Genomic DNA, 114,060 nt, shown 5'->3' with positions numbered 1-114,060 from the left:
AATTTCCGGCCTGGCCAGCCATTCACGGCCTTTCAGCATGGCGTTCCAGTAAATCCAGGGCAGCATTTTCTCCTTGAGCAACCAGGATAGGCGGCTGGGGCGCGTACCTTCTACCAGCCAGGTCGGGAAGCTGGGTAGCAGCTTGCCGCCGTAGCCGAATTCGGCCAGTACGATCTTGCCGCGTTCGACTGTCAGCGGGCAGGAGCCGTAGCCGTCATAGATAGCACGGGGTGGTTTGCCATCCAGTACCATCAGGACATTTTCGGCAACAACCGGAGCCTGCTTACGGATAGCGGCAGCGGTTTTCGCGTTGGGTGTATTTCCAGCATCTCCGAGCCCGAAAATATCGCCATAGCGGCTGTGTTGCAGGGTTTCAGGGTTCAACTCGACCCACCCGGCCGCATCGGCCAACGGACTGTTGCTGATGAAACGAGGTGCGCGCTGGGGTGGGCAGACGTGTAGCATGTCGAATGATTTTTCCACCTCTTCGGTGGTGCCGTCGGCATGGGTGACCTTGAAGCGAGCCAGGCGCTGTTCGCCATCGACAGCGATCAGTGTGTTCTGATAGGACAGGTTGATGTCATATTGATCGATATATTCCATCAGGGCCGGAACATAGTCAGCGACCCCGAACAGGGCGGCACCGGCCGTGCAGAATTCGACGTCAAGATCCTTGAGTGTCCCGCTGCGCTGCCAGTGGTCACAGGCCAGATACATCGCCTTTTGCGGTGCGCCGGCACATTTGATTGGCATCGGTGGCTGAGTAAACAGGGCCTTGCCCTGACGGGTGGTCTGCACCAGTTCCCAGGTGTAGGGAGCCAGGTCAAAACGGTAATTGGAGGTGACGCCATTGCGGCCCAGTGTTTCACGCAGGCCGGGAATCGCATCCCAGTCCAGAGTGAGGCCGGGTGCCACGATCAGGATGCGATAGCCCAACTGTTCGCCGTCTTCCAGTACCACCAGCTGTTGTTCCGGTTGAAATGATGCAGCGGCGGCCTGGTACCATTTGACCTGGTGGGGCATCACGTCAGACATGGCGCGCAGGGTCTGCTTGCGATCAAATACGCCACCGCCGACCAGAGTCCAGCCAGGCTGGTAGTAGTGCTCTTGTGCAGGCTCGATAATGGCGACATCCAGGTCGGGACGGCGCTTGAGAAGGCTGCCGGTCACAGCTTGTCCGGCGGCTCCACCGCCGATGATCAGCACGTCATGGCGTTTGCTGATGGCGCGGGGCGAAGTTGGTGTGGTTGCGGACAGCTGCTCGATGCGCTCGCGTTGTGCGCTGAGGTCGTAACCGGCAGCGGCGGTGGTGTTCAAAATAGCATCGGCATCCAGATGGGGGGCTTCCGCCAGCGCCCATAGCGTGCTGCAGCGCGTACCTGTGCGGCAGAAGGCTAATACGGGGCCCTTGAGCTCATTCATCAATTCACGGAATCGGACAACGTCGGCATCGGTGATCTGGCCGGAAACGACAGGCTGGTAATGCCAGCTCAAGCCATGACGTTCGGCGGCTTCGCGAATCTCGTCCAGATCGGGCTGATCCTGACTTTCCTTTTCGGGGCGATTGCAGATGATGGCTTTGAAGCCCTTGGAAGCCGCGACGCCCACATCGGCGGCGGTGATCTGTGGGCTGACGCTGAGAAACGGGGTTAACTGATGAATATCCATTCGAGTGGCTCCGTATTGTTCTCGTTAATCCGTATTGAGTCAGAAAAGATTGATCGGCACTTTCAGATACACTTGGCCATTGTCGTCAGCCGGAGGCATTTGGCCGGCACGCATGTTGACTTGTACCGACGGCAGAATCAGACGCGGCATGTTCAGGGTGGCATCGCGCTCGGTACGCATGCGGACAAAGTCTTCCTCGCTGATGCCGCTTTTAACATGAATATTGTGTTCACGTTCATCCGCAACAGTGGTTTCGTAAGCATATTCGTCACGTCCGGGTGCCTTGTAGTCATGGCACATGAACAGGCGCGTCGTGTCGGGCAGGGCGAACACTTTCTGGATGGAGTTATACAGGATGCGGGCGTCGCCACCGGGGAAGTCGCAGCGTGCCGTGCCATAATCGGGCATGAACAGGGTATCGCCGACGAAGGCCGCATCGCCAAACACATAGGTCATGCAGGCAGGGGTGTGGCCCGGCGTATGGATGGCTTGACCTTTCATGTGACCGATTTGAATGGGGTCGCCGTTGTTGAACAGCTGGTCGAACTGGCTGCCATCGCGTGCGAATTCGGTGCCGGCGTTGAAAGCTTTGCCGAATGTTTCCTGTACAGTCGTGATATGGGCGCCAATACCGGTTTTGGCACCGGTTTTTTCCTGTAGCCAGGGAGCAGCGGACAGGTGATCGGCGTGGACGTGGGTTTCCAGAACCCAGTCTACGGTCAGGCCGTTTCGGTCGACAAAGGCCAGAATCTCAGCGGCTGATGTTGTTGCGGTTTTGCCGGCGGCATAATCGAAATCAAGCACCGAATCGATAATGGCGCAGTGGTTCGATTCAGGGTCCTGGATCACATAGCTGTAGGTAAAAGTCGGCTCGTCGAAAAAAGCCGTCACGATCGGTTGCATAACATCTCCTGGGTTAAATTGCTTTTTATTATATGCTTATAACTTATTTTGATATCCTAATATGGATTCCTGCTTCTGCCAAATAGGGAAAGGTTATAAACAGTCCGGTTTTCATACTGCGGACTAGAGAATGCGAGCCTGTTTCATCTCTTCAATCACAATACGATGCACCTGTTGCAAGGCTCTGTCGGTATGGTTACTTGGCTTGTCCGGTGATGACAGAGGATCGCGGCTGTAGGCCAGGTAGGGATACCAGGCGGTATTGAGGCCATGGTTCAGCAGGCTCAGTCCGGCTGAGTCTTCCTCTTCCATGATCAGCAGGGGCTCGGGTACATAGCCCCAGCCAAGACCATCCTTGATGCCGTCCCGGATCAGTTCGAAGCTACTGAGTGCCAGTGTATTGGTGTCCATGTTGGCTAGCCGAAAACGCTCCTCCTGGTCACTGTCCAGGTAGGTGATTTGGGTAGAGCCGGCCAGGTCGGCATTGTTCAAGTGGGACAGTCGAGCCAGGCGGTGCTGTTGGGCGGACATCATCTGCATGCGGATCTTGGTGACGATCTGCTGATACAGGCTGTCGCCGGAGTAGGTCGGATGAAATGCCATGGCATAGGCCAGATCCAGCTGGCCCTGACGAACCAGTTCCGGCAACTCATCCGATCCGGCAAAGCGCATGCTGAGCCGCACATCGGGCAGAGAAGTGCGAATGTGAGTGATGACGCGACGCCAGAAGGATTCGGTCATGACATCGTCGCGACCGATACTCAGTTCACAATGCTCGCTTCCGGATGGGGCCGTACAGCGATACAGGATCTTTTCCTGCAGCGTCAATAGCCGTTGGCAGTCATCCAGAATCAGTTCGCCGACGGAGGACAGTAGCAGGCTGTTGCCGCGACGCACAAAAAGCTCTGTCCCCAGTTCGTCTTCCAGGGCGCTGATGGCCATGCTGAGCGTACTTCGGTTGCGTCCCAGTTCGGCGGCTGCGGCTGCAATGGAGCCCTTTTCAGCTACGGTGGTGAAGTAAAGCAGATGTTCTGTTCGCATGAGGTGCGTTCCTGGATGAGTTTAGCGTCATTATAATTGACGCTGAGTGATTAGTGGTTGTCATCTTGTATCGGTAGAGTGGCGTTTCACAGTTAAAGTGCCGCCGTTTGGCACAGGTTGAGGAGCATATGCATTGGATTTTTCTGATTCTGGCCGTTGTGGGTGAGGTGCTGGGCACAACCCTGATGAAGTGGATCGTGGGTGAAGGATATCTGTTCTATGGGACACTGATTGCAGTCGTTATGGTCGGAGTGTCTTACGTGTTGTTAAGCCGCGCTACTTTGCGCATCCCGATCACCCTGGCCAATGCCTTTTGGGAAGGGGTCGGTATGGTGCTCATCGCTCTGGTTTCCCTGTTGTGGCTGGGGGAGCAGATCAGTGAGTATCAGGCAGCGGGGCTGGCGCTTGCGCTGGTTGGTGTCGCACTGACCAATTATGGCCATTACCATGAACAGGCCAAAGAGGAAGCCGCATGAGTAGTGCCATGGTGTATCTGCTAGGCTCGGTCGTACTGGATGTCATTGCCAACCTGTCGCTGGAGCACTCCGATGGCTTCAAGCGTCGTCGCTGGGGGGTGTTGGCGGTTGTCGCGATTATGATGGCGTTTGCCCTGCTGGCCCTGGCCGTACAGACCCTCGATCTGTTTGTTGCCTATGCAATATGGGGTGTTCTGTCGATTACCGGGACGGCTCTGGCGACCTGGGCCATTTTTGGTCAGCGTTTGAACTGGATCAGCTGGCTGGGTATCAGTGTGCTGATTCTGGCGATCCTGTTAATGAATTTTGGGGGCTAAGGGGCTCAGTCGCGCCCCGGTCCGACCCAGACCTGTTGCAGGTTCACGAACTCCATAATGCCTTGAGGCCCCAGCTCGCGGCCATACCCCGAACGCTTGATTCCTCCGCTGGGCAGGCGTGGATCGGTTTTGACCAGTCCGTTGATGACTACCTGCCCTGCCTCGATGTCGCGTGCCAGGCTTTCGCCGCGACTGTGTTCTGTCCAGATGGAGGCGGCCAGTCCGTATTCGGTATCGTTGGCAATTTGCACGGCCTGTTCGGCATTATCCGCTTGTAAGACCACGGCAACGGGGCCGAAGGTTTCTTCACGACAGGCCGTCATGTCGTTACGGACGTTAGTCAGCAGTGTGACCGGGTAAAAGAACCCGGTCCCTTCGGGGATGTAGCCACCCAGCAGACAGCGGGCTCCTGCTGCAATCGTTTCATCCACTTGTCGAGCTAGCACTGTGCGCAGATCTTCGCGTGCCAGGGGGCCGATATCCGTTGTCGGGTCGGCAGGGTCGCCCGACTTAAAGGCTGCCAGCCGGGTTTTCAGCAGCTCGACAAAATGGTCGTGTATCGGTGCTTCGACGATAATGCGCTTGGCCGCAATACAGGATTGACCGGCATTGATGACGCGAGACAGTGCAATGGTATCGGCAGCCAGCTCAAGATCGGCATCCTTGAGTACGATAGCCGGGTCCGAACCGCCCAGCTCCAGTACGGCTGGTTTGATCGCGGCAGCTGCCAGAGCGGCAACACGGCTGCCGGCAGCACTGGAGCCGGTAAAGGAAATTGCACGTACCAAGGGGTGACGAATGGCACTCTCGATCGACGCAGTGGCCAGAGGCAGGTTATGAAGAATACCCGCGGGCGCACCAGCTTGTTCGAACAGGTCGGCGATGGCCTCGGCACAGGCCGGGACATGCGGGTCGTGTTTCATCAGGCAGGTGTTGCCTGCCATTAGGGCGGGAGCGCAAAAACGAAACGCCAGCCAGAAGGGCGCGTTCCAGGGCAGGATGCCCAGAACGGGCCCCAGTGGCAGGTATTGGACGTAACTGCGACGGGCATCGGATTGCAGGGTCAATGGTGTCAGATAATCGGCAGCATGGGCGGCATAATGTTCGGCGCACCAGGCGGCTTTTCGGACTTCACCTCGGGCCTCCCTGACCGGCTTTCCCATTTCCAGGGTCATGAGTTGTGCCAGCCGGGTTTCCTGTTCACGCATCAGGATGGCTACGCGATTCAATACGTCGGCCCGCTCCTTGAAGGACGTCTGGCACCAGCTGCCGAATGCGGTGTGAGAGGATCGAATGATTGCCCCCATGGCCGTAGCATCGAGAGCAGGGTAGGAGTGCAGTGTTTGTCCGCTGGTCGGGTTAATCACTTTCAGCATGATTCGGCACCTTTCTGTCGGATGGTTGGCTGACTGCTTTCACGGGATGTGGTGGCCGAGCCAATCAGCAGCGGTGTGGCAGCAGGCTTGAGCGCAAAATCCTGGGGCACGTCCTCGAAAAAGGAGCCGCAGCCGCGTTCGGTAATATAAAAGGTATCGGAAATGCCGCAGGTCTTGTTGCCGTCGACGCCCCACATCCAGGGAATGATGTGGAAGGTCATGCCCGGTTCCAGAACCGAGCTGTCGCCGCCTTTCAGACTGAGGATATACCCCTCGTCCCAGCTGGGCGGAAAGGCGATGCCGATGGAGTAGCCCGAGCGGGTGATCAGACGTGCGCCGACATCGTTCTCGGTAATAATCGAACGTACGATATGGTCGGCATCGGAGACAGTCAGTCCCGGCCGCAATTCCAGCCGGATTTGGCGCAGAGCGCTTTTCATCGTTTCCTGGGCTCTGTACATGGAGTCGCTCAGCTCTCCGCACACCACTGTGCGCATCAGAGCTGCGTGGTAGCGACGATAGCAGCCGCCGACTTCCAGAAACACATGTTCGCCGGGCTGTACCTTGCGCCCCTCCCAAGTAGCATGGCCGATCATGGTGCGTGGCCCCGAAGTGACATAGGGCATGACGGCAGGGACATCGCCGCCGGCACGAAACATGGCGGCACTGATGGCGCCGCCGATTTCGTTTTCGGTGATACCGACCCGGCAGGTCTCAATGCCGGCCTCGACACCGGCCCGGGCAGCCCGAGCGGCAATGCGCATGACATCAATTTCCACTGCCGACTTGTATTTGCGGCCTTCCTCGACAATGCCGAAGCAGTCCATCAGCCGGCCGCCCTGGAAGGCGGTTTTGAAGTAGTCCTGATGGTAAGCGGGAAAAAAATAGCTGTTGCGCTCGTAGCCCAGCACTTTGTCCGACAGGCCGAATTCGCGTAGCGCTTCAATCAGCATCTGGATGGCGTCGCCGGTATCGGAGTAGGGGCGTGTTTTCTCGACCCAGGTACGGGCGTGAATATTGGATTCCTCCATCATCCGCGTCACCATAAACGGCTCGGCATCAATCGGCACCACCAGCGCTTGGAAGTAGGAGTAGCCGGTGGTCTGATAGTCGGTCAAATACATCAGGTTTTCCGGGTCGGTAATGATGACCGCATCCAGCAGCCGTTTTGACATGCGCTGACGCAGTTCGTCCAGCCGACGCCGATATTCTTCGACCGGAAAGGTCATATCGTTACGTTCATGCATTCTCGGCTCCCATCACGTGCCTGACAGCTGCCTCCAGCAGGCGCAGGCCCTGTTCCAGGTCGTCGTTGTCGATGGTCAGAGGCGGAATCAGCTTGATGACCCGTCCACCCACGCCACAGGGGCCAACCAGCAGTCCGCTTTCGAAGCACTGGCGGGCAACCGCCTTGGCGCGGCTGCCGTTGCCTACATCCAGTGCCTGCATCATGCCTTTGCCGCGGACCTCGAGCCCCGCTTCACGGTAGTCATCGGCCAGCGTCTGCAGACGGGTGTGTATCTGTTCACCGCGTTGGCGGGTCTGGCTCATCAGTTCGTCGTTTTCAAAATAGCGCAGGGCTTCGCGACCGGCGACAAAGGAAAAGCCTTGCCCGCGAAAGGTGCCGGTATGCTCGCCGGGCTGCCAGTGGGCATCGTGTTCCGGCTTGACCAGATTCATCGCCAGCGGGGTGCCGTAGCCGCCGATGCCCTTGGCCAGGCAAATAATGTCAGGTTCCAGCTCGGTGCTATCAAAACTGAAATACTGGCCGGTGCGACCACATCCGGCCTGAATGTCGTCGACGATCAGCAGGGCACCGGTGTCGTTGGCCAACTGTTGCAGTGCCAGCAGCCACTCGCGACTGGCGATGTTGACACCACCTTCCGCCTGGACTGGCTCGACGATGAACGCTGCAGGGGCATCAACCCCGCTGGAGCTGTTCTCCAGTGTTTCTCGCAGCGTATTCAGGCAGCCCATGCCGCAGCCATTGGGCGTTTCAAAGGGGACGTGACTGACATGGTTCAGCGGTACTCCGGCGGCGTTGCGGAAATGCTGGTTGGCGGTGCAGGCCAGTGCACCCAGTGTCATACCGTGGAATCCCTGGCTGAAGGCGATAACATGGCTGCGTCCGGTCACCCGTCGGGCCAGCTTCAGTGCCGCTTCCACGGCATTGGTGCCGGTGGGCCCCATGAATTGCAGCTTGTAGTTCCAGTGGCGCGGTGTGAGGATGGTATCGACGAACGCCTGAATGAAGTCGCGCTTGACGTCAGTGGCCATGTCCAAACTGTGAGCTACACCGTCCGCCTCGATGAAACGGATCAGCGCTTCTTTCATGCGCGGGTTGTTGTGGCCGAAATTGAGCACCCCGGCTCCGGCGAAGAAGTCGATATAGCTGCGCCCCTGCTCATCGAACTGGCGGGCGTTGGAAGCCCGGGTGAATACCGTCGGGTAGGCGCGCGAATAACCGCGAATTTCGGATTCCCAGCGTTCAAACAGTTCCATACCGTTCTCCTTGTGCAACAGGTTATGACACGCCGTCTGCGGGGCTGGCCTGCAGAACGTGGTTTGGAGATGTTGGCCGGTGTGTCACCGGAAGATGTACTGCTGAAAGTAAAACAAGCGGCCCCGGAGGGGCCGGTCTGGCGTTGTATTCTCTTCAACGTAGGAGACAAACGCCGGGGCGGCAAGGCAAATGGCAAAAATCTTTTGGTCGACTAAGGCTGAGTCGTTTGCCCTGGTAGAGGAGCCCCCGTCAGGCGGGCAAAACACTCGACAACTTTGGGAATCAGTTCGTCGTTGAACTGGTAGTGCGGGCTGTGGCAGGCGTGTCGAAAATTGTCTTCGCGGGCCATGCCGATCAGGGCGAAGGCACCGGGGATTTCATTCAGGTAGTAGCTGAAGTCCTCGGAAGCCATAATTGGCAGGTGGAGGCTGTCGCAAGCCCAGTTTGGCCCCAGGCTGGCAGCCAGTACTTCACGATAGCGAGCGGCTGCTTCGGGATGGTTCAGAGTTGCTTCGTAGCGCTTGGCGGTTTCTACACGGGCATGAACGCCATAACTGCGTGCGGTATCTTCCGTTATGTCTTTGATCAGGCGGTTGAGGGTGTCGCGCAGTGCTGGCTGGCTCAGGCGTATGCTGCCGCTCAGGGTGACTCTTTCCGGAGTCACGTTGACGGCACTGATGGCCTTGATCTGAGTGACGCTGATGACGCAGGCCGACTGCGGCGGCAGCCGACGGCTGACAATCTGCTGCAGGTTCAAGGTCACGGCTGCAGCGGCCAAAACAGGGTCATGGCACAGCTCCGGTTGGCTGGCATGTCCACCCTTGCCGCACAGTTCTATTGCAAAGGTGCCGTTGCCGGACATGATCGCTCCATCGGGGCAGACGGCCTGGCCATGGGGAATGGAGGGCCAGTTGTGCCAGCCGTAGATGCGTTCGACGCCATCCAGCGCACCTTCCTCAATCATGCTGCGAGCGCCATGCCCCCCTTCCTCGGCGGGCTGAAACAGCAGGGTTACCGGTCCCGGCAGTTGTGTTTCATTGACTTTCAACCAGGCGGCGGTTGCCCAGAGTACGGCGGTGTGGCCGTCGTGGCCACAGGCATGCATGCAACCCGGACGCTCCGAGCGGTAGGGCAGGTCGGTTTGTTCTTCGATTGGCAGGGCATCGATGTCGCCGCGCAGAGCGATGTGCGTGCCCTTGGCTGAAGGTGCAAGCGTGGCCAGGGTGCCGTAACGGGCGCAGCTGCGCCAGGGAATATTCAACGTGTCCAGCTGTTCGCGGATCAGGCGGCTGGTGTTCTCTTCCTGCCAGGTCAGCTCCGGTTGTCGGTGCAACTGGTGTCGGAAGCGTACCGCCTGTTGAATGATCTGTCGCCATTGATGGTCCATGGTGCCTCCGGGCAGAATGTAATCTGCTTCAGTCTGGCAAAATTCCAACGCTACTGCCCAGGCTTGACCTGCTGCCGTTGCTGTTTGTTAAGCGTTCAGTGAGAAGGTAGAACAAAGCGACTAGACTGTCAGTAATACATCATGCCGCAGGAGGCAGAATAATGTCGCTGGCAGAAAAACGTTGTGTACCTTGTCGAGGAGGCGTGCCGACCTTGACGCGGGGAGAAATTGCACCCTACCTGGAGCAGCTTGATGATGGCTGGAAATTGTCGGATAACGCCAGCCGGATACGGTGTCAGTTCACGTTCCCCGACTTCAAGACGGCCTTGGCCTTCGTCAACCACGTGGGCCGCCTGGCAGAAGAGATGGGGCATCACCCCGAAATCTGTTTCGGCTGGGGGTATGCTGACGTCGAGATCTGGACCCATAAGATAGGCGGGCTGCACGAAAACGACTTTGTGCTGGCGGCGAGAATAGACTGTTTGCCGGAGGTGTGACACCGCGAGAGTACTTGTTGGTCGCCGGCTCAGGAATATGAACGGTTTTCGGGAGGCGGCAAGACGCGCTGTTCTCTCTACGTACGGCCGTACCGGTCTTCCAGGCGCTCGATATCGTCTTCGTCCAATGGTTCGCCTGACTGCACCTCCAGAATTAACAGAGGTGCGCTGGTCCTGTTTTGTAGCCGATGCTGTTCGCCTTGCGCAATGAAGGTGGAGGCGTTGGCGCTCAAGTCGAAACACTGATCGCCCCGAGTAATGTGTGCCGTGCCCGCGAGTACGATCCAGTGCTCGGCCCGGTGCCGGTGGCGCTGCAGGGACAGGGACTCGCCGGGCTTGATGCTCAGTGTCTTGACCTTGAAGCCGGGCCCCTGAGTCAGTGTCTCGTGCCACCCCCAGGGGCGGTAGACACGAGGGTGCAGCTTCAGCTCGCTGCGCTGTTGTTTGGCAAGACGCTGCAGCAGGGGGGTGAAGGCATCCATCTGGTCGCGATGGGCCAGCAGCAAGGCATCCGGTGTGTCGACAACCAGCAATCGTTCCAGTCCGATACCCGTAATCAGGCGGTGTTCGCCAAATACGGCGGTGTCCCGGCAGTCTTCCAGCAGGGTGTCGCCAAGGGCAAGACATCCCTGCTCATCTGTCCTGTCGTTGTTCAGAGTGATCAGCGCTTCCCAGCTGCCGAGGTCCTGCCAGTCGACTTCCAGACGGGTGCAATGACGCATGGGTTCGTGCTCCAGGACGGCATAATCGATAGAAACTGACGGCGACCGACGGAAGGCATCGGGCTGAATGCGGATAAAATCCAGATCACGCTGTTTCTGCTGCCAGGCCAGGCTGCAGGCGTTGAACAGTTCCGGTTGTCGTTGTGACAGCGCAGCCAGCCAGGTATCGGCCCGACACAGCAGCAGACCACTGTTCCACAAGGCGCCAGAGGCGATTAGTTGCGCGGCGGTGGCAGTATCCGGCTTTTCCACAAAGCGCTCCACTAGCCCTCCGGGGTGCGCAAGGATATAGCCGTAGCCGCTGTGGGGGTGACTGGGAGGAAGGCCGAATACGCAGAAATGCCCGGTATGGGCGGCTGTTTCCGCCTGCTTGATGGCCTGAAGCAAGGCATCGATGGGGGTGATGCGCTGATCGGCCGGCAGCACCAGCAACAGTTCGTCATCATTCCCCCGTTCAACGCAGGCCAGTGCCGCCAGTGTCAAAGATGCTGCTGTGTTGCGGCCTTCTGGCTCTAGAATGATTCGGCCTTCCAGCCCGCTTTCCTGCAGCTGTTGAGCAAGCAGGAAACGGTGTTCCTCCTGCCCCACCAGTAAGGCTGGTTGCCTGCACAGATCAGCCGCTCTGTGCAGGCATTGTTGCAACAGCGAATCCTGTCCGTTCAGGGCCAAAAACTGCTTGGGGTAGTGCTGACGGGATAGGGGCCAAAGGCGGCTGCCGGTACCACCGGCCAGAATCACGGCTTGCATCTTGTTGCTCGTATCAATGCTGGGAATGCCAATTGTACTCCAGAATCAGTCGGCTACGGGTGAGAGAGGGGATCGGGGTCTGATAACATGCGCCTAATCCTTCATGTATATCTGTTGTGGACCGAAAACGATGACGCTGCAAACTCTGCTTCCCGTGCTGTTGACCTCTGGTCTGGTGGCTCTTGTCGTCTGGGTGCTGACGCGCTGGCAGGCGTCCGGTGAACGGCAACGGCTGTTGATCGCGAACGAGCAGCTGCAGCGGCAGGCCGAACAGTTGCAGGATGAGGCCGATATGCTGCGTGACCAGACTCTGTCGTTGCAACAGGAACAGAGTCGGTTACAGGTGGAGCAGGGCCGGTTGCAGACTCGAGCGGAAGAGCGCGATCAGGCGCTGCAGCAGTATCGGGACTGGTGGCAGCAGGAGCAGCGGCGCCATCAGCAGTTGCAGACGGAATATCAGCAGCTGCAGGCCGAGCACAGTGCGCTGACCTCTCGCCGGGAGCAGCAGGAGCTGCACTTTCGTGAACAGCTGAGGCAGTTGGAGCAGAGCCGAGAATTGCTGAAGCAGGAATTCGAGCAATTGGCCGGCGAGATTTTGGAGCGCAAGGGCAAGGCTTTCACCGCAATGAGCGAGCAAAGCCTGAACCAGCTGCTCAACCCGATTCAGCATGAAATGAAAGGGTTTCGTGAAAAGGTGGAGCATATCCATCTGCGTGAGACCGAGCAGCGCGTGCAGCTGCGTACCGAGTTGCAACAGTTGCAGCAACTGAACCAGGCCATCACTCATCAGGCGGAAAAACTGACAACGGCGCTGCAGGGGCAGAAAAAAGTGCAGGGCAACTGGGGCGAGTTGATGCTTGAAAATGTGCTGGATAATGCCGGTCTGCGGTTGGGGCAGGACTACCGGCGTGAAGTCAGCATCAATACCGAAGAGGGACGCCAGCGGCCTGATGCGATTGTCTATCTGCCCGGCAACAAGCACCTGATCATTGATGCCAAAACCTCGTTGGCGGCTTATACCCGTTATGTGAATGCCGAGCAGGACAGTGAACGGCAGCGGGCGTTGCGGGAACATGCACGAGCCGTGTCCGATCGCATCAAAGAGCTGGCCGAGCGCCGCTATGACAGGTTGCCGGGGCTGAATTCACCGGAAATCGTGATCATGTTTGTCCCGATCGAATCCGCTTATGTCGAAGCGTTGAAGGCAGACGAAACTTTGTACCAGCGTGCACTGGAACAGAATGTCTTGGTGGCGACACCGACCACGTTGTTGACCAGCTTGAACATCGTGCGTCAGTTATGGCGCTTTGAGGATCAGAGCCGGCACACCGCCGAGCTGGCTGATCGGGCGGAGAAATTCTACTCCAAACTCAACAGCTTCCTGACCAGTATGCAGGATGTGGGCAAAAAACTGGACGGCGCCCGGGCGAGCTATGACCGCGCCTTTGGTCAGCTGTATACCGGTCGTGGCAATCTGATCAAGCAGGCCGCCGAGTTCAAGGAGTTGGGTGTATCTGTACAGAAGGAGCTGCCTGCCGAGCTGGTGGACAAGGCGAAACTGGAACTGGATACGGGTATATGAAATGAGTGCCGGTTATGACGGGTGACGTGTTTGCCGTGGTCGAACTCAGGTAGTATGGCGCTTTGATTTTTCAGCGGCCAAAGGAGACGGGAATTGAAATTTTTTCGAGCGATCAGCGCATTGGAAGGGCTTTCGTATCTACTGATTCTGAGTGTGACACTGGGCATTATCAGTCGTGAGTTTGTGTCCATGCTTGGAATGGCACACGGTATTTTGTTCATTGTGTATCTGGTGCTGTCGCTGCAGGCATCACATAAAAGAGGTTGGTCCGTCACCGTATGGTCACTGGTCTTTTTGGCTTCCCTGGTGCCGTTTGCATTTATTGCCGTCGAGTCTTTTCTGCGCAAAGAGTCAGACAGCATCGAAGCTGAAGCGCCGGCAGGTGCGGCGCAGTGAATGCTTTTGTCTGACAGCGGCGTTATAGGCGCCCCATCCTGGCTGGATGGGGCATTGCATGCGGCGGGTGCAGGCAGGAGCTGCCTTGACAGGGATGATTCGAGATGGAAGAAAACAGGTTTTTCAAGCTGGTATGGCGCTTTAACGGCTTGGTTATAATGATAGCCGGGTTGCTGGCCGTCATGACGTTACTGTTTGTGGCTTACCAGGTGTTTAACGAGCTTACAAAAGAGCGTGCCGTCCATAACATTGTAAATGTTGATGAAGGTGCCGATGCTGAAGACATTTTGCGGCTGGGATATTTCGAACAACCGAACAGTGACAAGGTGCTGATGATCCCTGTGCAGGTTGATCAATCCTATGACCAGGACTACTTCAGCAAATCAGCTACTTCTACTCGTAATTACTTGTTTGTTAATACGGAAAGCGGTGAGAAAAAGTGGCTCTTCAAGCATGCGAATTACCTGATAGCGAGTGCTCGCAAGGTCAGGTTGAGTGATGATGCGGCGGATGAATCTGCCGTCGCGATCGTGTACCAGGTGGTTAAAGAGGACTCGGATCAGGATGGTCGCCTGTCTGCTAGCGATCTGTCGGTTATCGCCATTACAGCCCCGGATGGCAGTGACTATCAGGAAGTTGTAGAAGGTGTCGAATTTATGACAGATCATGCTTTGATGGGTACGCAAGACCTGTTTCTGATCTATCGCAAGGCTGGTGTGCTGTACTCGTTACTGTTCGATCTGGAACAGCGTGAGATCAGAGAAAGCCAGAAGCTTCCCGCAATGGCGGGATAGTTGGTAAAGCTAACCGTTTTTAACGAGACCTCTTGGCACCTATGATGCCCCGCGAAACATTGAAGTATCTGAACGGGTATAGCCTGCAACTCCGGGAACAGGCGCTGGAACTTCTGGATCGGGAACGATCAGGCCCCTGGCTATTGCAGAAATACCCGAAGGCCCACCAGTGGGCGTCGGAAAAGGCTCTGTACGGCTATGCTCGGGATATCAAGGATCGCTACATGCGCAGTTCGGCTCCCGTGAGCAAGGTTGTTTATGATGACAGGCTGCATGTCATCAAGAATGCTTTGGGCTTGCACACTTATGTGACACGGGCTCAGGGCGGCAGGTTGAAGTCCAAGAACGAAATTCGCATATCGTCCCTGTTCAGAAGGGTACCGGAGCCGTTTCTGAGAATGATTCTGGTACATGAATTGGCTCACTTGCGGGAGAAGGAACACGGCAAGGCGTTTTATCAACTGTGCTGCCATATGGAGCAGAATTATCACCAACTGGAATTCGAGCTGCGTCTGTACCTGTGTCATCGAGACCGTTTTGGCGATCTTTGGTAAAGCCTGTTACAGATCCTGGGTGTTGGAGCAAGTGCATGGAATTAATAAAACTGATGGTGTTCTTGCCGGCGTGCTTCGCGCTGAACATGACGCCGGGCCCGAACAATCTGCTGGCCATGAATAATGCGCGCTGTTACGGCTTCAGGCCGGCGCTGGTAGCGGGATTGGGGCGCCTTGCCGCCTTCTCGGGGATGATTGTGCTCGCCGCCTCCGGATTGGCGGTTGTACTGCATACCTCTGAAATCCTGTTTCTTGCCATTAAAATATTCGGAGCTGTCTATCTTTTCTGGATTGCATTCAATCTGTGGCGGTCGGACACTACCCCGGTCTCGGATGTCGAGCGGAACAGCAGTCAGTCCGGGCTGGCAAAACAGGAGTTTGCCCTGGCGGCGGGTAATCCGAAGGCAATTCTGATCTTTACTGCCTTTTTACCCCAGTTTGTTGATGTTAATGCCAATATACAGGCCCAGTTTCTGGTACTTGGCAGCGTGTTTCTGCTGCTTGAAATGCTGGCCATCAGTATCTATGCGTCCTTTGGGCTCTACCTGAGGCACTGGTTCTCCAGGCCCCGCATGGCCCGGCGTTTCAATCGTGGGTGTGCGGCTTTTCTGGCCTTTTCGGGGGGCAGTCTGCTGTTTGGTCGACAATAGGAGCGGTAGGCCCTATTAGTCTCGCCGGTTAGAAAACCGTGCTATCGGCCGGGGTTGGAGCGGCAGGGTTGCTTTGCGGTGACACTAGAACTTAGTATGAGACGTGGAACCCTTTTCAGGAGAGTGGTGGCCGTCGGTCGTTTGGGCGGCTTGGGCTCGTTGGAGCCGATTGACGTTGGGAGTGATATTCCTCGATGCGTTCCATTATATTGTGTGTTCTCATAGCAGCCGTTTTTATTGGTCCGAATGTGGCCAGGGGTAGTGACAGCCTTTCGGTGAATGACGCGACGTCCAGCGCCGAGGTGGCCAACAACTTTTCATATATGATTGAAGGTATTTTAAGTTACTCCCGCTGGCCCGATGGAATCACCCCCTCAAAAGCGTGCGTTGTCGGAAGCGGAACGTATAAGGGACTCCTGTTCAATAATGAAGCCATTTCTCATGAGTGGGGTTACTACGACGATGTCGGTAGCCTGAGCCCTGATCGCTGTGACATTTTATATATTGGGGTGATTGATAGAGAGTCATATACACTTCTGCTATCGAAATTCATTGGCTTGCCGGTTTTAACAATCAGCGAAAATGATCCTGAATGTGACGCAGGAAGTTTGATTTGCCTCAACATGGACGAAAGCAGGATCAGATTTCGCGTCAATCTGGATGCGGTAGCGCGCAGTGGTATTCGTATACATCCGCAGGTACTCAAGCTTGGTAGAGAGTTAGAGGCGGCGAGATGAAAGACGTTATGGCTCGAAGCCCTCGCAAGGTTGTTACGCTTCGCGGCCTGATGCGCAAGGCGCAGGTGCGCAGCAATATCGTGGGCCTTATTACGTCCGGGATCATACTGACGGTTCTGGGGCTTTTTACATTGGTGAACCTGGCGGACCACAACCAGAAGCTGGTGAGCCGCGTTTTGTCCTACACGCTTGAAGCAGCGGTGGTGTTCAAGGATCGCGAGGCAATCGGAGAAGGCATCGATCTTATTGCGAAGACGGAGAAACTGTCGGGCGTTGTTGTTCTGGATGAACATGGAAAGGTGCTGTATGAATGGGAAAGTGCCGACCAGTCCCGGTGGGCAAGGCTCGAGAAAAAAATTCTGGGATTGATGCTTGATCAGCCTAATATTGTGTCCATGCATCATAATGGAAAGCCGGTTGGTGAGCTGAAAATATATACGGATGGAAGCATCTTCCTCGTATTTATGTTGTGTGGTTTCTTGGCTGTTCTGATGAGTCTTGTTATCAGTACAATAGGGGCCAATATAGAAGGTGGTCGTATCCACGGATTTATATACAAATCGGTTAAGGATCTTGCCAATATTGCTCGAAAGATCGCGCGTGAGCGATCTTTCGAGCTGAGAGCTCCGCTTTCTTCTATTCATGAAATCAGAGAGCTTGCAGAGGATCTTAATATCCTGCTGGATGAGATCGAAACCTGGGAAGGTCACTTGAAGCAGGAAAACGACACGCTGAGTTTCAAGGCCCGTCATGATGCTCTAACAGGTATTCTGAACAAGGAAAGCTTTGATAAGATTTTATCCAACCAGATTGAATTTTCGCGAGAAAAAGGCATCCGTTTTGCCTTGCTTTATATTGATGGCTATCGATTCAAATCCATCAATGATGTTTTCGGTCATGCGGCAGGAGATGAGGTGCTGGTCACAATTGCCAAGCGGCTGGGAGCTTTGATTCGAGATCAGGACCACTTGGCACGTCTGGGGGGGGATGAGTTTGCTATCCTGATTCGCCCGCTCAGAAACGACCGGGATATTGAAGTGGTAGTGGAAAAAATAGTGGGTTGTATGGAAGAGCCGATTACGCTGGACAGCGGGGAAACAATAAGCTTCTCGTTGACTATAGGCGCATCCATCTTTCCCTATCACGGGGAAAACAAGAAAGATTTGTTACATTCGGCCGATGAGGCAATGTATAAGGCAAAAAGAAGTGAAAAGACATTCCATATTAATGGCTTTTCGGGCTGAGGGAGTAAGGCTGTGAAAAAAATACTCGTACTGCTGTTAACGCTGATGTTGGCAGCCTGTCAGATGTTTCCTTCGGGGCGCTTGAATTCCGAGCAGGTCGCGGTTTTGAAAAAACACGGCTTCAGTATTTCGGAGGCCGGCTGGGAGTTTGGATTGGCGGCCAAGGTATTGTTTGAGTTTGATTCGGACATTATCACGCCGGGCAGTCGTGACAAGATTGAAGATATTACCCGTGATTTTCTGGAGGTTGGCATCAGCGGTTTGACGCTGGAAGGCCACACCGATAAATCGGGCGACCCGGACTACAACCTGCAGCTGTCGGAGCGGCGTGCCGCTGCCGTGGCGGATGTCATGATCGGTAATGGCATGCCCAGAGAAAACGTGATTGTGCTGGGGCTGGGGGATCGCAAGCCGGTGGCTTCAAACAGTACGCTGGATGGGCGTATGCAGAACCGACGAGTCACCATTATTGTCGCCAACTAGTTCAATCTGCGACAGTGACACCACATGCGGTTTTCAAGCGCGTGTGGTGTGGGCTCGAAGTCAGCGGCCGGTGGCTTCCCTGACTCGGTTGGCTTTGCGGCGATTGAGCAGATCCTTGGCGCTGACCAGAAAGATGCCGGCCAGTACCAAGACTCCACCGCCGATAAAGTTGGCTGTCAGGACCTCATCGAGAATCACTACGCCGAACAGAACGCCGATCAGCGGTGTAATGAACACGAAGGTTGCCATGCGAGAGGCCAGATAGCGCTTGAGCAGCCAGAACCAGGTCAGATAGCTTGCCAACGCGATCAATGTCGCCTGAAAGAGCATGTTGATCGTTGTTTCCGGTGTCCAGTGCATGGCACCGTGTCCCGTCATGAATGCGGTTCCAATGAGCAGAATCGACGCCGCGGCCATTTGGTAAAGCAGGGTCTTGACGGCAGATGCTTCAGACAGCCTGGAACCACGAATCACCACGGTGGTAAGCCCCCAGGTTGCGCCGGCCGCCAGTGCGAACAGGTCGCCCGACAGGCTGGTTCCGGCAGTACCCTCAGGCCCCAGAAAGGCGATGCAGACTCCGACAAAGGCCAGGCCGATGCCGAGCCATTGCAGGTGGCTCAGGCGTTCATCGGGATGAACGAAATGCATGCCCAGTGCCGTGAAGATAGGGGAAGTGTAGAGGAAAACCACCATGTGTGAGGCGCTGGTGCGAGCCAGTCCTTCCCCTACGAACAGGAACTCGACGGCGAACATCAAGCCGACCAGCAGGCCCGACTTCAGGGTTCCGTCACTGAACAGTTTCAAGCCTTCGCTGCGTAAAGTCAGGAGCAGCAGCACAAGAGTGGCAAACGCCGAACGCAGGCCGATCTGCAATGTCGGAGCGATGTCATTGGCTGCCAGTTTGATGGCGATTTGTTGAAATCCCCATCCGAAACAGAGCATTAAAAGCAGGCTGACGGCCAGGAAATCAAGGTGACGTCGTTGGGCGCTCATGGGCACTCCTGGAGGGTCTGTCGATAAATGTAATCAAGACTACATTTTATTGGGTGCAATTGCAGCCGGTCTGCGGAAAAGTTGTGCATCGCAGAGTGAAAAATGCTTTGAGCTGATCGAAGCCCGCACTGACCGGGGGCGTTATCTGGAGCCGACATCGGTGATTGATGTGCAGGAACTGCTGCCGATTGCGGTTTGACACTCATCCATCAACTGCCTTGCCAGCGTTTCTATGGCTGCCTCAACCTCCGGTGAAATGTGTTCGTCCGGGCAGAAGGTAGAGGGCGGCGTAACACCGATGCCGATCAGGTGCAGGCGGGCCGGCAGCCTGTTCAGGCGGAGGGCCAGTGCCAGTGTCTGGGCCAGCCCGAAGGCATGACTGGAGCAGAGATTCAGGTGCGCCAGCTGGCTTGGTTGCAGTGCCAACAGAGTGCCGGGCGGATGGTTTCTATCGTGCATGGCATCGATCAGGGTGACTTGGGCGTGGCCTTGCATCCGCTCGATCAGTTCCACACCCGGCCGGTCCAGGCTCAGTAGCCGTACGCAGGGCGGCAGTTTCATCCGCTGTAGCCGTTCAATCACTTCCCAGCCGGCCCGGTCATCGCCGAAGGGCGAGCCGATCCCGATAATCATGTGCTGCTGTTCAGGTGTCGGACAAACACTCATGTTTCCACCTTTTTCAGCGTCAGAAAGTGGGTGGAGCAGGAGATACAGGGATCGTAGTTGCGAATCACTTGCTCAGCCCTGAGTTTCAGGACATCCTCGCCATTATCCAACCCCATCGTGGTCAGTGAGTGATGCAGGTCGGCTTCGATACGGGCCTGGTTCTGGCTGGTGGGCGGTACGATGCGTGCCGCACGGATCAGCCCTTTCTCGTCCAGCTCGTAACGGTGCCATAGCAGTCCACGTGGGGCTTCGCTCATGCCGTAGCCGATGCCGGGCTCAAGTGGCAGGGCTGTGTAGGGAGACTTCGGGTACGTGTAATCATTCAGCAGTTGAATCGCTTCGTGCAGTACCAGTTCGATCTCCAGCGCACGGGCGATCAAACTGTGGAACATGTTGCAGGAAGGCAGCTCCAGGCCGATTTCGCCCAGTCGGGTCAGTAAGAAATCGGGCAGCTGGGGGTGATTGATATTCAGGCGTGCCAAGGGCCCGGTCAGATAGGGCTGACCATCAAGATCGGACCAGAGTGCGGTGGAGTCCGGCTTGTGGGTTTCATGAAAATGCTGTTCGAACTGGTTGGCGCTGAGGTTCAATCCTGTGCTGGTACGGATCTCGCCGCTTTCTATGGCATAACGGTCTGGGTGATGCAGAGCGACGCAGATGAATGTCTGGGGATCGTCCGGCAATGGCAGGCTGGCGCAAAATCGAGTCAGGTCGCCAGCATCCTGTTGGGCGGCTTTCAGCCTGTCGGCCAGCGCGGTGACCTCATCGGGAGCCGGTGCATGGTGAAAGCCACCGAGGCGGGCGCCGACCGGGTGGACCGAACGACCGCCGAACAGGCGGACCAGAGCGTTGCCCAGCCCCTGCAGCTTCAGGCCGCGCTTGACCATGTTCGGGTGCCGTTCTGCCATGGCGATGGCATTTTCGAAGCCGAGAAAATCCGGCAGTGCAAGCAGATGGATGTGCAGGGCATGGCTTTGCAGCCACTCGCCACAATAGAAGGCGCGTCGCATCGAGCGCACCCAGGGTGAGGCCATCTGCCGTGACATGGATTCCAGTGCGTTGAGTGCACTGATCTGGTAGGCCACCGGGCAGATGCCGCAGATGCGGGCGACAATATCGACTACCTCCTCGGCTTCGCGTCCCTCCAGGAACTTCTCGAAATAACGAGGAGGCTCGAAAATCGACAGGCCCAGTTCGATCAGCTGGTCCTGTCTGACTTCCAGTCTGAGCGAGCCTTCACCTTCCACGCGGGTCAGAGCCGGAACATCAATGCGAATGCGGCGGCTAGTCATCCGGATCACTCGCTGCCGAGCGGTGAAAGACGCGCCCGGTTTGCAGGAACGGGGGAGCCTGGGAATTGATCAGCCAAAAGCGGCGGGCGATGGCATCGGGCAGCAGGCCCAGACCGGAAAAGCGCCGGGCCAGGGTGGCTGTCTGCGCCGTTTCGCTGGGACTATAGCAGCCGTAACAGTCGCGGCCGAAGCGCGGGCAGAGAGCACCACAGCCGGTGCGTGTTACTGGCCCCATGCAGGGGATACCTTGGGTGACCATGACGCAAACTGCCTGCTGGCGTTTGCACTCCAGACAAACCCGGTCGCGATCATCTACCGGTGCTACGCCGAACAGCAGTGCCCGTATCGCCGCCAGTATCTGGGTGCTGCTGACCGGGCAGCCCCAGAGTTCCAGGTCTACCCGGACCTCGGCGGCAATCGGGCGTACTTCCTTCAGCGTCCGGATAAACTCGGGGCGAGCATAGATGGCGTCGCGCCACTCATCATGGTTGCCATCCAGGTTGCGCAGCGCCTGTAGTCCACCGCTGGTGGCGCAGGCTCCGATGGACACCAGGTAGCGGCTATTGGCGCGTACCTGACGGATGCGCGTCAGCTCGTCGGGTGTCGACAGACTACCCTCGACGAAAGCAATGTCCACGTCGGCGCTGGCGTCGTTCATGCCCGCTTCAAGGAAATGCAGGATGTCGACCTGTTCGTTCAGTTGCAGCAGCGTTTCGCCCAGGTTGAGAAAAGCGAGCTGGCAGCCGTCGCAGGAGCTGAACTTGTGTACTGCAACTCTGGGCCTGGTCATCAGACACCCTCCAGGCCCAGGCGGTCACGCAGCCGCGGGTATGGCATCACCGGGCCGTCACGGCAGATGAAATCGGCACCGAACTGGCAGTGGCCGCAGTGGCCACTGGCGCACTGCATGTTGCGTTCCATACTGAGCCAGATCGCTTCGGCGGGTACCTGACGGAGGATCAGTTGTTCGGCGCTGGCTTGCATCATCGGTTCGGGACCGCAACAGCAGACCAGAGTCTGCCCTGGCTGGAGCGGCAGGAGTTTGATCAGTTCGGTGACCCGACCGCTATACCAGGGCCAGCCGGGAGCGGCCACATCGGCGGCCATTAGCACCGTGGTGTCGGGCTGCTGCGCCCAGAATTCGTAGCGATTGCGCCAGAGCAGATCGGCAGAGTGCTTGACGCCCTGAATGATATGGATATGGCCGTAGTGGGACCGGTTGGCAAAGGCATGCTCAATGATAGAGACCGCCGGCGCGCAACCCAGCCCACCGGTGACTACACACAGGTCCTGTCCTTTGGCTTTCTGCAGTGGCCAGCCGGTGCCGAAAGGACCACGCAAACCGATCCGATCACCGGGTTTCAATGCGGCCAGAGCGCCGCTGATGCGCCCTACGCGACGGATGGCATGTTCCAGGACCGGCTGTCCATGCTTATCCTTGCCGATCGCCTTGAACGAGATCGGGATCTCGCCCACGCCAAAGCGGTATAGCATATTGAACTGGCCGGGCTGGATGCCGAGGCGCCACTCCTGATGGGGGTCGGTCAGGCGCAGCTGCAGGGTGAAGATGTCTTCGGTTTCCTGCACCCGGTCCAGAATCAGGGCTTCGGTAGGCAGGGCCGGGTTACATGTCAATGACGGTTGTGGGTAGCGGACAGGTGCAGTCATAAGCGGCTCCCGGTAACGGACACTTTATACGTTAGGACGTGTCTGAGCCGGGGGCAAGTGGAGGAGGTGAAAGCGGTCGACCCCGTTATCACGGGGCCGACTTCAAGAGCGAGAAGGGGAGCCCGCTCTGAGCGGGTGTCAGAGGGCCGCGAGGTAGATGGCCGCAACCTCGTCGTCGGTCAGCTTGCGCGGGTTGGTCAGTGCACAAACATCCTTCTGAGCGTTGCCGACCATGGTCGGAATGTCTTCTTCCTTCACGCCCAGTTCGCTCAGGCTCTGCGGAATGCCCACGTCGTGAGACAGTTCCTCGATGGCATCGATGGCCATGTAGGCAGCATCGCGTTCGGACAGGCCTTCGGTGACTTCACCCAGAGCGACGGCGATATCGGCGAAGCGTTCGGTACGAGCCATCAGGTTGACACGGCAGACATGGGGCAGCAGCAGTGCGTTGCAGACGCCGTGAGGCAAGTTGTAAAAGCCGCCCAGCTGGTGAGACATGGCATGAACATGGCCCAAACTGGCGTTATTGAACGCCATGCCGGCCAGGTATTCTGCATAGGCCATCTTGTCGCGCGCTTCCATATCGTCACCGCGGGCAACCGCTTTGCGCAGGTATTGGCCAATCAGGCTGATGGCCTGCAGGGCGCAGGCATCCGTGATCGGGGTTGCGGCGGTTGAAACATAGGCTTCAACGGCGTGGGTCAACGCATCCATACCGGTTGCAGCGGTCAGAGACGGCGGCATGTCAACCATCAGTTCCGGGTCGTTGATGGCCACATCAGGGGTGACGCGCCAGTCGACAATGGCCATTTTTACGTGGTTGGAGCTGTTGGTGATGATGGTGAAGCGGGTCATTTCGCTGGCGGTGCCAGCGGTAGTGTTAATGGCGATATAGGGGGGCAGGGCCTGGGTCAGCTGATCCAGTCCTTCATAATCCTGGATATTACCGCCATTGGTGGCCAGTATGCCGATCCCCTTGCAGCAGTCGTGAGCACTGCCACCGCCCAGAGAAATCAACATGTCGCAACCTTCGCTGCGGTAGATGGCTATGCCTTCTTCCACATTATGATCGGTCGGGTTGGGAACCGTCCCGTCATACACCGCACAGGGAATGTCGGCCTCTTCCAGCAGCTTGACGATGCGGGCGGTGTAACCGAGCTGAGTCATGCCGCCGTCAGCTACCAGCAGCGGCTTTTTGCCGTTTAGCATCTGTACACGTTCAGCCAGCGAGGAGAGACAGCCAGCACCCATCAGGGACACATTGGGGACGAAAAACGCTTCAATAGCCATGGTCACTTTCCTTGGTTGCGGTCGATGCACAGGTGCATCAATCCAGTTCAGATTACGACTTCAGAGTACGCCGATAGTTGCACGGGTACAGGGGGCGGTACCCTGAAATGCCAAGCATAAGAGTGTTGTATGACAGGGATCAGTATTTGTTGTGTCGATTGCTGTTCAGCGGGCTACGGCTCATCGGGATCGGCGTCACTCAGCCGGGACAAAACCTGCAGGGGGTCAATACCGACCGGACACCAGCTGATGCAGCGTCCGCAACCGGTACAGCCGCTGCGGCCATATTGTTCCACCCAGCTACCGAATTTATGTGTGAGCCACTGGCGGTAGCGTGTGCGGATATCCGGGCGGATATGGCGGCCATGAATATAGCTGTGCCCCTCGCTGAAGCAGGAGTCCCATTGCCGCTGATGACTGGAGGTCTGCCCGTTTAAGTCGGGTGCTTCACTGGTACTGAAGCAAAAACAGCTGGGGCACACCGAGGTGCAGTTGCCGCAGCCAAGACAGGCATCGGCTACTTCATCCCAGGCCGGATGCCGGCCTTGCTGGATCAGTTGAGCGGGCTCGAATGAGGGTAGTCGGCGCAGCTGTCGACAAGCTGCCCGGTGTTGATGTCGGGCCTGTCGCCGTTGCGCGGGGGCAGTGATATCGAGGGGCAGAGCTTTCAGAATGGCCTGGCCTCGCGCTCCCTGCGCGCGTACCAGAAAGCCATCGTCCAGCTCGGTCAGGGCCAGTTCATAGCCGATTGTGGCTTTGGGACCATCTCCGGTGCTGGCACAAAAACAGGTCTCGGCGGGGTGTGAGCAGTCGACGGCGATCAGCAGCAGGGATTGTCGGCGCGGTTGATAATAGGGGTCATCCCGAAAATGTTGGTCTTGCAGGGCAAGTGCCGCGAGATCACAGCCGCGAACGCCCAGAATGGCGAGGGCAGGCGGAGAAACAGGGACTTCCTCAAAGCTGAGTGTACCATCATCATTTTCATGTGAGCGCCACAGGGTTTCTCGTGGCGCAAAGGTCAGAGGCTTCAAGGCCTGAGGGCCGTTGGCCCAGCTGAATTGACGTGGGCTGTCGGTTGCAATCAGGCGGTAGCGGCCGGGTTGCTGTTGCTGCCGGATACCGGTGGGCAGTTGTCGGCAGTGCTGAAGAGGGCGATACAGCAGCGCCCCTTCGATTACTTGGGGAGCGATCACGTCATAGCCTTGAGCCTTGAGCACGGCGAGCAGGTCGGGCAGGCGTGACCGAGGCAGGAAGTCCGCAGCGGGCATGAGCATCTCCACCGAGTGTTTTCCTTTACGTTAGGCAAGGGGAGGGAAACGCGCAAGCTCGGCTGCTTCGTGGGCGATCATGATACGGTTACGACCTGCGGCCTTGGCCCGATACATGGCCTGATCGGCGACACGAATTAGGCTGTCGGCATTGTGAGCGTGCTGCGGGTAGGCTGCCAGTCCGATGGATACGGTCAATTCGGGCAGGGGGGTGCCGCTGTGGGTACGCAGGCTGAGCGAGCGGATGCCCTGTAGCAGGTCAGTGGCGCGCTCCTGGGCGTGAAACAGGCTGGCTTCCGGCAGTGCGAGAATGATTTCCTCACCGCCGAAACGACAGGCGATGTCACTTTCTCGGATCTGCTGGAGGATAAAGGCTGCAATGCCTTGCAATGCCAAGTCACCGGCTTCATGGCCAAAGTGATCATTGATCTGCTTGAAATGGTCGATATCGATCAGCATCAGTCCCAGTGAGCGCCCATGGCGATCACTGCGTGCCAGTTCATGACCCAGCCAGTTGTGCAGGTAGCGGCGGTTATACAGTCCGGTCAAGGGATCATGGCTGGCCTCCTCGATCAGCTGCTCTCTGAGGTGCAGATTGGTCAGAGCCAGGGACAGGTGTTCCGACAATATCTGCAGTACAGAGCTGACCAGGCTATCGTGACGGGGGGACGGGCCCAGCAGTATGACTCCCAGCAGGTTGTTGCCTGATCTCAGGGGCAGTACCTGGTGGATATTGCGGATGCCATCCGGGTCATACAGGGCCGGCAGTCCCCAGCGATCGGGGCTGGTCGGCAGTTCGATACTGGTCGCATGTTCGTCGCCCATCAGGGCAAAGCGTCCCCAGTGGGTCAGAATGTTGAGTCGCCGATCCTGGGTCACACGACACAGGACACCTTCCAGGCGTGGCAGTTGGCGTGGCAGGTATTCCGTCAGGGCAGCAATGATGTCCTGTGCTGAGCGGGCCGCGTGCAGGCGTGCATCCAGTTCGGCCATCAGGTTGAGCATTTGGTAGCGTGCCTGCAGTTCGATCTGGATATTTTTGCGCTCCTGGATTTCGGCGTTGAGTTGGCGATTACTGCGAGTCAGCAACTGGTTGGAGAGAGTGAGACGCCGGGACCAGTAACGGAACAGGTAAATGCCGAACAGGGACATGGCGACCAGCAGGGTCAACAGCACAGTCATCAGAGCGTCGACGGACTCCTGCACCATCAGGGCAATGGGCTGCCAGATGTGAGCGTCGCGACTGAAGGCCGCCGTTTTTATGGCATCCTTGGTCAGGCTGGCACTGCACCAGGTAAACAGCATGGCGGTTGCCACCAGCGTGGCGGCGATGCCCAGCGTCATGTTCAGACCTTCTCTGCCTGGAGGGTGACCCGACCATAATCGACTGTCCTGTTGCCAGTGGCTGATATAGGGAGAGGCCAGTAACAGGATCGGCAAAACCACGGCGACGTTCTGGAGCCAAAAACCGAGCCACCAGCCTTCCCAGACGTTGTAGAGGCTTGAAATATCGGCGTGGGTGGCATGACTCCAGATGAAGGCACCAACGGAACTCAAAACGGCGGCGGCAAAACTGATCAGAATAAACAGAGCCAGATTGGTCGGTTTGCGAAACTGGGTCGCGTGAGGCTGTGCTCTGTAAATCATGGCGATCAGGGCCAGTCCAAGGGGGTCCGAGCAGGCAAAAAACAGGGCCCATTCGTATGGCATGCCGTAGTGGGTGGCGAGGATGAAGGTGGAAAGCCAGGCCGGAATGGCAGCCCACCAGAAGCCGAACCAGATCAGCCAGAACATGGACAGGATCAGGGGTGGGTAAAGGGTGATATTAAGCGTATGGGAGCCCAGAGAAAACGTCAGGGCGCTCCACTCGTATTCAATGGTGGCAAGGCCCAGTAACACGGATATCAGAGCGCTTGCGATCCACAGCAGCAGGATTCGGTTGCGTAGTCTCGGGTTGCGCCCGCCGAGCAGCAGTCCGGGTTCCAGGCGTCGAGGCAGGCGGGAAACCCGAGGGGCATACTGGTTTGTCATGTTAACCGCTCATGTAAAGTGCGGGGGGCCTCCTTATGTATAGTGAAAACTGAACACTTTATCACCTGTTTCAGATATGAAAATGTTTCCTTTTGGCAACTCTGATCAGTTTTGTATCGATTTAAGGGGGAGGTATACGCGGGCGGGCCTGATATCAGCAGGGTAAAGCATGGGACGTGGTGGGCGGGCTCTCGACCTGCGGATGATCGGGGCATCCGCAGGTTGAAGTTGTATTCAGTGTTGCTGTAGCTGATGAATAAAGCGTTCCTGTAATTCACCGAACTGCCAGGCGAACGGCAGGGTCAGCCATTCAAGCTCCAATGCCTGAAGGGCCGCCGGTGTGGGTTCGCTGTCCTGTTGCGCCAGTGCCTGATTGAGGCGTTCCATCTGATATTCCATACGCAGGGCTTCGTCACTCTCCGGGGACGGGACTCCCAGCAGGATTTCCAGGCGAATGCAGAGTTCGCGAGCCTGACGTTCGGACAACAGCAGTTGTTGCTCGATGCTGCGTGCGCCGGAACTGATCAGCCGGATGGCTTCCAGACGTTGGCCGATACGCTCGCGCCAGTCTTCGCCGGGGGATGGTCCGGTGATTGCCTCGGTCAGCAGGGTTGACAGGGTGTCACTGTTGTCGCCGGTTGCCAATTCTTCTTCGGCTTGCTCGGCCAGCAGGGACAAGCGCTGCAGGGCCTTGACAGCGGTTGAGGGGAGGGGCTGGCGTGCCTGTTCTTCGGCTTGTTGACGCTCCTGTCGTGCCAGGGACTTGCGCTCTTCTTTGAGGCGGTCAAAGATGCGGTCGCACTCTTCCCTGAAGGCTTGCCAGAGTGCCCGCTCGCGACTTCTGAACGTGGCACCGATGGCCTTCCAGCGTTTCTGTAATTGTTTGGCTTCATCGGCCGCCAGAATGATGTCTTCGGCTTCGGCCAATTCTCCGGCCCGGGCAATCAGTGCTTCCTTGGCGGTGGCACAGGTCTGACGATAATCCTTGATCTGCTGGTCCAGCTGGCGCAGCAGGGTGTTGAAAGTCTGTTGCAGCGGCTTGCCGGGAGCACGGTCTACGGGCGTGTAGCGGCGCCACTCTTCACGTGCGGCGCGGCTGATGGCGTCGACGGCAGACCAGTCGGCCTGACTCCAGTCCATCTGCTGGAGGTAGTGACTTAATTGGTCACAGATCTGTCGCCGCTGGGTCAGGTTGAACTCGCGTTGCTGGCGCTGAGCCTGGAACCAGGCCTGACATGGGGCGTATGCCTGCTCGCCGGCTTCCTGGAAGCGTTTCCAGAGGCGCTGAGAATGGACCGAGTCGGTTGCGTCAACCTGCTTCCACTCCTGCTGCAGGGCTCTGACCTGGTCGGCCAATTCCTGCGGCGGGCGCTCAACACCGATCAGGGCTTCCATTCGTTCGCACAGGGATTCTTTTTTACCGCTGGCGGCAAAGCCCTGCCAGTCGTGTAATTCGGCCAGACGAGCGCTGAGCTGTCGGAAGTGATTGTCCAGAGGCTCGGGTAACATCCGGTTGAGTTTGTCCAGGCGCTTGCCAAGAGACTGGTGCAGTTGGTTGGCAGTGGAAAGATTACCGGCATCCAGCACCTGTTCCAGCTGGTTCAGAGCATGGCGAACATCCTCTTCCTGCTGACGAGCTTCCTGACTGAGTGCACTCTGCTGCTGTTTCAGTATTGTCAGCTGCGCGTGTAGTTGTTGCAGACGCTCCGGTTGTGGCTCTCGAGCAGGCCAGGCGAGAGTGTCGAGCAGTTGGCGCACCTTGCGCAGATGTGAGGTCGGTGATGCTTCAGGCTGTAGCAGAGCCTGAATCCGCTCGTCGTTGTCGTGCAGGCGGGTCAGGGCTGTGGACAGTGTTTCGGCACGCTGGGTCAGCCGTTGCCAGTGCTGCCGTTGTTCTATTGGCAGCTGCGCAGCCAGAGGCTGCCACTGGTTTTTAAGCTCAACGTGACGGTCAGCCAGAGAGTCCAGTGGCTGCTCGAGGCAGGCTTCCAGTTCTGCCAACAGGGTGCGGGCCTGTTGCTCGCGTGCCTGCTGTTCTTCCTGCTGGCGTGCCTGTTCTGCTTCAGCACTGGCCTGTAGGGCCAGGCGCTGATCGATGTCATGCTTGAGGCGTGTAAAGTGCTGCTCGTCGGTAATTTCGGAGGCGGGCAGTTGCTGCCATTCCTGATAAAGCGCCTGCGCCCGGGCCTGTAGAAACTGGGTATCTTCGGTCGTGGACAGTTGCTGCAACTGGGTCAGCAATTGCTGGCGTCGTTGTTGCGTTTCGGTCTCCAGGCGATGAGCTTCACGCAAGCTGTTGAGCTTGTCACGACTGATGCGGTGGACGGTCTTGTCTCGTCCTCGGGTCGCGCGCTGAAGCTGCTCCAGCAGCTCGGCGTCTTGGATTCGCTGTACGGCTTCCTTGCGGATACTGGCCAGCCGGGCGTGCTGGGCAATCTGCAGCAGTATGCTCTCATCGTGGATACTGTCCAGAGAACGGGTTTCCAGGCGCGCATTGTTGGCGTTGATGATGATCTGCGTGCGTGCAGATTCGTCGCTGATCAGCTCCAGCAATTGGCACAGCTGGTTCGGGTCCTCGTTGCCGTTGAGGCATTCGCTGACTCGGATGCCGGCTTGATTGCGTACTTCAGCATCGTCTGACTGTTGCAGGACAAGAAGCAGGGAGGCGGTATCGCTCAAGCGACAAACGGCCTGCGTACGTACCTGACGGCTACTGTCATTCAAGGCCAATTGGCACAAAATGCCGGCCTGCTCAGGGTGATCCGGACGCAGCTTGTTGACTGCGGAAGCTCGTACTTCCGGATTGGAATGACGCCACTTGGGCTTGAACAGGTTTGCAAACATCAGTCACCACTACCAGAAGAGAGTCCCGCTGCCCGCCATGCAAGAATACCGGGCGGGCCGTTATTCTACCGGTCAGGGCCGTGCAAGGGAAAGCCTTGACAGACGCTGAATAGCGTCAAAGCCAAGGGGACAGCCACGAAAACGTGCGTAAATTCAGTAATCAGGCGGTGTTTTGGAGCCTTTTTGGCCGTTGCCGTCAGGGCGGTCGTGCCGGGAGTCCGGGCGGGCCCAATGTCAGGCAGTCAGGTGTTTCCCCGCCGGCCGAAGTGTCCCCGAGCGCTTGGCAATGCGCCCATTCAGGTGGGGATCAGCTCTACATCGCCATCGGTATAGACCCATCGACCCTGTTCTCGTTCAAAACGGGAACGCTCATGCAGAATGGCACTCCCCTCAGGGCTGTCGAACCGGGCCTTGAATTCGACCACTCCGGTGGCATCGTCGGTTGTGCCGGCCTCGGTGGCAAGGATTTCCAGTCCGGTCCAGGTGGTTACTTGAGTCTGCTCGGTCAGCAGGATAGCGTCATCGGGGCTGCGCTTGCGCGCTGCTGTTGTCGTGATCAGGTAGTCAATGGCACCCAGAGCAAAGGCGGTGTAGCGTGAGCGCATTAATGCTTCTGCGGTGGTGGCCGGAGCACACCCTGAAAGAGCCGGCTCGCAGCAGGCCTGAAAGGGCTTGCCCGTACCGCAGGGGCAGTGCGTGTTCAAATCCTGGTTGTCGTTCAGCATGTGGATGATCCATGGGAGGTGAAGTGTTAACCTGACGGGTTTGAAGCGATCTAACCATTCCCCTTACAAAAAGTCGAGACAGAGAGTTGATGGTGGGCAAGCAGAACGAAACCTTTTACTGGCATGATTACGAAACGACGGGAATCGATCCGGCCCGGGATCGACCGCTGCAGTTTGCCGGTATTCGTACCGATGCCGATTTCAATATTATCGGCGAGCCTCTGATGCTCTATTGCCGTCCATCGGAAGATGTTCTGCCCCACCCGCAAGCCTGTCTTGTTACCGGTATTACGCCACAGGCAGCGTTGCAGGACGGCGTTTGTGAAGCGGACTTCATTGCCCGCATTCATGCAGAGCTGGCGACTCCGGGGACCTGCGGGGTGGGGTACAACAGTCTGCGCTTTGATGACGAGATAACTCGCTATACCCTGTACCGCAATTTCCATGACCCCTATGCACGCGAGTGGCAAAACGGCTGTTCGCGTTGGGATATCATCGACATGCTGCGGCTGACCCGTGCCCTGCGTCCCGAGGGCATTGTCTGGCCCGAGTATGAAGACGGCAGTCCCAGTCTGCGTCTGGAAGATCTGACACGGGCCAACGGTCTTGATCATGGTCAGGCACACGATGCACTGTCTGATGTGTACGCCACCATTGCTGTGGCGCGATTGATCAAGGAGCGTCAACCCAAACTGTTCGAGTTTGTGTTGCGCAATCGGGGCAAGCGGGCGGTGCAGGCTCAGTTGGATGTGGCACGCATGAAGCCGGTGCTGCACGTGTCGTCACGATATCCGGCGGAGTGGGGGAATGCTGCCATCGTAGCGCCGCTGGCACAGCATCCAAGTAACCGCAACAGCACATTGGTTTGGGATCTGCGAGAAGATCCGACCCCCCTGTTTGAACTTGACGTGCCCCAGTTGCGGGAGCTGATGTATACCCGACATGACGAGCGGGCTGCTGATGCGCCTCGCATCGCACTCAAGCAGGTTTTGGCAAACAAGTGTCCGATCATCGCTCCGGCGGGTATGTTGACCAAGGTTGAGGCGGATCGCCTGGCAATCGATGGCGACACCTGTCGTCGACATTTGCAGATGTTGCGTAATGAAACTGGAGTTGCAGCCAAAGTGGCCGATATATTCAATGACGGCGGTTTCAAGTCGGATGGTGACCCGGACCATATGCTGTATAGCGGCGGCTTTTTCTCGGATCATGACAGGGCTCTGATGGAGCAGGTGCGTCAGGCGGAGCCCGCTGCACTGGTGGAGCTTGACCTGCCGTTCCAGGACGTACGCCTGGAAGAGATGCTGCTGCGTTATAAGGCCCGTAACTTCGAGTACACGCTGGACGAAGACGAAGCTCAGCGCTGGGAGGAGTACCGCAGCCGCAAGTTGTTGCAGGGAGAGGGGGGCTGTTACAGTTTGCCTCAGCTGTTCCAGGATTTGAACGCTCTGGCCGGGAACCCGGAGCTGCCGGATCGCGACCGACACATATTGGAGGAACTGGCACTCTATGCCGAGTCGATCTACCCAGGAGAATATTTCTAGCGCGTGTTGCCAGGCCCTGGTCGGTCTTCTGGGACTGTCCCTGAGTACCGCCCTGATGGCGGTGGAGTTGATTCCCTATGCCGTTACCGGCGTGGATCGCTTCTCGTCGGGGCGAGCACATGGCCGCGAGCTGTATCAGGACTGGCACCGTGGTGATCGGGACTGGGAGCCCCTGAGGGAGGTCGCGTTTGCCGATTATCAGCGGGTACCGCCTTCCGTGCAGGTGGTTTACCCGTCTCCGGAGCCTGAGGTGCAGCGGGTCGTGGTGCGTCCCGAACCGGTCGTTGCACTGTTTGGAGAAGACAAGGTTTTTGACCGGATCCGGCTGGATCTGGATATTCAGCGCTGTGTTTTCCAGAATATCTGTACTGAAGAGGTCAAGGCGCTGCCCGGCATGTATCTGGGCGATCGACAGCCCGGCGACAGTGGCTGGCAGGGACGGGCGGATGAACCGCCCATGGCGACCGCGCCGGAGCCGGCGGCCAGGGCGCCGGGCCGGGTCTTTGTGGAAGAGCCGGTCGAGACGCCCTGATCCGCGTCAGCTCAGGGGGACACCCAGTTGATCCTGTTTCAGGGTGTCCAGTCGGGCAGCATCATCCTGTTGCGCCTGCTGTTTGACATCCTTTTCTACCGTTGCCCCGAAGTTGCGGATCAGCAACTGACGAGTCAGTAGTTTCTCCAGCATGGCACTCAGGTCCTCGCGGCTCAGGTTGCGTGTGTGTTCGCTCAGCTGGTCGCGGGTATCAAAGTTCAGGTTGCCGCGATCCAGCTCACGCCAATAGCGGCTGGTGCGCTCGTTAAGGCTGGTGTCACGCTGGTTGATGCGTGATAGCAGGCTTTGCTTATAGCGGTCCAGCTCATCATCACCCAGGGTGTTCAGTTGCGCCGACATGTCTTCCAGGAAACGGGTGTATTCGCTGGCCAGCACAAACGGGTCGGTGCCGGGAGACTGCACTATTAACGCAATTCCGGCGCGTTCGCGGACCGGCATGAAGTTGGCGAAAACGATATAACCATACTGCTTTTCCGTACGCAGGCGAGAATAGAAGGGGGTCGCGATGATCTCGCTGATCAATGCGACAGCTGCACGTGTCTGCAGTGTTTCATCCGGGCTCTGCAGGTAAAGCAGGGCGGAAGCATCCGTATGTTCGGTCAGAAAGGTGTCAATCAGCGGTTCGTTTTCCGGCAATGAGAGTACATGTGGGGGTTCGGCCAACCAGCCAAGCTGAGCCGGTTGCAGCGTGCTGCTGACCGTCTGTGCCATTCGGGTTGCCGTATCCGGGGCCAGGTTGCCATGTGCAATCAGACGCAGGCCTGCCGGTTCCAGCAGTTTGGGGTAAAAAGCCCGCAGGTCTTCAAGGGTGACTTCCTGCAGCGCGGCCAGTTTTTGTTCGCGCGTCCAGCTGCCCAGCAGGTGGGTATACAGGTGACCAAATGCTTGTGTATAAGGCTTTTCCTGGGCCGCGTTTTCCAGCTCTTCTCGCAGCTGGTCCCGAATACGGATAAAGCGTTCGGCTTCCAGCGTCGGGTGACGCATGGTATCGATGACCGTTTTCAACAGCAGCGGCTGCTTGTCGCTGAAGCCGCCGAGCTTGAAGCTCAGACCTTGCAAGTGGGGGTACAGGCTGACACTCAGCCCGGCCAATGCCGCGTCGTACAGCGGTTCGTTGAGTTGGTCCAGAACCATGCGGGTGTACAGTTGGGCCAGCAGCGTGCTCTGGGCCGACTGGCTGGCAACCGGTGACAGCAGGCTGAAATAGAAATCGGCTTTGGGACGTTTGAACTCACTGTCGGGCAGGTACCAGAGCACTGATCCCGGCTGCGACCAGATGGCCTTGGGATGCGGATGAGGTTCGGTTTCCACCAAGGTTAACTGTTCAGCGATGAACGGGTTGTGCTGACGTACGTGCAGGCGTTCATCGATGCTGGGGTTCTGCCAGCGCTCCAGGCGCTGCTCATTAATTGGCTGGATCGCATAGGCGGTCTGGTAGCGAGGCTCCACCTCGTTGGTGTACAGCTCCTGTCCTTCCAGAGTCAGCAACAGGTTGTCTGGCCGCATGGCATCCAGGTAGCGCTGTACCAGGTCGGCATCAAAAGCACCGAAGTGATAGTCGGCGTTCAACAGGTTGGCGACCGGGTAATGCGGCAGGGCTTGAGCCAGTCTCATCACTTCATGCACGGGATCGCCAGGCATGCGGAATTGAAATTGAACGTTGGCCAGCTGACGTTCTTCGTCAAAGAGCTCTGCCTTGATGCCGGAGCGGCGCAGGGTTTCAATAAATGCAAAGGTATCGTTGGTCACCTGGTCGATAGCCTGCCAGCCGGCTTCGGTCAGCTCCATTTGAATTTGGAACATGGACTGTTTGGGCAGGCTCATGGCGGGAGAGGATGACAGGCTGCGTACCCAGCCCTTCTGCTTGAGCAGTGACAGCAGGCTGCCCTTGCCTTCATAGCCGATCAGGCTGCTCAGGTAGTACAGGGGCTTTTGCTGCCAGTGCTCACGGATGGGCGGTAGCGGAAAACTCAGACTCAGTACCCGGGTTTCACGCAGCGTTTCGATATGCAGCTGTGCCGGCAGGCGGCCTTCAACGAACAGGGGGGCTTGATCCACGTATTCGCTGGCATTGCGATTTTGTACCGGTGCAAAGGTTTGACGGACCAGGGTTTCCAGTTGATCCGTCGACTGGGGGCCAATAACCGCCAGTGTCATCAAGTTGGCGGAATAGTAGCGTTCGTAAAAGCGAATCAGCTCTTCGCGGATGGAGGTGTCGTCGGCATTGGACAGGGTGTCCAGGCTGCCGACGGCGAAGTGGCTGTAATGATGCTCGGGGTTAAAAGCCTGCTTCAGGGCCTCGAAACTGCGGCGGCCATCGTCTCTCAGCTTGGCCTGATATTCGGAGTGTACGGCATGGCGCTCACGGTCAACGTACTCGGGGGTCAGCAGCGGGGCAATGAAAAACTGTCCGAAACGGTCTATGGCTTCAGGCAGGGCGCTGGCCTTTACGTCGAAGAAATAGTTGGTGTTCTCGTAAGCGGTAAACGCATTGTGCGTCCCGCCGTGTGAACTGATGAATTGCTGGTAGCTGTCGGCCTGCGGATACTTTTGGGTGCCGAGGAACAGCATGTGCTCCAGAAAGTGGGCCAGGCCGGGGCGGTTAACCGGATTGGCGTTGGAGCCCACCTGCACATTCATAGACACCGCGGCCTTGTCGGCGTGAGGGTCGGATACGACGACCGCTCGCAGCCCGTTGTCCAGCTGCAGATAACGATACTCACGGGTATCCAAAGGGCCTTTGATAATCTCGGCCCGTAATGGCGTGGCCATCCAGAACAGCAGAAAAAGCATGAAAGCCGACGAGCGGTGTAGACGGAGCATATTTCCTCACTTGTTGTTGTGCGCTATCCAGAACTAGATGGGACTGTTAAGGCTGCACTCAGTTCCATCGTACCTGTCGAGAGGGGCGATTCTGTTTGTCATGGGTGCAGAGGGCGCAGACAGTCGATACAATCAGCCAGAGTTTACAGGATAGGAAACTGACGGATGAACCGTGAAAAGGTAATCTTTGCATTTTTCATAGTATTGGCGCTGACACTAAACTTCGGTTTTGTGCTGGGGGACTTGGATAACCCCGATCATCACGATGTCTATGAGCTTTTTGCGGCGCTGGTCGTTAGTCTGGTATGTACTGTGCTCAAGTTTGGCGACCGAACCCACCTGGGGGCTTTGATGCTGGCTACCAGTCTGGTCGCGGATGTGCAGTTGATCATCGCGGCGGCCTTTTGGGGCTATGGCGAACAGATCGCGGCCATGGGCATGACGCCAAGGGTCATGGCCGGTGTGGTGTCCTTTGCTGCCGGTGCGGCGGTCGCCAATCTCATTTCGGTTGTTCTGCTGGTCGTTGAAACTGCGCTGATACGGCGTTAAACGATGAATAATCTGGTCTTTTTGTTCATGCGGCGCCTGCGGGCGCCCTTGATCACGCTGATCACGGTCTATGCGGTATCCGTGTTCGGCATGACCCTGATTCCGGGCCAGGATGCCGACGGCAATGTCTGGTACATGGATTTCTTCCATGCCTTTTACTTCGTTTCCTACATGGGAACCACGATCGGCTTTGGCGAAGTCCCGTACGAGTTCACTGACGCTCAGCGCATGTGGGTGACCCTGTCGATCTATGCCACTGTGGTGAGCTGGCTGTACAGTATTGGGCAGACGCTGGCGGTACTGCAGGAACCGATGTTCGGCCGTCTGATGCGGCTGAGGGGGTTTACCTCGCATGTTCGGCATCTGCGCGAGCCGTTCTATTTGGTTTGTGGCTATGGCGTGACCGGCAGTATTGTGGTCAGGCGTTTGGTGGAGCGCGGCATTAGAGTGGTCGTGGTCGATATCGATCAGGAGCGCATCGATGCACTGGAGCTGGATAACCTGACCCTTCCGGTCCCGGCGCTTTGCGGAGATGCGTCCCTGCCGGATATTCTGGATTATGCCGGGCTGCAGCACTCGCAGTGTGTCGGCGTGTTGGCGCTGACCAATAATGATAATGTCAACTTGTCGATCGCCATTGCCAGCAAGCTGCTGGCGCCCAAGCGTCAGGTCATTACCCGCACCAATTCCGAAGTGACGACTGCCAACATGGCGTCCTTTGGCACTGACATGATTGTCGACCCCTTTCGAGCTTACGCGGACTATATGGCTCTGGCTGCTCGCTCTCCCCATAAATTGCTGGTATACGACTGGTTGATGAACCCGCGCCATCGAGCGTTGTCTACAGCCTACAAGCATGCACCGGGGCGCTGGATTATCTGCGGCTATGGCCGTTTTGGCCGTGCCTTGACGACGGCCTTTTCCGCAGAGGAGATGGAAGTGACCATTATCGATCCCAGTCCCGGTACGTTGGCGCCCGTCGCCAATGGGGTGGTGGGGGTCGGTACCGAAGCGCATACCCTGGATGAAGCCGGTATTACATCGGCCGTCGGTGTTATTGCCGGGACGGCCAATGATGCCGATAACCTGTCGATCATCATGACAGCACGGGAGTTGAATCCCAAACTGACCACGGTGGTGCGTCAGAATCTGCATCAGAATGCTCTTATATTCAGGAACAGTCGTTGTGACTTCGTAATGGAGCCCGGGCGGATTATTGCCAACCGCATCCTGGCGCAGCTGAAAACGCCGTTGTTGCCGCTGTTTCTGGAGTGCCTGCAGCAACAGGATGATGTCTGGGCACATACGCTGGTGAACCGTATGAGTCATGTGGTAGGGGATCGAGAGCTGGATAGCTGGGCCGTTCGGGTCAGCCCGGAAACGGCACCGGCGATTATGGCGATGCTGTCGGAACAACCGGTGACCCTGCGTTACCTGAACAAGGACCCGCGCCAGCATGATCGCATGTTGCCCTGTTTCCCGCTGTTGCTGAAAACAGAGACCGATGTTCATCTGTTGCCGGGCGAGCTGCACGCCTTGAGTCCGGGAGACGAGCTGCTGTTTTGTGGTCTGACAGTGGCCAAACGACAGATGGAGTGGAGCGTCAACAATTATAATGTCTTGCACTACCTGTTGACGGGTGAGGACCCGCCGCACACGGTACTGGCCAGACTGCTGCGCCGCCACAAGCGGGAAGCTGCCTGACGTTGTCGTAATGAAAGCGGTTCGATTTGTATTACCCGGCGGGGATAACCCCTTGCCGAACCCTGTATCGCACTCTCTGCACCGATTGGGCAGAGCTACTTGAGGAGAAAAAATGCGTATATTGATGACGACTTGTTTTGCTCTGCTGCTGGGCCTGGTCATGATGCCAGATATGGCCGAAGCCAAGCGCCTGGGCGGAGGCTCCAGTTTCGGCAAGAGCTATACAACTCCAAAGCGAGTTGCACCGGCGCCCAGTCGGGAACAGGCCTCAGCAACACCGACGAGTAAAAACGGCACTGCTGGCAGTCGTTCCAAGGGCTTCGGCGGTATGCTTGGCGGTTTGCTGGCGGGCGGCTTGCTGGCGTCCCTGTTCATGGGCGGGGCGTTTGATGGTATTCAGATCATGGATATCCTGCTGATTGCCGTGATCGGGTTTGTAATCTTCAAGCTGTTCGCTCGGCGCAGAGTACAACCGGCACAACCGGCCTATGCCACTCCGGGGGGCGGCATGATGCGTCAGCAGGCCGAGCCTCAGCCAAGCCCGGTACAGCCGCAGACTCCGGTGTTTGGCGGGGGAGGCGATGCGAGCTTGTCGAATGCTCGCCTGAATCTGCCCGAATGGTTCAACGAGCGGGCATTTGTCGACGGTGCCCAGCAGCATTTCCTCCATTTGCAAAAAGCCTGGGATACACAGGACTGGAGTGAAATTCGTGATTACATGTCGGAGGAAATGCTGGCATCCCTGCAGCAGGAGCGTGCCAAGCTGCCGGCCGAACAACATACAGAGGTGGACTCGGTGATGGCCGAGCTGGTCAACTTTATTGATGAGGGTGATCAGGTGGTTGCAAGTATTCACTTCTATGGCTGGATCGCCGAGTCTGGCCAGCCGAGCAGCGAATTCAGTGAAACCTGGCACCTGGCGCGTGATATGAAGATTTCCGGTGCCAACTGGATTATTGTGGGTATTGAACAGCCGAAATGAGTTGTTGAGGACGGTGGCAGGCGGTTTCTGCCACCGTTTTTTCAATTCGGCCTGGTGCAACCTTCGTTATTTTGTCGGGGGTGCATCACGCAGGAAAACCCAAGTATCTCCCTGACTCTGTTCGGGGCTGAAGTAGTACCCTTCCAGATCAAACTGCTGCAGAGCTTCCGGTGTTTCGATTCGGTTGCGGATCATGTAGCGACTCATCAAGCCGCGGGCCTTTTTGGCGTAAAAGCTGATGATCTTGTATTGGCCGTTTTTCAGGTCCTTGAATACCGGAGTAATCAGGCGCGCATTCAGTTGTCTGGGCTTGACGGCCTTGAAGTATTCGTTGGACGCCAAGTTGATCACGACTTCTGCTGAATGCTCGGCCAGTTCTTCGTTCAGGGCTTCCGTAATCAGGTTGCCCCAGAACTGGTACAGGTTGTCGCCACGAGGGTTTTTCAATCGTGTGCCCATTTCAAGGCGATAGGGTTCCAGCAAGTCCAGTGGACGCAAGACGCCGTACAGGCCGGACAGGATGCGCAGGTGCCGTTGGGCAAACTCGAAATCGGCGGCAGTAAAGCTTTCTGCATCCAGGCCCGCATAAACGTCGCCCTTGAATGCCAGCAGGGCCTGGCGGGCATTATCTGTAGCATGTGCTGGCTCCCAGCTTTCATAGCGGGCGACATTGAGCGCAGCCAACTTGTCACTGAGTTTCATTAATTCTGCAATATCCTGTACGGATAACTGGCGCAGGGTGTCGATCAACTCGCGAGAGTGGTCGATAAAGCGGGGTTGAGAGTACACTTGGGTTGCGAGAGGTGAATCGTAATCAAGTGTTTTGGCCGGTGAAACCAGTGTCAGCATCTGGGTGAGTCCCTTGGTCTGGCGACAAATAAAACAGGCGGGCAATAGCCCGCCGGTGAACGGGTATGGGTCAGGTGTGCAGACTGTTATTCAGTTCATCCACCACTTCGGCCCAGTCTGAGTCATTGCCGAGAGCATCCTGCAGGAATGCTGCTTGGGCCTCGTTCCAGAACGAAGCTTCGTGAAGCTGGATTTCACTGCTGAACAGTTGGTGAGTGCGGATGAACTGTTGAATGGAGTCCGTGTCGCTGGCCAGGCCCAACTGCTCAAACAGCGCCGAGAAGGTGTGCGTGGATGTATCCATGGGGTCCTCCGTGTGATTTACCGTCATGCACTGAGTCAGATTCTATTATGGCCGAGGACTCGAACTTGTCAAAAACCAATGGTTTCAGTCAGGTTTGGACCAGCTCGACCACAGCCGTCTCAACCCCAGCGAGAGCAGAGCGCCCAGTACGACCAGCAGTGAACTGAGCAGAGGCTGGCTGAAAGGCGGGTACCAGTACATCAGGGCTGCGCTGAACATCAGGCCTCCCAGCAGACACAGCCCGGCAATGATCAGCAGGTAACCCAGCGTGGATGGGTGCCTGTCGGGGGCGCGTATGATCAGTATCATGGCGGGCAGGAAAAAGCCTGCCAAGGTAATTGTCGAGGGCCAGAATTCTTCCATGCGGAGGCTCCTTTTTGTCTTGGGTGCTTCCCAGTGTATCAGTTGGGCAGTACACTGAGACTGAAGCAGTGCAAAACTGTATCATAGCCTTTTGAACTTGACGGGGGGCTCCGGTAGCCAAGGCCCTGTCGGGATGAAACGACTGACGAGTGAATAATGAGTAAGAAAACCGTTCTTACCGGTATCACAACCACCGGTACGCCGCACATTGGCAATTACCTCGGCGCGGTCAAACCCGCCATCGACGCCAGCGAGAATCCGGCTCTTGATAGCTATTTCTTTTTGGCTGATTTTCATGCCCTGATCAAGTGTCAGGAGCCGGAGCGTGTTGCACGCTCGACTCGAGAAATTGCGGCAACTTGGCTGGCTTTGGGGCTGGATACCGACAAGGCGACCTTCTATCGTCAGACTGATATACCCGAAATCACCGAGCTAAGCTGGATACTCAGCTGTCAGACGTCCAAGGGACTGATGAACCGTGCACATGCCTACAAGGCAGCAGTTGACGCCAATCGTGAAGCTGGCAAAGACGATTTGGATGATGGCGTTACCATGGGGCTGTTCAGCTACCCGGTCCTGATGGCGGCGGATATCCTGATGTTCCAGGCCGATATCATTCCGGTGGGCAAGGATCAGGTCCAGCATATTGAAATGGCGCGTGACATTGCCGGCCGTTTTAATCACAACTTCGAGCCGCTGTTCACCCTGCCCGAGGCGAAGGTGGATGAGGAAACCCAGCTGATTCCGGGGCTGGATGGCCGCAAGATGTCCAAGAGCTACAACAACACCATTCCGTTGTTCAGTACTTCTGATGAGCTGCGCAAGCTGATCAATCAGATCGTAACTGACACGCGGGCACCGGGCGAGCCTAAAGACCCGAACAATACCCTGATGCACCTCTACCGATGCTTTGCCAGCGAAGCCGAGAGCGAGCGGATGCGTCAGCGTTTCCTTGAAGGGATCGGTTGGGGTGATGCCAAGACGGAACTGTTCGAGTACATTGATGCGCACCTGACGGGGCCGCGAGTTCGCTATAACGAGTTGATGAGTGATCTGGGTGAAGTCGAGGCCATTCTGAACAAAGGAGCGGAGCGGGCACGGGAACACTCGGTGCCTTTCCTGGACAAGGTGCGTCATGCCGTGGGTATTCGTTCCCTGACCGATACCACGACGGCTCGACAGCAGGATGTGGTAAAAGAAAAGGAAAAGAGCGAAGAAGAGATCGCTCGGGCGGAAGAAGGCCGCCGTCGTGCTATTCTGATGCAGATTCGGCCACTGCTGGACCAGGTCGATCAGGCTGCTGACAAGGCGGCGGCGGCTCAAGCGCTGGTGGCGGAAAAAACGGCCGAGGTAGAGGCGTTGAAAAAGAAAGCGCGTCAAAAGGCCCAGAACGAGCTGGATCTGCTGATCGAAGAGCTGTCCGCTTTACTGTAAAGACGACCGGCACAGGAGAGAGCCATGCGTGATACTTGCCAGACAGGCGTAATTGCTGAAGCCAGTAAGGATGCGCTGTTTTTGACTTTCAACCAGACCCATGAACCGGGTGCACTGGAGGTCGTGCGCACGGCACTGTCCTCCATGCCGGCACTGCAGAGCCGCTTTCGTGAGCGCTATCCTGAGGCGGATCTGCATTTGGTGGTCGGTGTCGGCTCTGCCTACTGGGATCGTTTGAACCCGGCCGAGCGTCCGGCCCTGCTGCGGGGCTTTCCCGCGCTGGAAAACGGTGAGCGCGTTGCGCCTTCGACACCGGTTGATCTGCTGTTTATCATCCGTGCCGATCAATACGATGCGGTGTTCGAGCTGGGGCAGACCGTGATGGAAATGTTGCGTGATGCGGCAACCCTGGTAGAGGAAGTTCATGGCTTCCGCTATCAGGATATGCGCGACCTGACCGGTTTTGTGGACGGGACGGAAAACCCGCAGGGGGATGACCGCCTGGCCGTTGCGCTGGTGGGTGATGAGGACGCGGAGTTTGCCGGTGGCAGCTACCTGCATCTGCAGCGTTATGAGCATGACCTATCGGCCTGGCAGCGGTTGTCGGTCAAGCAGCAGGAAGATACGTACGGACGGACCAAGGTTGATAATGTCGAGTACGCAGGTACCGAAAAATCGCCTCATGCCCATACCAAGCGCACTTCCCTGAAGCATGCTGACGGAACCTCCATGGAAATTCTGCGCCACAGCATGCCGTACGGGGACAGTCAGTCCAAAGGGCTGGTGTTTGTCAGTACCTGCCGGACCCCTGAGCACTTCGAGCGCATGCTGGCCAGTATGGTTGAAGGAGATGAGGAGGGACGGGCGGATCAGTTGCTGGAGTTTACTCGCGCGGTAACCGGTGCTGCGTTTTTCCTGCCCTCCAGTACCTGGCTGGCGCAGCTGGCGTAAACCTTGGGGGCACCTGTGGCCTGGCCATGGGTGTTCTTGTCGTTATGAAATTACCGCCTGGCTTCGGCCGGGCGTCAATCCGTTTAGAGACCGAGTCGTCATGATTATCTGTGGTGTTGAGCTGACCGGCAGTGATGCCGTTGTGTGCCTGTTGCATTTGGAGCAGGGGCAATTTCTGATACCGGAATGCCGAGTGCGTAAAATCACGTTGAAAAAGGATCATACGCGTGAAGATCTGCAGCAGTTTCAGTTCGCCTTTGCCAAGTTGATGAGTGATTACAGCGTTGACAAGGTGGTGATTCGTGAGCGCATGCATAAAGGCAAGTTTGCCGGTGGGGCCATCAGTTTCAAACTGGAGGCGGCCATCCAGCTGATTGAGGGGCTGGATGTTGAGTTGATGTCGCCGGCTCGGATCAAAGCCATTCTGGCTGACCACCCCTTGCCGATACACTTTTCCGAAACCGGGTTGAAGGGGTTTCAGGAACAGGCGTTTACGCTGGCATACGCGGCACAGATGTGACATAAACGCAGCTGCAGCCCCAGGTCCGGTGCGAGCACCCGGCTGTAGCGCCTACGAGATAGCTGTTATGAGTACGGAGCAACCCAATAATCCGCTGCATGGCCTCAAACTGGAAACGCTGCTGACACGGCTGGTAGAGGAGTATGGCTGGGATGAGCTGGCATTGATGATTAATATCAACTGCTTCAAAAATGACCCGTCGATCAAGTCCTCACTGAAATTTCTGCGTCGGACTCCCTGGGCGAGAGACAAGGTAGAGCGACTCTATATATCGACGTTCTGTTGACATAAAAGTGAATAACATTCAGGTTTGATTTCTGTAAAAATACAAAATTTCATCTTCCGGCCCGTCTGTATCAGGCGGGTTCCAGTCTTTTGATTTTGAAGTGCTTTTTGCTTCAAGTGTAAAACCTCTCTGACAGTTTACAGTGCGTGTCCGAAAGTGCAGACATGATGTCACTGGCCTATATCTGAAGTTGACACTCGATCTGCCAGCCTGCCTTCGAACACAGTCGGGCGCAACCCGCTTGGCGTTCAGGCGGGGGCAGAGCAGCGCAGTATGCGCATCCGAGGGTGATTGTGGCATATGTCGTCGCAAAGGAGGCAATAGTCAATGTTGGGTGGCTTTGGGCGTGGCGTCCTCTTGTTGTATGTTGGGTACCAGTCGCTGTCCTACCGGGGACCGGCCCGTTTTCAGGTGGATGCGGGTCTGGGCAGCATTCAGCAGGATGGAGTACAAGGGGTAGACATGACGTCCGCACACAAGCACAAAACCGTGTCGCTGGTACTTGGCAGCGGTGGCGCACGAGGATTAGCGCACATTGGTGTCATTCACTGGCTGAGAGAGCATGGCTATCGTATTCAGTCGATCACCGGCTGTTCAATGGGAGCCTTGGTTGGCGGCATCTACGCCGCAGGCAAGCTGGATCAGTACGAAGAGTGGGTGCGTTCCGTCACGCGGCGGGACATCATGGCGTTACTGGACCTGACCTGGGATAAGGGCGGACTGGTTCGGGGTGATAAGCTGATAGACACCTTGATCGATCTGGTTGGGGATGTGCATATCGAAGATCTTGGCATTCACTTTACGGCGGTGGCAACTGACCTGCATAGCCAGAAAGAGGTCTGGATCAATACCGGCAGGCTGTTTGACGGTATTCGTGCCTCCATCGCCATTCCGCTGCTGTTTACCCCGTTCAAGTACCGGGGGCACGTGCTGGTGGATGGTGGGGTGTTGAATCCGGTACCGATTGCCCCTGCCTTTCATGACGACACGGACATGACGCTAGCTGTTAACCTGAATGCGCCCGTCGTGGAGAATGAGGAGGAGGTTCGTCAGGTGAGCGAGGTGGAAGTCACGCCAGCCTCTCCTGTTCGTGACCGTATAAACCGTTTCATTCAGCGCTGGCAACAAAACATGGCGGCGGATGCACATGGCGATTGGGGGGCGTATGAAGTGGCCATACAGGCCTTTGATACCATGCAAAGCAGCATTGCCCGGCAGAAGCTGGCAGTGTACCCGCCGGACAGGATCATCGAGGTGTCGCGCAATGCCTGTCAGTTACTGGAGTTCAACCGGGCAGCCGAAATGATTGATTTGGGGTATCGAAAGGCTGAAGAGTGCCTGGGTGTGAAGCGATAAGCTTATAGTATTTTGTCATCAAACGACAAAATACTATAACAGGCTTGTTATATTCTACTTTTGGGCTATGCTTGATGTAATAAAACTACAAATCATCGGCGGAGGTTAAAAAGTATGGATGTACAGGTGAAGCACGAACGTACAATTGCGATTTTAGCTGTGGATGGTGAGAACTTTGAAGTCAGCGGCGTGTATCAGGGCAGTGCGCGCAAGCCGAGTTCTTATATCCTGACCCGTGGTGGTGACAAGGCGGAAGTCCGGAATTTGAGCAGCTTCCCCAGTCATCAGCAGGTGCGTGAATTGATGAGCTGACAGCCCCGCTTTTGCCGGATTCCAATGTAAAAACAGCCGCATACAGCGGCTGTTTTTACAAGTGAGGAACGCAGATTATTGCACTGTCTCGTTTTCGCTGAACATGCCTTCAAATAGAATTGATGACAGGTAGCGCTCGCCGGAATCTGGCAGCAGCACTACAATCTGCTTGTCGGCATTTTCCGGCAACTCGGCCTGGCGCAGGGCTGCGGCCAGGGCGGCTCCGCAGGAAATACCGGCCAGAATACCTTCCTTCACCATCAGGTCGCGTGCGGCAGCAATGGCATCCTCGTTGCCGACCTGTTCGACCTTGTCGACCAGTGCCAGATCCAGGTTGCGTGGCACAAAACCGGCACCGATACCTTGTATTTTGTGGGGTGCCGGTTGCACGGTTTCGCCGGCCAGTGTTTGTGAGATGACCGGTGAATCGGTGGGCTCGACTGCAATGCTGGTGATCGCCTTGCCCTGAGTATTCTTGATATAACGCGAAACGCCGGTCAGTGTGCCGCCGGTACCGACACCTGCGACAAAAATATCAATTCCGCCATCAGTATCGCGCCAGATTTCGGGCCCGGTTGTACGTTCATGGATCGCCGGGTTGGCCGGGTTCTCGAACTGTTGCAGCATCAAATAGGTATCCGGGTTCTCGTCCACCAGCTGTTGAGCCTTGTCAATGGCACCTTTCATACCTTTGGCAGGTTCGGTGAGGACGATATCGGCCCCCAGGGCCTTCATCAGCTTGCGGCGCTCCAGAGACATGGATGAGGGCATGGTGAGGACCAGGGAATAGCCCTTTGCCGCTGCTACAAATGCCAAGGCAATACCTGTATTGCCACTGGTGGGTTCAATCAGCGTCATGCCGGGTTTGAGGCGACCTTCCTGTTCAGCGGCCCAGATCATATTGGCGCCGATACGGCATTTGACCGAGCCTGCCGGGTTGCGAGATTCAACCTTGGCAAACAGGTTGCCTGCGGGCCACAGGTGTTTCAGGCGCACCAGCGGGGTGTTGCCGATGGTGAGTGCGTTGTCTTCGAAGATATTCATCAGCGGGTGAACTCCAAAACTGCTCGTTGATTGTTGAAACACTCAGGTGTCAGGACGGACTTTAGTATCACGGCTGACAACAGGTATAGTTCAGTGTATCGGTCAGCGTGTGCCGATGTCCGATATTATTTCATCATATTGTTATAAAAATATCAGAATTTATTTCCAGAGGGTATATATGAGCTGGCTGATGCGGCAAACAGCACCTTTGATTAACGGGTTGGCCGGACAGTTGTTTCATCTTCCTTTCCTGCGAGGCTCCCGCCGGCGTCACCGGATGGCCATGCGCTTATATCGCTGGGCCGCTGAACATGGTAGTCGCTCGGCACTCTCGACCTATGGGCACTTGCTGCATTTTAGAGGTGAGGGCGTTGCCAGCCGTATTCAGGGCGGGATCTACCTTGAGCGTGCGGCCGACTTGGGTGATGCCAAGGCGCAGTATCAAATGGGTCGGATTTACGAACAGGGATTCGAACACTATTTCCGCTCGGATCCGGTCAAGGCGCTGGCTTTCTATCGATTGGCGGGTGAGCAGAGTCACCCGCTGGCCGTGAAGCGCATGATTGCAGTGTATGACGAGGGAGCCTTGGGGACCGCTATTGACCCTGCGCGGGCAGAATGCTGGCGCAAGCGCCAGGCGGTTCTGCCCGGAGATGTCGTCAGGACTTGATCAACTTGGCGGTGAACGTCAGGTTTTTTTCTTCCCCGGCCTTCAGGTCGAACGCCCACTCGATTTGAGCGCCGCTTTCATCCGCAGGCTCGATGCTGGATGCCTGCAGGGTGAACGGCATCGGCATCAGGGCGTTCAGATTGAACGGCTTATCGGTATCAGAGCGGTTGCTCAGCAGGACTTCGTAACTGACTTCATAGCCGTCAAAGACCTTTTTGAAGGCGGTCTGGGTGTATTCCACGCTGACATCAAAGGCTTTGCCCAGCTGCAGTCGGGCATTGTCACCAGGAGCTGTAGCCTTCAGCTGGCTGCCACCGACAAACTGCATCTGGCCGGAAGCGTCCGGGCGGAAAACGCGCGCCTGTCCGGCAGGCAGTGGCGTTTTGTCGCCTTCCAGCTCGGGAGCATCGAATGTCAGGTGGATGTTGGCCTGATGCTTCTGTGGCGGCAGTTGCTGGTGGGTGCTGACCTGAATCTGCTGATGGTAACGGATTTCGGCCGGAATCTGTGCGCGACTGATAAGCGGAATCTGCTTTTGCTGTTGGTCGTTCAGCGTCAGAGGGTGAGGCAGAGTGTAAAGGTGGTAGTCCTGGATGCTGCCGGGAGCCGCTTGTCCACCGGACTTGTCCATGGCCATGGCATGCATGGCAACCCGTGCCTCCATTTGAGGGTAGGGCGATGGCTGGCTGACGCTGCCGGCCAGTAGCTTGATGGTGGCATCGGGCCAGGCCTGGCCGCTCTGGTTGTTGAGCGTGGCCAAGCCTTGCAGGCTGAGGGCGGTGCCATCTTCGTTCAGGTTGACAACATAGTCCATACTCCAGCTCAGACCGTGGGTCAGATAGAGCAACTTGGCCGACCCGGGCCGGTCGATGCCTTCACTGACAAATGACAGCTGGGGCTTTAACTGATACCCCCCTTCAGGGGTCGGGAAAATCACGCGCCAGCCGCTGTGATTCAGAGGCAGGGTTTCGATCTGGTTGGCATCGTTTTCAACCAGAATCTCTCGGCCTTCCGTCTTCAGCAGGCGCACCTGTTGCCGTGTTTCGGCGCCGGTGACGCTGTTGAAGCGCGCCAGGGTAACGGTCTTGCCGCTGTGACGCTGCAGCAGTTCGCTCAGGCCCAGCAGGTTCTGTTCCAGGTTTTGCTCGGTAATGACACCGGCACCGGCGATCTGCAGGGTCTCGGCCTGCATCTGTGGACTGACACCCTGCAGAATGACGCGGCTGTTTGCCGCCAGCTCGGGAATTTGGCGGTGTTCTTCTACCAGTGCCAGGTCCTGCTGGTAGAGGGTCAGGCTCAGCTGGCTGCGGGTTGTTTCATTCAGGTAAAGCTCGTTGCCTTGAGCGCTGCCGGACAGGGCAATCAGCGTCAGGCCCAACGTGGGAGTGAGTCTGTTGTTCAGCATATAAGGCTCTCCTTAGTGCATGCTATCTGGTAGATCAAGGGCAACCCTGAATCCCCAGCTGTTTCGGGAGCTGTCCTCCGGATGTCGGTAGCGACTGGCCGGTCGGATCAAGCGTGGTATGTCAAACCAGGACCCGCCGCGCATCACGCGCTGATGACAGCCCGTCGTCTGTTCGGCGCTGCCGTCTCCGGGGGCATTACGGTAGTCGGGCTGGTAGCAGTCCTGAACCCATTCGTCCACGTTGCCGCTGAGGTCCTGGACGCCCCAGGGGTTGGCACGAGTGCTGCCGACAGGTGCTGAACTCTGGCCGTCCCATTGAGACCCGCAGCCATCACAGACGGCAAACCCGTCCAGCATTTCATCGCCCCACCAGTATATCGATTCGGTGCCGGCGCGTGCGCTGTATTCCCATTCGGCCTCGGTGGGCAGGCGGTAGGGCTGTCCTGTCTGCTGGCTTAGCCAGCGAGTATAGGCCCGGGCATCCAGCCAGCTGACGTTGACAACAGGACGTTGGCCTCGGCCCCATCCTTCGTCGGCAGGCAGAGCGCGGCCGGTTGCGGTGGCAAAGCGGTCGTATTCTTCAAAGGTCACTTCGTGACGTGCCAACGCAAAGCCGTGGGTCATGACAACCTCGTGTACGGGATATTCATTGTCGTCTCCCTGGCCGTGCAGATCACCCATGCGAAACCGTCCGGCGGGAATGATGACCATCTGTGGACCACGGCCTCCGCCATTTAGTTCATCCTGGAACAGAGTTAGATTGGCTGTCGGTTGTGTGGCCTGGCGCAGATTATCACCTGTTTCGACGGGAGGCTGTGGGGCAGCTTGCAGTGCTGCTGCCGATTTCAGGGCGTTCTCATGCCGGGCCTGCAGGTCGGCGTGTGATTGTTCCAGAGACTCGAATGCCGTACGCAACTCGCGGTTGTTTCGCATTTGTTCCAGTGCCTGGGCACTGATGGAGTCGAATTGCCCCTGCATGAACAGGAATGCGGTCCAGACGCCGGCGGCGAACCCGATACCGAAAATCAGTACCGCAAGCAGCCAGCGCCTGGCTGTACGGCTCATATTGCCGATCGGGTTTGTCGTGGGCCAACGCAGCCACCGGCGTGGGGAGGCGGGCGGTGCCTGTTCCGGTGCTGTAGAGGGGGCATCGGTCACTTCAGTTTCCGGAAGATCGGGAGGACGATCCTCGGCGGCGGTTTCCGGCGCATACAGGTCGTGAATCAGCTGGGAACAATGGGCAGGGCGCTGTTCAGGGTCGGGGCTGAGGGCTTGTGACAGCACTTGCCATTGTTGCTTGCTGAGTCCGGAAGGAGGCTTGAGCTCGCGCTGGTAGCGTGAGGCTTCCGGCTCGTCAGGTTGAAAGGCCGGTTTGCCGCTATAGATTTCCCAGGCAATGACCGCCAGAGCATACACATCCTGTCGCGCATCGGTTGGCGGTGTGTGAAAACTTTCCGGGGGCTGGTAGCGCGGGTATTCAGGTGCCAGGGGCAGCAGGGTGTGAATGGGATCAATGAGATCCCGCAGTCCCTGGCCCAGCAGCTTGACACCCCTGCCGGGGTTGAGAAAAACCAGGTCTGGAGCGAGCAGGCCGTGAGCCGCCTGGACAGGTTGTTGATTATGGTCCAGAGCCTTGGCCAATTGTGTCAGCAGACCTTGTTTTTGCAGTGGCTTTAGCTTGCCGGCCTGTTTGCGGGCCAGCAGGTCGGACAGGGTTTTCTCGCCCAGTTGTTCGTAGGAAAGAAAAACCAGGTCCCGCCAGCTGAAATACCCGTAGCAGCTGGCAATATGGGGGTGTGTCAGCAAAGGGCGCAGGCGCACCAGGCGTTTGCGCAGTCGGTCGGCAAACTCGGGCTGGCGTACCAGTTCAGGGCGCAAAATCAGCAGGCTGACTTCGGTACGTGAGGCCGTGGAGATATCTTCAGCCAGCCAGAAAGAGCCCAGGAAGTGGTCACGTTGGTGACGCACCAGCTGGAAGCGGTGATGGTTGGGGCCGATAACCAGCTCTTCCTTGAGAGCCATATAGGCCGAATCAATCGGGTTGTTCATGCGTCCTTGGCTTCCTTGTAACCTGATTCTCAGGTCCCTGGAGCGTTCCGGCCTTCAGGGGAAGGCCGGGTTTGTACAGTGTACCCGGTGTTCAGGCGCTGGTATCCAGCGGCGGGAAAGACTTCACCAGTTCGTCGACGGCTTTCATTTGTGCAAGATAAGGCTCCAGCTGCGCCAGCGGCAGAGCGCAGGGGCCGTCACATTTGGCTGCATCCGGGTTCGGGTGTGCTTCCAGAAACAGTCCGGCAATGCCCTGAGACAGTCCGGCGCGGGCCAGCTGTGCAGCCAGCGCCCGGCGCCCCCCGGCAGAGTCTGCCCGTCCGCCGGGCATTTGCAAGGCATGGGTGGCATCGAACATGACGGGGTAGCCGAATTCTTTCATGATGCTGAAACCGAGCATGTCAACAACCAGATTGTTGTAGCCGAAACTGGTGCCTCGTTCACACAGAATAAGGCGTTCGTTACCGGCTTCCTCGCATTTGTGCAGGATGTGTTTCATTTCCTGTGGCGCGAGGAACTGAGCCTTCTTGATGTTGATAACGGCGCCGGTCGCGGCCATGGCGCTGACCAGATCGGTTTGGCGTGACAGGAAAGCCGGCAGCTGGATGATATCGCAGACTTCGGCAGCCGGAGCGGCCTGACAAGGCTCGTGCACGTCGGTAATCAGTGGCACATTGAAGGTGCTTTTCACCTCGTCCAGAATTTTAAGGCCTTCATCCAGGCCGGGACCACGGAAGGAGTGCAACGAGGAGCGGTTGGCCTTGTCGAATGAGGCCTTGAAGACATAGGGAATATTCAGACGCTGGGTGACTTCAACATAATGCTCGGCAATCTGCATGGCCAGATCCCGGGATTCCAGTACGTTCATACCGCCGAACAGCACCATCGGCTTATCGTTGCTGATGTCGATAGAACCGGCCTGTATGGTCTTCTGCTGCATATCAACCTCTCGTCGCTGGCTTGGCAAAAAGGCGATTATAAGCCATTCGGCGGGAAATGTGCCGCCTCTGCCTCGATCCAGTCGAGCGCCTGCTGATCCGGGTCTTCGTGTGGCGCTCGTTGCTGCTGCAGGCTGATCTGGCAGATCTGCTCCAGCATGCGGGCGCGAAAAAGTTGCTCCTGATCCGGAAAGGCCAGTTTCAGCAGATAATCGCCCTGTGGGCAGCGGTCACAGCCGACAACGCGGGCCTGGAGGCTCAGTTCTTCCGGCAGGGCGGGCGCTTGCACACGTAACCATTTGCCGTCTGGATAGTAGTGGGTGGTGTGTAGCTGGAGCCCGAGAGGCTGGGCGGGAGAGGGTGTAGCGGGAGCGTTGAACAGGGCGCTGAGTTCAAGCTCAACCTGCTCGGGATGCTGCAGATAATGTTGCGGGCCTGTCATGATCCTAACCTCAAACGCAGATGGCAGAGAATCTATCGGCGTTCCTGCTTACAGCTTGAGCAGTTTTGTCTTAATTTGCCAGCAAAACTTCAAGGAAAAACCAGAAAAAGAACAGGACCCCGGTCAGGCACCCGGCTACCAGCCAGCGATAGCGGCGGACCAGCCGCTCTTCATCGTGTGTCGAAAGCAAAAACGGTCGACTGGAGGTCTGCGGGGCTCTGAGCACATGAACGCTGGGCTGCTGGTGCAACGATTGCTGCTGTTGTCGTGCTTCCTGCTCGGCAGCCTGTCGTGCCTGCTGCCATTCGTCCGGATTGATTTTGCCGTCGCCATTGGCATCAAAGCGGGTCAGCAGCTGCTCCGGGTTGCGTTTCCAGTTGCGCAGCAGATCGCGTACGGTTTCCCGCATGTTCAGGTGGTCACGTCCGCCGCCTCGGGAGTGAAAGTCGCCCAGTGCATACAGGGGTTCGTGCTCAAAAATCAGGCGTTCGGTGAAACGATACTGGCCATTGCCGATGTGGGTGCTGAACAGCGCGACCACCGCGTCAGGGGTCAGGTTGCGGGTTCCGGGAAGTGTACTTTGTCCACGCCAGCTATGCTTGTGGCGGGGAGTGACCTCGGCGCCGCGCGGGTCGATCAGGCAAGAGCCGGTGCCGTCGTCAAGCCGGAACAGGTGAGAGGAGCGGCCGCTGCGCACCGGGCGCCAGCGCTTGCGGCCATTGTCTTCTTTCAGCTCTTCAACCTTGTACTCGTACCAGACACAGGGACGACCGGAGAGGGGGGCGTCAAGAGCACCGTCTTCGCCCGGCATGGCGTGGCCAATCAGCTCGACATAGCCCTGGGGGGCTGAGCGCACCTTGGCAGTGGGAGTGTCAACGATCAGCCGATAGCGGGACAGGCGGCTGAACACAAAGCCGAGAGATACCAGAACGCCGACGAGGCTGATCAGAATAAACAGCAGCTTTTCGCCGGCGCTCAGGGGAGCCAGTTCCAGGAGCATGGAGAATCAGCCGAACAATTTCTGCATATCCACGTCGGCCTTTTCGGCCTCGTCAAACTCCAGCAGTTGGGCGGACTGGAAACCGAAACGTCTGGCGATGATGACATCCGGGAACTGTTCGATGCGGACGTTCAAGAGGTTGACCGAATCGTTGTAGTACTCGCGACGATCGGCAATACCGGATTCCAGGCCGGTGATGCGGCTGCGCAGGTGGTGAAAGCTGTCGCTGGCAGTCAGTTCCGGGTAGTCCTCGGCTACGGCAAACAGGTTGCCCAAGCCCACCCGTAACTGGGTTTCAGCCTGACCGAGGGCGCCGACATCGCCACGCTCGCGTGCACTGGCAACGGCTGAGCGCGCTTCAATGACAGCAGTCAGAGTCGCCTGCTCATAGCCCATGTGCTGTTTGCAGGTTTCAACCAGTTTGGGCAGTTCGTCATGGCGTTGCTTCAGCAGCACATCGATATTGGCCCAGGCCTTGGTCACGCTGTGCTTAAGGTGTACCAAGTGGTTGTACAGGGAGATGAAATACAGCGCGGCAATAACAATGAGCGCCAAGATAATGATGAGAGTGATATCCATGTCGAGAGCTGCCTTGACGGAGTATGAGGGGGCACTATAAATGCATTTGCTCCAGGCTGGAACGGAGCAAGATCAAGCTCCGCCCCCAATCATTTCCACAACCAGTGTCTTGATCAAAAAAGCGGCCAGGCCCAGGCCCAGCGCGAAGAACAGAATGAAGGTGCCGAAGCGCCCCGCATTCGATTTTTTGGCCAAATCGTAAATGATGAAAAAAACGGCAGCGGCAAAAACGAAAAGGCCCACATTGAGCATGATGGATTCTATCTCGGCGAGGCGCATGAAAACTCTCCTGACTGTGCTGAGGGCGGATAATAGCGCAATTTTACTGCGACAAATACAGACGGTTGCAAGGGCTTAGCCAAGCGGATCGTCCTTGCCGAATACCTGCTCCTGCCAGGTGTCTCCCAGCTCCTGCTCGATGAAGTCGCGAATGAATTTGCGGACCATCTGTGAGGGCGTAACGTCCTGTTGGCTGCACAACTGCTCGAACACGGCCTTCTTCTTGGGATCTATCAGCAGGGTCAGGCGTGCGGTGCGGTTTTCCATCGTGTTATCTCGTCGTAGTGGAACAATATGTTAATGATATTAACATTGAATCATATATTATTAACAGTTAATGTATTTGGATAATTCGTGATCAGAGTAAGGATGGTTCCTCATGTCCAGGCAGGCCCGGCTGCACTCCCTTTCCTTTGCCAGCGCATTGCGCGAAACGTTGCGGGAGGGGTATGACCGCCGAGCGTTTATCCAGGACCTGATGGCGGGTTTGAGCGTGGGCATTATCGCCATACCGCTTTCGATGGCCCTGGCGATCGCCAGTGGCGTCAAACCTGAATATGGCCTCTATACGGCCATCATTGCCGGTTTCATCATTTCCCTGACCGGTGGTTCTCGTTACAGCGTATCGGGCCCGACCGCCGCTTTTGTGGTCATTCTCTATCCCGTGGCCCAGACCTATGGACTGGCTGGTCTGCTGATCGCCACGCTGATGTCGGCACTGATTCTGCTGGGGCTGGCTTTTGCCCGTCTGGGGCGGCTGATCGAATATATTCCCGAATCGGTCACACTGGGATTCACGTCGGGTATTGCCATTGTCATCGCGACTCTCCAAGTGAAGGACTTCTTTGGTCTGAAACTTGAGGCGCTGCCAGAGCTTTGGTGGCAGAAGCTGGCGGCGCTGGTGTCGGCGATGCCGAGTCTGGACCCGGCAGCTACAGCCGTGGCGTTGGCCACGTTGGCCGTATTGATTCTGTGGCCGCGGCTGCGCTTGCCTGTACCGGGGCACCTTCCGGCTCTGCTGGTCGGTCTGGCAGTTGCCTGGGCTGCCGGCCTTATGGGGCATACCGTTGAAACGATAGGCAGTCGATTCAGCTACCTGCTGCCGGACGGTTCGCTGGGAGCGGGCATTCCGCCGTTTTTCCCTGAACTGGCCTGGCCCTGGGAACGTCCTGGTCCTAATGGGCAGCCGCTTGAGTTGAGCTGGTCGTTGGTGCGTGAACTGCTGCCGGCGGCTTTTTCGATCGCTATGTTGGGTGCTATCGAGTCATTGCTGTGCGCGGTCGTGCTGGATGGCATGAGCGGCAAGCGTCACCATGCCAACGGCGAGCTGCTGGGGCAGGGGTTGGGTAATCTGTTGGCTCCGTTTTTTGGCGGTTTTACCGCCACGGCAGCGCTGGCGCGTTCGGCAGCGAACTACCGCGCCGGTGCCCGTTCACCGGTGGCAGGTATGGTGCATGCGCTGGTGGTACTGGCGGGCCTGCTGGTGCTGGCTCCGGCGCTGGCCTGGTTGCCCATGGCCAGCATGGCGGCGCTGTTACTGGTGGTGGCCTGGAACATGAGCGAGGCGCCCAAGGTCGTGGCCCTGGTGCGCAAGGCACCGCGCGGCGATGTGCTGGTACTGTTGACCTGTCTGCTGCTGACGGTTCTGTTCGATATGGTGATTGCCATTTTTGCCGGGATTCTGCTGGCTTCCTTGCTGTTCATGCGTGATTTGGCGGGTATGACCCGGTTTACGGACATCAGTCGTCAGGGCAAGCATGTGCCGGGTACCTTGGCGCCGGGCTGGAAGGTCTTCAAGCTCAGCGGCCCGCTGTTCTTCGCTGCCGCTGACCGGGTGTTTGATGAGTTGCAGTCTGAATTGGCCGGTGCGCGGGGTGTCGTGCTGTATATGGATGCGGTGCCGTTGCTGGATGCCGGTGGATTGAGTGCACTGGATCAGTTTATTCAGCAGTGCCGGCAGCAGGATGTTGAGCTGGTGGTGGCCGATCTGCAGTTCCAGCCGTTGCGTGCACTGGCACGGGCGGGGATGGCGCCGATCGAGGGGCGGTTGCGGTTTACGCCCACTCTGGCTGAGGCCTTGCAGCCGCTGCTGATTTCGACGCCCTGATCCGCTTATCGGCCTGCTGCTGACGTGTCAGCCCGTTCCTGTGCCGGGACAGGCTGATAGCGGTTCAGCCATAGGAGCAGCTCGTCTGCAGGTTGTGGCGGGCAGAACAGGTAGCCCTGCATGAACAGGCAACCCTGATCTATCAGTGTGCGGCGCTGAGCCTCGGTTTCGACACCTTCCGCGATCAGCCTCAGATCCAGGCTGGCAGCCATGGAGATAATCGCTGTCACCAGTGAGTCGGCATAGCGGTCGCTGTTCAGGTCGCGGATGAATTCGCGGTCGATTTTCAGTGTGTCGACCGGGAAGCGCTTGAGGTAGCTGAGTGACGAATAGCCGGTGCCAAAGTCATCAATGGCCAGTGATATGCCCAGGTCCTTGAAGCCCTGCAGCCAGGTAACGGTTTCCTGACTATCCTGCAGCAGCAGACCTTCGGTAATTTCCAGAATCAGTCGAGTCGGGTCTATGGCATGACGTGCCAGAATGGACTGCACGGCACTCGCGTCCAGCCCCAGATCCCGCTGACGTTCGGAAATGTTGACGGAGAGGGATAGCTCCCGTCCTTGTGCGGACCAGCGCTGAACCTGATGACAGGCGGTTTCCAGTACCCATTGACCGATTTTTCCGATGAGCCCCGTTTCTTCCGCCATGGGGATGAATTGATCCGGCGGGATGGTGCCGCGTTCCGGGTGATGCCAGCGCAGTAGTGCTTCCACGCCCTGTACCCTGCCGCTGTGGCCCGCGACAATCGGCTGGTAATAAACTTCCAGTTGGTCGCGTTCCAGTGCATGGCGCAGATCCTGCTCCAGTGTCATGCGCTGGTTGGCGTGTTCCTGCATGGCGGCGGTGAAAAAATGCGCCTGATTGCGACCGGACTGTTTGGCCTTGTACATTGCCAGATCGGCATTGCGAATGAGTGTTTCAGCGGTATCGGCATCGCCGGGGTGCATGGCGATACCGATGCTGGCACCAATAATGATTTCACGCTCGGCCAATACAAAGGGGGTGCTGAGCGCGTTGATCAGCTTGTGTGCCACATAGGCGGCATCCGATTCCGACTTGATGTTGTGCAGTAAAATGACGAACTCGTCACCACCAAAGCGTGCGACTGTATCGGTATTCCGTACGCAGTTGTTCAGGCGTTCGGCGACCTGCTTGAGCAAGTCGTCACCGTATTCGTGCCCCATGGAGTCATTGACGTACTTGAAGCGGTCCAGATCTACAAACAGCAGTGCGATAACCTGCTCGTCACGATGGGCGGTGGCGATGGCCAGGTTCAAGCGGTCTGAAAGCAGGGTCCGGTTGGGCAGGTTGGTCAGTTCGTCATAGTAGGCCTGGCGGACGATCTGGGCTTCGTCGTTCTTGCGCTTGGTGATATCCGAAAAAACGGCCACATATTCACTGGGTTCGCCTTCGTTGTCGTAGACGACCGAAACAGACAGCCATTCGGGGTAGATGCTGCCGTTCTTGCGCCGGTTCCAGATTTCTCCGCTCCACGACCCCTGGCGCATGATCTCGCGCCACATGTTCTGGTAGAAATCGGCCTCATGGCGGCCCGAACTGAGTATGCTGGGGTTGCGACCCTGAACCTCTTCCAGTGTATAGCCGGTGATGCGAATGAAGGCCGGATTGATGGTTTTGATCAGACCGTCCCGTCCGGCCACCATGATGGCTTCGTTACTGGTGCTGAAGACCGCTTCAATCATCTTGAGCTGTTCTTCAATTTCCTTTTGCTGGGTGATCTCTTCCTTGACGGCAATATAGCTGTGGCAGTGGCCGGTTTCATCACGTACAGCCGAAATGGAAGCCTGCTCCCAGAACAGACTGCCGTCCTTGCGCCGGTTCAATAGCTGGCCGTGCCACTCCTGCCCCTGATTCAGTGCGTTCCACAGGGTGCGATAGACTTCGGGGGGCATTTCGCCGGAGCGGAGCAGGTCGGCCTTTTGGCCCAGTGCCTCGTCGCGGCTGTAGCCGGACACTTCGCAGAACTTGGGGTTGACGTACTCGATGATGCCACGGGTGTCGGTAATCATCACGGAAGCGGGGCCCTGTTCCAGGGCGCGGCCCAAATTGCGCAGCTTTTGTTCGATTTTTTGGGTGTAGGTGATATCGGTGCGTACACAGGCAAGGCTGCCTTCTCGGGTACGACTGTCATGGGCCAGGATCGTGTGGCCGCTATCGAGGTGCTCGATATAACTGTTGCTGCCGGGCCGGTCGCTTTCAACCGCTTCGTGGTGGGTCACATGTGATGCAAGCTGTGACTTGAAGGTTTTCCAGTGTTCGATTTCCAACGCATCAAGCCAGGGGTAAACCTGTCGCCAGCGGTGGTTACAGAGCACCAGTCGCCCTGCGGGGTTGTAGAGCGCGAAGGCTTCCGGGAGGCTTTCAACGGCGTCCTGCATAAGCGTGCGTGCGGCGTCCGATTGGCTGCGCAGAGTGGCGAAGCGTCGCATCAGGTCGCCCATCAGCAGGAGGGCCAGAACGAACACGATACTCATGGCCACGACGATGACACGATGGTTGATATCGGCCTGGGTACTGCCGGTGTCCGAGACACTGCCGGTCCACAGGATAAAGAAGAGCACGCACAGGTTGATGCCTGTCAACAGCAGGATAAGCTTCAGCTTGCGTGTGGGGGAGTTGCTCATCTGTTCTTTGGGCCAGGGGCAATAACGGTTAAAGAACTACAAAGTGTATCGTGTCGGAGACTCATTGCTATAGTGAAATTTTGCTATTGCTTAATTAATTTTTGCCTATGGACATCAAGGTGCGATCAGGGTGACAATTCTCGAGTATTAAGATGCTTGTTATATACATGTTAAGGTGTGCTCATGTCAGTCATCAATCTTGAACAGAGGCCGAGCGGTCGTATCGGTTGGATTTTGAGTAACGGTTTTCGTCCCATGTTTGTATTGGTTGTGTTGCAGGCCTTGCTGGCGCTGCTGGGTTGGCTGTTGTTCTGGCGTGGCTGGGCAAGCCCGCCATCAGCCATGTTACCGTCGCTGCTGTGGCATGGGTACGAGATGCTGTTCGGTTTTGTGGGCGCGGCGATCGGCGGCTTTCTGTTGGCGGCGGTGGCCAACTGGACCGGGCGTAAGCCGGTTTCCGGCGGTGCATTGGTCTGGCTGGCGCTGGCCTGGTGTCTGGCGCGGCTGGGCGCTCTGCTTGGGGGAGACTGGCCGGAGGAGGTGAATGTACTGGCTGCCGTTGGCTATTGGCTGGTTCTGGCTTTTTTGTTCGGGCGTGAGCTGGTTTTGGCGGGAAACAGGCGTAACTTCAAGCTACTGGGTGTCTTGGCTCTGTTTGCCTTGCTGGCGTTGGCATTTCAGTTGCAGTGGGGGGAGCCGCTGGTGATTTTGCATCTTGCCCTGGTACTGGTGCTGGTTCTGTTGACGCTGATCGGCGGGCGAATTACGCCCGCATTCACTCGTAACTGGCTCAGGCGGAAAGCGCAGGGAAGGGGCAAAGAACCAGCCTCATTTGGAGTCGTGGATAGGGCGGCGGCAGGACTGACGCCGGTGAGTGGCGTGTTCTGGGCGTTTTGGCCCCAGCACTGGCTGACGGTGGCCCTGTTGGCTCTGGCGGGCGGTGTGCAGTTGCTGCGACTGGTTCGCTGGCGGGGGCTACAGACGCTGACCGAGCCATTGCTGATGGCGTTGCATCTGGGGTATGCCTGGCTGGGAATCGGTCTGTTGTTGCTGGCCGGCAGTAGTGCGGGCTTGTGGTCCGCCAGTGCGGGGTTACACGGGCTGACGGTTGGCGGGATGGGCGGCATGATCATGGCTGTGGCGGCCCGTGCTGCGCTAGGCCATACCGGGCGAGAGCTGCAGGCGGGCGGTTTGCTGACCTTGGCGTTACTGCTGCTGCATCTGGCCGCTTTGGTCCGGGTGCTGGCGGCGCTGTGGCCGGCAGCGATGGTCACGCTGGTCATGGTGGCCGGCCTGTTATGGCTTGTGGCGTTCAGTTGTTTTGCGTGGCGTTACCTGCCGATACTTTTGGGGCCATCGCTCCGTTTCAGTGATCGATTGAAAGAGCAGGGGGCCGTCAAGCGCTAACCTTAGCTCACATTCGGTTGGCCTTGCGATAGCGACCCTGATAATCGAACAGACGCTCGCGTACCTGCCAATAGGCGTTTCGACCCTTGCCTCCCGCCTGTCTGGCAATGACGAAGTCCGGTGCGGGCAACTGTTGCTGAGCCGCCAATACCTCGGCGGCCGTGTTGAATCGGTGAGGGCGGGAACCGTTGCTGCAGCGGCGGCCAAACAGCCGGTTGAATACGGCCCGCTGGGCGGGCCGATCCAGATGGAAACGCTCCCGCAGTTCATCTCCCTGCTCTTCCTGATAGATGACCGTCAGGCATTCCCCATCGGCCATCAGGCTGATACCCGCACAGCGAATGATCTTGGCGTCCTTGAGCTGTAGTGCCCGCTTGAGCAGGTCGTCGGGGTCGATGATTGCCTCGTGGCAGCGGTGACAATAACGTGCAGCGATATCGTTTTCCGCACCGCAGTGGGGGCATTCCTTGAAGCGAAAACGGTAGTCGCATTGTTGTGGAACTGTGTCCTCAGTTTCCAGTAGGCCCTGACAGCGACGACCGTAATGCTCGATAACCTGGCCGCTAGCGTCGGTCTTGCCCCAGAAAATGTTGGCGAAGCCGCAGCCGGGGCAGAATACCTGGACCGGCGTGGAGTCTGAATCCGGTCTGGGGGTGCCCACTTCAGGGTGGTGCAGGTTGAAGTCATTGCCCGCATAATCGATGACCAGGCAGTCCTTCTTGCCGTCACTCAGGCGCAGGCCGCGGCCGACAATCTGTTGATACAGGCTGACGGATGCCGTGGGACGCAGGATGGCGATCAGGTCAACATGAGGTGCATCGAAGCCGGTGGTCAGCACGGCCACGTTCACCAGGTACTTGAGTCGTTTGGCCTTGAAGTCGTTGAGCAGTCGCTCCCGTTCGTCTCCAGGGGTCGCGCCGGTAATGACGGCCGTTTCAGAGGCGGGCAGATAGCGCCCGATTTCGTGGGCGTGTTCCACAGTTGCGGCAAACAGCATGATGCCCTGACGGTCACGCGCCAGGTCTTCGATCTGCTCGCAGATGGTGCGGGTAACACGGGGGTGTTTTGCGAGGAGGCTGTTCAATGTCCGCTCGGGGTAATGCCCGTTGTCGGAGGGCGTCAGGGATGAAAAATCGTAATGGGCAATGGCGGCGTTGATGACTGTCGGTGGCGTCAGGTAATGGTGACGAATCATGTGGCTGAGAGGCAATTCGAAAATGCATTTTTCGAATACACGGGGCTCTTCACTGCGGACAAAACCGCGATAGTGATAGCGATAAATCCAGCCGTGGCCCAGGCGGTAGGGGGTAGCGGTCAGCCCGAGGACCTTGAGTGCAGGGTTATGGCTGCGCAGGTGATTGATGACCTGCTGGTATTGACTGTCTGCATCGTCGCCGACCCGGTGGCACTCATCAATAATCAGTAGCGAAAAGGAGGTGGCAAAGTGCTCCAGGTTGCGCGCGATCGATTGAACGCTGGCAAAGGTGACCTGGTGGCTGAACTCCTTGCGTCCCAGACCTGCCGAAAAAATCCCGGCCTCCAGGCCCAGGGCCGCATATTTGGCATGGTTCTGCTCGACCAGTTCGCGCACATGGGTCATGACCAGAATGCGTTGCCGTGCCAGACGGGCCAGCTCGGCAATCACCAGACTCTTGCCAGCACCGGTCGGGAGCACGATCACGGCAGGGTCACTGCTGCGTCTAAAATGCGTCAGCGTGGCGTTCACGGCATCCTGCTGATAATCACGCAGTGTAAAAGCAGGCGGGGCAGTCGGGTTCATGTGGCGCGGCGAGTCCTGTGTCATGGGGCGAGTTGGCGAGTATGCAGGATGGCGGCCTGGTAGGCGGGCTTCAACTGAGTCCAGCTCAAGGATCGAATATCGGGGCAAGGCAGTGGTTGGCCGGAATGTTTGCTGGCGGCCAGTTGCTCTATGTGGTCGGTCAGACGCTCGGCCTCTTGATTGGCACCATAGCGGTACCGGTCCACGAACAGGTCCCGGTAGGCGAGCCGATCGGGGACAACCGGAGTACAGCCCGCTGCCACGCCCTCCAGTACGGCAATCCCCTGGTAATCGTGCAGGGCGGTGGACAGCACAATATCGGCTTCTTGCAGAAGGCGACGGTATGCGTCGATCGAAGCAACGTGTCCCCAAGTGCCTAGGTTGCCTCCCTGTTGAAGTTGCCGGTGAATCTGATCGAAAACAGGCGGTGTATGACGAAACTGCTGTCCGACTATGTGCAGGCGAAAATCGATGCTGCGCGCCTGCATGGACTGGATGGCTGCCAGCAGCAGGTCAGGTCCCTTGTCATATTCCCAGCGGTGGTTCCAGACAATATTAATGCTGCCCGGCAAAGGTGTGGCAGGCCGGAAGACGTGCTCGGGCAGGGGTACGGGAAGCACCTCGGAGTGGTCGGCAATGGTCCGGGTCAGCCCGTCGGGGACCTGGTCGGGCAATTTGCGCAGGAGTACTTCGGCCCCGGTCAGCAGCGTTTGACGGTTGAACTCGGAGTTGAACAGGATGTGATCGGCCGCCAACGCATTATACAGGTTCAGGATGCGGGGTTCGACGCTGTTGAACTCGTGGCCTGATTCGGGGTAGGCAAACTGGTTTTCGTGAAAGTAGACCAGTGTCGGAATGGTTGCCAACTGAGGCACCAGACCACGCAGCCCGGTGAGATCCACCATTGAAGTGGCAATGATCAGATCATGGGGGGCGAGCAGGGTTTCGCGTGCGTTGAAGGCCCAACTCAGGCTGTTGCCACGGATGCGCCAGGCAAAGTAGCGAGGGGGAAGTGTCAGGGTGGTCCAATCGTATTCCGGGAAGGCGCTCACCAGACCTTCTCGCCAATAGCGATGGCTCACGGCATCGTAAGCTGACAAAAGCAATATGCGCATCCGCAATCTCCATGGGGCAATGAGGGCGGATTTTGCCAGATCTTGACCGTACTTGTCAGATACCGGATCGGCTGCTTGACTGATAGAGAGTTTCGTCAGGAGTACATCAGATGTCTGAGACAGTTTTGATTACCGGTTGCAATCGAGGTCTGGGGCTGGAGTTTGCGTACCAGTATGCTCGAGATGGCTGGTGCGTTCATGCCTGTGCGCGAGACCTGGTGCGGGCCGAAGAGTTGCTGGCATTGGAGGCACGCTTTCCCGATCAGGTGCAGTTGCATACACTGGACATTAACAAGGATGGTCAGATCAAGGCGCTGGATCGGGTGCTGGGCAATGAAACAATCGATGTCTTGATCAACAATGCCGGTTATTACGGCCCCAAGGGGGTGGGGTTCGGCAATGTGGAGCGTGCTTTATGGCGTCAGGTTCTGGAAACCAATACGCTGAGCCCACTGATGTTGACGCAGGCCCTGTTTCCTCGCATTGCCACCAGCCGCTTGAAGACAGTCGCGTTCCTTAGCAGTAAGGTGGGCAGTATCGGTGATAACCGATCGGGAGGCGGGTACTACTATCGCAGTTCCAAAACGGCACTGAATCAGGTTGTGAAAAGCCTGTCGATCGATTTGGAAGGTGCGGGTGTCAAGGTGGTTGCCTTGCACCCCGGCTGGGTGCAGACGGATATGGGCGGCAATAATGCACTGATTACGGCTGAAGAAAGCGTCACGGCGTTGCGTAACCTGTTGCAACAGCTGGATTTGCAGCACAGCGGTTCATTTTTGAACCATGATGGTTCGACTATCGATTGGTAGTGTCCCGGCACCACACTGAAGTACATTGACAGTCAGCTACGGGTGAGTTTCTGCATGAGGTGGATTGGGATGATGCACCGCAAAGAGTGGCAACCCTTTGAATATGTGGCTTTGTACCTTCTGTTTGGGTTGCTCTGGGTCAATGGATCGGACACGCTGATCGGCTTGCTGGTACCCAGCAAGGAGGTTTTCGAACTGATCAGCCGCTTCAAGGGTAGTGCGTTTGTGGCTATCAGTGCCGGCTGCCTCTATCTGGCACTGGCGCGTTGGAAACTGCCCTCGACGCGCTTGCGGCTGCCCAACAATCCGGGGCAATGGTGGATCTTTTGGGGACTGCTGCTGATCGTACTGGCCTTACCTACGATCGGCGGAATGCTGACACGCTGGCTGGATGCGGAAGAGCATCTGCTGGTCGCGGCTTCCGAGGGTTGGCTGCTGGTCGGGTTAACCGCCATGAGCCTGACAGCGCTGCTGGCCTTTATCTATCGTCGTCAGCTCAACTACGCAATGGCCGGTCTGGCCGAACTGGATGAACTGCGGCGCGAGCAGTTGCTGGGGCGTTTTTTCGACATGCCGTTTATCGGCATGGGACTGACCGATGCGCGCACGGGGCGCTGGCTCAGGGCCAACGCGTGCCTGGAAAAGCTGCTGGGGTACACCGCCGAACAATTACAGACCAAAACCTGGCAACAGTTGACTCATCCCGATGATTGCGATGCCGATTTGCAGGCGTTTGATCGCTTGTTTAACGGTGAGGCTCAGGCCTATCAGTTGGAAAAGCGTTTCATTAATGCCGAGGGGCAGGTGGTGCCGGTCAGCTTGTATGCCAAGCGTGTCAGCGGCGGGGCCGGGAAGGCGGATCAGGTGATCTGCATGATTCGGGATCTGACGCGCGAGCAGCATGATCGGCAGGCGCTGGAACGTCAGTCCAACCTTTACAATATGTTGTCACGTATCAATCAGGTCATTTTGTACAGTCAGTCCAGTGATGAGGTACTGCAGGCCGCGTGTCGCATTGCCGTTGAAGAGGGGCAACTGAGCTTTGCCTGGATTGGCCGTTGTAATGAAGAAGGGCGTATTGTTGCGTCACGGACCTATGCTGGTGATCCGGCCACGGCTCGAGGCACCAGCCAGCTAATGCAGTCGTTCGTTCGCCACCCGGGACGCGGCCCCAGCGAACGTTCGATACAGCAAGGTCGGACCGTGGTGGTCAATGATATCCTCAATGAGGACGAATATGAGCCCTGGCACGATTTTTCCCGAAGCTTCAACTGTCGTTCTGTTATTGCCCTGCCATTGAAGCATGGTGGGCGCGTGTTTGCCAATCTGACACTGTATGCGGATACGGCAGATTTCTTTTCGTCCAGCCTGGTTGAAACGCTGGAAGATCTGGCGCGTGACATCGGCTTCGCGCTGGATACGATTCATCGGGATCAGGCGCTGGAGGCGGCCAACCAGGTGATCAACTCCAGCCCGTTTGTGCTGGTACGCTGGCGTTATGAAGACGGCTGGCCCGTGGAATATATTTCGGACAATATCCGTAACCTGGGTATTGAGCCTGAAGCGCTACAGCAGGCCGAGGGCCGTTTCGTGACACTGGTTCACCCGCAGGATCGCGCCCGTGTATTCGAGGAGGCCGAAGGGTATTTTCAGCAGGGACTGGCATCGTTTACGCAGATTTATCGGCTGGATCATATTGACAAGGTGGTCTGGGTCGAAGATCAAACGCACGTGCTGCGTGACGATAGCGGCCAGGTGGCAGGAGTTGAAGGCGTGCTCACCGATATTACCGAACGCCGCGAACAGGAAAGCCGTCTGCAACAGGCTGCAGCGGTGATTCAGAATACCCGTGAGGCCGTACTGATTATCGACTCACGCAAGAGGATTACCCAGGCCAATCCGGCCTTTGCCGAGATGTTTGGTTGGGGTGTCGAGGACCTGCACGATCATACTCTCGCGATCTTGCGTTCGGAACTGCATCCGGACAGTTTTTACCGAGCTTTGTGGCGGCAGGTTGGAGATGTTGGGCATTGGCAAGGCGAGGTGATGTGCCGGCGCCGGGAGGGCGAGGTATTTCCGGCGCTGCTCAGTGTCAGCCGTGTGTGTCAGGAAGGGGATGTGAGCCACTACATCAGCATATTTACCGATCTGACTCAGATTAAAAACAGCGAGCTGAGAATCGAGCGCCTGTCGACGCATGATGCTCTGACCGGTTTGCCCAATCGTAAGTCGCTGTTTCGGCAGCTGAAGGTCTGCAGCGGATACAACAGTAGTCACGCGCGGCTGTCGGCCCTGTTGTTGGCGGATCTGGACAACTTTCGCGCGATCAATGACAGTTTTGGTCATTTGGAAGGTGATCGACTGTTGCTGCAGGTGGCTGAACGTTTACGGGATGGGGTGCGTGAGGGTGAACACCTGTACCGCCTGGGCGGTGACGAATTTGCGATCCTGCTGGAAGATGTGAGTGACAGCAACGAGGCGGCCAGTATTGCCACGGGTTTGATGCAGCACCTGCAGCCGGTCTTTCGACTGAATGGCGGTGCCGAGCTGCGAGCCAGCGCCAGTTGCGGCATCAGTCTGATTGATGCTCACCCCCGTGCCCCGGAAGTTATTCTGCAGCAGGCCGACGCAGCCCTGTTCAAGGCCAAGGAGCAGCGCGGCAGTCTGAGCTTTTTCAGTGATGACCTGACGGCTGCAGTACATCGCCGCCTGCAATTGGAACAACGCTTGCGGCGAGCGTTGGAGCAGCAAGAGTTTTGTCTGTATTACCAGCCGCAATGGTCGATCGACGGCCAGCAATTGACCGGGGTGGAGGCGCTGATTCGCTGGCAAGACCCTGAGTGTGGGCTGGTGTCGCCGGCCGAGTTCATTCCGGTTGCTGAGCAGAGTGCCTTGATTCGCGCCATTGGCAGCTGGGTGTTAAGCCGCGCCTGTGAACAGATTGCCGATTGGCATCGACGGGGGGTTCGGATTCCCCGTGTTGCGGTTAACGTGTCACCGCAGCAGCTGGATCATCAGCATCTGCTGCATGAAGTGGAAAGCGTATTGCAGCAAACCTGTATTGATCCTGCCCAGCTGGAGCTTGAGTTGACTGAAAGCGGTCTGATGTCGCCAGGACTGGAGGCCGTGGAAATGCTGGCCTCCCTGCGTGCTTTGGGAGTCAGCCTGGCGATAGATGACTTTGGAACCGGTTATTCTTCACTGGCATATCTGAAGCGCTTTCCGCTGAATCTGCTTAAAATCGACAAATCGTTTACCGATGATCTTCTGACTGGCGAGAGCGCCCAGGCCATCGTGGAGATGATTATCATGCTGGGCCATAAATTGGGCCTGAGCGTCTTGGCGGAAGGAGTTGAGAGCGAAGCCCAGCGTGTCGAACTGGAGCGTTTGGGGTGTCACCAGTTTCAGGGTTACCTGAAAAGCAGGCCTTTGTCGGTCGAAGAGCTGGAAGCGCTGCTGTTGTCATCTTCATGAATTGACGAGAAGGGGATCATAGATTCCCGCCGCAAGGTTGATGTTATGTTATAACGAAAGTAATATTATTGTTATATCGTAACTAAAAAGGCAGTTTTTCACTATGGTATCTTCTCCTGTTCGATGGCTTCTCCCTCTGACTTTGCTGACTAGCCTTCAGGCTCAGGCCGAGCTGCAAACACCGGAAATCAGCTTGACCATTGACGCTTACCACAAATCCGACAATACGGCTCTGGGGGGGCGCCTGGAAGGTTGGGGGCTTAGCCATACCGAACTTGGCGTCAGGCAGCAGTTCGGCAATGTCGCAACCGGCAAATTCACGGCGGTTGCCGAGGCGAATGAAGAAGAGACCGACTTCAGTATCGAAGAAGCTTATCTGCAATCACTGTCGTTGCCGGCAGGGCTGACGTTGCGCGGTGGTCGTTTTCTCTCCGACCTGGGGTATCTCAATGGCCAGCACCCGCACGCTGACAGCTTTTCGGAACGTCCGCTTTTGTACCGCGCCTTCTTGGGCGGGCACTACTACGATGACGGTCTGGGACTGAGTATGGTGATGCCAACGGATCTCTATTGGCGCATCAGTGCTGAAGCATTTGACGGGGGCGAGCTGGGCGAATTCGAGGGGAACCCGACCGTTGGGACCTGGGCGCTGTCAACCAGTCTGGGCGGAGACCTGTCCGAATCGCAGAGTTGGCAGGCCGGGGTCAGCTACCTGCGTAACCGGATGCTGGAAAGCGGTGCCGAAGCACATGGGCATCACCACGATCACCATGACCACGGAGCCGATGGACACCACGGGCACAGTCATGGTGCCGAATATGCGGGCGAGCACCTCTACATGGCCGATCTGGTCTGGAAGTGGGCACCGCGCGGCAATAATCGGAACCAGCAGCTGACCTTATCGGCGGAATATGCACGGGTGACGGACCTTAATGAATATGCCGGCAGTGATGATTACCACGAAGGCTGGTATGGATCTGCGGTATACCGTTTTGCGCCTCGTTGGAGTGCGGGGGTGCGGCATGGCCGTGTCGACCTGAAGCTGGGTCATGGCGACCACTTCCATGACGGCGCGTTAAAGGAAACCACGGCCATGCTGGCCTGGAATCCGACTCATACGCAAACCCTGCGTCTGCAGTACACGCATCAGGATGTGGTGGAAGATTGGCACGATACTTTTGCCGGTGCCGACAATGCTGTGACCTTGCAGTACATTATCAGTTTTGGAGCTCATGATGCGCACGCGTTCTAAGCTGTGCGCATGGGTATTGCTCGGTTGTCTGCCGCTGCCTGTGCAGGCGTTGAGCCTGTTTGCCTGTGAGCCTGAATGGGCGGCGCTGGCACGAGAGCTGGCTCCCGAGGCTCGTATGACCAGCGCAACACATGCTTACCAGGACCCGCACTATATAGAGGCGCGGCCCAGTCTGATTGCGCGGTTGCGCCGCGCCGATCTGGCGATTTGCAGTGGAGCGGCACTGGAAGCGGGATGGCTGCCGGCTCTGCAGCAGCGAGCGGCCAATCCTGGAGTACATAATGGGCAGCCGGGCATGCTGTTTATTGCCAGCGTGGTCGAAACCATTGACCAGCTGGATGAGGTGCCCTTTGGCGCTGGTGACGTGCATCCGGAAGGTAATCCGCATTTGCAGTTGGACCCTGAACGTCTGCGTCAGGCCGGTGCAGCGGTGAGTCAGCGTCTGGCTCAGGTCGATCCTGATCAGGCCGCCGAGTATCGGGCGAGATACCTGCGCTGGTCGCTGGCCTGGCAGCAGCGACTGGCGGATTGGCAGGCCCGGGCCGAACCTCTCAGGGGGCAGCGCATAGTTGTACAGCACAGCACTTTCGATTACTTGTGGCGTTGGCTGGGTATAGAGGTCATCGCGGATCTGGAGCCGCGGCCGGGCGTACCGCCTACGCCGGGGCATCTGAACACGCTGGTAGGGCAAGTGGAAAGCGGGAAACCTTTGGCAATTGTACACAGTTGGTACCAGGCTCCCGACAGTGCGCAGTGGCTGGCCCGGCGCACGGGTGTGCCGGTGCTGGCGTTACCCTCAACGATCGCGCCGGATCGGGGCATAGGAACACCCGCTCAGCTGTTTGATCATCTCCTTGATCAGCTGTTGGAGCAGCAAAATGCTCGCTGAGCTGGCTATTCTGCTGCCTCCTTTGGCTGCCGGTGCCCTGGTGCTGAGCAGTCACCTGCTGCTGGGTGAGCAGGTGCTGAAACGGGGGATTCTGTTTATTGATCTGGCGGTTGCCCAGTTGGCGGCATTGGGCAGCCTGCTGGCTCAGCAGCAGAACCTGTCTTCCCTGCAGGCCATTCTGGCCGGTATGGGGCTGGCGGTCGCAGGGGCCTTGTTGATCGGTTACTGGTGCCGTCGCTTCCCGTGGCAGCGTGAGGCAATTATTGGTCTGGTGTATGCGGGGGCTGCCTCGGTTCTGCTGTTGGTACTGGCATGGGACCCTCATGCGGGACACCGTTTGTCTCGCAGCCTGAACGGTGACATTCTGTGGGTCAACTGGTCGGATATGCTGCCGTTGGCATTGTTGACGCTGGCGGTTGCCGGGTTTTGGTATTGGCAGGCCAGGCGGTTGACAGGTTGGGCCTTTTATCCGGTGTTCGCTCTGCTGGTGAGTCTGTCGGTTCCCTTGTTGGGGGTGTATCTGGTGTTTGTGACGTTGATCGCTCCGGCGCTGGTCGCACAGTTGTCCGGAGGGCGCTGGCCCGGCATACTCAGTGCGCTGGCCGGTTATGTGCTGGGCCTGCTGCTGGCCTGGCGACTGGATTGGCCGGCGGGGGCAACGGTAGTGCTGGCCTTGCTGGGGACCAGTATCGCTGCCATCCTCTTGAAGGCGCCGCGCCGCGCTTATTCCCCGGCCGGCGGAGCATCCTCAAACATCTCTTCCGGCAGTTCGTAGGGCGCGATACGGTAGGCTTCCAAGCGGTAGCCTGCCGTGCCCATTTCATGATTGAAGACTTCGGTGGTCAGGCGTCCGCTGACCAGTACGGCATCATAGAGGCTATCGACTCGGGTGCCAGGCTCATAGTGCACATCAATCATCTGATTGGATGGCGGTGGCGGTACATGGATGCAGGCGCCGAAATAGGGTACCAGGAAAAAACGATCGACTCGCTCGCCTTCCCCTTCCAACGGAACGACAAAGCCGGGAATGCTGATCATTCTACCATTCATGTCATCGACTACCGGTGCGGATGACAGGGATTGCATCATTTCGTCATACAGGCGCTGAGCCTTGTCGCTGTAATCGTCCAGCAGCTCCAGATCGGGGTTGTTGTACATGTTTTCCAATGTCAGGACGTAATCCTTGGGCATCAGGCTTTCCCAAAGTACTTCGGGGGCAGGTTCGCCATTGACCTGAATGTCGTCGGCCTGAACCAGGGACGGAAACAGCAATAGTGACAGTAGCAGAGTAAAAAATCGCATTGGGGATTGCTCGGTTAGTTTCGTCGAATCAGGTGACTGGCGGAGGCCAGGCGCCAGGCAAGTAAAGCGGGTGCCAGCCCGCTGATAAGGCCGAGGGCCAGCACAAGGGCACAGATTTGCCACTGGGTGGGTGTCAAGGCCCCCAGAGACAGCATCAGACCAAACTGGCTTAGCAGGGGAGCCTGTAACAGGGCGAGACCGGCTTGCAGAAGCAGAATGCCCAGCAGTAAGCCGCCCAATGTCAACAGCAGGCTTTCCTGGATCAGCAGCAGGGCTACGCGAGCTGGAGGGCAGCCCAGAGCACGCAAAATGGCGATTTCGTGTCGGCGTTGCTGGGTGGCTGCCAGCAGTACGGCCAGCATGCCGATCATGCCGATCAACAGAGCTGAGGCGGATACGGCCAGCAGTGCCTTCTCGGCGACACCCAGTAGCTGCCAGAGCTCCTGCAATGCCACGCCTGGCAGGATTGCCGTGAGTGGGTCGGTACGTCGCTGGTTGAGTTCACGCTGCAAGTGAAAGGTGTGCAGGCGTGACTTCAAGCCCACTAGAATTGCAGTGACCTCTTTCGGGGTCAGGTTGCGCTGTCGAGCCTGTTCCGGTGAAACTTCCAGACCAGGCAGGGGAACGCCGGCACGCCAGCCGAGATGGACGGCTTCCAGCCCTTCCAGTGAAACCAGTAGTGCCCGGTCCAAGGGGGTGCCGGTCGGCTGCAGGATGCCGCTGATCTTGAACGGCATATGCTTGTGCTGCATGAAGCTGGTGTTACCGCTGCCGTGGGCAATGATGACGGGGTCGCCGAGCCGGTAGCCCAGCTGCCGGGCGACTTCCGCACCAAGGACGATGCTGAACAGGTCGTTGAAGGGTTCGCCGGCGGCAAAGCTCAGGGCTTGCTGGTCGGCATAGCGATAATGCCGAAACAGATCGCTGGAGGTGCCGACGACCCGGTAACCGCGGTGGGAGTCGCCCAGTGACAGAGGGATGGTCCAGTCGACTCGGGCGTCGTGTTGCAGTGTTTCATGACTGCTCCACTGGATATTGCTGGTGGCAGAACCAATGTGAAAAAGCGAGTACAGCAATAATTGTATCGGCCCCGAGCGGGCTCCCACGATCAGGTCGGTCCCCGCGACTGTTGCCATGAAATTCTGACGGGTGTGTTCGCGAATCTGTTGTACACCCAGTAACAGGGCGGTGCTCAGGGCAATGGTGCAGAGCGTCAGCAGGGCGGTTGCCCAGCGGCTTCTCAGGCTGCTCCAGGCGAGGCGTATCAACATATTGTTGCTGCTCCCAACTGTAGGTGTCGGGGGAAGCGGGCGGCCAGTGCCGGGTCGTGACTGACCATCAGCAGGGTGCTGCCGCTTTGCTCCAGCTCTTCGAACAGCAACTGGATGAAGTGATCGCGGCTGGCATGATCCAGCGCCGATGTGGGTTCATCCGCGATGATCAGGGCAGGGCGTCCGATAAGGGCGCGGGCGGCTGCGACACGCTGTTGCTGTCCGATGGAAAGCTCGGCTGTGCGACGTTGCCGGAACAGCTGTGGTGGCAACTGCAGTCGGGTCAGTAGCCGTTCGGCTTCCCGGTCGACTGAGCCGCTGTCTTGGCTGGCCGTTGTGCGGCGTGCTGCGGACAGAGTGCAGGGCAGGGTGACGTTATCAACCAGGTTCAGGTAAGGCAGAAGGTTGAATTGCTGAAACAGAAGACCCATATGGTCCGCTCTGAACTGGTCCCGTGCTCGGGAGGACAGGCGAGCCAGTTCTCGTCCGGCGACCGTTACTGCCCCGTGATAGCCGGGCTGTAACCCCGTGATCAGGTTCAGTAGCGTGGTTTTGCCACTGCCGGAAGGTCCCTGAATAAACAGGTGTTCGCCTGGTGCCAGGTGGAGTTGATCCAGTTCGATGACGGGGGGCTGTCCGGGCCAGGAAAATTGCAGGTTTTTCAGATGCAGTATGTGGGTCATGGGCGCTACAGTCGGGTTTGTCCGTGAGTGAGCGTGTGTCGGTGTTGCCCGGTTGGGGTGATGGACTGGATATCCAGGCGTTCGATGGCCGGAAAAACCTGCATAAGCGGAAATTCCAGTGCCTCCAGTGCCGCACTGTTGGCGCACAGGTACTGATACTCGGCCATCAGGTCGGCATGGTGGCCGGTGTCGCTACCTTCATGGGCATGGTCATGAGCATGAGCCTGCGTCGAAGTCTGTTGGCCGGTTTCGGGGATAAAGGGCAGGTGCAGATCAGCGCGACTCAAGCTGCAATCGGCGGCCGCCGGTAACCGTATCAGCTCTTCGGAACGCCTCAGTTGAGCCAGTGCCCGGTCCCAGATCTGTTGTTCGTCGGCTGTCGATGGAGCGTGCTCAAAACCGGTCAGGTTGGCCAGCGGGGAGCTGAAGGCGACAGCTATGAGAGGCGGTTCGATAACCAGGTCCAGTTGTGCGACGCCATGCTGGTGTACACCGGCCGCCATCAGACCGGGTAGCGGCAGCAGGGCGAGCAGCAGGGCGTGGGGGGGGCGTAGCATGAATACCTCCGGGTAGACGTGATCGAAATGTAATGTTACTACATAACGTTACGGTGTCCATATTAGAGTGAGTGCGAATGTGTGAAATGGGGTTTAACAGGGAAAGACATACCGTTGTTTTGCGGGTTAGAATGGCGCCAGACTCAATCGAAGGAGCCGTCTGAGTGCCTGTGTTGTATCCTTTCCGCATACTGACCCTGCTGTGTATGTTCTGCATCAGTGGACAGGTGCTGGCCGCTCAACTCACCCTGGAAGGTGTTGAAGGTGAGCCGGCTGATAATATCCGTGCCCTGTTGCAAATTGACGATGTCATGACCAAAGAAGGGCCCTGGCCAACGGCCAGCCGAGTTCGCTACCTGCATCGACAGGCGCCGGCCCAGATTCGTACGGCGCTTGAGCCGTATGGTTATTATCACCCCAAGCTGGACCTGGAGTTGAATGTTGAGGGGGAGCCTCAACAGTGGCAGGCCCGGTACCGGGTTGAAACCGGGCCGCAGATGCTGATCGGTCGGGCCCACCTGTTGCTTGAAGGGGAGGGAGCCGATGACAAGGTGCTGCAGCAGGTTTTGGCGGATACGCCGGTCAAATCAGGGGCTCCTCTGATTCACGCCGACTACGCATCCTTGAAAAGCAGTCTGCAGTCACACGCCGCGGAACGAGGCTATTATGAAGCCCGTTTTCAGGTGAGTGAAATTCGTGTGGATGTGGCAGCCAATAGGGCCGACATTGAATTGATTTATATCACTGGGCCCAGGGCGCGTATCGGTGAAATACGCTTTGATGAGGCCCCAATATCCGAATCACTGTTGCGCCGCTATACACCCTTTGAAACCGGTGATCCGGTGGCAACTGCCAAGCTGGTGGAGTTTCAGCGTAACCTGATCAACAGTGACTATTTTGCCGATGTGGAAGTGCGCCCACGGCTGGATGAGCTGGCGGATGCCGAGATTCCCATTGATGTGAAACTGACGCCACAGAAGCGCAGTCTGTATCAGGCGGGGTTTGGGTATGGCACGGATACGGGGGCACGAATGCAGCTGGGGGTCACTCGGCGCTGGCTGAACTCGAATGGCCACACCCTGGATACCCGTCTGCGTTTATCCGAGATTCGTCAGCAATTTACGAGCAGTTACCAGATACCGGGTGAAAACCCGACCACCGACCGTTTTGCCTTTAACCTGATGCTGGAAGACGAGCAGTCCGACACGATTGATGCCCAGACGGTCAGCATTGGCGGCAGCTGGCAGAAACAGGTGGGTGAGTGGGAGCGTCGCCTGGCCCTGGACTGGTTGCAGGAAACCTGGACCTTTGAGGGCGAAGAGCAGGACTCGACGCTTTTGATCCCCAGTGCGCGCTTCAGTCGTACACGTGCCGATGACCGGTTGAATACGACGAAGGGGCATCAAATCAGCTTCAGCGTGGCAGGCGCCAGTGAAGCCCTGTTGTCGGACGTAGACTTGCTGCAGTTGAACGTGCGTGGCAAGCGCGTTGATACCCTGGCCGAGCGCTGGCGCCTGCTGAGCCGCGCCGAAGTGGGCATGACGCTGATCGATTCTGTGGATATGTTGCCGGCGAGCATGCGTTTTTATGCCGGGGGGGATAACAGTGTGCGTGGCTACAGCTACCAGTCACTGGGGCCCATGGGTGAGAGCGGTGATGTTCTCGGTGGCCGCTACCTGGTTGCCGGCAGTGTCGAAATGGACTATCTGGTCAAGGACAAGTGGCGGGTGGCGGCCTTCGTGGATACCGGCAATGCCTTTGATGATAACGAGATGGATCTTAAAACCGGTGTGGGTATTGGTGGTCGCTGGCAGTCGCCGGTCGGACCGATACGGCTGGATTTTGCTGTCCCTCTGGACGAGGATGGCTGGCAGATTCACTTCACTTTGGGGCCTGACTTGTGAGACCGCTGCTACGTTGGGGGCTGGGTTCGATCCTGGTCCTGATTCTGTTTGTTGTACTGTTGCTGGCCGTCGTCCTGTTTGTGCCGTCAGGCACGCGTTTTGCCCTGAATACCCTGGCCTCTTTTGTGCCTCAGCTTGAGCTGGACGGGATCGACGGAACCTTGACTGAGGATCTGCGGATACAGCGCCTCAGTTTTCGTCAGGACGGCATGAAGATCGGCGTTGAGCAGTTGCACCTGAACTGGCATCCCTGGTCACTCACAGAGCCCTTGCTGAAGGTGAATGAGCTGAGCGTGGCCGGGCTTGATGTCAGCCTGCCGCCGAGTGAGCCAGAGCCGGATGATACAACTGCGGCACCGCCACAGTTCCCGGAACTGCCGTCGGTGGAGCTGCCGTTGGCACTGGAGGTGGACCGTGTTTCCCTGGAGCGTATTCGTGTCGCCCAGGCGGACCAGGTGCTGGTGGACGAGTTGAGCGTGAGACTGTCCTTGCGTACGCAGGACCAGTTGCTGCTGATCGAGCCGCTGCAGCTGGAGCAGCCGGGCAGCCAGTTGGCGTTGAAGGGGTGGGTTGAGCCGTCTCGACAGTTTCTGACCCATCTGGAGGTGCAGGGCGGGACCGATCTGGTGCACTGGGTGAAGCTGGATCACTGGCCGGAGCAGGTACCGCTGAATGCCGATCTGGTAGTGGACTTTGATGGTGCCGCACAGGCGGCAACGCTCATGTTGGATGCCAGCCAAGGGAAGACCCGGGTCAGGCTGCAGTCCCAGGTGGAAGGGCAGTCCGGCATTCGCGTGCATTATCAGCTCCATGCCGAGGGGATCGACCCGGCACTGGCTGCTCCAGAGTGGCCTGGACGACTGTCATTGGAAGCCTCTGGTCAGGTCGAGCTGGGTGGCGAGTTGCCGCTGTTGGCGTTGGAACTGAGAGGGTTAAACGGTCAACTGCGTGAACAGGCGATCAGCGCCTCTGCGAAACTCTCTGGAGACACCCGGCAGTGGGATATTGATACGTTTAACCTGCGCTATGCGGGCGCACGGGCTGATGTCAGTGGTCAGGTCAGTGACCGACTGGCGCTTAAATGGGCACTGAAAGCACCGGATCTGGCCCGCCTGCTGCCGGAAGCGGCAGGGCAGCTGGAGTTGAACGGTCAGGTGCAGGGCGCGATGATGAAGCCTGCTGTACAGGCTCGAATTCGAGCCGACCGGTTGGCATATGCCGAGCAGGCCAGTCTGGAAAGTCTCACAGGTGATATTGCCCTGGATCTGTCCGGAGGGAGTGAGTGGCGTGCTGACCTTCAGTTGATGAATGCCGAAGCGGCTGGGCAGGTGATCGAAGAGGTGATGCTGAAGCTGACCGGCAAGCCTGAACAGCATCAATTGACGTTCAGTGCCAAGGGGTCGCCGGGCCTGGTAGAGCTGGCAGCCGCAGGGGGCTGGCAGCCCGAAGCACAGCGCTGGACGGGACAGCTGCAGCGGCTGGAATTGGCACCGCAGCCGCTGAGCCACTGGCGTTCATCGGCGGCAGCAGGGTTGACGCTGTCGCCGGAGGGCTATCAGCTGCAGCGTTTCTGCCTGGAGGAACAAAGCGCCGGCGGTGATTTGTGCCTGTTGGCCGAAGGCAGTTTTGCCGGGCGTACCCAGGCGCAGATACAGCTGGACCAGCTGGCGCTGGAGCTCCTGACTCCGCTGCTGAACGGAATGAAACTGACCCCCACCCTGTCGGCCGACATCGATTTCAGTCAGCAGCCGGGTGGTCAGCCGGCTCTGAATGCTCGCTTGCGTACCAGTGAAGGCACTTTGACGCCCGCTGAGGCCGAACAGACGCTATCGCTGGAACCGCTAGAGGTTTCGGCAGCATTGGCCAATGACAACCTGAGTATACAGGCGCAAACGCTGCTTACCTTCCTGTCTGGAGAGCTGGATCTGTCGTTGGCCGTGGATGGCTTGAGTCGCGGACAGACCCTGCGGGGCGATCTCAAGCTGAATGCGGATGATCTGAGTCTGGTATCCGTGCTGGTGCCTGATCTGCAGAACATGAAGGGGCAAATTGGTGGTCAGCTCCTGTTGGGGGGGACCCTCGCGTCTCCGGAGCTGAGTGGCGAGTTGAACTACCTGGAGGGAGGTGTCGAACTGCCTGCGCTGGGGCTGGTGATTACGCCACTGGAGTTCCGGCTGAATCAGAGCGGTCTGCCGGGGCAGGCGCATTTTACGGCGTTGGCGACTTCGGGTGAGGGAACGCTGAACCTGGTCGGCGATTATGATCTGGCCGAGCGCAGTGGTGAGGTGGCGCTGAGTGGCGACAATTTTACAGCCATGAATACGTCGGAGATTCAGGCGTTGATCAGTCCGCACCTGGAGCTGGCGCTGGGCAGCCGGGAAATTCGATTGGGTGGTACGCTGAAGGTGCCCATGGCGCATATATCACCGCCCAAAACGCAGGAAAGCGCGGTCAAGCCTTCGTCCGACGTGGTGCGGGTCGAGGGTGATCAGGCGCTGGAAAAAGAGCCGGTAATACCGGTATATGCGGATCTTCGCATCGAGCTGGGCGATGATGTGCGTGTTGACGTGCTGGGCTTCAAGGGACGCCTGCTCGGGGCTTTGAGAGTGGAAGAGGTGCCGGGGCAGGTTGCCAAGGCAACCGGCAGCATTCAGGTTGAAAGTGGTGCCTACCGGCTCTATGGACAGCAGCTGCAGATTCGGCGCGGCAGCCTGGTATATGCGGCGGGGCCGGTAGATAACCCGGGGCTGGATTTGCGTATCGGGCGCGAAATCGAGGAGGTCATCGTCGGGGCCAATGTTAGTGGTACCCTGCGTGAGCCGCGGATGGACCTGTATGGTGAGCCCGCGATGCCGGACAGTAGCGTACTTTCGTACCTGTTGTTGGGTAAGGCGCCGGGCGAAGGTTCAGCCGGTGAGCAGCAGATGATGATGCAGGCGGCACTGGCCTTGGGCATGAGTCAGGGGAACCGTGTGACGGGCAAGTTGCGTGAGTCGCTGGCACTGGATGAATTCGGCTTCGACAACTCCGAAGGGGACGAGTCCGCCTTCTTTATCGGCAAGTACTTGTCGCCACGCTTGTATCTGCGTTATGGCATTGGTGTGCTGGATGCCGTGAATACGTTGAGCCTGAAATACAAGCTTACGGACAAATGGCGTGCCGAGGGGCACAGCAGTGAACTGGGTAGTGGCGCCGACCTGCTCTATACGCTGGAGCGCTAGTTTGGCAAAAGCGGTGCCTTACCGGGGCTGGAAAGTCAAAAGGCCGACAGGATAATCCCGTCGGCCTTTTTCAGGTCAACGTAACAGCAGCAGTGGAACCGGGCTGTTATGCAGCATCCAGTTTGTCATGCTGCCGACCAGAAGCTGACGGATGCGTGAATGTCCCCAGGCACCCATCACGGTCAGTTCGATTCCCCGGTCCTGAATGTACCCCATCAGCGCTGGCCTGACCTCGTCCTGCTCAAGGGTCTCGGTGGTGACGTCAAAGCCGTTGCCACGCAGCATGGTTTCGGCATTGGCAAGCTGTTCCCGCTGGCGTTCGACGCGCTTCCCGGCCATGACCAGGTGGCAGGGGATGCTCTTGAGCAGGGGGCTTTGCGCCACCATTTTCAGCGCCTTGTTAGCGGTTGTGCTGCCATCGTAGGCGAGCATGAAACGCCGGGGGGCGCGGAAGCCATCCGGTGCCACCAGGATCGGCTGCTGGAGGGTACGGGTTACGTTTTCCAGGTGGCTGCCAACCGCTCTGGCCAGGCTGGCGGGAGCATCACTTTGGCGTCCCATGATCAGCAAACGGGCCTGAGCCTGATGCTCTTGCAGGGTGTCTACCAGAGTGTCATGGCGCTGCAGCTGATCAATCTGCTCAGGAGGCACGCCGGCGGCTTCAAGCTGCTTCTGGGCTTCGGCCAGCATGAATCGGCCCTGTTCCAGCAGCAGGCGGCTGCGCTGGTTGTCCAGCTCGGCCAGCTCTTCCAGCAGGTGTTCACGGGCTCCCAGGCCAATGTTGCCGCTCATGTCGGTTTCGGTAGGGTAGCCGGCTTTCTCCAGTACATGCAGCAGCAGCAGAGGAGCGTCCAGTTGTTGCTGTGCCCAGGCAGCCGCATCGCATACGGCCAGTGCCGCATGCGAACCATCAATACAGGCGATAATCTTGCTCATGTGGGCTCCTTAATGTCCGGCCATGATGTTGTCGACCTGTTCAGGCTTGTCGTGAACAGCCAGTTTGTCAACGATGGTGCGGCTGGCGTCATTCAGCCCGATGACATCCACTTCAACACCTTCGCGGCGGAACTTGATGACCACCTTGTCGAGCATGGAGACGGCACTGATATCCCAGAAATGCGCCTGGCTCAGGTCGATCACGACCTTATCAAGCACTTCCTTGAAATCAAAGGCGGCATTGAACTTTTCGCAGGATGCAAAAAAGACCTGTCCGCTGACATGGTAAGTGCGAGTATTGGTGGCGTTGTCCTTCTCGCTGCGGATGCTCATGTATTGACCAACCTTGTTGGCGAAGAACAGAGATGCCAGCAGAACACCAACAAAGACGCCCAGTGCCAGGTTATGTGTCGCCACGACGACGGCCACGGTCGCAATCATCACAATGTTGGTTGAAAGCGGGTGTTTACGCAGGTCGCGGATGGATTCCCAGGAGAAGGTGCCGATCGATACCATGATCATCACGGCGACCAGAGCCGCCATCGGGATCTGGCGGATCCAGTCATCCAGAAAGACGACCAGAATGATCAGAAACAGGCCTGCCACAAAGGTGGACAGGCGCCCGCGGCCACCGGATTTCACGTTAATGATTGATTGGCCGATCATGGCACAACCGGCCATGCCGCCGAGCAATCCGGCTCCGATGTTGGCAACACCCTGACCTTTGCATTCGCGGTTGCGGTCGCTGCTGGTGTCAGTTAATTCATCCACGATATTGGCGGTCATCATGGATTCCAGCAGGCCTACCACGGCCAGCCCCAGTGAGTAGGGCAGAATGATCATCAGTGTATCCAGGTTCAGCGGGACGTCCGGCCACAGGAAAATCGGCAGGGTGTCCGGCAGTTCGCCCATGTCGCCGACGGTGCGGATATCCAGGCCCAGCAGCATGGAGACGATGGTCAGGCCGATAATGCAGACCAGCGGCGAGGGCAGGTTCTTGCCGATCACCGGCACATAGGGGAACAGATAGATGATGCCCAGCCCTGCAGCGGTCATGGCATAAACGTGCCAGGTCACGTTGGTCAGTTCGGGCAGTTGCGCCATGAAGATCAGAATGGCCAGTGCATTGACGAAGCCGGTGACGACCGAGCGTGAGACAAAGCGCATCAGATCACCCAGTTTGAGGAATCCGGCCAGAATCTGGAACACGCCTGTCAACAGGGTCGCTGCCAGCAGGTACTCCAGGCCGTGCTCCTTGACCAGAGTGACCATCAATAGCGCCATGGCTCCGGTGGCGGCGGAGATCATGCCCGGGCGGCCACCGACAAAGGCGATGATGACGGCAATACAGAAGGAGGCATACAGGCCGACCTTGGGGTCGACGCCCGCGATAATGGAAAAGGCGATTGCTTCGGGAATCAGCGCCAGAGCGACGACGGTACCGGACAACAGGTCGTTGCGGACGTTCGAGAACCACTCCTGTTTCATTCTTTGCAGCATCTACAACCTCTTGTTTGGAATGCATGTTGTTCGAAGGCAACGCACGAATGGCGTTGCCGGCACAAAAGTCTACGACGGTCGGATGACAGCATAGGGCAGACTTGGAATGTCTGCGGCTTCTGTTGCGATCAAGGCGCGAAAGTATACAGAAAAGCCCCTGTTCGTGCAGCCTGAACCCTTGCGAGTAACAGAATTGTCATTGCATATATGAAAAAACACATATATGGTTTTTCATATGTTATTTATCGGGGAGCGCCCATGAAGGCACTGGATGTATTCAAGGTTCTGGCAGACGAGACACGGTTGCGCAGTGTTTTGCTGATTCAGCGAGAAGGTGAGCTCTGCGTCTGTGAGCTGGTGGAGGCGCTGGCGGAAACCCAGCCCAAAATATCACGTCACCTGGCGCAGTTGCGCAAGGCCGGAGTGCTGGCGGACCGGCGCCAGGGGCAGTGGGTGTTTTACCGTTTGCACGGTGAGCTTCCCGACTGGGTACGGCAGATGCTGCAGCAGGTCGGTGCTCAGGAACAGGCAGGGCTTCGGCAGGCTTTGGCCCGTCTGGAAGGCATGCTATCCAGGCCTGCTGCCGGTGGTAACGCCTGCGGCGTGAACTGTTGAAACTGGAGGGGTGTAAATGGGGGCTTTCGAGCGTTATCTGACCCTGTGGGTGGGTCTCTGTATTGCGGCGGGGGTGCTGTTGGGCAACCTGTTCCCGGCACTGTTCGGAGTGGTGGCAGAGCTGGAATATGCTCATGTCAACCTGGTAGTCGCACTGTTTATTTGGGTCATGATCTACCCGATGATGGTGCAAATCGACTTTGCCGCCGTCAAGGATGTGGGCAAGCGGCCCCGAGGTCTGGTCCTGACTCTGGTCATCAACTGGCTGATCAAGCCGTTTAGCATGGCGGCACTGGGGTGGCTGTTTTTCCGTGTGATTTTTGCCGACTGGGTTGATCCGCAGAGCGCGGGCGAATATATAGCAGGCATGATTCTGCTTGGTGTCGCACCCTGTACCGCGATGGTATTTGTCTGGAGTCAGCTGACCAAGGGGGATCCCAACTATACCCTGGTGCAGGTTTCGGTAAACGACCTGATCATGGTGTTCGCGTTTGCACCCATCGCGGCTTTTCTGCTGGGGGTCAGCGATATTCATGTGCCCTGGGAAACGCTGCTGCTGTCGGTCGCGCTCTATGTGGTGCTGCCACTGGTAGCCGGGGTCTGGACGCGACACAGGTTGGAGCGCCGGGGTGAGGGGGAACAGCTGGGGCGCTGGTTGCACAGGCTCAAGCCCTGGTCGATTCTGGGGCTGTTGGCGACCGTTGTGCTGCTATTCGGTTTTCAGGCCGAAACCATTATTGCCCAGCCGCAAACGATCGGTCTGATCGCCATTCCGCTGCTGATTCAGACATACGGCATTTTTATTATCGCCTACGCAGCCGCCTATTGGTTGCGCTTGCCTCATAGCGTGGCCGCGCCTGCTTGCATGATCGGTACTTCCAACTTTTTCGAGCTGGCGGTTGCCGTGGCCATTTCACTGTTCGGGCTGCATTCGGGGGCTGCATTGGCCACGGTTGTCGGTGTCCTGGTGGAAGTGCCGGTGATGCTGTCACTGGTGGCATTTGCCAACCATACCCGTCACAAGTTCAGCCGTTTCTGATACCAGGTGCGTGATTATTTCGAGGGGATGAAATGAGTATAAAAGTCGGTATTAACGGTTTTGGTCGCATGGGACGTCTGACCATGAGAGCCATTTACGATCGGCCCGAAATCGAGATCATACAGATCAATGATCCGGCGGGTGACGTGGCCACCTTGGCCCACCTGATGAATTTTGACTCCGTCCATGGGCGTTGGATACATGAGGCGAGAGCAGAGCGGGGTACGCTGGCCGTGGCTGATCGGCAGATCGCCGTGACCGGCAACAGGAGCATTGCCGAGACCGACTGGTCCGGCTGTGACCTGGTGATTGAGGCCTCAGGGAAAATGAAGACCAGGGCGGTGCTGCAGGCCTATCTGGATCAGGGCGTGAAGCGGGTGGTGGTGACGGCGCCAGTGAAGGAAGAGGGTGTACTCAATATCGTGATGGGTGTGAACGACAACCTGTACGATCCCGGGCGTCACCCGATTGTGACGGCAGCATCCTGCACCACCAACTGCCTGGCTCCGGTAGTGAAGGTGATTCACGAGCAGTTGGGGATCAGGCACGGTTCCATGACGACCATTCACGACATTACCAATACTCAGACCATTCTGGATGCGCCGCACAAGGATCTGCGCCGTGCCCGTGCCTGTGGCATGAGCCTGATTCCGACTACCACCGGTTCCGCCACGGCTATCACGCATATTTTTCCGGACTTGAAAGGCAAACTGAACGGTCACGCGATTCGTGTGCCGCTGGCCAATGCATCGATCACCGATTGTGTATTTGAGGTCGAGCGTGCCACCTCGGTCGATGAGGTCAATACACTGTTGAGGCAAGCCGCCGAAGGGGCGCTGGAAGGGATATTGGGCTACGAAGAGCGCCCGTTGGTCTCCATTGATTACCGCACAGATCCGCGTTCCAGTGTGGTGGATGCACTTTCCACCATGGTGGTGAATGGTACTCAGGTGAAGCTGTACCTTTGGTACGACAACGAGTGGGGCTATGCTAATCGTACAGCAGAGCTGGCGCTTAAAGTGGGACGACAGGAATGCGCCAGACCATGCTGAGCCGGCTTTCTCCCGCTATACGCCAGTATCTGGTGGTGACCGGTAATTACTGGGCATTTACTCTGACGGATGGCGCCTTGCGCATGCTGGTGGTGTTGCATTTTCATGGTTTGGGTTATTCGCCACTGGAGATCGCACTGTTGTTCCTGTTCTACGAAGTCTTCGGCGTAATAACCAACCTCGTTGGTGGCTGGCTGGGTGCTCATCTGGGGCTGAATCGGACGATGAATATCGGCCTTGGTCTGCAGGTGGTGGCGCTGGTGATGCTGTTGGTACCGTCGGGTTGGTTGACGGTCCCCTGGGTAATGGCGGCTCAGGCGGTGTCGGGAGTCGCCAAGGATTTGAACAAGATGAGTGCCAAAAGCTCGATCAAGCTGTTGGTACCGGAAGGGGCGCAGGGAGCGCTTTACAAATGGGTGGCCATCCTGACCGGTTCCAAGAATGCCCTTAAGGGAGCCGGTTTCTTTTTGGGCGGCGCACTGCTGATGCTGCTGGGTTTTGCCGGTGCGGTTGTGACCCTGGCTGGCGGGCTGACTCTGGTGTGGCTGTTGAGCCTGTTACTGCTGCGTAAGGATCTGGGGCGGGCACAAAACAAGCCTCGGTTTCGTGATCTCCTTTCCAAGAGTCGAGCGATCAATATTCTCTCCGCCGCCCGGATGTTTCTGTTTGGTGCCCGGGATGTCTGGTTTGTGGTGGCGTTGCCGGTCTTCTTGTCGCAGACACTGGGTTGGAGCCACGGCCGGACAGGTGCTTTTCTGGCGCTTTGGGTCATCGGTTACGGCCTGGTTCAAACCCTGGCACCACGCTTGACCGGCAAGTCGAGAGGACGTCTCCCCGATGGCCGTACGGCAGTAGGCTGGGCGGCAGGATTGGCTTTGCTGCCGTTGCTGATTGCGCTGGGGCTGGAGAGCGGTTTTGACCCGGCCCGGGTACTGATTGGCGGGTTGCTGGTGTTTGGTGCGGTGTTTGCCATCAACTCTTCGCTGCACAGCTATCTGATTGTCAGTTATGCGGGGCGTGACGGGGTCTCTCTGGATGTCGGGTTCTACTATATGGCGAATGCTCTGGGACGCCTGGTCGGAACCCTTTTGTCGGGTTGGGTGTTTCAACTGGCCGGGCAGGGCGATAGTGGACTTCAGGCCTGTTTGTGGGTCTCTTCGGCCATGCTGGTATTGGCAGTACTGATCTCGCTTGGTTTACCCTCCAACCGAGAGCGGGAGAAGGCTTCGGCCTGATGCAATCCGGAGATTACTAAAAGCTGAAGGTCTTTATATTTCAAAATAGAATAAATTTGTTAATATTTATTCTTTTATGGAATCAAAATAACCCTGTATCTTGATGGTTTTTCAACGGATATAGGTTATCGCTGTGGAGTGGCAAGGCTGGTTTGCGTTGGGGTTAATGGTGGCGGCATTGGCCGTGCTGATACTGACACGGACAGGACCGCATATTGTCATGATGGCGGTGTTGGCGCTGCTCAGCATCAGTGGCGTGCTGATTCCGTCTGAAGCACTGGCCGGTTTTGCCAACCCGGGGTTGATCACGGTGGCCTGCATGTTTGTGGTGGCGGCCGGGATTCATTCATCCGGCGGGGTCGACCTGCTGGTACATAAAGTTCTGGGGCGGCCCGACAGTGTGCGTGGAGCCCTCGGGCGCATCTTTCCTCCGGTGGTCCTGCTAAGCGGGTTTCTTAATAATACGCCGGTCGTGGCGACCATGATCCCGGCCATACATGCCTGGTCACGACAGATTCATATTCCGGCTTCCAAGTTGATGATACCGCTGAGTTATAGTGCCATTTTGGGAGGTACGCTGACGTTGATAGGCACCAGCACCAATCTGGTCGTCAATGGACAGTATCAGCAACTGACCGGTGCCGAAGGGCTGTCGCTGTTTTCGATCACGGCTGTCGCCTTGCCGGTGATGCTGGTAGGAATCGGTTTTATCTGGCTGACCTTTCCGCGTCTGTTGCCTGACCGCAGTGATGCACGTGCATTTGCCAATTTGCGTGAGTTTACGCTTGAGGTGGCTGTGGCACCGGGTGGTCCGCTGGTTGGGCAGTCGGTCGAGCAGGCGGGATTGCGTAGTCTTGATCGCGTGTACCTGGTGGAAATAGAACGTCACGGCAATATAGTGACGGCGGTTTCATCGGAAGAAAAGCTGCAGGGCGGCGACCGCCTGGTATTTGCCGGAGAAACCGAAGCTATTTCGGACCTGCTGCGTATCAATGGCATTGTACCCTCGCCGGAGAACGGTCACTCCGATACGCTGAATCAGGACCGTGCCGAGCGTTGCCTGGTTGAAGCCGTGGTTTCGACGCACTGTGATGCCGTGGGCTACGCGATTCGTGATGCCCGCTTCCGTGACCGCTATGGCGCGGTAGTGCTGGCGGTTGCCCGCAGTGGTGAACGAGTGCAGGGCAACCTGGGCAATATCCGCCTGGAAGCGGGGGATACCCTGTTGCTGGAAGCGCGTCCGGCATTTGTCAGTCGGCAGCGTTATAACAAGGACTTCCTGTTGATCAATGATCTGGACAAGACTCAGCCGCGCCACGAACGGGCCTGGGTTGCCTGGGGTATTCTGGTTGCCATAGTACTGGCGGCGGGTACCGGGTTGACCAGTATGCTCAACGCCGCACTGGTAGGAGCCGGGTTGATGGTTGTAACCGGATGCTGCAGTGTTGCGCAGGCCGAGAAAAGTCTGGATCTGACGGTGATTTTGACCATTGCGGCGTCCTTTGCTTTGGGTGCGGCGTTGCAAAAGACCGGGGTGGCGACCTGGATTGCCGGAGGGATTGTTGAATTGAGTGACGGCACGCCCTGGCTGTTGCTGGTGTTGACCTATTTGGCAGTATCCTTGCTGACCGAGATCATCACCAACAACGCGGCGGCGGTATTGATGCTGCCCATCGTACTGGAAGTGACCGAGAAGGCGCAGCTGAGTCATGAGCCTTTCATCTTTGCCATCATGATTGCTGCATCAGCCAGTTTTGCGACGCCGTTGGGCTATCAGACCAACCTGATGGTGTATGGCCCCGGTGGCTACCGCTTTACCGACTTTCTCCGTGTCGGTGTACCAATGAATCTGCTGGTGGCTCTGGTGACGCTGACAACGCTGCTGATTGGCTGGCCCCTGACCCTGTAAGCGCGGATCGAGAGTCGACCAGAACATGAAACTCCTCCATAATCGTTTCTCTTCGAAATAGCGACAGGGATGGAGAATGGCATTTCAAATTGAATACTGGCACTGGGTCGTGTTCGGCATGTTGCTGATTCTGGCCGAGCTGGTCTTGCCCAGTTTTACGGTTTTCTGGTTTGGTTTGGGAGCATTTTTGCTGGCGGTCCTGATGTGGCTGCAGCCGGATCTGAGTCTGAGCCTGCAGCTGGTTGCCTGGGCGGTCAGCTCCAGTCTGTTTGCACTGGGCTGGTTCAAGCTGGTGCGCCCTCTCATGGTTGATCGAACCAAGGCAGGTATCGCACGTGAAGCGGTGCTGGGAGAAACCGGTCAGGTTATTCAAGTGCCCCAGCCGCCCCGGCGGGGGCAGATGCGCTTTGCGACCCCGGTTCTGGGAGATGACGAGTGGGAGTTCATCTGTGATGAGCCGGTGGAGCTGGGAGATCGACTAATGATTGTCGAAATTTCGGGTAATACTCTGATTGTCAAAAAGCGCGGCTAAGTTAGCCTAAACAACTCACAATAGAATGGAGTGGTAAACGATGTTGATCGATGGACTGATGATGGCCGGTGTATTTTTGGTGCTGGTGGTCGTGACTCTGTTTCTGGGGGTCAAGACTGTCCCTCAGGGAAGCAAGCACGTTGTACAGCGGCTGGGTAAGTACCACCGTACCCTGGGCCCGGGCCTGAACGTAATCTTTCCCTATATAGACAGCGTGGCTTATAAAGTCACAACCAAGGATATCGTGCTGGATATTCCGTCCCAAGAAGTGATTACACGTGATAACGCCGTCATTGTGGCCAATGCGGTGGCCTATATTAATATCCTGTCGCCGGAGAAGGCGGTGTATGGCGTCGAGGATTACAGCATTGCGATTCAGAATCTGGTTCAGACCTCTCTGCGCTCCATCGTGGGCGAAATGAATCTGGATGAGGCGCTGTCCAACCGGGATCAGATCAAGGCGAAGCTGAAGGGCGCAATCTCCGACGACATTTCCGATTGGGGTATTACGCTAAAGACGGTGGAGATTCAGGATATCAATCCGTCGGAGACCATGCAGATGGCGATGGAAGAGCAGGCGGCGGCTGAGCGTCAGCGCCGTGCAACGGTCACCCGTGCCGATGGTGAAAAAGCAGCGGCCATTCTTGAGGCCGAAGGTCGCCTGGAAGCCTCACGTCGTGATGCCGAAGCCAAAGTGGTATTGGCCGAGGCCAGCCAGTCCGCCATCGAGAAGGTGACGTCGGCCATTCAAGGGAATGAGCTGCCGGTCATGTACCTGCTGGGTGAAAAATATGTCGAGTCGATCAAGGAGATGTCTCAGGGCGAAAATGCCAAGATTGTGCTCCTGCCTGGCGATATTCCGGCGGCCGTCCGCGGTATCATGGGCGGGTTCGGCAAGTAGTTTCAGATGGTGTAGTGCTCGTTTTCCGGTGGTGTATATTCCCGGTACAGCCGGGTTATGTCGGATGCCGGAAGCGGGCGGCTGAATAGATATCCCTGATACAGGTCACAGCCGAACTCTGCCAGTTTGTGCAGTTGTTCGGCGCGCTCGACCCCTTCGGCCGTAACTGACAGCTTCAGGTTGTTGGCCATGGATATGATGGTGCGGCAAATGACTGCATCATCCTGGTCCGTGCAGAGGTCGCGCACAAACGAGCGATCGATTTTCAGTGTATCCAGCGGTAGCCGTTTCAGATAGCTGAGGCTGGAGTAACCCGTTCCGAAATCATCAATGCTGAGATGAACACCCAGTTGATCCAGCTTGTTCAGAAGCCTGATGCTGTGATCGACATGCCGCATCAAAATGCTTTCGGTCAACTCCAGCTCCAGATGCCGGGGCTGGAGTTCATAACGTTCCAGACATTCCTTTACCTGTTGGTAAAATGCCATGTCGTCCAGCTGTGCGGCGGAAAGGTTGACGGCCACTCTCAGGTCCAGCCCGGCTTGCCGCCAAGTCTTGAGCTGTTGGCACGCCGTGTCCAGCACCCAGCTGCCGATTTCCTTGATCAAGCCAGATTCTTCGGCCAGCGGTATGAAGCAGTCCGGCGCTACCGTGCCCTTGTCTGGATGGTGCCAGCGAATCAGCGCTTCTACACAGGTAATACGGGCGTCATGAACCGACACCTGCGGCTGGTAGTGCAGTTCAAATTCCTGATTGGGTAGGGCCTGGTAGAGCGCATTGCGCAACTCGATTCGCTCGACAGCCTCTCGATCCAGATGGTGATTGTAGAACTGGCAGCGATTGCCGCCGTTGGCCTTGGCTCGGCACATGGCGGTATCGGCGTGTTTGATCAGGGTTTGAATATCGGTGCCATCGTGGGGGTAAATGGCGACTCCGATGCTGGCCGAGATGTTGAATTCGTGCCGACCGATGTAAACGGACGGCTGTAACGCGTTCTGGAGGCGGTGTGTCAGTTGCTCAATGCGCTCATAGGGCTCGACATGGTTCAGCAGAATGATGAACTCGTCTCCACCGATTCGCGCCAGAGTATTTTCATGTCCGCAGGCTTCTCTGAGTCGGTCCGCCAGGTTGTGCAGCAGCTGATCACCCTCATGGTGGCCCAGAGAGTCGTTGATATGCTTGAAACGGTCCAGATCGATAAACAGAATCGCCAGTTTGCGCTTGGTCTCTGCGGCTTGAGCCAGTTGGAGTTCAAAGCCTTGTTCAAACAGGCGCCGGTTGGGCAGGCCGGTCAGGCTGTCATGCTGTGCCAAGTGGCGAATGCGCTCTTCCGCGTGGCGGCGTTCTTCAATTTCACGGTGCAAATTGGCGACCACGCTTTCCAACTCACGGGTACGCTCGGTAACGCGCTGTTCGAGTACATCCTGGGCACGCAGCAGCGCCTGTTCGTGGCGCTTGCGATCGGAAATATCCATGATGATCCAGATACTGCCATCCCCCGGAGCCGCTGGATTAATGGCCTTGCTGCGCAGGTCGCACCATAGTGTGCTGCCGTCTTTGCAGACCAGCTCCACTTCGGCGCAGAACACTTCGCCCCGGCTCAGAACGGCATGGTGCTTACGGCCAGCGGCCTCCCAGGCGGTGCGATCCGGGTAGAACACACGGGTGCTGAGGCGGCTCAATTCTTCCGGGGTATAGCCGAACATCTCGGCTATGCGGTCATTGCTGCGACTGAATCTGCGCTGGTGCATGAAGGCGATACCGACCGTAGCGTGGTCCAGAATCAGCTGCTGCTGATAGTGCAGTGCATCCAGAGCCTCGCGGTCGCGACGCTGGCGATCGATATCTTCGATGATCCAGATGGATCCCAGGGTTGGGTTCTCGACGTTGATCAAATTGCCGGTGACGCGACACCAAAAGATTTCGGCCGGGAGGCGTATCATTTGCAGTTCGGTAGTGAAGCGCTCGCCACGCAGCATTCGGGGGTAGGCCTTGACGCCCAGCTGACGAAAGGACAGCGAGTCGGGGTAGAGCCGCTCACTGCTGGTGCCGATCAGATCTTCGGGGGTAGTGTATCCATAGATGTGAGCAAATTGCCGATTACAGCGTTGGATCAATCGATTGCGGATAAAGCAAATGCCGACACCGGCATTGTCCAAAATAACCTGCTGTTCCTTGAATAGTTGTTGTTCTTCGGGGGTGTGTAAAGCCAGTCCATTAGTCATGCGAGCATTTGTTATTATTTTGGGACGAATAACCGGTACAACGTGATGTCAAACCGCGCTTGGAATCAATCTGACCCTAAGCCTATCACGACTTGCCGGTCTGATGCATAGGACTATAGGCGTTGTCTTTTGCTGTCATAGAGCAGCCGGGAGAGGTCGGTTTTGGTGGTGTTCAGTGGGAAGGTTGGTGGTGGAGTCAGTGTCGGTTTTGCTTCCCGGTCGGGGCTGCAGATACAAAAAAGCTCCGCCGATTGGCAGAGCTTTTTTGTGAAATAGGATGGTGGTGGGAGGTGGATTCGAACCACCGAAGCTCGCGCGTCAGATTTACAGTCTGATCCCTTTGGCCACTCGGGAACCCCACCAACAGGATGCGCATCATAGACAGGATTTCGGGGGTTGTAAAGGACAAAGCCTCCCCTTCTGGCGACTTTTTTTCTATGCTCAATTTTCGCGTGACAGGGATGTGGCATGAAAAAAAGTCTTGTGAAAACAGGGATGGAAAAAGCTCGGCCAAGCCCTCATAATGCGCGGCTTTCAGCGATTTCGGTTGGCGTTGCTACACCTGCCGGCGCGATAAATCAATATTGAAATCCTTCGGCTAACATCTATATTTAGTGCCCTGTAGGCGGTGTTGTACTATATCTTGTGTTTTTGCCCAATTAATAATCAAGTGCTGGTGTTACTCACCTAGAGTATCGTCATTGCTTGGTCTATGGGCGCTTGAAACGGATATGACCGCAGTAGGGAGCCGGTTCACAAGGGGCTCAAGTTTCATCAATGACTACTGGAAGAGCGTGCACAATGCAGCAAGATCTGATGGTTACCAAACGCGATGGTCGGCGTGAACAGATCGATCTGGAAAAAATCCATCGTGTAATTATCTGGGCCGCCGAAGGGCTGGAGAATGTATCGGTATCACAGGTTGAGTTGAGTGCGCATCTGCAGTTTTATGATGGTATCAAAACGTCCGATATTCATGAGACGCTGATCAAATCGGCGGCCGATCTGATCTCTGAAGAAGCGCCGGACTATCAGTATCTGGCTGCGCGTTTGGCTGTTTTTCATCTGCGCAAGCGAGCCTTCAATGATTTTGAGCCGCCGCACCTGTACGACCATGTATCCGGAATGGTGAACAGCGGGCGCTATGATCGGCACCTGCTGGAAGATTACAGCCGGGAAGAGTTCGACCAGCTGAACGCCTACCTGGACCACGGTCGGGACATGAGCTTCAGCTATGCGGCCGTCAAGCAGCTGGAAGGCAAGTACCTGGTACAGAACCGCGTGAGCGGTGATATCTACGAAAGCCCGCAGCAGCTGTACATGCTGGTCGCTGCTTGCCTGTTTGCGAATTATCCGCGCGACACCCGTCTGGATTACGTCAAGCGCTTCTATGACGCGACCTCGCTGTTCAAGCTGTCGCTGCCGACGCCGATCATGGCCGGTGTGCGTACACCGACGCGTCAGTTCAGTTCCTGTGTTCTGATTGAAACCGGTGACAGCCTGGATTCCATTAATGCGACGGCTTCGGCTATCGTGAAATACGTTTCCCAGCGTGCCGGTATCGGTATCAATGCGGGACGTATTCGCGCCATCGGCAGCCCGATTCGCAATGGGGAAGCCTTTCATACCGGTTGTATACCGTTTTACAAGCATTTCCAGACTGCGGTGAAATCCTGCTCCCAGGGCGGCGTCCGTGGTGGCGCAGCGACGCTGTTTTATCCGATGTGGCATCTGGAAGTTGAATCCCTGCTGGTATTGAAGAACAACCGTGGCGTGGAAGAGAACCGCGTGCGCCATATCGATTACGGTGTCCAGCTCAACAAGCTGATGTACCAGCGTCTGATCAAGGGCGGCAACATCACCCTGTTCAGTCCGCACGAAGTGCCAGGCCTGTACGACGCCTTTTTCGCCGACCAGGACGAGTTCGAGCGTCTGTACGAACAGTACGAGCAGGATGAGTCGATTCGCAAGAAGACCATTAAGGCGGTCGAGCTGTTCGGACTGTTGATGTCCGAACGCGCCTCTACCGGTCGCATCTACGTACAGAACGTGGATCACTGCAATACTCACAGCCCGTTCGACCCTCAGGTTGCACCGGTGAAGCAGTCCAACCTCTGCCTGGAGATTGCGCTGCCGACCAAGCCGCTGAACGATGTTAATGATCCGGAAGGCGAGATCGCGCTTTGCACCCTGTCCGCTTTCAATCTGGGCGCGCTGGAAAACCTGGACGAGCTGGAAAGTCTGGCCGATCTGATTGTGCGTGCGCTGGATAGTTTGCTGGACTATCAGGACTATCCGATCCCGGCTGCCCATAATGCGACCATGTCGCGCCGTACTCTGGGGGTTGGTGTGACCAACTTCGCCTACTATCTGGCGAAGAACGGCGTGAAGTACTCTGACGGCAGCGCCAATGGTCTGGTGCATCGTACCTTTGAATCGATTCAGTATTACCTGCTCAAGGCGTCCAACAGCCTGGCCAAGGAGCTGGGTGCCTGTCCGAAATTCAACGAGACCACATATGCCAAGGGGTTGTTGCCGATCGACACGTACAAGCGTGACGTCGACAGCTACTGCGAAGAGCCGTTGCATCATTTCTGGGAAACGCTGCGCGAGGATATTCGCGAATTCGGCCTGCGCAACAGCACCCTGACGGCGTTGATGCCTTGCGAAACGTCTTCACAGATTACCAACTCCACCAATGGCATCGAGCCGCCCCGTGGTTTTGTCTCCGTCAAGGCCAGCAAGGACGGTATCATGAAGCAGGTGGTGCCGGAGTTCCTTGAGCTTAAGGACCAGTATGAACTGCTCTGGAGTATTCCGAGCAATACCGGCTACCTGCAGCTGGTGGGTATCATGCAGAAGTTTGTTGACCAGTCGATCTCGGCCAACACCAACTATGACCCGAGCAAGTTCGAGGGTGACAAGGTGCCGATGAAGCAGCTGATGCAGGACCTGCTGACGGCCTACAAATATGGCGTGAAGACGTTGTACTACCACAATACACGCGATGGTGCCGGCGCCTCCGACAAGGGTGACGACGGCTGTGAAGGCGGTGCCTGCAAGCTCTGATCGAGCTGCGCGCCTTCTTTTAACGCACCTTCCCGGCACCCGCCCGCCGGGAGGGACCGGTATGTTTTGTTCAGGAAAAAGGGATCCATGTCATACTCCACTTTCAGCCCCAGCAACCACGATGCCACGCTCGAACCCATGTTTTTTGGTCGTCCCGTGAATGTGGCGCGCTATGACAAGCAGAAATATCCGATCTTTGAAAAACTGATCGAGAAGCAGCTGTCATTCTTCTGGCGTCCGGAGGAGGTGGATCTGACCAATGATCGCAAGGACTTCATGGACATGCCGGACCATGAAAAGCATATCTTCCTGAGCAATCTGAAATACCAGACGCTGTTGGACTCGGTGCAGGGACGCTCGCCCAATGTAGCCTTCCTGCCGGTGGTGTCCTTGCCTGAGCTGGAAACCTGGTTTGAAACCTGGGCATTCAGTGAGACCATCCACAGTCGCTCCTACACGCACATTATCCGTAATATCGTGACCGAACCGTCGGAAGTGTTCGATCAGATCGTGACCAACCCGGAGATCATCAAGCGTGCGGAAGCGGTCACGCGTCTGTATGACGAATTCATTCACCTGGTGAATGTCTATGGCGTGCATGGCGAAGGTGTACATCAGATTGGTGGCGAGCACCATGATGCAACGATGTACAACCTGAAGAGGAAGCTATACCTGACGCTGGTGTCGGTGAATGTGCTGGAGGCGATTCGCTTTTACGTCAGCTTTGCCTGCTCTTTTGCGTTTGCCGAACGGGCGCTGATGGAAGGTAACGCCAAAATCATCAAGTTGATTGCGCGTGATGAAGCGCTGCACCTGACCGGTACCCAGCACATGCTCAACCTGATGGCTTCCGGCAGTGATGATCCCGATTTTCGGCAGATCGCAGTCGAATGCGAAGAGCAGGTGTACGAGATCTTCCGTGAAGCGGCGCAGCAGGAAAAGGAATGGGCCGAGTACCTGTTCAGCGAAGGCTCGATGATTGGTTTGAATGCGCGCATTCTGGGTGATTATGTCGAATACATTACCAACGTGCGGATGAAGGCTCTGGGATTGCGGGAGATCTTCCCGGCACGTCAAAACCCGCTGCCCTGGATGAATGGCTGGCTGGTCAGTGACAACGTGCAGGTTGCGCCCCAAGAGGCCGAGATCAGCTCCTACCTGGTCGGCCAGATCGACAATGAGGTTGATACGCACGATTTTGACGGATTTGATCTGTAACCGAGGTGGCCATGTCGGGTATTCCACGCATCAAGGTTAACAACTACCACACCTTTTACTATCAATATGAGTTTTCGCTGCTGGATGCGCTGGAAGCGCAAAAGATACCGGCTCCCTACAACTGTCGTGGCGGCTACTGCGGCTGCTGCAAGTTAAAGTTGCTGGAAGGCGAAGTGGATTATGTTCAGGACAGTCTGGTCGACCTGAAGGAAGGCGAAATTCTGGCCTGTTGCTGCCGTCCCCGCAGTCATATCGAAGTTGCATTGCCCGAGGACTGAAAGGGTCATGGAATACCGGTTAATTTGGAAAAAAGCGCCTTGACAGGGCGCTTTTTTTTTGAACTTGTTCACATGTTGTCGGGGAGCGAGCCAGGGCGGTGCATAACCATGGATGAAACATTCCTGAAACGCTATTGACATATGTAACTTATTGATTTTAAATAAAAATATCTCAAATTGGTGATTTTATTACCAATTCGCTGAAAGCCTTTGAATTCGCTGCCTTGGGCCATTCTTTCAAGATCTATCAACAGTTTTATCCACAGATTTTGTGAGTAATCGGTCAGGTGATCAAAACTCGGTTTTTTCTTTGAATTCACACAGATCCTCGATGACGCAGGCGCCGCAACGCGGTTTGCGTGCGGTGCAGACGTAGCGGCCATGCAGAATCAGCCAGTGATGGGCATCGATCAGAAAGGGTTTGGGTACAAAGCGCATCAGCTTTTTCTCGACTTCCAGGACCGTTTTCCCGGGTGCGATGCGGGTGCGGTTTGAAACCCTGAATATATGGGTATCGACAGCCATGGCGGGTTGGCCAAAAGCGGTGTTGAGCACCACGTTGGCGGTTTTGCGACCGACACCGGGCAGCTTTTCGAGTGCATCCCGAGTCTGAGGAACTTCGCTGTCATGCTGCTCAATCAGCAGGCGGCAGGTCTTGATGACGTTTTCGGCCTTGGTATTGAACAGGCCTATTGTCTTGATGTATTCCTTCACGCCTTCGACCCCCAGTGCCAGCATGCTCTCCGGAGTGTTGGCCACGGGGAACAGCTTGCGGGTGGCCTTGTTGACGCTGACATCGGTTGCCTGGGCGGAGAGCAGTACGGCGATCAGGAGTTCGAAGGGCGAGTTGTATTCAAGCTCGGTTTCAGGGTGGGGGTTCTGTGCCTGCAGTCGGCTGAAAATCTGGTATCGCTTGTCGGCGTTCATGTCTCTGGCTATGGGCTGAATGCTAATGGGCCTGCCATTATTCCAGATCCCCGGCCAGGGTGGTACGGTTGCGACCGCTGTTCTTGGAGGTATAGAGGGCCCGGTCGGCAGATTGAATCCACTCTTCGTGGGACTGGTGCGCGTTGTTGACCTCGGCGATACCCAGGCTGACGGTAAATGCGATCCGGTGGGGTGAATGCTCCAATTGCAGCATCTGGACGGCGTTGCGTACCCGCTCGGCAAAAATGGCTGCGTTATCTTCATCCGTATTGACCAGTAACACGCCGAACTCCTCGCCGCCGTACCGTCCCGTTACGTCGGTACTGCGTGCATGCTGGCGCAGCAGGTCGGCCAGGGTGCGGATGACCTTGTCACCGGCCTGATGGCCATAGGTGTCGTTAACCTTCTTGAAATGATCCACATCCAGCATCACCAGGCTTGACGGGGTCTGGGTGCGACAGAAGCGTTCATACTCCCGGCGCAGGCAGGACTCCCAGTGACCACGGTTGCTCAGCCCGCTCAGTCTGTCAATGCGGCTGAGCCGAGCAAGCTTTTCGTTGGCGGTACGTAAAGCCTCCTGGCTGATGGCAACGGCCGTCATGTCATACACCATGATGCCAACGTGCTCGACTTCACCGTTGGGTGAGGAGAGCGGGATCAGGGTGACATTCTGGTACATGAATTCGGCGGTGCCGGTAATCGGGTGGTGCGGCTTGAAACGGAACAGGTAGGAGCGTTCTTCCCAAGTGATGAATGCTCGGTTACGCAGCACAAAAACGCTGTTGAGCTTGCGTGTGAACCAGCTGTCGGGAAAATGGTTGAACAGTTCAGGCAGGCGTTTGCCGCAGGCTTGGGGGTCGCTGATGCCCGAGTGGTTGGCCATGAAACTGTTCCAGACCACTACGCGATGGTCGGTATCCAGAACGACCAGCCCGACATCCAGGTTCTGCAGCAGCCCAAGCTGCCAGTGAAACTCTTTTGCGGTCAGTTCCGGTTCGAGGGGCATCTTCATGACAGGTGGCTCATCAGCTCATTCAGTGTCGGAAGTGAATCTTCCGTCAGTAGAAACAGCAGGTTGCAGTCCATTTTCAGTCCTTCGATGCGGTAGTCGATATCGATGCAGAGAATATGATCTGAGCGTTCTCTGCGGGTCTGCCGGTTGTCGGGCAGACTCTCCAGCAGCATGGGGGAGCTTTGGCTGAAATTCAGGTCCAGTTGCTGCCCCAGGCCGTTGAGAAAAGCGCCGACCAGCAGGGTCGCTACTTCCATGGCAAGCTCGCGCCGGATCTGCGGGGTGATTTCGCCGTAATGGTCCAGCAGTTGAGCGAGCTGTTCATGATGGTTGCCGTTCAGGATCAGCAGTGCCTCGCCGGAAATACCGGGAGCGATAAAGCCCTGGCAGAGGGTGGTGACCGTGTCTCGGTTGACGGCCTGTTGCAGGGCTATCTCCAGCTCGGCTGAATCGACCAGTTTGATATCCGGCACCGGAAGCTCGATGAAGGTGTCGAGCAGTCTCGCCAGCAATGAGGCGGCTTGTCCCATGGCGATGTTGGCCAGTTCCTGATAATGCCCGTGCAGGTGGCGGGCTTGTTCGAGCGGCGAGCTGACAGCGGGTGGCTGGGAAAAAGGTAGTGACGAGGGTGGCGGTGCTGAATTGAGCTCTTCCAGCAGGCCAAAGGTATGCAGTGACCGGCTCAGGAGTGTCAGGTCGATGGGTTTGCGGATGAAATCCAGTGCGCCGAGTCGGCGGACGCGGGCGTGGGCTTCCGGCTGGATATCGCCGGAGACGACAATGGTCAGTACGGGCAGGTCCTGGCGCTGAATGCGTTCCAGCACCTCGTAACCGTCCATCAGCGGCATGTTCAGGTCCAAAAACAGCAGTGCGCCCTTGCCGGCCCGAATCGCTTCCAGTGCTTCCAGTCCGTGTTTGGCATGGGTGATCGCAAGATTCCAGGGCGCAAGTGCCCGTTCCATCTGCCTGCGTGCCAATTGTGAATCGTCACAGATGATGACGGGAAGAGGTCTGCCCACCCTGGCTCCTGCAACTCATGAATGTATTAACTTTTCAGAGTAGTCAAAAGCACCGAGGGATACAACACCTCGGTGCCGGTGTGGTCAGCCGGTCACACGTACACGTTTGGATGGTGCGTTGTCGATGGGGGAGGACTGCGCCCGTCGGCGTCGTTCAAGGCGAGCGTCGAAGACATTTTTCAGGGCAATCATCAGCCCCAGGCCAACGAAGGCGCCCGGTGGCAGAATGGCGAACAGAAAACCGGGGTAGTTGTCGAACAGGGTCAGTTCCCAGCTACGGGCGGTTTCGCCAAACAGCAGGTGCATGTTGCCGAACAGGACGCCGGTACCCAGCACTTCGCGCAGCCCGCCCAGTAAAACCAGTACCAGGGTGAAGCCGACCCCCATCATGAATCCGTCCAACACGGATGCCCGTACCGGGTTTTTCACCGCAAAGGCGTCGGCGCGGCCCATGATGGCGCAGTTGGTGACAATCAGCGGGATGAAAATGCCGAGAATCAGGTACAGCTCGTAGGTCAGTGCCTGCATCACCAGTTCGATGGCGGTGACAAAGGAGGCGATGATCATTACGAAAATCGGTAGACGCACGGTTTCCGGTACCAGCTTGCGGAACAGGGAAACGGTCAGGTTGGAACTGACCAGAACCAGGGTGCTGGCGATACCCAGCCCCAGTGCGTTGACGACGGAGGCGGTGACGGCCAGCAGGGGGCAGAGCCCCAACAACTGGACCAGGGCCGGGTTGTTGTGCCAGAGGCCATCCAGCGTGATCTTGCGGTAGTCGACACTCATTCTGTTGCTCCTGCTGCCTGAGTCTGCGCCGGGTCGGTAACCGGTGTCAGCAGACGTGTGCGGTGAACACGGAAGAACTCGATGGCGCGGGCGGCGGCTGCCACGATGGCGCGAGGGGTGATGGTGGCACCGGTAAACTGGTCAAAGCGGCCACCATCCTTTTTTACTGCCCAGCTGTCGTCGCCGCCGGTCGCCATGCGTGCATCGGAGAATGACAGGATCCAGTCGGATTTACTCAACTCGACCTTGTCGCCCAGCCCGGGGGTTTCCTTGTGACTGAGCACGCGTATACCGGCCAGTGAGCTGTCGGCATGAATACCGACCAGAAGCTCAATGTCGCCGCTATAGCCATCGGGAGCCGTGACCGGCATCAGAACGGCTTCGACCTGCCCGTTGCGGATGGCCTGGTAGACCTGTATCGGCTCCTTGCTGCCCAGTTCCGGGGCTGAGATCTGCATGGTGTGGCTGACCAGTTCGGGGTCCAGTGACCGGGGGACGATTTCGAACAGCGCGCGGGCCTGGAATTCGGCCTTGTTGTGACTGATGCGCGTCTGGGTGGCCAGTTGAGTAAAGGCGATAACGGCCGAGGTCACGATGGCGAAGAGGCCGATCGCGATGGCGTTGCTGCGAATGGCATTAAAAACTCCGTTCATGCCTTGCCTCCTCGTCCCTTGTTGGCCGTGGTGTGGCCATAGCTGCGTGGCTGAGAATACAGATCAATAAAGGGAGCGGCCAGGTTCATCAGCAGGACGGCAAAGGCCACGCCATCAGGGTAGTTGCCCCAGGTGCGAATGATGAAGATCAGAATGCCGATGCTGGCCCCGAAAATAATCCGCCCACGATTGCTGGTGGCGCTGGAAACCGGGTCCGTGATGATAAAGAAAGCCGCCAGCATCGTGGCCCCTGTGCCGAGGTGAAAGAAGGGGCTGGCATAGTTGTCGGGGTCGAAGCCGTAGAACATTCCGGCGCAGATCATCAGGGCCAACAGCATCGACAGCGGAGCATGCCAGGTGATGATCTTGCGGTACAGCAGGAAAATACCGCCCATGAGCCAGGCAGCGCTGACGGCATACCAGGCGCCGATACCAACGGACAACACCTGAGACTGTCGCCAAGCCTCCTCAGTGGTCAGGCCGCCGCGATGACGCAGTTCATCCAGCGGCGTGGCACCGGTAAAACTGTCGTACCACAGGGATTCGGCGGAGCCGAAAATGGCGCCCAGGGTGTCGACAAAGGAGGCAATGGGCCAGCCATCCCCGTTCAGGGCGAAAGGTGCGGTCCAGCGTGTCATTTCGACCGGAAATGAAATCAGCAGCAATGCATAGGCCACCATGGCAGGGTTGAACGGGTTCTGCCCCAGCCCGCCGTACAGCTGTTTGGCAATGACAATGGCGACAAAGACGCCGACCGCCGTGACCCACCAGGGAGCAAAGGGCGGTATGGCAACAGCCAGCAGTAGTGCGGTCACGAGTGCGCTGCCATCACGCAGGTATAACCCCGGCGGGCGGTGGCGCAGTTTCAGGATGGTGGCCTCAAATGCCAGCGCCAGCACGCCGGCCCAAAGGATTTGGATCAGCGTGCCCCAGCCGAAAAAGACGGTCAGGGCGGTGATGCCGGGCAGGGTGGCGATGAGCACCAGCCGCATCACATTGCTGGTGGTGTTGCTCTTATAGACATGAGGTGAACTCATTCGGATCAAAGACATGTCGGTACGACCCCATTAACGGTAAACGGATGCAACAGCATGACGTCAGTCCGGTGCATGCTGTTGCAGGGTTGTGTTCAGCTGTTCCGCCTTGTCGCGTGCGGTGACCAGTTGTGACTCCAGGGCGGTGCGCTCCTGTTCATCTTCGGTTTTGCCCAGAGCACGCTCCAGTTTGGTCACGGCCGCACGTGCCATGGCGGCATCGACCTTCAGTTTCTTGAGATCAACGCCCTGCGCGGCCGCGGCTTCGATTTGCATCTGCTCGGCAGCCTTGAAGGCCTGGTCTGCAGCAGCGTGGCGCTGACGTAATTCGGTCAATGCCTGTTCGGCCTGAGTCCGAGCCTCCCCTTCGAGATTCGCGAGGGCCGCTTCCGCCTTTTTCAGCTTGGTGCGCATAATGGACACCTGCTGCTTCAGCGCTTTCAGATCTGTCGGTGGCGTGTTGTCAGCTGGCGTGGCTGCCTGTTCGGCCTGCTGGTGCGCCTGATCGGCAGCCTCGGCTTTCTGTTCCAGTGTCGTAACGGTCGCTCTCAGCTTGTCGAGCCCCTCAAGTCCCTTGTCCTCGGCATTCTTGAGCGCGTCTCGAGCTTTTTTCAGCTTGGTGCGGGCCACGGCCGCCGCCGTTTTCAGCTGTTTAAGGTCGACATTGGCCGTTATGCCTGAGGCGGTGCTCGAGTTGGCTTGCTCCAGCGCGTGTTGAGCCTGATCACTACTGCCTTGAGCGGCGGCGACAGCGGCTTCCAGTGCCGGCAGGTCGCCCTCGCCGCTTTCTCGTGCGGTATTCAGAGCCTTCTGGGCTTTTTTCAGTTTGGTACGCGCCACGGCAGCGGCGGTTTTAAGTGCATTGATATCCAGAGCCGGGGCTGCAGTGGGCGTGTCGGCAGGTTCGGCTTTACGCGCTTTTTGTGCTCGAGCGGCTTCCTCGGCACGGGCTTTGCGGCGCGCTTCCTTTTCTTCCTGTTCGCGCTCCAGGCGGGCCTGGCGTGCCTCGAAGCGTTCGCGAGCGTGGTCGGCCTTGTGTTGCTCTGCCTCTTCGGTGCGAATTTCAGACTTGGCGAAACGGTAATACTGAACCAAAGGAATGCTGCTGGGGCAGACATAGGCGCAGGCGCCGCATTCGATACAGTCGAACAGGTTATGGTGTTTGGCCTTATCGAATTCGCGCCCCTTGGCAAACCAGTACAGCTGCTGCGGCAGCAGGGTCACCGGACATACCTGTTCGCACATATTGCAGCGGATACAAGGCTGTTCGGGTGGGGCGGGAGGCATTTCGTCCCGGCTGGCGGCAATGATGCAGTTGGTGGTCTTGATGACCGGAATCTGATCATGCTCAACCGTCATGCCCATCATGGGACCACCCATTACCAGACGGTAGAGCCTGTCTTCGTACACGTGGGCCGCATCCAGCAGGTCGGCGAAGGGGGTGCCGATCAGCGCTTCCAGATTCTGGGGCTGGGCCACGGCATCACCGGTTACGGTTACGATGCGTGAGATCAGTGGTTCACCGAAGTGTACCGCACGGTAGATGGCTGCCGTGGTGCCGATGTTTTGGCAGACGATGCCAATATCAGCGGGGATTTTGCCGCTGGGTACTTCCAGACCGGTCAGCAGCTGAATCAACTGACGCTCGCCCCCGGAAGGGTATTTGGTTGGCACTACGCGAATGTCGATATTCAGCTCACACTCCTTGAGCGCGGTGCGCAGGGTGCGAATGGCGTGGGACTTGTTGTCCTCAATGCCGATGATGATATGGCTGGGCTTGAGCAGATGGCTGATGACCCGAATGCCGCCCAGGATTTCATCGGCGCGCTCGCGCATCAGCATGTCATCGGCGGTGATGTAGGGCTCACATTCGGCGGCGTTGATAATCAGCGTGTTGACGATGTGGTCGTCGCCCAAGTGCAGCTTAACGTCGGTCGGGAAGCCCGCTCCGCCCATGCCGGCGATGCCACAGCGACGAATGTGGTCGATCAGGGCGCCGGGTTTAAGGCTTGTATAGTCCTCAAGGCCCTGATGTTCCTCCCATTCATCCAGTCCGTCGCTGTCGATGACGATGCAATCGGACTCCAGCCCTGAGGCGTGGGGCACGGGATGGGGGCCGATAGAGCGTATGGTGCCTGAGGTGGGGGCATGCAACGAAGCGCTGATGCGGCCGACCGGCTCGGCGATCATCTGTCCCTTGAGCACGCGGTCACCCACGTTCACCAGCGGGCTGGCAGACGTGCCGATATGCTGCTGCAGTGGAAGGTACAGCCGTTTGGGCAGGGGAGCCGGTCGGATCGGCGTGCGTGTGGACTGTTTCTTGTTTTCGGGCGGATGGATACCGCCATGAAATGCAAACACCTTACCCATCAGTGTGCCTCCTGTTGCAGGCCGCGCCCGCGGTCGGTGGCAATCAGGTTGCGCGACTCGGTGGGAGCCGGCCACTTCCAGTTGGTAATGGTGGTTTCCACCGGAATCATATCGATACAGTCCACAGGGCAAGGTTCTACACACAGGTCGCAGCCGGTGCATTCATCGGTAATCACCGTATGCATCTGCTTGGCGGCACCCAGAATGGCGTCCACGGGGCAGGCCTGGATGCATTTGGTGCAGCCGATACATTCATCTTCGCGAATGAATGCGATCATTTTGGGCTTTTCTTCACCGTGCTCGGCATCCAGGGGAATGGCTTCCACATCCAGCAAATCGGCCAGTGACTCAATGGTACTTTGCCCGCCGGGCGGGCATTTGTTGATGGCATCGCCGTTGGCGATTGCTTCGGCGTAAGGGCGGCAGCCGGGGTAGCCGCACTGCCCGCATTGGGTTTGCGGCAGCAGGGCGTCAATTTGCTCAACAATCGGGTTGCCCTCCACCCGAAAGCGGACGGATGCATAGCCGAGGATAATGCCGAAGACGACTGCCAGGCCGAACAGAATCAGGATTGCGGTAATCACTGTGCTCATCGCGTACTCCGCCTCAGAACTGCACGAGGCCGGCAAAGCCCATGAAGGCCAGCGACATCAGTCCAGCGGTGACCATGCCGATGGCGGCACCACGAAAGGGGACGGGAACATCAGCGACAGCAATGCGTTCACGGATTGCGGAAAACAGCACCAGTGCCAGCGAAAAGCCGACGGCGGCTCCGAACCCGTAGGCGATCGACTCGACAAAGCCGTTCTGCTTCTTGATGTTGAGCAGCGCGACACCCAGTACGGCGCAGTTGGTGGTAATCAGCGGCAGGAAAATACCCAGCAGCTTGTACAGCATGGGACTGGTTTTGTGTACCACCATTTCGGTGAACTGCACCACTACGGCAATCACCAGGATAAAAGCGATCGTTTGCAGATACTCGAGCCCGAAGGGCGCCAGCAGTGTGGTATAGACCAAATAGCTGCACACCGATGACAGCGTGAGCACAAAGGTGGTTGCCAGTGACATGCCCATGGCCGTTTCCAGCTTGTTGGACACGCCCATAAAGGGACACAGCCCCAGGAACTGTACCAAAACAAAATTGTTCACCAGCACCGTGCTGATCAGGATGAGCAGAAAATCAGTCATAGCCCCTGTCATTGCCTCGCTCTCTGCAGGACAAAAGGCCTGCAGAGCGTATTAGATTCTGCTGAATTTTACCGGATTTTGTCACCTCAGGGTATCACTCCAATGCGGCCGTCCGGCAACGGCAGAGCCGAAAACCGGCCCCTGGGGCCGGTTTGCTTCCTGCGGCGGGCGGGTCAGATGAACCCTGCCTGCTCGATTTGTTGCAGGAGTGCCGAGACTTGTGCCGCCGGTGACCGGTCTTGAATCCTGTCCAATGACAGGGTCAGGTCCGCCTGCAGGTCGGTTCGGTCACTCAGTAGCAGCAGTCCGGCGGCCTTGAGTGCATTTGCCTGATCTTCGCTCTGATCGGTCAGCGCCAGTGGCAGTCGACCACGGTTGAACAGCTGCTCTTCCAGTGTGAAAAGGAGCGTCGCGTATTGGTTGTCGGTGCCACCTTCCAACCGGATCAGTGCAGCCGTTTGACCACAGCGGCGTGCTCTCAGTTCAGTTGTGATGACTGAAGCATCGCGCAGTTCAACCGCCAAGGTATCATCGACTGCGGCTTCGACCATGCCGGCGGCGACGGTGGCATTGGTCAGGCGATCAATAATGATGAATGACCCGGTGCCCTTGTGGCGGTAGTAATTGTCAGCTATGACCGGTTTTTCGAGCTGAATATCAACCCGTGCAATTTCGTTCAGCCCCAGGGTGGTGGCCGGTGCCTGCTCCAATGTGTTGACGTCAATACGATGATGAATCGTGCTGACCGTACCAGCGGTACGGGTGCTGGCCAGCTTGATGTCGTAACTGCGACCGGGCACCAGTTCCTGTTCGGACATCCAGACCAAGTGGGCCGACAGCTGCGAGCTGGGCTCCGGCACCTGATGACTATGGACAATCAGGTCGCCACGGGAAATATCGATCTCGTCTTCCAGAGTCAGGGTGACGGACATGGGTGCAAAGGCTTCAGCCAGGTCGCCGTCGAAGGTTACGATCGATTTTACCTTGCTCGACTTGCCGGAGGGCAGAACGGTAACGTCATCTCCGGGGCGGACAATACCGGCCCTCAGGGTGCCACAGTAGCCCCGGAAGTTCAGGTTTGGACGGTTTACATACTGAACCGGGAAGCGCAGTTCGTCGAAGTTGGCATCACCCGCCACTGCCACGCTTTCCAGAGTCTGCATCAGCGATGCGCCGGTGTACCAGGGCATGTGTTCCGATGGGTTCACTACGTTGTCGCCCTTGAGTGCGGAGATCGGCGTGAAGTGAATATCCTTCAGGCCCAATCCCTTGGCGAAGTTCAGATAGTCCTGCTTGATGGCGTCGAAGCGCTCTTGGCTGAAGTCCACCAGATCCATCTTGTTGATGGCGACGACGGTATGCTTGATACCCAGCAGTGACACAATGAAACTGTGGCGGCGGGTCTGCACTTGCACACCATGGCGGGCATCGATCAGGATGATTGCCAGGTCGCAGGTGGATGCGCCGGTGGCCATGTTGCGGGTGTACTGTTCATGCCCCGGGGTATCGGCGATGATGAACTTGCGTTTGGCCGTGGAAAAGTAGCGGTAGGCCACGTCAATGGTGATGCCCTGTTCACGCTCGGCCTGCAGGCCGTCAACCAGCAGCGCCAGGTCTACTTCGTCACCGGTGGTGCCGACTTTCTTGCTGTCGTTCTGGATTGCGGCCAGCTGATCTTCATAGATCATTTTGGAATCGTGCAGCAGGCGACCGATCAGGGTGGACTTGCCGTCGTCCACGCTGCCGCAGGTCAGAAAGCGCAGCAGCTCCTTGTTTTCGTGCTGATCCAGATAAGCGTCGATGTCGGTGGCGATCAGATCGGATTGGTGTGACATTATTCTCTCTTCCCGTGTTCTGTCTGTGAAGCCTGTCCGGCGCGAACCGAGTTGCATCTGCGCGCGCGGTTGGCTGTCACGATGAATGCTGTAACCGCTTCTAAACTGAGGATCAGAAATATCCTTCGATTTTTTTCTGTTCCATGGAGCCGGCACTGTCGTGGTCGATGGCTCGGCCCTGCCGCTCTGATGTCGTGGTCAGCAGCATCTCCTGGATGATCTCCGGCAGCGTGTCGGCATCGGATTCCACGGCACCGGTCAGCGGGTAACACCCCAGGGTGCGGAAACGGATGTTCTTCATCATTGGCACTTCGCCGTCGGCCAGCGGCAGACGTTCATCATCGACCATGATCAGCATGCCGTCGCGCTCAACCACCGGACGCACCGCGGAGAAGTAGAGCGGTACGATCGGAATCTGCTCCAGGTGGATGTACTGCCAGATATCCAGCTCGGTCCAGTTGGACAGCGGGAAAACACGGATGCTCTCACCCTTATCGACACGGGTGTTGTAGGTGTTCCACAGCTCCGGGCGCTGGTTTTTCGGGTCCCAGCGGTGGTGCTTGTCACGGAAGGAGAAAACGCGTTCCTTGGCGCGGGATTTCTCCTCGTCACGGCGGGCACCGCCAAAGGCCGCATCGAATTTGTACTGGTTCAATGCCTGCTTCAGCCCCTGGGTTTTCATGATGTCGGTGTGTTTGGCAGAGCCATGCACGAACGGGCTGATACCCATTTCAACGCCTTCCGGGTTGATATGTACGATCAGGTCCATGCCGGCTTCTTCCGCCATCCTGTCACGGAACTGGATCATCTCCTTGAATTTCCAGGTGGTGTCCACGTGCAGCAGCGGGAAAGGGGGTTTACCGGGGTAAAAGGCCTTGCGGGCAAGGTGCAGCATCACGGATGAATCCTTGCCGATGGAGTAGAGCATGACCGGATTATCGAACTCGGCAGCCACCTCGCGGATGATGTGAATGCTTTCAGCTTCGAGCTGTTTCAGATGGGTCAGGCGGTGTTCCGGCAACAGGTTCATCATGCGACTCTTTCACTAGGTGTGATACACGGAGCCTCGCAGGGGAGGTCTCATAACTGAACGGCATTATGAGCAAGAGTTGTTAAAATAAAAAAGAATATATATTCATTCTTATATAGCTATAAGTAATATGAGGCAGGGGTGGGCGCGATGCCTGGTGTTGGTTGTTCATGACTCAAAATGGAATAACAAAATTATTAATTATTATTTTACGTTATAAAGATCGATCGGTAGCATGGCACTCTGTTTCAATACCCTGTCAATAACAAGGTTGACCTGACATGTACCAGTACACCGAAGTGGACCAGAAGCTGGTAGACGAACGGGTTGCGCAGTATCGCGACCAGACCCGTCGCTACCTGGCAGGCGAACTGCCTGATGAGGAGTTTCGTGCCCTGCGCCTGATGAATGGCCTTTATATCCAGCGTCAGGCCCCGATGCTGCGTGTGGCCGTTCCCTACGGTCTGCTGTCTTCGACCCAGATGCGCAAGCTGGCCCATATTGCCCGCACCTACGACAAGAGCTACGGCCACTTCACCACGCGCACCAATATCCAGTACAACTGGCCGACGCTGGAGTCGGTGCCTGACATTCTGGCCGAGCTGGCCGAAGTGCAGATGCACGCCATCCAGACCTCCGGCAACTGTATCCGTAACACCACCACCGATCCCTACGCCGGCGTGATCGCCAGCGAACTGGAAGACCCGCGCCCCTGGTGCGAGATCATCCGTCAGTGGTCTACACTGCACCCCGAATTCGCCTATCTGCCGCGCAAGTTCAAGATCGCCGTCACCGGCGGTCCCGAAGACCGTGCCGCGTCCCAGGTACACGATATCGGTTTGCACCTGGTCAAGAACGATGCCGGCGAGATCGGTTTCGAAGTGCTGGTCGGTGGCGGGCTGGGCCGTACGCCGGTAATCGGCAAGCAGATCAACCCGTTCCTGGCACCGCAGGATCTGCTGTCCTACCTGGACGCGATTCTCCGCGTGTACAACCTGAACGGTCGCCGCGACAACAAGTACAAGGCGCGTATCAAGATCCTGGTGAACGCCATGGGGATCGATGCCTTCCGTGAGCAGGTAGAAGCGGAGTGGGCCGAGATTCGCGAGTCCGATTTGCGCCTGTCCCAGGACGAGATCGACAAGGTTAAGGCGCAGTTCGCACCGCCGGCGTATGCCGCCGAGGCCGCCGACAGCAACCTGGATGCACTGCTGGCCCAGAACGATGACTTCCGTGCCTGGTACGAGCGCAACACCGTCGAGCACAAGGTGCCGGGTTACCGTATCGTCGTGGTATCGCTGAAGCCCTACCTGAAGGCGCCGGGTGATATCACCGACCTGCAGATGGAAGCCGTGGCCGACCTGGCGGACCGCTTCTCCTTCGGCGAGATCCGTGCGACCCACCACCAGAACCTGGTGCTGGCCGACGTGAAGCAGAGTGACCTGCACGAAGTGTGGAACAGCCTCAATGCCAACAACCTGGCGCGCCCGAACATCGGCACCCTGACCGACATGATTGTCTGCCCCGGTTTCGACTTCTGCGGTCTGGCCAACGCCAAGACGCTGAATATCGCCGAGCAGATCAACGAGAAGTTCGAGAACGTGGACTACCTGCACGACGTGGGCGAAGTGCGCCTGAATATGTCAGGCTGCATCAACGCCTGTGCGCACCACCACGTGGGTCATATCGGTATCCTCGGCGTCGACAAGAAGGGCGAGGACTGGTACCAGTTTACCTTGGGCGGCTCATCAGAAGCGGAAGCGTCCCTGGGCAAGGTGCTGGGCAAGGCGATCGCCGCTGACGAAGTGGCCAACACCATCGAAAAGATTTTGCTGACGTACATCGACCAGCGCGACTCCGAAGCGGAAAGCTTTCTGGAAGTGGTCCGTCGCGTCGGAGTAGAGCCGTTCAAGGAGGCCGTATATGCCGCTGATCATTGATCGCACCCCGGTAGCTGAAGACAAGTGGATCACTGTTGCAGAGGATCAGGCGATCCCCGCTGATGGCGCCGTCATCCTGCCGCTGGCGCAGTGGCTGGAAAACCGCGAAGCCCTGGCCGGTCGTGAAGTGGGCGTGCAGGTCAACGGCGACGACGACCTGGACCAAGTGCTGGCGCTGAACGGACAGGTGGAACTGATCGCGGTGGAATTCCCGGCCTTCACCGATGGCCGTGGCTTCAGCATCGCGCGTCTGCTGCGTCGCGCCGATTACAAGGGCCAGCTCCGTGCCGTAGGTGATGTAACCCGCGACCGTCTGGCCCATCTGGAACGCTGCGGCTTTGATGCCCTGCTGGTGCCGGAAGATCGCTACACGCCGGACGTGCTGAACGCCTTCGATGAAGTGAGCGTTCGTTACCAGGGTGGCGCATCCGTCACCCGTCCGGCCTATCCGCAAAGCTGACAAGGAGAACAGGAATGAGCATCGATCTGGCCGCCGCCAACGCCGAACTGGCTGGCAAGACGCCGCAAGAAATCGTCGCCTGGGCGATCGCCAACAGCGACCAGCCGTTGGTGACCACCAACTTCCGTCCCTACGAGTCGGTGATCCTGCACATGGCGGTGCAGGCCAAGCCTGACATCAAGGTGCTGTGGGTGGATTCCGGTTACAACACCTCGGCTACCTACCGCTTCGCGGAACAGCTGATCAAGGATCTGAACCTGAATATCGTCACCTACATCCCCGAGATGAGCGCCGCACGCCGTAACGTGCTGATGGGCGGCATCCCGGAGGTGGACGATCCTCAGCACGAGGAGTTCACTCGTCAGGTCAAACTGGAACCTTTCCAGCGCGCACTGGCCGAGCTGAAGCCGGATCTCTGGCTGAACGCCATCCGCAAGGACCAGACCGAGTTCCGTCAGTCACTGGATATCGTCTCTGCCAGCAAGGACGGTATCATCAAGGTAGCACCGCTGTTCAATTGGACCGAAGCGGACATGGACGCCTACCTGGCCGAGCATAACCTGCCCAACGAACACGACTACTTCGACCCGACTAAGGCGCTCGAAACCCGTGAGTGCGGGCTGCATACGCAGCTGTAATCCCACTCTGTCGTTGTCTTGTAAAACCCGCCGCGTGCGGGTTTTTATGGTTATAACCCTCCTCGGCTATTCATCGAGCCGGTTATGAACCGAGGTTGACGATCAGCAAGTCAGCCTTCACGTTGTTGACGAGTTTGGGTACTGAACTGAATAGGCGGCTAACCAGGGTGTGGTGATGGCCACATACGACCAGGTCAATATCACTGGTCTCGACCAGACCGGCCACCTTCATATGTAAATCACCGATGACTGACAAGGTGTCCGTTACGGGATAGCCACACTCATCAACAAGACTGTGCAGTTGCGCCTGTATGCGTTGCTCCTCTTTTGGGTCTTCCCTCAGACGGTCTGTTTCGACATAAACAATCGAAAGCTTGCTGTGAGCCGGTTTGGCTTGCTCGATGGCTTTATCGATAAGTGTTTTACTTGCGTCAGACAAGTCCACGGTGACCAGGACGTGTTGATAGCTCATTGCTTCTCTCCTGGTTAAAGGGTTAGGCATCTGACACAAGCTTAGCAGCTCAAGGGAGGCGGGGAGGCATGCAGCTCCCGATCTTCGTTTACGGGCGAGGCCTTCACAGGGTGCTTAACGGGCTTTTGACGCCCTGGGCGCCCTGTTTCAACACATGCGTATAGATCTCGGTGGTCTTCACATCGGCATGGCCAAGCTGCTGCTGTACCGTTCGTATATCCACGCCCGACTGCAGCAAGTGCGTTGCGAATGAATGCCGAAGGGTATGACAGGACACCGGCTTGCGGATGTCGGCATCTCGCGCCGCTTTTCTTATCAGTTTGTTCAGGTTACTCTCATCGTAATGGTGCCGGCGCAGGAGTTTGCCGGCAGGGTCAATACTCAGGCGAGAAGCAGGGAAGAGGTAATGCCAGCCAGACTCAAAGGGTGCATTGGGATACTTGCGAGCAAGTGCATCGGGCAACCACACGCCCGCATAACCTTCGCACATCAAATCCTGCTTGAGATAATTCTCTACCCGCTCTACCTGCTGACTCAGCAGGGGCAACAGTTCCTCCGCCAGCGTCACCAGCCGGTGTTTGCCACCCTTGCCGTTAATCACCCGAATTTGCCGATAGTCGAAATCGATATCCTTGGCTCTCAGGCGCACCAGTTCAATACGCCGCAATCCAGAACCGTACAACATGGCCGCCATCAGATAGTGGACGCCAGTCAGCTGTCTGAGAAGAGCGGATACCTCCTGATTGGTCAGCACGACAGGCAGCTTGCGCGGCTTGGAGGCCGTGCTGTAGCCGGACAGATCGCCCACCGTTTGGCCCAGAAATCTTGTTTTGAGAAAGACGATTGCGTTCAGGGCAAGCGCTTGGGTACCGGCAGATACATTGCGCTCAACAGCAAGAAAGGTCAGAAAGCGGATGATGTCTTCATCATGCAGGTGGCTTGGATGGCGCTTGCCGCTGTACAGAATGAAATACTTGATCCAGTAAAGATATGTGCTGATCGTCCGCCGGCTGTAGCGCTGGACCAGCATAAAGTCCTCAACGGACTTGAGAAAGGGAGATTTTGACATGAGCAACACCTCATCCATGAAATGTATGCAGATCGTTATACCTGCTGGGTGGCGTGATGTCGAGAAAAGTACCTTTTTGTCCGTACGCTCTGGTGTCAACCCATTATTTTTCAACGAGTTATGAAGCGGTGACCAGAATTAAAAGGTATACCCGCTAATAATTATTATGAGGTCGAAGACCTCATTAACAGGCTGTTACACGGCTCGAAATTGAATGCGCAGGATTTTGGAAGGATTTATATAAAATGATAAAAAGTTTTAGTTTTGATAACGATTATGAGGAAGATTTTGAATTTTCCTCTGAAGATGCTTTTTCAAAGATAACTTCGTATTCAATTTCTTACAATATAGCAACTCTAATCGACCTTATTCAAAGACAAGAACTTGAATTGGAACCAGAGTTTCAGAGGAACTTTGTATGGGATAAGCGAACTGCCAGTTTGTTTATCGACTCCCTATTAATTGGTTTTCCAACACCAAATTTATTCTTTGGCCGAAATTCGGCGAGAGAAGATTTTATAGTTATTGATGGGTTGCAAAGACTAAAAACAATCTATTTTTTCGTAACAGAGCAATTTTCTAATGGAAATGATTTTAGGCTTGTAGGGTTGGATGGTCGTTCATGGGATGGAAAAAGCTACAAAGACCTACCGCTTAATCTACAGCGTAGATTAATGAATTCAATGCAAAACGCCACAATTATAGATGATATTGATTTCAATCCAGAGATTGTCCATGAGTTATTCTATCGAATAAATACAGGTGGTATTCCTCTTACAAATCAAGAGGTAAGAAACTGTGTATATACCGGAAGTTTTAATAGTGTTCTACACAGGCTTAACACTTATCCTGCGTGGCGAGACCTTCTCGGTTCAGGGCCTCATATCCGGCTGGCTGATATTGAATTGATTTTGCGCATTATGGCCTTAATTGATGGCTATGAAGATTACCGCCCTCCAATGAGCCGGTTCCTAAGCTACTACCAGTCAATTAATCGTGATGAAGAGATGAGGGAAAATGTACAACTATTTCAACAGGTTTGTGACTTACTAGTTTCTGAGTTAGAAAGTGATAGCTTTAGAAGTAAAGGAGTGATTAAAAGGAATCTACTTGAAACAGTTTTTGTCGCTTTAGGGATTTGCATTAAGCGTGGGTATAACACGTTCGATGTCAGAGATGGGGTGTCAAAATTTTCTGCCATAATCGAGGACAATGGTCGATTGCGTTCTGCTACCACCTCTACAGCAGTAGTGCGGGAAAGAATTGATATTGCTCTTGATGTATTTAGGGGGTAATTATGAACTTCAATTCCCCGGAAATCCAAACGCTAAAAAGCAACTTGGATGGCAGTATCAGCTCTGCGGTACAACATCAGCCAAACACGTATGCTGCTATTAAGGTACAGGCGTTACTCGATATCACTGTATATGTATTGGCTTGTAGATTTCTAGAGGCTGCTGTTAAGCATGTAGTTTACAACTGCATGGTAATGAGAGGGACTAGTCCGCAAGATTTAGCCGACTTGTCTACTAGGCTAAAAAGGTTTAACAATCCAGAGTTCGCAAATATTAAGAGATTGATTGAAGATGAGCTTGGTTACGATATATCTAACGACATTAACACGGGCTATCAACCTAGAGATATCACATTTCTTAATGAACTGTGTCTCAATCGACACCGAAATGTTCATGCGAATGAAGATCCTAGAGACTGGTATAGTGCAAACCGAAAGACAATGGATAACTTTAATCAAGAGTACGCAGGCTTACTCAATATAGTTAGGTATTTAGATGGTTTAGTTTTTGATGGGGCGGCCAACAGTTATGTCTTGCGAATGGCCGTGTAACAAGTGACTGTGGTGTCTAGTTAAATATTTAAGCAATATTTTCGCCCCATCGTGTCTCGTTCTTGAGCATGGTGTTGAGCACCACGATCAGCTTGCGCATGCAGGCAATGATGGCCACTTTGGGCAGTTTGCCCTGGGCTTTCAGATGCTCGTAGAAGCGTTTGAATACAGGGTTACATTGGATCGATGACAGCATCGCCATGAACATGACCGTGCGGATACGGTGACGGCCTCCGCGGATGCGTCGCTTGCCATTCCAGGAGCCACTTTCGCGGTTCATGGGCGCGACACCGACGAGTGCAGCGATTTCCTTGCGGTTGAGTTTGCCGAGTTCAGGCAACTCACTGAGCAAGGTATAGGCGAGGACTTTTCCGACACCGGGCACACTGGTCAGGATCTCGGTTTTGACACGCCAGTGCTTGACCTGCATGACCGCTTCATCGATCTGTTTGGTGATAGTCTTTATCTGAGCTTCCAGCGAGCGTAGCACTGTTTTGATAGAGCGATGCAGAGCTTTGGGCAAGATCTGGAGACGGTTTTTCTCCATCGTCTGCATCTCAAGCAGCTGGCTACGGCGAATCAGTAAGTCCTTGATAAGACGAGACTGTTTGTCAGGGATTGGCTTGATATCGGGCTGTATAGTGGCCGCGAATTGGGCAATCACGCGGGCGTCAATCTTGTCCGTTTTGGCCAGTACTCCGATGGCCTGGGCATAGCGTCTGACACTGATGGGATTAACGACGACAATGGGCAGGTTGGCCTGATCGCAGGCAAACACGAAGGCGTGTTCATAGCGCCCTGTGGCTTCGACCACGATGCGTTCGATGTTGCGCTTTTTCAGCACATGAACGACCTTGAGGATGCTGTCTTCGTCGTTCGAAATTTGGAAATGGAGGTCCAGCGGATGCAGGACGATATCGAGTTTGGATTTGCCGACGTCTACGCCGACGTTGATGCTGATTTGGCTTTCTGTGTTCATGGTAATAAGCTGACTCTGCCTTGCTATGCGGGCTCGGGGCCCCGATGACTGTTCGAGTTATCGCTAAAGAGTCATGCAGCGCTA

Annotated in this window: 103 protein-coding genes and 1 tRNA gene (1 of these 104 only partly in view); 48 read left to right on the top strand and 56 right to left on the bottom strand. The window is 57.0% G+C overall.

Annotation, left to right across the window (positions count from 1 at the left end; all coding sequences use genetic code 11):
• The 3 genes from H1S06_RS08660 to H1S06_RS08650 form a co-directional block, all read right to left on the bottom strand.
• Positions 1–1,668 carry the 5' portion of a bifunctional protein tyrosine phosphatase family protein/NAD(P)/FAD-dependent oxidoreductase gene (locus tag H1S06_RS08660; RefSeq protein WP_181739219.1) on the bottom strand. Its footprint begins 63 nt before the window's first position, so only the first 1,668 of its 1,731 coding nucleotides appear in the window; it begins with the start codon at positions 1,666–1,668; its stop codon lies beyond the left edge, outside the window.
• Positions 1,669–1,707: 39 nt separating this feature from the next.
• Complete coding sequence (locus tag H1S06_RS08655; RefSeq protein ID WP_181739217.1) at positions 1,708–2,571, bottom strand: MBL fold metallo-hydrolase; 864 nt, start codon at positions 2,569–2,571, stop codon at positions 1,708–1,710.
• A 123-nt stretch (positions 2,572–2,694) separates the two neighbouring features.
• Positions 2,695–3,612, bottom strand: a complete 918-nt coding sequence (locus H1S06_RS08650) for a LysR family transcriptional regulator (RefSeq protein ID WP_181739215.1) — start codon at positions 3,610–3,612, stop codon at positions 2,695–2,697.
• 128 nt (positions 3,613–3,740) lie between these two features.
• Between H1S06_RS08650 and H1S06_RS08645 the strand changes: the two genes are divergently transcribed.
• A complete protein-coding gene (locus H1S06_RS08645) occupies positions 3,741–4,088 on the top strand; it encodes a DMT family transporter (protein WP_181739213.1) in 348 nt (115 codons plus the stop codon).
• On the top strand, positions 4,085–4,405 hold the full coding sequence (locus tag H1S06_RS08640; protein ID WP_181739211.1) for an SMR family transporter: 321 nt from the start codon (positions 4,085–4,087) through the stop codon (positions 4,403–4,405). The genes H1S06_RS08645 and H1S06_RS08640 overlap by 4 nt, the downstream gene beginning before the upstream one ends.
• A 5-nt stretch (positions 4,406–4,410) precedes the next feature.
• On the opposite strand, the gene H1S06_RS08635 is transcribed toward H1S06_RS08640, so the two are convergent.
• Genes H1S06_RS08635 through H1S06_RS08625 form a run of 3 tightly spaced genes read right to left on the bottom strand, consistent with a single transcriptional unit; the run spans position 4,411 to position 8,283 of the window.
• A complete protein-coding gene (locus H1S06_RS08635; protein ID WP_181739209.1) occupies positions 4,411–5,781 on the bottom strand; it encodes an NAD-dependent succinate-semialdehyde dehydrogenase in 1,371 nt (456 codons plus the stop codon).
• A complete protein-coding gene (gene doeA / locus H1S06_RS08630; RefSeq protein ID WP_181739207.1) occupies positions 5,775–7,028 on the bottom strand; it encodes an ectoine hydrolase in 1,254 nt (417 codons plus the stop codon). The genes H1S06_RS08635 and doeA overlap by 7 nt, the downstream gene beginning before the upstream one ends.
• Positions 7,021–8,283, bottom strand: a complete 1,263-nt coding sequence (locus H1S06_RS08625; RefSeq protein ID WP_181739205.1) for an aspartate aminotransferase family protein — start codon at positions 8,281–8,283, stop codon at positions 7,021–7,023. Before H1S06_RS08625 ends, doeA begins: the two co-directional genes overlap by 8 nt.
• A gap of 24 nt (positions 8,284–8,307) precedes the next feature.
• On the opposite strand from H1S06_RS08625, the gene H1S06_RS08620 reads away from it, so the two are divergent.
• Positions 8,308–8,499: a hypothetical protein gene (locus H1S06_RS08620; RefSeq protein WP_181739203.1), complete on the top strand. Its 192-nt coding sequence runs from the start codon at positions 8,308–8,310 to the stop codon at positions 8,497–8,499.
• Here H1S06_RS08620 and doeB2 read toward each other — a convergent pair.
• Positions 8,496–9,671, bottom strand: coding sequence for a N(2)-acetyl-L-2,4-diaminobutanoate deacetylase DoeB2 (gene doeB2, locus H1S06_RS08615; protein ID WP_181739201.1), 1,176 nt, complete (start codon positions 9,669–9,671; stop codon positions 8,496–8,498). The genes H1S06_RS08620 and doeB2 overlap by 4 nt on opposite strands.
• Before the next feature lie 161 nt (positions 9,672–9,832).
• On the opposite strand from doeB2, the gene H1S06_RS08610 reads away from it, so the two are divergent.
• Positions 9,833–10,168: a 4a-hydroxytetrahydrobiopterin dehydratase gene (locus tag H1S06_RS08610; RefSeq protein ID WP_181739199.1), complete on the top strand. Its 336-nt coding sequence runs from the start codon at positions 9,833–9,835 to the stop codon at positions 10,166–10,168.
• 77 nt (positions 10,169–10,245) lie between these two features.
• Here the strand turns inward: H1S06_RS08610 and H1S06_RS08605 are convergent, their stop codons facing one another.
• Positions 10,246–11,637 (bottom strand): mannose-1-phosphate guanylyltransferase/mannose-6-phosphate isomerase, encoded by a 1,392-nt coding sequence (locus H1S06_RS08605; protein ID WP_181739197.1) that lies wholly within the window; start codon positions 11,635–11,637, stop codon positions 10,246–10,248.
• A 130-nt stretch (positions 11,638–11,767) separates the two neighbouring features.
• Here H1S06_RS08605 and rmuC point away from each other — a divergent pair, with 130 nt between their 5' ends.
• The 8 genes from rmuC (at position 11,768) to H1S06_RS08565 (ending at position 18,077) form a co-directional block, all read left to right on the top strand.
• The gene (gene rmuC, locus H1S06_RS08600) at positions 11,768–13,219 is read left to right on the top strand and encodes a DNA recombination protein RmuC (RefSeq protein ID WP_181739195.1); all 1,452 of its coding nucleotides are present in this window, start codon (positions 11,768–11,770) and stop codon (positions 13,217–13,219) included.
• Positions 13,220–13,312: 93 nt separating this feature from the next.
• Positions 13,313–13,615, top strand: coding sequence for a DUF3817 domain-containing protein (locus tag H1S06_RS08595; RefSeq protein ID WP_181739193.1), 303 nt, complete (start codon positions 13,313–13,315; stop codon positions 13,613–13,615).
• A gap of 104 nt (positions 13,616–13,719) precedes the next feature.
• Positions 13,720–14,409, top strand: a complete 690-nt coding sequence (locus H1S06_RS08590; RefSeq protein ID WP_181739191.1) for a hypothetical protein — start codon at positions 13,720–13,722, stop codon at positions 14,407–14,409.
• Between the two features lie 41 nt (positions 14,410–14,450).
• On the top strand, positions 14,451–14,963 hold the full coding sequence (locus tag H1S06_RS08585; RefSeq protein ID WP_181739407.1) for a YgjP-like metallopeptidase domain-containing protein: 513 nt from the start codon (positions 14,451–14,453) through the stop codon (positions 14,961–14,963).
• Between the two features lie 35 nt (positions 14,964–14,998).
• Positions 14,999–15,613: a LysE family translocator gene (locus tag H1S06_RS08580; protein ID WP_181739189.1), complete on the top strand. Its 615-nt coding sequence runs from the start codon at positions 14,999–15,001 to the stop codon at positions 15,611–15,613.
• A 194-nt stretch (positions 15,614–15,807) separates the two neighbouring features.
• Positions 15,808–16,350, top strand: a complete 543-nt coding sequence (locus H1S06_RS08575; RefSeq protein WP_181739187.1) for a YfiR family protein — start codon at positions 15,808–15,810, stop codon at positions 16,348–16,350.
• Positions 16,347–17,594, top strand: coding sequence for a diguanylate cyclase domain-containing protein (locus H1S06_RS08570; protein WP_181739185.1), 1,248 nt, complete (start codon positions 16,347–16,349; stop codon positions 17,592–17,594). Before H1S06_RS08575 ends, H1S06_RS08570 begins: the two co-directional genes overlap by 4 nt.
• A gap of 12 nt (positions 17,595–17,606) precedes the next feature.
• Positions 17,607–18,077: an OmpA family protein gene (locus H1S06_RS08565; RefSeq protein ID WP_220183818.1), complete on the top strand. Its 471-nt coding sequence runs from the start codon at positions 17,607–17,609 to the stop codon at positions 18,075–18,077.
• 60 nt (positions 18,078–18,137) lie between these two features.
• On the opposite strand, the gene H1S06_RS08560 is transcribed toward H1S06_RS08565, so the two are convergent.
• The 10 genes from H1S06_RS08560 to H1S06_RS08515 all read right to left on the bottom strand — a co-directional run bounded on the left by H1S06_RS08560 (position 18,138) and on the right by H1S06_RS08515 (position 30,854).
• Positions 18,138–19,070 (bottom strand): DMT family transporter, encoded by a 933-nt coding sequence (locus H1S06_RS08560; RefSeq protein WP_181739183.1) that lies wholly within the window; start codon positions 19,068–19,070, stop codon positions 18,138–18,140.
• A gap of 141 nt (positions 19,071–19,211) precedes the next feature.
• Positions 19,212–19,736 (bottom strand): hydrogenase maturation protease, encoded by a 525-nt coding sequence (locus tag H1S06_RS08555; RefSeq protein WP_181739181.1) that lies wholly within the window; start codon positions 19,734–19,736, stop codon positions 19,212–19,214.
• Positions 19,733–21,028 carry a Ni/Fe hydrogenase subunit alpha gene (locus tag H1S06_RS08550; RefSeq protein WP_181739179.1) on the bottom strand — a complete coding sequence of 432 codons (1,296 nt, stop codon included), beginning with the start codon at positions 21,026–21,028 and terminating at the stop codon, positions 19,733–19,735. The genes H1S06_RS08555 and H1S06_RS08550 overlap by 4 nt, the downstream gene beginning before the upstream one ends.
• The gene (locus H1S06_RS08545) at positions 21,021–21,818 is read right to left on the bottom strand and encodes an NADH-quinone oxidoreductase subunit B family protein (RefSeq protein ID WP_181739177.1); all 798 of its coding nucleotides are present in this window, start codon (positions 21,816–21,818) and stop codon (positions 21,021–21,023) included. Before H1S06_RS08545 ends, H1S06_RS08550 begins: the two co-directional genes overlap by 8 nt.
• Positions 21,818–22,696, bottom strand: coding sequence for an FAD/NAD(P)-binding protein (locus tag H1S06_RS08540; RefSeq protein ID WP_181739175.1), 879 nt, complete (start codon positions 22,694–22,696; stop codon positions 21,818–21,820). The genes H1S06_RS08545 and H1S06_RS08540 overlap by 1 nt, the downstream gene beginning before the upstream one ends.
• 138 nt (positions 22,697–22,834) lie before the next feature.
• A complete protein-coding gene (locus H1S06_RS08535; protein ID WP_181739173.1) occupies positions 22,835–23,986 on the bottom strand; it encodes an iron-containing alcohol dehydrogenase in 1,152 nt (383 codons plus the stop codon).
• Between the two features lie 173 nt (positions 23,987–24,159).
• A complete protein-coding gene (locus tag H1S06_RS08530; RefSeq protein WP_181739171.1) occupies positions 24,160–25,254 on the bottom strand; it encodes a 4Fe-4S dicluster domain-containing protein in 1,095 nt (364 codons plus the stop codon).
• 30 nt (positions 25,255–25,284) lie between these two features.
• On the bottom strand, positions 25,285–27,285 hold the full coding sequence (locus H1S06_RS08525; RefSeq protein ID WP_181739169.1) for a GGDEF domain-containing protein: 2,001 nt from the start codon (positions 27,283–27,285) through the stop codon (positions 25,285–25,287).
• Between the two features lie 234 nt (positions 27,286–27,519).
• Positions 27,520–30,129 (bottom strand): DUF349 domain-containing protein, encoded by a 2,610-nt coding sequence (locus H1S06_RS08520; protein WP_181739167.1) that lies wholly within the window; start codon positions 30,127–30,129, stop codon positions 27,520–27,522.
• A 296-nt stretch (positions 30,130–30,425) separates the two neighbouring features.
• Positions 30,426–30,854, bottom strand: a complete 429-nt coding sequence (locus H1S06_RS08515) for a YchJ family protein (RefSeq protein WP_181739165.1) — start codon at positions 30,852–30,854, stop codon at positions 30,426–30,428.
• An 89-nt stretch (positions 30,855–30,943) separates the two neighbouring features.
• On the opposite strand from H1S06_RS08515, the gene sbcB reads away from it, so the two are divergent.
• Complete coding sequence (gene sbcB, locus H1S06_RS08510; protein WP_181739164.1) at positions 30,944–32,398, top strand: exodeoxyribonuclease I; 1,455 nt, start codon at positions 30,944–30,946, stop codon at positions 32,396–32,398.
• On the top strand, positions 32,364–32,930 hold the full coding sequence (locus tag H1S06_RS08505) for a hypothetical protein (protein WP_181739162.1): 567 nt from the start codon (positions 32,364–32,366) through the stop codon (positions 32,928–32,930). The genes sbcB and H1S06_RS08505 overlap by 35 nt, the downstream gene beginning before the upstream one ends.
• A 6-nt stretch (positions 32,931–32,936) precedes the next feature.
• Here H1S06_RS08505 and H1S06_RS08500 read toward each other — a convergent pair whose 3' ends face one another.
• The gene (locus H1S06_RS08500) at positions 32,937–35,774 is read right to left on the bottom strand and encodes an insulinase family protein (protein ID WP_181739160.1); all 2,838 of its coding nucleotides are present in this window, start codon (positions 35,772–35,774) and stop codon (positions 32,937–32,939) included.
• Positions 35,775–35,939: 165 nt separating this feature from the next.
• Between H1S06_RS08500 and H1S06_RS08495 the strand changes: the two genes are divergently transcribed.
• The 3 genes from H1S06_RS08495 to H1S06_RS08485 all read left to right on the top strand — a co-directional run bounded on the left by H1S06_RS08495 (position 35,940) and on the right by H1S06_RS08485 (position 39,009).
• The gene (locus H1S06_RS08495) at positions 35,940–36,323 is read left to right on the top strand and encodes a DUF6394 family protein (protein ID WP_181739158.1); all 384 of its coding nucleotides are present in this window, start codon (positions 35,940–35,942) and stop codon (positions 36,321–36,323) included.
• A gap of 3 nt (positions 36,324–36,326) precedes the next feature.
• Entirely contained in the window at positions 36,327–38,027 is a 1,701-nt protein-coding gene (locus tag H1S06_RS08490; protein WP_181739156.1) for a potassium channel family protein, read from the top strand.
• A gap of 112 nt (positions 38,028–38,139) precedes the next feature.
• A complete protein-coding gene (locus H1S06_RS08485) occupies positions 38,140–39,009 on the top strand; it encodes a Tim44 domain-containing protein (protein WP_181739154.1) in 870 nt (289 codons plus the stop codon).
• A gap of 66 nt (positions 39,010–39,075) precedes the next feature.
• Here H1S06_RS08485 and yaaA read toward each other — a convergent pair whose 3' ends face one another.
• From yaaA to H1S06_RS08470, 3 genes are all read right to left on the bottom strand, one after another.
• The gene (yaaA, locus tag H1S06_RS08480; RefSeq protein WP_181739152.1) at positions 39,076–39,858 is read right to left on the bottom strand and encodes a peroxide stress protein YaaA; all 783 of its coding nucleotides are present in this window, start codon (positions 39,856–39,858) and stop codon (positions 39,076–39,078) included.
• A gap of 70 nt (positions 39,859–39,928) precedes the next feature.
• Positions 39,929–40,162 (bottom strand): DUF2789 domain-containing protein, encoded by a 234-nt coding sequence (locus H1S06_RS08475; RefSeq protein WP_181739150.1) that lies wholly within the window; start codon positions 40,160–40,162, stop codon positions 39,929–39,931.
• An 84-nt stretch (positions 40,163–40,246) separates the two neighbouring features.
• Positions 40,247–40,525, bottom strand: coding sequence for a hypothetical protein (locus H1S06_RS08470; RefSeq protein WP_181739148.1), 279 nt, complete (start codon positions 40,523–40,525; stop codon positions 40,247–40,249).
• A gap of 156 nt (positions 40,526–40,681) precedes the next feature.
• Between H1S06_RS08470 and H1S06_RS08465 the strand changes: the two genes are divergently transcribed.
• The 6 genes from H1S06_RS08465 to H1S06_RS08440 all read left to right on the top strand — a co-directional run bounded on the left by H1S06_RS08465 (position 40,682) and on the right by H1S06_RS08440 (position 45,384).
• Positions 40,682–41,959 (top strand): tryptophan--tRNA ligase, encoded by a 1,278-nt coding sequence (locus tag H1S06_RS08465; RefSeq protein WP_181739146.1) that lies wholly within the window; start codon positions 40,682–40,684, stop codon positions 41,957–41,959.
• A 24-nt stretch (positions 41,960–41,983) separates the two neighbouring features.
• Positions 41,984–42,910 (top strand): Dyp-type peroxidase, encoded by a 927-nt coding sequence (locus H1S06_RS08460; RefSeq protein ID WP_181739144.1) that lies wholly within the window; start codon positions 41,984–41,986, stop codon positions 42,908–42,910.
• Between the two features lie 100 nt (positions 42,911–43,010).
• On the top strand, positions 43,011–43,430 hold the full coding sequence (locus tag H1S06_RS08455; RefSeq protein WP_181739142.1) for a DUF3010 family protein: 420 nt from the start codon (positions 43,011–43,013) through the stop codon (positions 43,428–43,430).
• Positions 43,431–43,497: 67 nt separating this feature from the next.
• Positions 43,498–43,716 carry a VF530 family protein gene (locus tag H1S06_RS08450; RefSeq protein WP_181739140.1) on the top strand — a complete coding sequence of 73 codons (219 nt, stop codon included), beginning with the start codon at positions 43,498–43,500 and terminating at the stop codon, positions 43,714–43,716.
• A gap of 327 nt (positions 43,717–44,043) precedes the next feature.
• Positions 44,044–45,072 (top strand): patatin-like phospholipase family protein, encoded by a 1,029-nt coding sequence (locus H1S06_RS08445; protein ID WP_255482964.1) that lies wholly within the window; start codon positions 44,044–44,046, stop codon positions 45,070–45,072.
• Positions 45,073–45,186: 114 nt separating this feature from the next.
• Positions 45,187–45,384, top strand: a complete 198-nt coding sequence (locus H1S06_RS08440) for a hypothetical protein (protein WP_181739139.1) — start codon at positions 45,187–45,189, stop codon at positions 45,382–45,384.
• 75 nt (positions 45,385–45,459) lie between these two features.
• Here H1S06_RS08440 and cysK read toward each other — a convergent pair whose 3' ends face one another.
• Complete coding sequence (gene cysK, locus H1S06_RS08435; RefSeq protein WP_181739137.1) at positions 45,460–46,428, bottom strand: cysteine synthase A; 969 nt, start codon at positions 46,426–46,428, stop codon at positions 45,460–45,462.
• Positions 46,429–46,606: 178 nt separating this feature from the next.
• Between cysK and H1S06_RS08430 the strand changes: the two genes are divergently transcribed.
• Complete coding sequence (locus tag H1S06_RS08430; protein WP_181739135.1) at positions 46,607–47,098, top strand: tetratricopeptide repeat protein; 492 nt, start codon at positions 46,607–46,609, stop codon at positions 47,096–47,098.
• On the opposite strand, the gene H1S06_RS08425 is transcribed toward H1S06_RS08430, so the two are convergent.
• The 8 genes from H1S06_RS08425 to H1S06_RS08390 all read right to left on the bottom strand — a co-directional run bounded on the left by H1S06_RS08425 (position 47,088) and on the right by H1S06_RS08390 (position 54,057).
• Positions 47,088–48,503, bottom strand: coding sequence for a DUF4139 domain-containing protein (locus tag H1S06_RS08425; protein WP_181739133.1), 1,416 nt, complete (start codon positions 48,501–48,503; stop codon positions 47,088–47,090). The two genes, H1S06_RS08430 and H1S06_RS08425, sit on opposite strands and share 11 nt — an antisense overlap.
• A gap of 12 nt (positions 48,504–48,515) precedes the next feature.
• Positions 48,516–50,552 (bottom strand): SUMF1/EgtB/PvdO family nonheme iron enzyme, encoded by a 2,037-nt coding sequence (locus H1S06_RS08420; RefSeq protein ID WP_181739131.1) that lies wholly within the window; start codon positions 50,550–50,552, stop codon positions 48,516–48,518.
• A 91-nt stretch (positions 50,553–50,643) separates the two neighbouring features.
• On the bottom strand, positions 50,644–51,492 hold the full coding sequence (gene kdsA, locus H1S06_RS08415) for a 3-deoxy-8-phosphooctulonate synthase (RefSeq protein WP_181739129.1): 849 nt from the start codon (positions 51,490–51,492) through the stop codon (positions 50,644–50,646).
• A gap of 35 nt (positions 51,493–51,527) precedes the next feature.
• Positions 51,528–51,932, bottom strand: coding sequence for a hypothetical protein (locus tag H1S06_RS08410; RefSeq protein WP_181739127.1), 405 nt, complete (start codon positions 51,930–51,932; stop codon positions 51,528–51,530).
• 70 nt (positions 51,933–52,002) lie between these two features.
• Positions 52,003–52,932 (bottom strand): GIDE domain-containing protein, encoded by a 930-nt coding sequence (locus H1S06_RS08405; RefSeq protein WP_181739125.1) that lies wholly within the window; start codon positions 52,930–52,932, stop codon positions 52,003–52,005.
• Between the two features lie 6 nt (positions 52,933–52,938).
• Positions 52,939–53,511 carry a LemA family protein gene (locus H1S06_RS08400; protein ID WP_181739123.1) on the bottom strand — a complete coding sequence of 191 codons (573 nt, stop codon included), beginning with the start codon at positions 53,509–53,511 and terminating at the stop codon, positions 52,939–52,941.
• A gap of 72 nt (positions 53,512–53,583) precedes the next feature.
• The gene (locus H1S06_RS08395) at positions 53,584–53,790 is read right to left on the bottom strand and encodes a DUF2788 domain-containing protein (protein ID WP_181739121.1); all 207 of its coding nucleotides are present in this window, start codon (positions 53,788–53,790) and stop codon (positions 53,584–53,586) included.
• Positions 53,791–53,865: 75 nt separating this feature from the next.
• Positions 53,866–54,057 (bottom strand): CopG family transcriptional regulator, encoded by a 192-nt coding sequence (locus tag H1S06_RS08390; protein WP_181739119.1) that lies wholly within the window; start codon positions 54,055–54,057, stop codon positions 53,866–53,868.
• A 112-nt stretch (positions 54,058–54,169) separates the two neighbouring features.
• On the opposite strand from H1S06_RS08390, the gene dauA reads away from it, so the two are divergent.
• A complete protein-coding gene (dauA, locus tag H1S06_RS08385) occupies positions 54,170–55,897 on the top strand; it encodes a C4-dicarboxylic acid transporter DauA (protein WP_181739117.1) in 1,728 nt (575 codons plus the stop codon).
• Between the two features lie 5 nt (positions 55,898–55,902).
• On the opposite strand, the gene H1S06_RS08380 is transcribed toward dauA, so the two are convergent.
• Positions 55,903–58,542 carry an EAL domain-containing protein gene (locus H1S06_RS08380; protein WP_181739115.1) on the bottom strand — a complete coding sequence of 880 codons (2,640 nt, stop codon included), beginning with the start codon at positions 58,540–58,542 and terminating at the stop codon, positions 55,903–55,905.
• Positions 58,543–58,725: 183 nt separating this feature from the next.
• Here H1S06_RS08380 and H1S06_RS08375 point away from each other — a divergent pair, with 183 nt between their 5' ends.
• Entirely contained in the window at positions 58,726–59,949 is a 1,224-nt protein-coding gene (locus H1S06_RS08375) for an NnrS family protein (protein ID WP_181739113.1), read from the top strand.
• A 7-nt stretch (positions 59,950–59,956) separates the two neighbouring features.
• Here the strand turns inward: H1S06_RS08375 and H1S06_RS08370 are convergent, their stop codons facing one another.
• On the bottom strand, positions 59,957–61,729 hold the full coding sequence (locus tag H1S06_RS08370) for a DEAD/DEAH box helicase (protein WP_181739111.1): 1,773 nt from the start codon (positions 61,727–61,729) through the stop codon (positions 59,957–59,959).
• 20 nt (positions 61,730–61,749) lie between these two features.
• On the bottom strand, positions 61,750–62,844 hold the full coding sequence (locus H1S06_RS08365) for a tRNA-queuosine alpha-mannosyltransferase domain-containing protein (protein ID WP_181739109.1): 1,095 nt from the start codon (positions 62,842–62,844) through the stop codon (positions 61,750–61,752).
• A 110-nt stretch (positions 62,845–62,954) separates the two neighbouring features.
• Between H1S06_RS08365 and H1S06_RS08360 the strand changes: the two genes are divergently transcribed.
• The 5 genes from H1S06_RS08360 (at position 62,955) to H1S06_RS08340 (ending at position 70,043) form a co-directional block, all read left to right on the top strand.
• The gene (locus tag H1S06_RS08360) at positions 62,955–63,653 is read left to right on the top strand and encodes an SDR family oxidoreductase (RefSeq protein ID WP_181739107.1); all 699 of its coding nucleotides are present in this window, start codon (positions 62,955–62,957) and stop codon (positions 63,651–63,653) included.
• A gap of 69 nt (positions 63,654–63,722) precedes the next feature.
• On the top strand, positions 63,723–67,127 hold the full coding sequence (locus tag H1S06_RS08355) for an EAL domain-containing protein (protein WP_181739105.1): 3,405 nt from the start codon (positions 63,723–63,725) through the stop codon (positions 67,125–67,127).
• Between the two features lie 193 nt (positions 67,128–67,320).
• Positions 67,321–68,379, top strand: a complete 1,059-nt coding sequence (locus H1S06_RS08350) for a hypothetical protein (protein ID WP_255482961.1) — start codon at positions 67,321–67,323, stop codon at positions 68,377–68,379.
• The gene (locus H1S06_RS08345) at positions 68,363–69,268 is read left to right on the top strand and encodes a metal ABC transporter substrate-binding protein (protein ID WP_181739101.1); all 906 of its coding nucleotides are present in this window, start codon (positions 68,363–68,365) and stop codon (positions 69,266–69,268) included. Before H1S06_RS08350 ends, H1S06_RS08345 begins: the two co-directional genes overlap by 17 nt.
• The gene (locus tag H1S06_RS08340; protein ID WP_181739099.1) at positions 69,258–70,043 is read left to right on the top strand and encodes a metal ABC transporter permease; all 786 of its coding nucleotides are present in this window, start codon (positions 69,258–69,260) and stop codon (positions 70,041–70,043) included. The genes H1S06_RS08345 and H1S06_RS08340 overlap by 11 nt, the downstream gene beginning before the upstream one ends.
• Here the strand turns inward: H1S06_RS08340 and H1S06_RS08335 are convergent.
• Genes H1S06_RS08335 through H1S06_RS08320 form a run of 4 tightly spaced genes read right to left on the bottom strand, consistent with a single transcriptional unit; the run spans position 69,992 to position 73,081 of the window.
• Entirely contained in the window at positions 69,992–70,570 is a 579-nt protein-coding gene (locus H1S06_RS08335) for a DUF3299 domain-containing protein (protein ID WP_181739097.1), read from the bottom strand. The two genes, H1S06_RS08340 and H1S06_RS08335, sit on opposite strands and share 52 nt — an antisense overlap.
• Before the next feature lie 14 nt (positions 70,571–70,584).
• Entirely contained in the window at positions 70,585–71,841 is a 1,257-nt protein-coding gene (locus H1S06_RS08330; protein WP_181739095.1) for an ABC transporter permease, read from the bottom strand.
• A complete protein-coding gene (locus tag H1S06_RS08325; protein WP_181739093.1) occupies positions 71,835–72,524 on the bottom strand; it encodes an ABC transporter ATP-binding protein in 690 nt (229 codons plus the stop codon). Before H1S06_RS08325 ends, H1S06_RS08330 begins: the two co-directional genes overlap by 7 nt.
• A gap of 5 nt (positions 72,525–72,529) precedes the next feature.
• Positions 72,530–73,081, bottom strand: coding sequence for a DUF2796 domain-containing protein (locus tag H1S06_RS08320; RefSeq protein ID WP_181739091.1), 552 nt, complete (start codon positions 73,079–73,081; stop codon positions 72,530–72,532).
• A 164-nt stretch (positions 73,082–73,245) separates the two neighbouring features.
• Here H1S06_RS08320 and H1S06_RS08315 point away from each other — a divergent pair, with 164 nt between their 5' ends.
• Complete coding sequence (locus H1S06_RS08315; protein WP_328515325.1) at positions 73,246–74,985, top strand: autotransporter assembly complex protein TamA; 1,740 nt, start codon at positions 73,246–73,248, stop codon at positions 74,983–74,985.
• Complete coding sequence (locus H1S06_RS08310) at positions 74,982–78,206, top strand: translocation/assembly module TamB domain-containing protein (RefSeq protein WP_181739089.1); 3,225 nt, start codon at positions 74,982–74,984, stop codon at positions 78,204–78,206. Before H1S06_RS08315 ends, H1S06_RS08310 begins: the two co-directional genes overlap by 4 nt.
• Before the next feature lie 75 nt (positions 78,207–78,281).
• Here H1S06_RS08310 and H1S06_RS08305 read toward each other — a convergent pair whose 3' ends face one another.
• Both H1S06_RS08305 and H1S06_RS08300 read right to left on the bottom strand, forming a co-directional pair.
• The gene (locus H1S06_RS08305; RefSeq protein WP_181739087.1) at positions 78,282–79,142 is read right to left on the bottom strand and encodes a universal stress protein; all 861 of its coding nucleotides are present in this window, start codon (positions 79,140–79,142) and stop codon (positions 78,282–78,284) included.
• A 9-nt stretch (positions 79,143–79,151) separates the two neighbouring features.
• Complete coding sequence (locus H1S06_RS08300) at positions 79,152–80,642, bottom strand: SulP family inorganic anion transporter (protein WP_181739085.1); 1,491 nt, start codon at positions 80,640–80,642, stop codon at positions 79,152–79,154.
• A gap of 258 nt (positions 80,643–80,900) precedes the next feature.
• Between H1S06_RS08300 and H1S06_RS08295 the strand changes: the two genes are divergently transcribed.
• The 7 genes from H1S06_RS08295 (at position 80,901) to H1S06_RS08265 (ending at position 87,925) form a co-directional block, all read left to right on the top strand.
• Complete coding sequence (locus tag H1S06_RS08295) at positions 80,901–81,257, top strand: metalloregulator ArsR/SmtB family transcription factor (RefSeq protein ID WP_181739083.1); 357 nt, start codon at positions 80,901–80,903, stop codon at positions 81,255–81,257.
• 16 nt (positions 81,258–81,273) lie between these two features.
• Entirely contained in the window at positions 81,274–82,296 is a 1,023-nt protein-coding gene (gene arsB, locus H1S06_RS08290; protein WP_181739081.1) for an ACR3 family arsenite efflux transporter, read from the top strand.
• Between the two features lie 32 nt (positions 82,297–82,328).
• Positions 82,329–83,348, top strand: a complete 1,020-nt coding sequence (locus H1S06_RS08285) for an ArsJ-associated glyceraldehyde-3-phosphate dehydrogenase (RefSeq protein ID WP_181739079.1) — start codon at positions 82,329–82,331, stop codon at positions 83,346–83,348.
• On the top strand, positions 83,330–84,583 hold the full coding sequence (arsJ, locus tag H1S06_RS08280) for an organoarsenical effux MFS transporter ArsJ (protein ID WP_407658775.1): 1,254 nt from the start codon (positions 83,330–83,332) through the stop codon (positions 84,581–84,583). Before H1S06_RS08285 ends, arsJ begins: the two co-directional genes overlap by 19 nt.
• A gap of 133 nt (positions 84,584–84,716) precedes the next feature.
• Positions 84,717–86,492 (top strand): SLC13 family permease, encoded by a 1,776-nt coding sequence (locus H1S06_RS08275; protein WP_181739077.1) that lies wholly within the window; start codon positions 84,717–84,719, stop codon positions 86,490–86,492.
• Between the two features lie 76 nt (positions 86,493–86,568).
• Positions 86,569–87,024 carry an NfeD family protein gene (locus H1S06_RS08270; RefSeq protein WP_181739075.1) on the top strand — a complete coding sequence of 152 codons (456 nt, stop codon included), beginning with the start codon at positions 86,569–86,571 and terminating at the stop codon, positions 87,022–87,024.
• 40 nt (positions 87,025–87,064) lie between these two features.
• Positions 87,065–87,925: an SPFH domain-containing protein gene (locus H1S06_RS08265; protein ID WP_181739073.1), complete on the top strand. Its 861-nt coding sequence runs from the start codon at positions 87,065–87,067 to the stop codon at positions 87,923–87,925.
• A 2-nt stretch (positions 87,926–87,927) separates the two neighbouring features.
• On the opposite strand, the gene H1S06_RS08260 is transcribed toward H1S06_RS08265, so the two are convergent.
• Positions 87,928–90,150: a sensor domain-containing protein gene (locus tag H1S06_RS08260; RefSeq protein WP_181739070.1), complete on the bottom strand. Its 2,223-nt coding sequence runs from the start codon at positions 90,148–90,150 to the stop codon at positions 87,928–87,930.
• A gap of 278 nt (positions 90,151–90,428) precedes the next feature.
• Positions 90,429–90,512: transfer RNA gene (locus H1S06_RS08255), tRNA-Tyr, on the bottom strand.
• A 439-nt stretch (positions 90,513–90,951) separates the two neighbouring features.
• Between H1S06_RS08255 and nrdA the strand changes: the two genes are divergently transcribed.
• From nrdA to yfaE, 3 genes are all read left to right on the top strand, one after another.
• Positions 90,952–93,219, top strand: coding sequence for a class 1a ribonucleoside-diphosphate reductase subunit alpha (gene nrdA / locus H1S06_RS08250; RefSeq protein WP_181739068.1), 2,268 nt, complete (start codon positions 90,952–90,954; stop codon positions 93,217–93,219).
• An 87-nt stretch (positions 93,220–93,306) separates the two neighbouring features.
• Positions 93,307–94,437: a class Ia ribonucleoside-diphosphate reductase subunit beta gene (gene nrdB, locus H1S06_RS08245; protein ID WP_181739066.1), complete on the top strand. Its 1,131-nt coding sequence runs from the start codon at positions 93,307–93,309 to the stop codon at positions 94,435–94,437.
• 11 nt (positions 94,438–94,448) lie between these two features.
• Positions 94,449–94,715, top strand: a complete 267-nt coding sequence (gene yfaE, locus H1S06_RS08240) for a class I ribonucleotide reductase maintenance protein YfaE (RefSeq protein ID WP_181739064.1) — start codon at positions 94,449–94,451, stop codon at positions 94,713–94,715.
• 291 nt (positions 94,716–95,006) lie between these two features.
• On the opposite strand, the gene nth is transcribed toward yfaE, so the two are convergent.
• The 11 genes from nth to cysD all read right to left on the bottom strand — a co-directional run bounded on the left by nth (position 95,007) and on the right by cysD (position 106,572).
• The gene (gene nth / locus H1S06_RS08235; RefSeq protein ID WP_181739062.1) at positions 95,007–95,642 is read right to left on the bottom strand and encodes an endonuclease III; all 636 of its coding nucleotides are present in this window, start codon (positions 95,640–95,642) and stop codon (positions 95,007–95,009) included.
• A gap of 37 nt (positions 95,643–95,679) precedes the next feature.
• A complete protein-coding gene (locus tag H1S06_RS08230; protein ID WP_255482959.1) occupies positions 95,680–96,654 on the bottom strand; it encodes a sensor domain-containing diguanylate cyclase in 975 nt (324 codons plus the stop codon).
• Entirely contained in the window at positions 96,651–97,673 is a 1,023-nt protein-coding gene (locus H1S06_RS08225; RefSeq protein ID WP_328515324.1) for a response regulator, read from the bottom strand. The genes H1S06_RS08230 and H1S06_RS08225 overlap by 4 nt, the downstream gene beginning before the upstream one ends.
• A gap of 84 nt (positions 97,674–97,757) precedes the next feature.
• Positions 97,758–98,462, bottom strand: a complete 705-nt coding sequence (locus H1S06_RS08220; RefSeq protein WP_181739060.1) for an electron transport complex subunit E — start codon at positions 98,460–98,462, stop codon at positions 97,758–97,760.
• Positions 98,459–99,115 carry an electron transport complex subunit RsxG gene (gene rsxG / locus H1S06_RS08215; RefSeq protein ID WP_181739058.1) on the bottom strand — a complete coding sequence of 219 codons (657 nt, stop codon included), beginning with the start codon at positions 99,113–99,115 and terminating at the stop codon, positions 98,459–98,461. Before rsxG ends, H1S06_RS08220 begins: the two co-directional genes overlap by 4 nt.
• Positions 99,112–100,167: an electron transport complex subunit RsxD gene (gene rsxD, locus H1S06_RS08210; protein ID WP_181739056.1), complete on the bottom strand. Its 1,056-nt coding sequence runs from the start codon at positions 100,165–100,167 to the stop codon at positions 99,112–99,114. Before rsxD ends, rsxG begins: the two co-directional genes overlap by 4 nt.
• 45 nt (positions 100,168–100,212) lie before the next feature.
• Positions 100,213–102,519: an electron transport complex subunit RsxC gene (rsxC, locus tag H1S06_RS08205; RefSeq protein WP_181739054.1), complete on the bottom strand. Its 2,307-nt coding sequence runs from the start codon at positions 102,517–102,519 to the stop codon at positions 100,213–100,215.
• Positions 102,519–103,112, bottom strand: a complete 594-nt coding sequence (gene rsxB / locus H1S06_RS08200; RefSeq protein ID WP_181739052.1) for an electron transport complex subunit RsxB — start codon at positions 103,110–103,112, stop codon at positions 102,519–102,521. The genes rsxC and rsxB overlap by 1 nt, the downstream gene beginning before the upstream one ends.
• 13 nt (positions 103,113–103,125) lie before the next feature.
• Positions 103,126–103,707, bottom strand: coding sequence for an electron transport complex subunit RsxA (rsxA, locus tag H1S06_RS08195; protein WP_181739050.1), 582 nt, complete (start codon positions 103,705–103,707; stop codon positions 103,126–103,128).
• Positions 103,708–103,880: 173 nt separating this feature from the next.
• Complete coding sequence (gene cysN, locus H1S06_RS08190; protein ID WP_181739048.1) at positions 103,881–105,542, bottom strand: sulfate adenylyltransferase subunit CysN; 1,662 nt, start codon at positions 105,540–105,542, stop codon at positions 103,881–103,883.
• Positions 105,543–105,654: 112 nt separating this feature from the next.
• On the bottom strand, positions 105,655–106,572 hold the full coding sequence (gene cysD, locus H1S06_RS08185) for a sulfate adenylyltransferase subunit CysD (protein WP_181739393.1): 918 nt from the start codon (positions 106,570–106,572) through the stop codon (positions 105,655–105,657).
• A gap of 281 nt (positions 106,573–106,853) precedes the next feature.
• Here cysD and H1S06_RS08180 point away from each other — a divergent pair, with 281 nt between their 5' ends.
• The 3 genes from H1S06_RS08180 to H1S06_RS08170 are packed head-to-tail and all read left to right on the top strand — an operon-like array spanning position 106,854 to position 109,610.
• Positions 106,854–108,512: a nitrite/sulfite reductase gene (locus H1S06_RS08180; protein ID WP_181739046.1), complete on the top strand. Its 1,659-nt coding sequence runs from the start codon at positions 106,854–106,856 to the stop codon at positions 108,510–108,512.
• The gene (locus H1S06_RS08175; RefSeq protein WP_181739044.1) at positions 108,496–108,972 is read left to right on the top strand and encodes a DUF934 domain-containing protein; all 477 of its coding nucleotides are present in this window, start codon (positions 108,496–108,498) and stop codon (positions 108,970–108,972) included. The genes H1S06_RS08180 and H1S06_RS08175 overlap by 17 nt, the downstream gene beginning before the upstream one ends.
• A 14-nt stretch (positions 108,973–108,986) precedes the next feature.
• Positions 108,987–109,610: a phosphoadenosine phosphosulfate reductase domain-containing protein gene (locus tag H1S06_RS08170; RefSeq protein WP_181739042.1), complete on the top strand. Its 624-nt coding sequence runs from the start codon at positions 108,987–108,989 to the stop codon at positions 109,608–109,610.
• Between the two features lie 82 nt (positions 109,611–109,692).
• Here H1S06_RS08170 and H1S06_RS08165 read toward each other — a convergent pair whose 3' ends face one another.
• Together H1S06_RS08165 and H1S06_RS08160 are read right to left on the bottom strand one after the other, a co-directional pair.
• Positions 109,693–110,082, bottom strand: a complete 390-nt coding sequence (locus H1S06_RS08165; protein WP_181739040.1) for a universal stress protein — start codon at positions 110,080–110,082, stop codon at positions 109,693–109,695.
• Between the two features lie 103 nt (positions 110,083–110,185).
• Positions 110,186–111,151 (bottom strand): integron integrase, encoded by a 966-nt coding sequence (locus tag H1S06_RS08160; protein ID WP_181739038.1) that lies wholly within the window; start codon positions 111,149–111,151, stop codon positions 110,186–110,188.
• Positions 111,152–111,396: 245 nt separating this feature from the next.
• Here H1S06_RS08160 and H1S06_RS08155 point away from each other — a divergent pair, with 245 nt between their 5' ends.
• Both H1S06_RS08155 and H1S06_RS08150 read left to right on the top strand, forming a co-directional pair.
• Positions 111,397–112,446, top strand: coding sequence for a DUF262 domain-containing protein (locus tag H1S06_RS08155; RefSeq protein ID WP_181739036.1), 1,050 nt, complete (start codon positions 111,397–111,399; stop codon positions 112,444–112,446).
• 2 nt (positions 112,447–112,448) lie between these two features.
• Positions 112,449–112,997 (top strand): hypothetical protein, encoded by a 549-nt coding sequence (locus H1S06_RS08150; protein ID WP_181739034.1) that lies wholly within the window; start codon positions 112,449–112,451, stop codon positions 112,995–112,997.
• Between the two features lie 28 nt (positions 112,998–113,025).
• Here H1S06_RS08150 and H1S06_RS08145 read toward each other — a convergent pair whose 3' ends face one another.
• Positions 113,026–113,976, bottom strand: a complete 951-nt coding sequence (locus H1S06_RS08145) for an IS110 family RNA-guided transposase (protein ID WP_181737915.1) — start codon at positions 113,974–113,976, stop codon at positions 113,026–113,028.
• Positions 113,977–114,060: the final 84 nt, after the last annotated feature.

Source organism: Marinobacterium marinum, assembly GCF_013868415.1.
In the GTDB taxonomy this organism is placed as follows: domain Bacteria; phylum Pseudomonadota; class Gammaproteobacteria; order Pseudomonadales; family Balneatricaceae; genus Marinobacterium; species Marinobacterium marinum.
This window is presented reverse-complemented; position numbering and strand designations above follow the sequence as displayed.

Bases quoted from the DNA above. Each gene is read 5' to 3' on its own strand.
- H1S06_RS08570 (WP_181739185.1), top strand. From the start codon at position 16,347: ATGAAAGACGTTATGGCTCGAAGCCCTCGCAAGGTTGTTACGCTTCGC.
- H1S06_RS08505 (WP_181739162.1), top strand. From the start codon at position 32,364: ATGCCGAGTCGATCTACCCAGGAGAATATTTCTAGCGCGTGTTGCCAG.
- H1S06_RS08265 (WP_181739073.1), top strand. From the start codon at position 87,065: ATGTTGATCGATGGACTGATGATGGCCGGTGTATTTTTGGTGCTGGTG.
- doeB2 (WP_181739201.1), bottom strand. From the start codon at position 9,671: ATGGACCATCAATGGCGACAGATCATTCAACAGGCGGTACGCTTCCGA.
- H1S06_RS08400 (WP_181739123.1), bottom strand. From the start codon at position 53,511: ATGGATATCACTCTCATCATTATCTTGGCGCTCATTGTTATTGCCGCG.
- H1S06_RS08320 (WP_181739091.1), bottom strand. From the start codon at position 73,081: ATGCTACGCCCCCCCCACGCCCTGCTGCTCGCCCTGCTGCCGCTACCC.
- H1S06_RS08620 (WP_181739203.1), top strand. From the start codon at position 8,308: ATGACACGCCGTCTGCGGGGCTGGCCTGCAGAACGTGGTTTGGAGATG.
- H1S06_RS08160 (WP_181739038.1), bottom strand. From the start codon at position 111,151: ATGTCAAAATCTCCCTTTCTCAAGTCCGTTGAGGACTTTATGCTGGTC.
- H1S06_RS08175 (WP_181739044.1), top strand. From the start codon at position 108,496: ATGCCGCTGATCATTGATCGCACCCCGGTAGCTGAAGACAAGTGGATC.
- H1S06_RS08230 (WP_255482959.1), bottom strand. From the start codon at position 96,654: ATGAAGATGCCCCTCGAACCGGAACTGACCGCAAAAGAGTTTCACTGG.
- sbcB (WP_181739164.1), top strand. From the start codon at position 30,944: ATGGTGGGCAAGCAGAACGAAACCTTTTACTGGCATGATTACGAAACG.
- H1S06_RS08540 (WP_181739175.1), bottom strand. From the start codon at position 22,696: ATGACTGCACCTGTCCGCTACCCACAACCGTCATTGACATGTAACCCG.
- H1S06_RS08260 (WP_181739070.1), bottom strand. From the start codon at position 90,150: ATGACTAATGGACTGGCTTTACACACCCCCGAAGAACAACAACTATTC.
- H1S06_RS08445 (WP_255482964.1), top strand. From the start codon at position 44,044: ATGTTGGGTGGCTTTGGGCGTGGCGTCCTCTTGTTGTATGTTGGGTAC.
- H1S06_RS08335 (WP_181739097.1), bottom strand. From the start codon at position 70,570: ATGCGATTTTTTACTCTGCTACTGTCACTATTGCTGTTTCCGTCCCTG.
- H1S06_RS08585 (WP_181739407.1), top strand. From the start codon at position 14,451: ATGATGCCCCGCGAAACATTGAAGTATCTGAACGGGTATAGCCTGCAA.
- H1S06_RS08295 (WP_181739083.1), top strand. From the start codon at position 80,901: ATGAAGGCACTGGATGTATTCAAGGTTCTGGCAGACGAGACACGGTTG.
- H1S06_RS08525 (WP_181739169.1), bottom strand. From the start codon at position 27,285: ATGACAAACCAGTATGCCCCTCGGGTTTCCCGCCTGCCTCGACGCCTG.
- H1S06_RS08530 (WP_181739171.1), bottom strand. From the start codon at position 25,254: ATGCCCGCTGCGGACTTCCTGCCTCGGTCACGCCTGCCCGACCTGCTC.
- H1S06_RS08495 (WP_181739158.1), top strand. From the start codon at position 35,940: ATGAACCGTGAAAAGGTAATCTTTGCATTTTTCATAGTATTGGCGCTG.
- H1S06_RS08340 (WP_181739099.1), top strand. From the start codon at position 69,258: ATGCTCGCTGAGCTGGCTATTCTGCTGCCTCCTTTGGCTGCCGGTGCC.
- H1S06_RS08360 (WP_181739107.1), top strand. From the start codon at position 62,955: ATGTCTGAGACAGTTTTGATTACCGGTTGCAATCGAGGTCTGGGGCTG.
- H1S06_RS08405 (WP_181739125.1), bottom strand. From the start codon at position 52,932: ATGCTCCTGGAACTGGCTCCCCTGAGCGCCGGCGAAAAGCTGCTGTTT.
- H1S06_RS08220 (WP_181739060.1), bottom strand. From the start codon at position 98,462: ATGAGTGTCGACTACCGCAAGATCACGCTGGATGGCCTCTGGCACAAC.
- arsB (WP_181739081.1), top strand. From the start codon at position 81,274: ATGGGGGCTTTCGAGCGTTATCTGACCCTGTGGGTGGGTCTCTGTATT.
- H1S06_RS08305 (WP_181739087.1), bottom strand. From the start codon at position 79,142: ATGAGCAAGATTATCGCCTGTATTGATGGTTCGCATGCGGCACTGGCC.
- cysK (WP_181739137.1), bottom strand. From the start codon at position 46,428: ATGAATATCTTCGAAGACAACGCACTCACCATCGGCAACACCCCGCTG.
- H1S06_RS08590 (WP_181739191.1), top strand. From the start codon at position 13,720: ATGGAAGAAAACAGGTTTTTCAAGCTGGTATGGCGCTTTAACGGCTTG.
- H1S06_RS08460 (WP_181739144.1), top strand. From the start codon at position 41,984: ATGCGTGATACTTGCCAGACAGGCGTAATTGCTGAAGCCAGTAAGGAT.
- H1S06_RS08655 (WP_181739217.1), bottom strand. From the start codon at position 2,571: ATGCAACCGATCGTGACGGCTTTTTTCGACGAGCCGACTTTTACCTAC.
- H1S06_RS08395 (WP_181739121.1), bottom strand. From the start codon at position 53,790: ATGCGCCTCGCCGAGATAGAATCCATCATGCTCAATGTGGGCCTTTTC.
- rsxC (WP_181739054.1), bottom strand. From the start codon at position 102,519: ATGGGTAAGGTGTTTGCATTTCATGGCGGTATCCATCCGCCCGAAAAC.
- yaaA (WP_181739152.1), bottom strand. From the start codon at position 39,858: ATGCTGACACTGGTTTCACCGGCCAAAACACTTGATTACGATTCACCT.
- H1S06_RS08170 (WP_181739042.1), top strand. From the start codon at position 108,987: ATGAGCATCGATCTGGCCGCCGCCAACGCCGAACTGGCTGGCAAGACG.
- H1S06_RS08610 (WP_181739199.1), top strand. From the start codon at position 9,833: ATGTCGCTGGCAGAAAAACGTTGTGTACCTTGTCGAGGAGGCGTGCCG.
- rsxA (WP_181739050.1), bottom strand. From the start codon at position 103,707: ATGACTGATTTTCTGCTCATCCTGATCAGCACGGTGCTGGTGAACAAT.
- H1S06_RS08605 (WP_181739197.1), bottom strand. From the start codon at position 11,637: ATGCAAGCCGTGATTCTGGCCGGTGGTACCGGCAGCCGCCTTTGGCCC.
- H1S06_RS08365 (WP_181739109.1), bottom strand. From the start codon at position 62,844: ATGCGCATATTGCTTTTGTCAGCTTACGATGCCGTGAGCCATCGCTAT.
- H1S06_RS08550 (WP_181739179.1), bottom strand. From the start codon at position 21,028: ATGACTAGCCGCCGCATTCGCATTGATGTTCCGGCTCTGACCCGCGTG.
- rsxG (WP_181739058.1), bottom strand. From the start codon at position 99,115: ATGAACGGAGTTTTTAATGCCATTCGCAGCAACGCCATCGCGATCGGC.
- H1S06_RS08380 (WP_181739115.1), bottom strand. From the start codon at position 58,542: ATGAGCAACTCCCCCACACGCAAGCTGAAGCTTATCCTGCTGTTGACA.
- H1S06_RS08640 (WP_181739211.1), top strand. From the start codon at position 4,085: ATGAGTAGTGCCATGGTGTATCTGCTAGGCTCGGTCGTACTGGATGTC.
- H1S06_RS08575 (WP_181739187.1), top strand. From the start codon at position 15,808: ATGCGTTCCATTATATTGTGTGTTCTCATAGCAGCCGTTTTTATTGGT.
- cysN (WP_181739048.1), bottom strand. From the start codon at position 105,542: ATGTCACACCAATCCGATCTGATCGCCACCGACATCGACGCTTATCTG.
- H1S06_RS08420 (WP_181739131.1), bottom strand. From the start codon at position 50,552: ATGAACAACCCGATTGATTCGGCCTATATGGCTCTCAAGGAAGAGCTG.
- H1S06_RS08325 (WP_181739093.1), bottom strand. From the start codon at position 72,524: ATGACCCACATACTGCATCTGAAAAACCTGCAATTTTCCTGGCCCGGA.
- H1S06_RS08485 (WP_181739154.1), top strand. From the start codon at position 38,140: ATGCGTATATTGATGACGACTTGTTTTGCTCTGCTGCTGGGCCTGGTC.
- H1S06_RS08520 (WP_181739167.1), bottom strand. From the start codon at position 30,129: ATGTTTGCAAACCTGTTCAAGCCCAAGTGGCGTCATTCCAATCCGGAA.
- H1S06_RS08475 (WP_181739150.1), bottom strand. From the start codon at position 40,162: ATGGATACATCCACGCACACCTTCTCGGCGCTGTTTGAGCAGTTGGGC.
- H1S06_RS08450 (WP_181739140.1), top strand. From the start codon at position 43,498: ATGAGTACGGAGCAACCCAATAATCCGCTGCATGGCCTCAAACTGGAA.
- H1S06_RS08545 (WP_181739177.1), bottom strand. From the start codon at position 21,818: ATGACCAGGCCCAGAGTTGCAGTACACAAGTTCAGCTCCTGCGACGGC.
- dauA (WP_181739117.1), top strand. From the start codon at position 54,170: ATGTCCAGGCAGGCCCGGCTGCACTCCCTTTCCTTTGCCAGCGCATTG.
- H1S06_RS08490 (WP_181739156.1), top strand. From the start codon at position 36,327: ATGAATAATCTGGTCTTTTTGTTCATGCGGCGCCTGCGGGCGCCCTTG.
- H1S06_RS08375 (WP_181739113.1), top strand. From the start codon at position 58,726: ATGTCAGTCATCAATCTTGAACAGAGGCCGAGCGGTCGTATCGGTTGG.
- H1S06_RS08455 (WP_181739142.1), top strand. From the start codon at position 43,011: ATGATTATCTGTGGTGTTGAGCTGACCGGCAGTGATGCCGTTGTGTGC.
- H1S06_RS08155 (WP_181739036.1), top strand. From the start codon at position 111,397: ATGATAAAAAGTTTTAGTTTTGATAACGATTATGAGGAAGATTTTGAA.
- H1S06_RS08270 (WP_181739075.1), top strand. From the start codon at position 86,569: ATGGCATTTCAAATTGAATACTGGCACTGGGTCGTGTTCGGCATGTTG.
- H1S06_RS08300 (WP_181739085.1), bottom strand. From the start codon at position 80,642: ATGCTGCAAAGAATGAAACAGGAGTGGTTCTCGAACGTCCGCAACGAC.
- H1S06_RS08650 (WP_181739215.1), bottom strand. From the start codon at position 3,612: ATGCGAACAGAACATCTGCTTTACTTCACCACCGTAGCTGAAAAGGGC.
- H1S06_RS08355 (WP_181739105.1), top strand. From the start codon at position 63,723: ATGATGCACCGCAAAGAGTGGCAACCCTTTGAATATGTGGCTTTGTAC.
- H1S06_RS08580 (WP_181739189.1), top strand. From the start codon at position 14,999: ATGGAATTAATAAAACTGATGGTGTTCTTGCCGGCGTGCTTCGCGCTG.
- nth (WP_181739062.1), bottom strand. From the start codon at position 95,642: ATGAACGCCGACAAGCGATACCAGATTTTCAGCCGACTGCAGGCACAG.
- rsxD (WP_181739056.1), bottom strand. From the start codon at position 100,167: ATGTCTTTGATCCGAATGAGTTCACCTCATGTCTATAAGAGCAACACC.
- H1S06_RS08285 (WP_181739079.1), top strand. From the start codon at position 82,329: ATGAGTATAAAAGTCGGTATTAACGGTTTTGGTCGCATGGGACGTCTG.
- H1S06_RS08560 (WP_181739183.1), bottom strand. From the start codon at position 19,070: ATGAGCGCCCAACGACGTCACCTTGATTTCCTGGCCGTCAGCCTGCTT.
- arsJ (WP_407658775.1), top strand. From the start codon at position 83,330: ATGCGCCAGACCATGCTGAGCCGGCTTTCTCCCGCTATACGCCAGTAT.
- H1S06_RS08430 (WP_181739135.1), top strand. From the start codon at position 46,607: ATGAGCTGGCTGATGCGGCAAACAGCACCTTTGATTAACGGGTTGGCC.
- yfaE (WP_181739064.1), top strand. From the start codon at position 94,449: ATGTCGGGTATTCCACGCATCAAGGTTAACAACTACCACACCTTTTAC.
- H1S06_RS08410 (WP_181739127.1), bottom strand. From the start codon at position 51,932: ATGACAGGCCCGCAACATTATCTGCAGCATCCCGAGCAGGTTGAGCTT.
- doeA (WP_181739207.1), bottom strand. From the start codon at position 7,028: ATGCATGAACGTAACGATATGACCTTTCCGGTCGAAGAATATCGGCGT.
- H1S06_RS08425 (WP_181739133.1), bottom strand. From the start codon at position 48,503: ATGCTGAACAACAGACTCACTCCCACGTTGGGCCTGACGCTGATTGCC.
- H1S06_RS08625 (WP_181739205.1), bottom strand. From the start codon at position 8,283: ATGGAACTGTTTGAACGCTGGGAATCCGAAATTCGCGGTTATTCGCGC.
- H1S06_RS08500 (WP_181739160.1), bottom strand. From the start codon at position 35,774: ATGCTCCGTCTACACCGCTCGTCGGCTTTCATGCTTTTTCTGCTGTTC.
- H1S06_RS08180 (WP_181739046.1), top strand. From the start codon at position 106,854: ATGTACCAGTACACCGAAGTGGACCAGAAGCTGGTAGACGAACGGGTT.
- H1S06_RS08645 (WP_181739213.1), top strand. From the start codon at position 3,741: ATGCATTGGATTTTTCTGATTCTGGCCGTTGTGGGTGAGGTGCTGGGC.
- H1S06_RS08535 (WP_181739173.1), bottom strand. From the start codon at position 23,986: ATGGCTATTGAAGCGTTTTTCGTCCCCAATGTGTCCCTGATGGGTGCT.
- rsxB (WP_181739052.1), bottom strand. From the start codon at position 103,112: ATGAGCACAGTGATTACCGCAATCCTGATTCTGTTCGGCCTGGCAGTC.
- cysD (WP_181739393.1), bottom strand. From the start codon at position 106,572: ATGAACCTGTTGCCGGAACACCGCCTGACCCATCTGAAACAGCTCGAA.
- H1S06_RS08345 (WP_181739101.1), top strand. From the start codon at position 68,363: ATGCGCACGCGTTCTAAGCTGTGCGCATGGGTATTGCTCGGTTGTCTG.
- H1S06_RS08370 (WP_181739111.1), bottom strand. From the start codon at position 61,729: ATGAACCCGACTGCCCCGCCTGCTTTTACACTGCGTGATTATCAGCAG.
- H1S06_RS08440 (WP_181739139.1), top strand. From the start codon at position 45,187: ATGGATGTACAGGTGAAGCACGAACGTACAATTGCGATTTTAGCTGTG.
- nrdA (WP_181739068.1), top strand. From the start codon at position 90,952: ATGCAGCAAGATCTGATGGTTACCAAACGCGATGGTCGGCGTGAACAG.
- H1S06_RS08465 (WP_181739146.1), top strand. From the start codon at position 40,682: ATGAGTAAGAAAACCGTTCTTACCGGTATCACAACCACCGGTACGCCG.
- H1S06_RS08330 (WP_181739095.1), bottom strand. From the start codon at position 71,841: ATGTTGATACGCCTCGCCTGGAGCAGCCTGAGAAGCCGCTGGGCAACC.
- H1S06_RS08470 (WP_181739148.1), bottom strand. From the start codon at position 40,525: ATGGAAGAATTCTGGCCCTCGACAATTACCTTGGCAGGCTTTTTCCTG.
- nrdB (WP_181739066.1), top strand. From the start codon at position 93,307: ATGTCATACTCCACTTTCAGCCCCAGCAACCACGATGCCACGCTCGAA.
- H1S06_RS08555 (WP_181739181.1), bottom strand. From the start codon at position 19,736: ATGAGTGTTTGTCCGACACCTGAACAGCAGCACATGATTATCGGGATC.
- H1S06_RS08165 (WP_181739040.1), bottom strand. From the start codon at position 110,082: ATGAGCTATCAACACGTCCTGGTCACCGTGGACTTGTCTGACGCAAGT.
- H1S06_RS08145 (WP_181737915.1), bottom strand. From the start codon at position 113,976: ATGAACACAGAAAGCCAAATCAGCATCAACGTCGGCGTAGACGTCGGC.
- H1S06_RS08515 (WP_181739165.1), bottom strand. From the start codon at position 30,854: ATGCTGAACGACAACCAGGATTTGAACACGCACTGCCCCTGCGGTACG.
- kdsA (WP_181739129.1), bottom strand. From the start codon at position 51,492: ATGCAGCAGAAGACCATACAGGCCGGTTCTATCGACATCAGCAACGAT.
- rmuC (WP_181739195.1), top strand. From the start codon at position 11,768: ATGACGCTGCAAACTCTGCTTCCCGTGCTGTTGACCTCTGGTCTGGTG.
- H1S06_RS08390 (WP_181739119.1), bottom strand. From the start codon at position 54,057: ATGGAAAACCGCACCGCACGCCTGACCCTGCTGATAGATCCCAAGAAG.
- H1S06_RS08635 (WP_181739209.1), bottom strand. From the start codon at position 5,781: ATGCTGAAAGTGATTAACCCGACCAGCGGACAAACACTGCACTCCTAC.
- H1S06_RS08150 (WP_181739034.1), top strand. From the start codon at position 112,449: ATGAACTTCAATTCCCCGGAAATCCAAACGCTAAAAAGCAACTTGGAT.